Below are 113,518 nucleotides of genomic sequence, written 5' to 3' on the forward strand. Positions count from 1 at the left end.
CCCCGCGGGGGGGGGGGGGGGGGGGGGGCGGGGGGGGGGGGGGGGGGGGGGGGGGGGGGGGGGGGGGGGGGGGGGGGGGCCGGCCCCCCCCGCGGCCCCCCCCCCCCCCCGCCCGCTCTGCTGTAGTCGGACGGAGCCCAGCAGCCGACCGAGGAGCGCTGATCATGCGCGGAGCAGTCATGAACACCCGGACAGGAATGACCCCCTATCTCGAGGACATGACCCTTCGTGCAATCGCTCAACCTCGGCATCCTCGCCCATGTCGACGCCGGTAAGACCAGCCTGACCGAACGCCTGCTGTACACGGCGGGCGTCATCGACGAGATCGGCAGCGTCGACGACGGCAGCACCACGACCGACTCGCTCGCCCTGGAGCGGCGGCGCGGCATCACCATCAAGTCCGCGGTGGTCTCCTTCACCGTCGGCGGGCGCACCGTCAACCTCATCGACACCCCCGGCCACCCGGACTTCATCGCCGAGGTGGAGCGGGTGCTCGGCGTGCTCGACGGCGCCGTGCTGGTCGTGTCCGCTGTCGAGGGCGTGCAGCCCCAGACCCGGATCCTCATGCGCACCCTGCGCCGGCTGGGCATCCCCACCCTGCTGTTCGTCAACAAGCTCGACCGGGGCGCCGCCGACCTCGACCGCACCCTGGACCAGATCCGCACACGGCTCACCCCCGACGTCGTCCCGATGGTCACCGCGTCGCACCAGGGCACCCGCGATGCCGCCACCCTCCCGCGGACCACCGGCGACCCCGCGTTCCGGGCAATGCTGCTGGAGACCCTCGCCGAGCACGACGACACGCTGCTCGCCGAGTGGCTCGACGACGAGGCGGGCCTCGGGGGCGACCGGCTGCGGGCCGCGCTCGCCGGCCAGAGCGCGCGCGGCCTCGTGCACCCTGTGTACGCGGGATCCGCGGTCACCGGAGCCGGGGTGGACGCGCTGGTCGCCGGCCTGCAGGAGCTGCTGCCCGCGCCCGGCGGCGACCCGGGGGGACCGCCCTCGGGCAGCGTCTTCAAGGTGGAGCGCGGCCCGGCTGGGGAGCGGATCACCTATGTGCGGGTGGCATCGGGCACGATGCGGACCCGCGACCGGTTGCCGGTGCTCCGCGCGGGCCGTCCGGCCGGCGAGGGCAAGGTGACCGCGATCGGCGTGTTCGACAACGGCACCGAGGTGCGGGCCGAGTCCGTCGCGGCCGGGCGGATCGCCCGGCTGTGGGGCCTGGGCGACGTGCGCATCGGCGACACGCTCGGCACCCCGCCGGACGGCGCGCGCCGCGAGCACCACTTCGCGCCGCCGACCCTGGAGACCGTGGTCGCCGCCCGCCGGCCCGCCGACCGCGGCGCCCTGCACACCGCCCTCACCCTGCTCGCCGAGCAGGACCCGCTGATCGACCTGCGGCGCGACGAGGTCCGCCAGGAGATCGCGGTGTCGCTGTACGGGGAGGTCCAGAAGGAGGTCATCCAGGCCACGCTGGCCGAGGAGTTCGGGGTGGAGGCGGTGTTCCACGGCACCACCACCCTGCACATCGAGCGGCCGGCCGGCACCGGCGCCGCACTGGAGGCCAAGGAGAAGGACGGCAACCCGTTCCTCGCCACGATCGGCCTGCGGGTGGAGCCAGCGCCCGTGGGCAGCGGCGTGGTGTTCCGGCGCGAGGTCGAGCTGGGCTCCCTGCCGTACGCGTTCTTCAAGGCGGTCGAGGAGACCGTCGACGAGACGCTGAAGCAGGGCCTGCACGGCTGGCAGGTCACCGACTGCGTGGTGACCATGACCCACTCCGGCTACAACGCCCGGCAGAGCCACGCCCACGCCGTCTTCGACAAGAGCATGTCCAGCACGTCCGGGGACTTCCGCAGCCTCACCCCGCTGGTGCTGATGGCCGCGCTGCGGCGGGCCGGCACCCGGGTCCACGAGCCGATGCACCGGTTCCGGCTGGACATCCCCGCCGCCCAGCTCGGCACGGTGCTGCCGGTGCTCACCCGGCTGCGTGCGGTACCGCGCGGCCCGGTCCTGGAGGGCGACGGCTACGTCATCGAGGGCGCCGTCCCCGCGGCCCGGGTGCACGGCCTGGAGCAGCAGCTGCCGACCCTCACCAGCGGCGAGGGCGTGCTGGAGACGGCGTTCGACCACTACCAGGAGGTGCGGGGACCGGTGCCGCAGCGGACCCGCACCGACCACAACCCGCTCAACCGCAAGGAGTACCTGCTGGCGGTGCAGCGCCGGCTGTCAGGGCTCGGCGCGGGCAGGTGAACGCCCCGCCGGGGCGCGATGGGGCCGGGGCCGGGGCAGGCAGGCGGGCCCCGGCGCCGGCGGGAATGGCGGGCCGGGTCCGTGCGCTGCACGTAGGAGTGGCGTCCGGGCCCGGGCCGCCGCCGATGTGCCACGACCACCCACTCCAGGGAGAGCACCTATGGACCGCACAGCACGTCCCGTCAGGACACCCGGTCCCGACCACCCCATCACCGTCGAGCCGACGGGCGCGCGCGTCGTCGTCCGTGCCGGCGGGCAGGTGATCGCCGACACCGCCGCCGCCCTCACCCTGCGCGAGGCCGACTACCCGGCCGTCCAGTACATCCCGCTGGCCGACGTCGCCGAGGGCGCCCTGCGGCCCACCGACACCCTCACCTACTGCCCGTACAAGGGAGACGCCTCGTACTTCGCGCTCACCGGGCCCGCAGGGGAGGTCGCCGACGCGGTGTGGAGCTACGAGAAGCCGTACGACGCCGTCGACGTGATCGCCGGTCACGTCGCCTTCTACCCGCAGCACGTGGAGATCGAGATCGGCACCACGGAAGGCCGGGCGTAGGCCGCACACTGGGGGGATGGGTGAGAACAAGGACCGGATGCTGGCCGGCGAGTGGTACATCGCCGACGACGAGGAACTGGGCGCGGCGACCGTGCGGCGCGAACGGCTGTGCCTGGCCTACAACACGAGCGCGGACCGCGCCGAGCGGCCCGCGCTGCTGAAGGAGCTGCTCGGCGAGGTCGGCGAGCGGGTGAACATCAGGCCGCCGTTCCAGTGCGACTACGGCGAGTACATCCGCATCGGGGCGCGGACGTTCGTCAACTTCGGCGCCGTCTTCCTGGACGCCGCACCGATCACCGTGGGCGAGGACGTCCAGATCGGCCCCAACGTCCAACTGCTCACGCCCACCCATGAGTTGGACGCGGAAAGGCGCCGCGCGGGCTGGGAGAGGGCGCTGCCCATCACGATCGGCGACAACGTGTGGCTCGGCGGCGGCGTCATCGTCTGCCCGGGCGTCACCATCGGGGCAGGCACGGTCGTGGGCGCCGGCTCGGTCGTCACGAAGGACCTGCCGCCCGGCGTCCTCGCCGTCGGCAATCCGGCCCGGGTGATCCGGACGCTGGAGTAGCGGCCGCGGAACCGGCCGCGGTCCATGGTGGGGGGCCAAGTGCCCTGGCCCGCGGGCCGGTTCAGCCGCCCGGCCGGGCGTGGTGCCGCTGGTAGTGGCGGGCGACCCGCGCCCGGTTGCCGCAGCCGGCGGAGCACCACGCGCGGCGCGGGTGGGTGCCGAGGAAGTACAGGACGCACCCGGGAGCCAGGCACGCGCGCAGCGCGTGCCGGTCGTCCCCGGCGAAGAGCCGCGCCGCGTCCTCGGCCACCAGGGACAGCGCGGCGGCGGCCGGGGAGTGCGCGGAGCTCAGGGTGCGTACCGGGGTCCCGCCCTCGGGCCAGCTGAGCCGCGACCAGCTCGGGGCGAGGGCGCACGCCCGGTCCACGTCGGCCGACGCCGCGGCGACGTCCGGCGGGCCGGCGAGCGCGGCCGGCCGGCTGTCGTGCGTGGCGGCGGCGGCCAGGGCCCGCAGCGCGTCCCGCAGCCTGCGGAACTCCGGCAGGAGCGCGGCCAGTTCGCCGTCCTCGGACGGGGAGGCGGCCGGCCCCCGGGGTTCCCGCGCGGAGGCGGGTCGCGCACCGGGATCCGCCAGGGTGCTGCCGATCCCGCCGGGCAGGCGCGGCGCGATCGCGGCCAGCCAGGCACGCAGGTCGCCCGTGGTCCGGAGGAAGTCGCCCACGCCGCCGGCGTCGGCGCGGACCGTGTTCATCAGCTGCACGGGCAGCGGCTCGCCGGGCAGCACCGACGCGTCGTGCGGTGGCTGCCCGGCCGTCCCGGGACCGTTGGCGCTCATCGCGACCACCGTAACGCCGGACCTAATGGGTGTCCACGTCCTCAACCATTTGACACGCCCGGGCGCGCGTGCCACGGTGACTAATGAACGAGCGCACCCTCAGGCATTAGTCGCTGGTGTCGGGACGGGCCTGCGGGGTCGCTCGCCGGCTCGAGGAGGCTGTGCTCATGAGGACCGCCACCGGGCGCGGATCGGGGTTCCACGAGGGCGAACTGGCCGTGCAGCGCCGGGCCGGGGCCGCCGAGCGCGCCGGCCGGCTCGGCGGCATGCTCGCCCCGCCCGAGCTGACCGGCGTGCCCGCGATGTTCCTGGCGCACCTCGCGCTGGTGGCGCTGACCGCCCTCGACGCCGACGGCCGGCCCTGGACGGTGCCGCTGTCCGGCCCGCCGGGCTTCCTCGACGTCGTCGACGCGACCACCCTGGACGTGCTGGCGCTGCCGGCCCCCGGCGGGCCGCTCCCGGGCGGCCCGGCCCGCGGCGGCGCGGTCGGCATGGTGGGCGTCGACTTCGCGACCCGCCGCCGCTACCGCGTCAACGGCACGGTCGTCGCCACCGGTCCGACCGGCTTCGCGGTCCGGGCGCGGCAGGCGTTCGGCAACTGCCCGCAGTACATCCAGCAGCGCGAGGTCACCCCGGACGACCCCGGTGGGACGGCCGGCACCGGGGCGCTCGGGACCGTCGGGGCCGCGGCCGGACCTGTCTCCCCGGACGGCGGGGAGACGCGCACCGCGCCGGACGACGCCGACACCGCCCTGATCTCCCGCGCCGACACCTTCTTCCTCGGCACGTTGCACCCGGCCGCCGGGGCCGACGCCTCGCACCGAGGCGGGGCGCCGGGGTTCGTCCGGGTCGAGGACGGCGCGCTGTGGTGGCCCGACTATCCGGGCAACAACATGTTCGCCAGCCTCGGCAACCTCGCCGCGGACCCCCGCGCCGCCCTGATGTTCCCCGACTTCGCGACCGGCACCGTGCTGCACCTGTCCGGGCGCGCGGAGGTCGAGTGGACGGGCGCGGGCGTGCCGGGCGACGACGGGAGCACCGGCCGCCGCGTCCGCTTCACCCCGAGCCGCGTCGTCCGCACACCGGCCGCCTTCCGGGCCGGGCCCGCGACCCCGTCCCCGCGCAACCCGCGGCTGACCGGCTGACCGCCTGACCCTGTGACCGCCTGATCGCCAGAACGCCGAACTCGCCCCGCCCGCACGGACCCAGGAGACCCGATGACCGAACAGCGCCCGCCGCTCCCGCCGTTCACCGGGGAGACCGCACGCCAGAAGGTCCAGGCGGCCGAGGACGCCTGGAACAGCCGCGACCCCGAACGGGTCAGCCTCGCCTACACCGAGGACTCCCGCTGGCGCAATCGGGACACCTTCCTCACCGGCCGCGCCGAGATCGTCGCGTTCCTCACCGCCAAGTGGGAGCGCGAACTCGACTACGCCCTGCGCAAGAGCCTGTGGGCCTTCACCGGCAACCGCATCGCGGTCCGCTTCCAGTACGAGTCGCACGACGCGGCCGGCCAGTGGTACCGCTCCTACGGCAACGAGCAGTGGGAGTTCGACGGGAACGGCCTGATGCGGCGCCGCGAGGCGAGCATCGACGACGTGCCCATCGCCGCGGGCGAGCGCCGCATCTTCGGACCCCGCCCGCAGGACGAGCGCGACCCCGGCCACGACTTCGGACTGCGCTGAGTGCCCTGGCGTGCCGGTCCGCGGAAAAGCAGTTGAGCGCGGCGTGCGCGGGAGCTAGTTTCGTGGCGGACCGCGAAGTCATCGTAGGGAGGTGAGACCCGTGAACACAGTTACCCGGGTGCTCCCTCACCCCGCCACGGTCCTGCGGCTGACGTTCGGTGTCGCCAGGAGCGCCTGAGATCGAGGCACTCCTGGAGGGAGACTCCGATGGACAAGAAGCCTTTCACACCAGGCCTGGGCGAGAACGCGGTGACGGTCACGCGCGTCGCCGACAGGCAATGGCACGCACTGGACGACGACGTGGTGGCCGGCTGCGGGTATGCCGAACACCGCGCCGACGGCCGCCTGTTCGTCAGCATCGACGCCTGGCACGACGCCGCCTTCGACCGGCTCGCCGAGGTGATGCCGGCGGAACTGCCGGCGCCCCTGTACACCGTGGTCGACGAGGCCGACGTCGAGCTGACCGCCCGCTGGCGGCGGGCCGGTTTCACGGTCCGGCGCCGCGAGTGCGAGTACGCCGTGCCGACCGACCCGGGGGTCACCGGGCTCGAAGCCGTCCAGCCGCCTCCGGGCGTGGCGATCGTGCCCGCCGGCCAGGCGGACGAGACGCTGCTGCGGGCGGTGGACCGCGCGATCCGTGAGGAGGTCGAGGCGACCGCCGGGTGGTGGCAGTCGATGCCCGCGGAAGTGATCCCCCGCCCCGCGGGCGACACGATCGTCGACCCGTCGAAGTACGTGGTGGCCGCGGCGCCCGACCGCTACCTGGGACTGATCCGGGTGGTGACGGTGAACCGGCCGCGCGTCGGGCTGGTCGCGGTCCGGGACGGCGAGCGGCGCCGCGGCATCGCCCGGGCGCTGCTCGCCCACGCGCTGGGGACGCTGCACCGCTGCGGCCACGACGCGGCCTGGACCGAGGTCCAGGAGTCCAACCGGGCGGCCTCGGCGCTGTTCGAGGGCATCGGCGCCCGGCCGGTCGGCGCCAACCTGGAGCTGGTGCGATGACCAGGCAGAAGAACGTCATCGAAGTCGAGGGCCGGGTCGTGGAGTGCCTGCGCAGCGCCATGTTCACCGTGGAGCTGGAGAACGGCCACCGGGTGCTCGCGCACATCAGCGGGAAGATGCGCAAGCACTTCATCAAGATCTACCTGGAGGACCGGGTGCTGGTGGAGCTCCCGCCCTACGACCTGACCCGCGGCCGCATCGTCTTCCGCTACCGCAACTAGCCCCCGTCGCCACCTCCCGCACCGTCGGGTGGCGGCGCCCCGGCCACGGCTCTCCGTGGCCGGGGCGTCAGGGGGTTGCGGGGGCCGGGCCGGTGGAACCGCGCAGGACGAGGTGGGTGGCCAGTTCGACGTGCAGGGTGTCCACGGTGTGCCGGTCGAGGAGCCGCATCAGCAGCGAGACCGCCATCCGGCCCATCTCCTCCAGGGGCTGGCGGACCGTCGTCAGGCGCGGCACGGTGCTGCGGCTGAGGTCGATGTCGTCGAACCCGGTGATCGAGAGGTCCTCGGGCACCCGCAGCCCGCGCTCGTAGGCGGCGCGCAGCGCGCCGACCGCCGCCTTGTCGTTGAACGCGACCAGGGCGGTGGGCCGTTGGGGGAGGTCGAGCAGTTCGCACGCCGCGTCGTACCCCCAGTCGGCCGTGGGCTCGATGCTGCGCAGCAGTTCGGGGGAGGGCAGGACGCCGACCTCGGCGAGCGCCGAGGTGTGCCCGGCCAGCCGCGACCGGCTGGCCAGCCAGTCGCCCGGGCCGCCGATCACGCCGATCCTGCGGTGCCCCAGCTCGACCAGGTGCGCGGTGACGCTGCGCGCCGCGGTCAGGTTCGCCGCCGACACCGAGGCGATGTCGCGGGGGAGCGGGGTGCGCGGATCGACCACCACGAACGGGAAGTCCTGCGCCCGCAGCGCCTCCAACTCCCGTTCCGGCTCCGGCGGGACGATCAGCACGGCGCCCGCGATCCCGGCGTCGTTGGGCAGTCCCGGCAGCACCTGGAGGTCCCGCGCCGCGTCCCCCGCGCTGAGCACCAGCCGCCGGCCGTGCAGGTCCAGGGTCTCCGCGATCGAGGAGACGATCACCCCGAAGTAGTCGGTCAGCACGTAGGGGCAGCGCACGTAGATCGCGCCGCTCGCGCTGCCGCGCCGGGCGGGTGCGGGCGCACCGAGGCGGGCCACCGCCTTGCGCACCAGCTCCTGGGTGTCCGGCGCGACATGGGCGTGCCCGTTCATCACGCGCGACACGGTGGCGATCGACACGCCGGCCTCGGCCGCGATGGCCCGGACGGTGGCGCGGCCGCCGCCCTGCTGCCTAGCCACCTGTTACAGCCCTTCGTTTCATCGTCCCAGCCTAGCGGCCCGCGCCCGTGGCGGCGTCGATTCTCCACGGGATCCGGCCATCGATGTTGACAGGCCGCCCGGGGGAGGCTTGTCTGTCTCCCGCAGTGGGGTTGCAGAAAACGTTACAGGTTGTTTCATGACAACCGGACCCTAGCGAGGAGAAGCATGAGGAGACGCGCACTCGCGGCAGCGGCGGTCACCGCCGCGGCCCTCGGCCTCACCTGCGTGCCGGCCGCCCCGACCGTCGCGCAGACTCCGGCCGCCGACCACCCCCAGCAGGCCCCGACCGCCTCGGTGTGGGTCACCACCGCCGACGGCACCGAACATCTGCGGCAGCAGGCCCCCGTCGCCTTCCACCCGGGCGCCTCCGACCTGACGACGATCACCGTCGACCCCGGGCAGCGCTACCAGAGCGTCGACGGCTTCGGCGGCGCGCTCACCGACTCCTCGGCCGCGGTGCTCGGTTCGCTGCCCGCCGCCGACCGGGACGCCGCGATGCGGCAGCTCTTCGACCCCCGGCAGGGCATCGGCGTCAGCTTCCTGCGCCAGCCCGTCGGCTCGTCGGACTTCACCGCGTCGCCCACCCACTACACCTACGACGACGTGCCCGCGGGGCAGACCGACTTCGGGCTCGAGCACTTCAGCATCGCCCACGACGAGCAGCAGATCCTGCCCTTGCTGCGCCAGGCCGAGCGGCTCAACCCGCAGCTGACCGTGATGGCCACGCCGTGGAGCCCGCCGGCCTGGATGAAGGACAGCGACTCGCTCGTCGGCGGACATCTCAAGGACGACCCGAAGATCTACCAGGCGTACGCCCGCTACCTGGTGAAGTTCGTCCAGGCCTACGCCGCGGCCGGCGTGCCCGTCGACTACCTGACGGTCCAGAACGAGCCGCAGAACCGCAAGCCGAACGCGTACCCCGGCACCGACCTGCCGGTCCAGCAGGAGGCCGCGGTCATCGAGGCGCTGGGCCCGCTGCTGCACAAGGCCAGCCCGCACACCAAGATCCTGGCCTACGACCACAACTGGACCACCCACCCGGACGACATCAAGACCGCCCAGCAGCTCGGCGAGGACCCGCAGACCGACTACCCGTACGAGGTGCTGGACGGCCCGGCCGCCAAGTGGATCGCCGGCACCGCGTACCACTGCTACTCCGGCGACCCCAGCGCGCAGACCGCGCTGCACGACGCGCACCCCGACAAGGGCATCTGGTTCACCGAGTGCTCCGGCTCGCACGGTGCGACGGACACGCCCCCGCAGATCTTCCGCGGCACCCTGACCTGGCACGCCCGCACCATCACGGTGGGCACCACCCGCAACTGGGCGAAGTCCGTGGCCGACTGGAACCTCGCCCTCGACCCGCAGGGCGGCCCGCACAACGGCGGCTGCGACACCTGCTCGGCGTTCCTCACGGTCGCGCCCGACCACACCGTGACCACCAACGCCGAGTACTACACCATCGGGCACCTGTCGAAGTTCGTGCAGCCCGGCGCCGTCCGGATCGCCAGCACCAACTACGGCACCACCGGCTGGAACGGCCAGATCACCGACGTGGCCTTCACCAACCCCGACGGCTCCACCGCGCTCGTGGTCCACAACGAGAACGACGACCCGCGGTCCTTCGCGGTTGCGGTCGGCGGGCAGAGCTTCACGTACACCCTGCCGGGCGGAGCGCTCGCCACCTTCACCTGGCCCAAGTCCGGTGCGCTCGCGGGCACGCCGCACCAGATCCCGCTGACCGGTGCCACCGCCACCGCGTCCCCGGCCGGGCAGGGCTCCCCGCAACTGGCGGCCGACGACGACGGCACCACCCGGTGGACCAGCGGTGCCGCGCAGACCCCCGGCCAGTACGTCCAGCTGGACCTGGGGCGCGCCACCTCGTTCCGCCAGGTGGCCATCGACAGCGGTGACAACCTCGGCGACTACGCCCGCGGTTGGCAGCTGTCGGTCAGCGACGACGGCACCCACTGGCGGACCGCCGCGTCCGGCACCGGCACCGGCCAGCTGACCACCGTCGACCTGCCGCCCACCCGCGCCCGCTACCTGCGGATCACCCAGACCGGCTCGGCCGGGAACTGGTGGAGCCTGGCGGACCTCCGCCTCTACCGCTGACGTGCGACCGCCTGGCACCGGGTCCTGAGCGTCGGCCCCGGCAACCGGACCCCCGACCGTCCGACCCGTGTGAGCGCCTGACACCTCACCGCAGGTCGTGACCCGCTCCCGATCCCCGCGCACCTCCCGGGCCCCCCGGGGAGCGCGGGGGTCGGCGCGCGAGGAGGATGTGACGGGACGTCAGAGCAGGTGCTGCCGGGGGCCGTCGACGACCAGGACGCTGCCGTCGCGCATCCGGTGATGCGGGGTGCCCGCCGCGCGGTAGGCGGCCGAGACCTCGCCCAGCAGCACCGTCTCGGGGTGGCCAGGCGACTCGATGTGCGGGACGAACGCCCGGTCGATGACGCCGAGTCCGTCCCACACGGGCTCCTCGCCGTAGACGCGGGCCACCGCCGTGGCGTCGTCGCAGTGCTCCAGACCGCGCAGCGACGGCGCCAGCACGCACGCCCCCGCGCTGTACCCGGCATAGACCAGGGCGTCGCGTTCCAGCAGCGAACGGAACGCGGTGTCCGCGCCGCTGTGCGCCATCGCCTGCCGGAGCATGAAGACGTTGCCGCCGCGCAGCCAGACCAGCGGGTAGGCGGCCAGCACCGCGGCCATCTCCCGCGGACCGCCGCCCGCGTGCTCGCGCAGATCCACCTCCACCGGCTCCAGGCCCAGCGCGCGCAGCGCCGCCGACTCGCGTTCCATGCCCGCCGCCCGGGCCTCGCCGCCCTCCGCGTCGAGGGCGTTGCCGACCACCGCGACCGGCCGTTCCGTGCGGCCGCCGGGCAGCAGCTCCAGCAGGTGCTCGGGACGGTCGCCGAGCCGGAAGGACGACAGGTACAGGCGCATGCGCCGACCCTAGGCCCTGTCCGGGCCGCCCGCCCGGCCTTCGCGGCGCCGCACCACCGCGGTGAATGAGCCACCGTCCGGCGGGAAGGCGACGCGGCCTAGGCTCCTCGTACAGCGACCGGCGACCACCCCCGTACAGCACCTCCTACAGCGACCTCGTACCGCAACCACGGACAGCAAAGGAACAGCCACCATGACCGACCTCCGTCTCGGCGTCCTCGGCTACGGCATGCGCGGCCCGCTCGCCCGCAGAGCGCACCGGCCGGGGGACGGCGCCCGCGTCACCGCCGTCGCCGACCCCGACAAGGGGAGCCGGAAGCAGGCGGCCAAGGCGTTCCCCGGCGCGTCGACCACCCCGGACCACCGCAAGGTGGTGGAGGACCCCGAGGTCGACGCCGTGTTCGTCCTCACCCCCGACGACACCCACGCCGACCTCACCTGCGCGGCCCTGGAAGCCGGCAAGGCGGTCTTCGTCGAGAAGCCGCTCGACGTCACCATCGAGCGCTGCGACGCGATCCTGCGCACCGCCCGCGAGACCGGCAGCCGCCTGTACGTCGGCCACAACATGCGGCACATGCCGGTGATCCGGCTGATGCGGGACATCATCGCCCGCGGCGACATCGGCGCGGTCAAGACGGTGTGGGTGCGGCACTTCGTCGGCTACGGCGGCGACTTCTACTTCAAGGACTGGCACGCCGAACGCGACCGCACCACCGGCCTGCTGCTGCAGAAGGCCGCGCACGACATCGACGTGCTGCACTGGCTGGCCGGCGGCTGGACCGACCGGGTCCAGGCCATGGGCGACCTCATGGTCTACGGCGACCTGCCGCGCCGCGCCCCCGGCAGGCCCAAGACCGACGACTGGTACACCAAGGACGGCCACTGGCCGCCGGCCACCCAGCGCGACCTGAACCCGGTGATCGACATCGAGGACGTCTCGCTGGTCAACATGCGCCTGGACAACGGCGTCCTGGCCGCCTACCAGCAGTGCCACTTCACGCCCGACTACTGGCGCAACTACACGGTGATCGGCGACGCGGGCCGGCTGGAGAACGTCGGCGACGGACCCGGCGCGGAGGTGCGGGTCTGGAACTCCCGCCGCTCCGGGCACCGCGCCGACGCCGACGCCGTGCACCGCGTCCCGGACGCCGCCTCCAGCGCCGGGCACGGCGGCGCCGACCCGCTGCTCATCGACGAGTTCCTGCGGTTCGCCCGGACCGGCTGCCGTACCGACACCTCGCCGGTGGCCGCCCGCATGGCGGTCGCCGCCGGGGTGCGGGCGACCGAGTCGCTGCGCGACGGCGGCACCCCGCGGGACATCCCGCCGCTGGACCCCGACCTGCTGCGCTACTTCGCCGAGGGCCAGCCCGGCTCGCACTGAACCCCGCACCCTCGCCCCGGCGATGCCGGCGCCACCGCCCCCTTCACCGGCGGCGGCGCCGGCGCCGTGTTTGCTACGGTTGACAGGACCCGACGAGCGCGCCGTACCGGGACCCTGAAAAGACGGTGCACCCCCGCAAGCACGAATCTTCGGAGGTGCCGTCATGGCATGGGTCCTGATCATCGTCGCCGGCCTGCTCGAGGTCGTCTGGTCGATCGGTATGAAGTACACCGACGGCTTCACCCGCCTGTGGCCGAGCGTGATGACTGGCGCGGGCATCGTCGCCAGCATGCTGCTGCTCTCCCAGGCCGCGAAGACACTGCCGATCGGCACCGCCTACGGCGTGTGGGTCGGCATCGGCGCGGCCGGCGCGGCCGTCGTCGGCATGCTGCTGCTCGGCGAGCCCGCCAACGCCGCCAGGATCTTCTTCGTCGTCCTGCTGCTGGTGGCCGTCGTCGGCCTCAAGGCCACGTCGGGGCACTGAGCGGGAGCGAATTTTAGTTTATTAGGAATAATCGTTGACACCCTGCGGGCCCGCGGTCACAGTCATCCGCGGGCCCGCGCCCCCGGCTGCCGGGGTGCGCTGAGCCCGTGTATCCCCAACTTCCGGGAGAACCACGTGACTTCGCACCGTTCAGTCAGGGCGCGCGCCCGGCGGGCCGCGCTGGCCGCGAGCACGGCCGCACTGCTCGCCGTGGCCGCGCCCGGCGTGGCCCAGGCCCGTCCGGCGGCCCGGCCCGCGCCGGTGGACGCCGGCGCGCCCGCGTCCTACGACAGCGGCCTGTCGCCCACGCCCCCCATGGGCTGGAACACCTACTACGGGCTGGGCGCGCCCACCGAGACCCAGGTCAAGGCCGTCGCCGACTTCCTGGTCCGCAGCGGCCTGCGGGACAGCGGCTACGACATCGTCTGGCTCGACGGCGGCTGGCAGGCCGACGAGCCCCGCGACGCGCAGGGCAACCTGACCGCCAACCCCACCCGCTTCCCCGACGGGATCCCGTCGCTGGTGGCGTACCTGCACGCCCGCGGTCTGAAGGCCGGCATCTACACCGACGCGGGCGACTACGCCCCCGCCAGCTGCGGCCTCGGCAGCCGCGGCCACTACCAGCAGGACGCCGACCTGTTCGCGGGCTGGAAGATCGACGCGATCAAGGTCGACTTCCTGTGCGGGATCGGCGAGAAGCTCGATCCGGGCCCGGCCTTCCGGCAGTTCAGCGACGCGGTGGCGCGCTCCGGGCGGCCGATGCTGCTCAACCTGTGCAACCCGCTGACCGACGACTGGGGTCTGCCGCACACCCCGGCGCAGGACGCCCACAACACCTATGTCTACGGGCCGACCACCGCGGACTCCTGGCGCACCGGCACCGACATCGCCTGGGGATCGCCCACGGCCGGCGAGTTCCCCAACGTGCTGCGGAACATGGACGCCAACGCCTGGCACCCCGAGGCGCAGGGTCCCGGGCACTGGAACGACCCGGACTACCTGATCCCCATGCGCACCCTGCCCGGGGGCGGCTACGAGCTGGACCAGGAGGAGTCCACCACCCAGCTGGTGATGTGGGCCGAGATGGCCTCGCCGCTGATCATCGGCTCCGACCCGCGCACCCTGCCGCCGGCCATGATCGCCGCGCTGCGCAACCCGGAGATCCTCGCCGTCGACCAGGACCCGCTGGGCATCCAGGGCGTGCGGATCGCCACCGACGCCACCGGCGACACCTACAGCAAGGTGCTGCGGGGCAGCGGGCGGCGGGCGGTCGTGCTGCTCAACCGCTCGGACGCGCCCGCGCAGCGGACCGTGACCTTCGCGCAGGCCGGGCTGGCCGGCCCGGTCGCGGTGCGCGACCTGCGGGCCCGCACGGACCGCGGCACGCACACCGGCGGCTACACCGTGACCGTTCCCGCGCACGGCACCGCGTTCCTCGGTCTCACCGGCGCCGACGACGCGCCGGGGACCCTGATCGGCGCCACCTCGGCCGCCGACCCCGCGATCGTGCGGGACGGCGACACCCTGACCGCCTTCACCCGGCAGGCGAACGGCTCGCTGAGCGCGCGGACCGGCCGTGACGGGCACTGGGGCGGCCCGGCGACCGATCTCGGCGGGCCCACCCGGGGCCGCTTCCAGGGCCAGCCGGCGGCGTACGCGTCCTCCGGCGGGCGGATCGACGTCTTCGTCCGCGGCCTGGACGGCGCGGCCTACCTGCGCACCTTCCGCGACGGCCGCTGGGGCCCGTGGCAGGACCTGGGGGGCGACCTGGCCGACGCGCCGGCCGCGGCGGTGACCGGGCCCGGACGGTGGACGCTGTTCGCCACCGGCGCCGACGGGACCGTGGTGACCCGCGGCCCGCAGGGCGGCTGGAGTGCGCTGGGCGCGCCCGACGGCCCCGCGCTGTACGGCCGTCCCTCCGCCGCCACCGACGCGCAGGGCCGCACCCACCTGGCCGTGCGCGCCGCGGACGACGCGGTGTGGACCCGGGTCCAGGACGCCTCCGGGACCTGGTCCGGGTGGTCGTCGCTGGGCGGCACGATCAGCGGCAGCCCGACGCTGGTGGCGACCGGCGGCAGCGTCCGGCTCCTGGCCCGCGCAGGGGACTACACCCTGTGGCAGCGCACCTACGACGCGGCCGCCGGGACGTGGGGCGACTGGTTCCCCGAGCGCGCGTTCGCGAGCAACGCCTTCGACGGCGCCCTGGGCGCCACCGCGGGCCACGACGGCACGGTGCTGGCCGTGGCCCGGGGCGTCGGCGGGGCGGTCCGCCAGAGCTCCTTCTGAGGCGGGGGCAGTTCGCGCCCCCGCTCGTCCCTGCCTCCCGGGGCCCTCACCTGGGGGGAACGGCGGAGCGTCGTCGCAGCCGTTACTAAATAAATTACGAATTAATCTTGACGACGCTCCGCCGCCACGACAGTCTGTAGCAGCCGAAAGGGAGTCCCGTGAACACCGTGAACACCTCACCGACCAGCCGCCGCCACTTCCTGGCCGGCGCCGGCGCCGTGGGCGCCACCGCCTTGATGAGCGGCTGCGTCACCTCCGGCTCGACCGGCAGCAGCAGCCAGTCGAGCGGCGGCACGGTGAGCCTGCAGTCGAACCTGTCGTCACCGCAGGCCAAGTCCGCGATGCAGGACCTGATCGCCGCGTACAACAAGCGCGGCGGCAGCAAGGCGTCGCTCAACACCGTCGCCTCCGAGACGTTCCGCACCCAGCTGCCGACCTACCTGACCTCCGCCAACCCGCCGGACCTGCTGACCTGGTACCCGGGCTCGGTCGCTGACGGGTACGCGCGCAAGGACCTGCTGCTCGACGTCAGCGACATCTGGCAGACCGGCGAACTGGCCGGATACAGCGACGCGTTGAAGAAGCTGTGCACCGACTCGGCCGGCGCGAAGGTGTTCGTGCCCGCCAGCTACTACTGGTGGGGCGTCTTCTACAAGAAGTCCAACTTCGCCAAGTGGGGCGTCCAGGAGCCCAAGACCTGGGACGAGTTCATCGCCCTGTGCAAGCAGCTCAAGGCCAAGGGTGTCACCCCGATCGGCCTGGGCGCCGGCGGCGGCACCGCCTGGGTCGCCTCGGCCTGGTTCGACTACCTCGACATCCGCATCAACGGCGCCGCCTACCACCGCGAACTGCTCGCCGGGAAGCACAGCTTCACCGACCCGCAGGTCCACAAGGTCTTCGACAAGTGGGCCGAGGTGCTGCCGTACTTCGACCCCAACGGCACCGCGCTGGCCTTCCAGGACGCCACCACCGCGATGCTCAACAACCGCACCGGCATGATGCTCATCGGCACCTTCTTCGCCGACGCCGCGCCCAAGGACCAGCTGGACGACATCGACTTCTTCCAGTTCCCGATCATCGACCCCCAGGTCCCGGTCGCCGAGGAGGGCCCGACCGACGGGTACTTCGCCAGCGCCCGCACCCGCCACAAGGCCCAGGTCAAGGACCTGATGAGCTACCTGGCGACGGCCGAGGCGCAGGAGGTCTACCTCAAGGGCTCCTCCGGCACCTCGCTGCCGACCAACCCCAAGGCCAAGGACGCCGGCACCCCGCTGGTGAAGAAGGGCCGCGCGCTGATCGAGAGCGCCGCCGACGTCACGCAGTTCTTCAACCGCGACTCCAGCGACGCCCTGCAGCCCACCGCTGACACCGCGCTGACGAAGTCCGGGCGCCTGCGGCTGCGCGGCCTCGACCCGAGCGCCCGCTACCTGGACGCCGCGAGCGGCACCCTGTACAGCGGCGCCCACCTGCTCCACAGCGGCCTGCCGCTGGCCTGGACCGCCGAGCACGACGCCGATCTGGTCGTGCTGACCAGGCAATGACCGCGCCCCCACCGCCCGCCTCACTAGAGTCGCCGACGAGCCCGCACCACGAGGAGTCGACCCGCACCATGAACGCACCCGCAGCCGCCGCCCGTTTCACCGGACGGGTCGCCGTCGTCACCGGTGCCGCCTCCGGGATCGGCGCGGCCACCGCCGAGCGGCTCGCCGCGGAGGGCGCGGCCGTGGTCCTCGCCGACATCGCCACCGTGGCGGGCGAGGCGGTCGCCGCCGGCATCCGCGACGCCGGCGGCCGGGCGGAGTTCGTCACCGCCGACGTCTCCTCCCCGCAGGACTGGGAGCGCGTCGCCGAACGCGCCCGCGCCTTCGGGCCGGTGGGCGTGCTGGTCAGCAACGCGTTCACGGTCGACGTCCGGCCCGCGCACCTGACCACCCTCGCCTCCTGGGAGCGGCAGCTCGCGGTCAACCTCACCGGCGCGTTCCTCGGCTTCACCACCCTCCTGCCCGACCTGCGCGAGCAGCGCGGCGCGGCCGTCCTCACCTCGTCCGTGCACGCCCACCGCGGCCTGCCGGGGCACCCCGCCTACGCCGCGTCCAAGGGCGCGCTGCTGTCCCTGTGCGGGCAGCTCGCCGTCGAGTACGGGCCGCAGGTGCGGGTCAACGCGGTGGTGCCGGGCCCGATCCTCACCGGTGCCTGGGACCGTGTCAGCGAGGAGGACCGGGTGGCCAGCGTCGCGGAGACCGCCGCCGGCCGGTTCGGCACGCCGCAGGAGGCCGCCGCCGCGATCTGCTTCCTGGCCGCCGACGAAGCCGCGTACATCACCGGATCGAGCCTCGTCGTGGACGGCGGGTGGAGCGTCGTGAAGTCCTCCGCCTGACCCCCGTTCCCCACCGGATCCCGACCGACCCGACCGACCTGCAGAAAGGCAGAACGACATGACCCCATACGCGCGCCGCGGGGTGCACGGCCAGACCGTGGAGACCCTTGCGCGCCGGGTCCTCAGCGGAGAGATCCCGGAGGGGGCGACGCTCGACCTGCCGGCCCTGCAGAGCGAACTGGACGTCAGCCTGACCGCGCTGCGCGAGTCGCTGAAGGTCCTCGCGGCCAAGGGCATGGTCGACGCCCGGCAGAAGCGCGGCACGTTCGTGCGGCCGCGCGCCGACTGGAACCTGCTGGACGCCGACGTGCTGCGCTGGCAGTTCGCCGGCGGCACCGCCGGCAGCGCCGACCTCGGCCTGCTGCGCAACCTCGGCGAGGTCCGCGGCATCATCGAACCGGCCGCGGTCCGGCTCGCGGCCCTGCGCCGCACCGACGCCGACCTGACCGCGCTGGACGAGGCGCTCGACGCGATGGGCCGGCACGACCTGGGCGCCGCGCACGCCGTGCAGGCCGACCTCGCGTTCCACCGCGTGCTGCTCGCCGCCACCCACAACGAGCTGCTGGAACGCATGGAGATGGTCATCGAGTCCGGCCTCGCCCACCGCGACGAGATCGTGCACTCCTCACCGCACGGCGAGGACCCGGTGCCCAGCCATAGCGCCGTCCTGGCCGCGGTCCGCGCCCAGGACCCGGACGCCGCCGAGGCCGCCATGCGGGCCCTGCTGGAGCAGGCCGTCCGCGACCTGGACCTCGTGCACGGCGCAGGCGGCGAAGGCGGCACCGCGGCCGGCGGCCGGACGACCGGCACCCAAGGAACCAGCGCACCCCGTCCGGAGGACTCCCAGTGAAAATCGTCCGCATCGAGACCTTCCTGGTGGCCCCGCGCTGGCTGTTCTGCCGCGTGGAGACCGACGAGGGACTGGTCGGCTGGGGCGAGCCCGTCGTCGAGGGCCGCGCCGAGGTCGTCAGGGCCGCCGTCGACGTGCTCGCCGAGTACCTCGTCGGCCAGGACCCGCTGCGCATCCAGGACCACTGGCAGGTGCTCACCAAGGGCGGCTTCTACCGGGGCGGGCCGGTGCTGTCCAGCGCCGTCGCCGGCCTCGACCACGCCCTGTGGGACATCGCGGGACAGGCCTACGGCGCGCCCGTGCACGCCCTGCTCGGCGGCCCGGTCCGCGACCTCGTCCGCGTCTACGCCTGGGTCGGCGGCGACGAACCGGCCCGGCTCGCCGAGGAGATCGGGGCGCAGATCGAGGCCGGCTTCACCGCGGTGAAGATGAACGGCGCGGGCCGCACCGAGGCCCTCACCACCCCGGCCGGGACCGCCGCCGTGGTGGAGCGGCTCGCCCTCGCCCGCGAGGTGCTGGGCCCCGACCGCGACGTGGCCGTCGACTTCCACGGCCGCTTCAGCCCGGCCGGCGCCCGCCGGGTACTGCACGAGATAGCCCCGCTGCACCCGCTGTTCGTCGAGGAACCGCTGCTGCCGGAGCAGGGGCACCTGCTCGCCGCGCTCGCCGCGTCCACACCCGTGCCGCTGGCCACCGGCGAACGCCTCTACGGGCGGGCCGAGTTCCTGCCCGCGCTCACCGCGGGCATCGCCGTCGCCCAGCCCGACCTGTCGCACGCCGGCGGCATCACCGAGGTCACCCGGATCGCCGCGCTCGCCGACACCTTCGGCGTCCAGCTCGCGCCGCACTGCCCGCTCGGCCCGATATCGCTCGCCGCCAGCCTCCAGGTAGCCTTCTGCACACCGAACTTCCTCATCCAGGAGCAGAGCCTCGGCATCCACTACAACAAGGAGGCCGACCTGCTGTCCTACGTGATGGACACCGAACCCTTCCGCTTCGTCGACGGACACGCCCACCGCACCGACCGGCCGGGCCTCGGCATCACCGTCGACGAGGCCGCCGTGCGGGCCGCGGACCGCGCGGGCCACGCCTGGCGCAACCCGGTGTGGCGGCACGACGACGGGGCGTTCGCGGAATGGTGAGCACCCCCGTGCCGCTGGTGGCCGCCACCGACCCGGCCCGCGGCGGCCGTTGGACGTCCCTGCGGGCCGGTGACCGCGAGTGGCTCTGGCACCGCGCCGAGCCGCGGCGCGAACGGGCCGTCCCCGGCGACGCGTTCGCCGACGCGGGCGGCCTGGAGGAGTGCGTCCCCACCGTGCGCGGGCTGCCCGACCACGGCGACGCCTGGTCCCGCGCGTGGACGCCCGCGGCCACCGAAGGACAGGGCGGCGACGGCACGTACACCGTGGAGTGCCCGGACTTCCGGCTCACCCGCACCCTCCGCACCGCCGCGGACGGCGTGGTCGCGGACTACCGGCTGGCCGCCGCGCCCGGCTACCGCTTCGTGTGGGCCGCGCACGCCCTGCTCGACGTCTCGCCGCACGGCAGGATCGCCCTGCCCGAGGGCGCGGCCGGCCGCCTGTACGCGGACGGCGGCGCGCACTGGTCGCCGTTCGGCTGGCCGCGGGCCGGCGGCACCGCGTTCGACGTGCTGGGCCCCGACGACGGCACGGCGCTGGGCGCCGTCGTGGACAGCGCGCACGCCGCCGTCCACGACGGTCCTGACACCCTGCGGTTCGCCCTGGAGGCGGACGGGCAGCCGGTGTCGGTCGCCGTGTGGCGCAACCTGCGCGGCTTCCCCGAGCACGCCCCCTACCGCTCCATCGGCGTCGAGCCCATGCTCGGCCGGGTCTTCGACCTGGCCGCCGCGGGGGAGGGCGACGCCGCCCGCGTGCCGTCCTCCGGCGAGGCCGCCTGGCGGCTCACCGTCAGCGCGGCCACCACCCCCTGACCCGGCGTCCGCGACGACGCACACCCACCACCCGAGAGAGGAACCCGCACGTGGACCTGCTCACCGCGCTGCGCACCCACCGCCTCGTCGCCATCGTGCGCGGCGCCGACCCCGACGCGTCGCTGCAGTCCGTGCTCGCCCTCGTGGAGGAGGGCGTGTCGCTGGTCGAGGTGTCGCTGAGCGGCGAGAGCGCCCTGGACGTCATCGCCGCGGCGCGCGCCGCCCTCGGACCCGACGCGCTCCTCGGCGCGGGCACCGTGCTGAGCGCCGACGACGCGCACGCCGCGCACCGGGCCGGCGCCGGCTTCGCCGTCACCCCGGCACTCGGTGAAGGCGTCACCACCGCACGGGAGTTGGGACTTCCGGTACTCGGCGGGGTGATGACGCCCACCGACATCGTCACCGCCCGGGCGCTCGGCGTCGAGGCGTACAAGATCTTCCCGGCCCAGCAGGCCGGCGGCCCCGGCTACCTGCAGGCGCTGCGCGGCCCGTTCCCCGGACTGCCGTTCGTGCCGGTCGGCGGGGTGGACGCGGACGCCGCCCGCGCCTACCTGGCCGCGGGCGCGGTCGCGGTCGGCGTCGGCAGCCCGCTGCTGGGCGACGCGGCGGACGGCGGCAGCATCGCCGAACTGCGGGCGCGGGTGGGGGAGTTCCTCGACGCGGTCCGATCGCCGAGCCCCGCGCCCTCCCGCTGAGGCGCGCATCCGACCGCCGCACGCCGCGCCCCACGCCGGGCCCGCACCCTCCCGATTGGAACGCCGCACCATGCCGCTGAACCAGCCCCGCTCCACGCCCGACGCGACGCCCGGCAGCACGCTCAGCGGCGAGGGAGCGTCCCCGCTGCCCGCGCTCGGCCCCGGCCCTGTGGTGTGCGTGGGGGAGACCATGGCGGCGCTCGTGCCCGACCCGGTGGGGCCGCTCGCCACCACCGGCGGGCTGTCCCTGGCCGTCGCCGGCGCGGAGTCGAACGTCGCGATGTACCTCGCCGACCACGGCGTGCCGGTGCGCTGGGTGTCGGCGGTGGGCGCCGACCCGTTCGGCACGCGGGTTCTGGCCGAGGTCGGCGGGCGCGGCGTGGACGTGACGGGCGTGCGCACCGATCCCTCGCGGCCGACCGGCCTGCTGGTGAAGGACCCCGGTCCTTCACGCACCCGCGTCCACTACTACCGGCGCGGCTCGGCCGCCTCCGCCCTCGGCCCCGGCCTGCTCACCGAGCCGGCCGCCCGCGAGGCGGCCCTACTGCACCTCACCGGCATCACCGCGGCCCTGTCGGCGAGTTGCCGCGACCTGCTCGACGCGGCGCTGGCCGGCCCGGTCCCGGTCAGCTTCGACGTCAACCACCGGCCCGCGCTGTGGACGGACGGCACGGCCCCCGACGTGCTGCGGGACCGCGCCGACCGCGCCGACGTCGTCTTCGTCGGCCTGGACGAGGCGCAGGCCCTGTGGGGCGAGGACCTGGCGACCCCGTCGGACGTCCGCGACCTGCTGCCCGGGCCACGGCTGCTGGTCGTCAAGGACGGCCCGCGCGCCGCGACCGCCTTCACCGCGGGCGGGCCCCACACCGTTCCGGCCCCGCGGGTGGACGTCGTCGAGCCCGTGGGCGCCGGCGACGCGTTCGCCGCCGGCTTCCTCGCGGCCCTGCACCGGGGCGAGCCGCTGCCGCGCTGCCTGCGTCTGGCGCATCTCACCGCGGCCGCCGCCCTCCGCGTCCCCGCCGACCACGGCCCGCTGCCGTCCGCGGCGCGCATCGCCGCGCTGCTGGCGGCAACCGACGAGGAGTGGGCCCGGCTCACCGTGCCCGAGGCGGGAGGGGAGACGGCACAGCAGGCCGGAGCCGCCGCGGCGGCCGTGTCCGGGAGCGGTGCGCGGCACGGCACCGCGGGGCAGGGGTGACCGTGGGCCCGGAACCCGCGCGCCGTGGGCAAGGCGGCTGAGCGCGGCGCCCGGCCCGCCGGCACCGTCCAGCCGTCCGTGCCGGCCCTGATCTGACGATGCGTCAACTACGGCCCGGCCGCTGCCAGGTCAGGCGGGTGGCGGGACCGCGCGGACGCCCCGCGCCGCCAGATGGCGCACCCCGCGGTCGAGAGTGGCGCGCATGCCTCCGGTCAGGTGGCGGGTCCAGGCTGGGGCGGGGTCGCCGCGCAGCGTCGTCCAGTAGGCGAGCGCGTAGCCGAACTCGTTCTCGTTCAAGTAGCCGGTGCGGTGGCTGGGTTCGTTGGCGATGCCGCTGAGCATGCGGTCGGTCAGATCCGCCATGGGGAGAACCGTGTAGCCCCGGGTGCCCGCCGCCCGGGGGAACTCGTACGCGGCTCCGGCGGTGAAGACGCCCATGCCCAGGAACACGGTGAGCAGGTCCGTCAGCCGTTCCTCGTCGACGTCGCGGGGCAGCCGCCGCTCGCCCCGGAGCCGCGCGTGCGCCAGTTCGTGGGCGACGACCGCGGTGAACGTCGCCGGATTCTCCGCCTCGGTGCGGTCCAGTTCGATCAGCGCGCCCCCCAGGACGCGCCGGTAGGTGCCGACGGTGTGCCGCTTGCGCCGCTCGGCCGGTGAACTCTCGAAGAGGTGCACGGTCAGGCCCTCCGGCGGCACGCCCATCACCGCCGCCACCCGGCCGACCAGCGACTCGGCCTGCTCCTGCGTTCCGCTGAACCCCGGCGGCACCAGCTCCGGCCCGGGAACCGCGGCCGACCCGTGCAGCGCCTGCCCGCCGAACTCCCCGACGCACCAGTCGAGCCACCGCTCGATCCACTGCCGCGACGCCTCAGGGACCGGGCATCCGGCCGGATCGCCGGTCGGCACCCATGACTTGGGACTGGTCGTGGTCACCGCGCTGCGCCGCTCCCCGCTGCGGCTCCGTTCCGTCCGCGCTCCGGCGAGCCACCGCCGGCCGCTGGCCGCCCACCCGTCCATGCGCCCTCCCCCCGGGAACGCCCCGCTCAGGCCCGCCGGGACCCCGCGACCCGATGGACCTCCGTGACCTGAACACGCGCGACACGCCCGGAACGGTTCCCCGGCCGGCCCGGCGCCGCTCCCCTCCTGCGCCCGCGCGGATGCCACCCCGCCCACCACCGCGCCCACCACCGGGGTCAGGCGCGGGATGATCGGCGGGGCGGGCCGCGTGTGCCCGCCAGGACGGAGGTTCGCCGTGGACGGGAACGGCGCTGCCCGGCCGGGCACCCGCAACGCCCTGACCGACGTCGCCGGCCTGCGTGTCGGCCACGCCCAGCGCACCGGGGACGGCTGGCTGACCGGCGTCACCGTGGTGCTGGCCCCCGAGGGCGGGGCCGTGACCGCCGTCGACGTGCGCGGCGGCGGACCCGGCACCCGGGAGACCGACGCCCTCGACCCGCGCAACCTGGTGCAGCACATCGAGGCGGTCGTGCTGGCCGGCGGCAGCGCCTTCGGCCTGGACGCCGCGTCCGGGGTGGCCAGCTGGCTGGAGGAGCAGGGCCGCGGCTTCTGGGTCGGGCCGCCCGGCCGGGTCGTCCCCGTGGTGCCGGCCGCCGCCCTCTTCGACCTCGGCCGCGGCGGCAGTTGGGGCGCGCGGCCGGACGCGGCCATGGGACGCACCGCGGTGGAGGCGGCGGCCCGCTCCACCGAAGGAGCCGCGGTCGCGCAGGGCTGCGTCGGCGCCGGCACCGGCGCGGTCGCCGGCGGCCTCAAGGGCGGTGTGGGAACGGCCAGTTGGGTGCTGGAGTCGGGAACGACGGTGGCCGCGCTCGCGGTCGTCAACGCCGCCGGATCGGTGGCCGACCCGGAGACCGGCGCGCTGTGGGGCGCCCGCCCCGGCTGGGCCGCGGAGTTCGGGACGGACGGCGCCCCGCGCCCGGCCGCCGTGCTCGCCGCCGCACGCGAGCGGCTCGCCGCCGCGGCGGAGAACCGGCCGTTCAACACCACCCTCGCGGTGGTGGCCACCGACGCCGGACTGACCCGCGCCCAGGCGCAGAAGCTCGCCGGCACCGCCCACGACGGGCTGGCCCGTGCCGTGCGCCCGGTGCACCTGATGTCCGACGGCGACACCGTGTTCGCGATGGCCACCGGCACCCGCCCGCTGCTGCCGGCCGGCGGACCCGGCCCGGCCGACCCGGCGTTCGGCACGCACCTGGCCGCCGGCGCGCTCAACGAGATCCTCGCCGCGGGCGCCGACGTGCTCACCCGGGCCGTGCTGCACGCCGTCCTCGCGGCCGACGGCGTCGACGGGCCCGGCGGCACCTTCCCGTCCTACCGGGAGGTGTACGGCCTCACCCCGCCAGGAAACCGCTGACGACCGGCAGCAGCAGATCGGCCCGCCGCATGATCGCCATGTGGGTCGTGCCGGGCAGCACCGCCAACTCGGCCCGGGGGATGAGCCGCAGCATCTCGGCGGCGTGCTCGATCCTGACGAAGTCGGTGTCGCCGATGGCGAGCAGCGTCGGGGCGGTCAGCCCGCGCAGGTCGTCCGCGGTCCAGGGCAGCTCGGCGTGGGCCGCCGCCGAGCACTTGGCGAGGAAGTCCTGGAAGTGCTCGGGATGCGGGGCGACCGCGGCGTAGGCGGCCGCCATCTCGGCGAAGTCGTCCTCGCCGGGCAGCCGCGGGGATCCCCAGTCGGGGGTGCGGACCTCGTCGTGGTAGCCGTCCTGCCGATAGTGGGTCGACACCAGCACCAGCCGGCCGACCCGCTCGGGCCGGGTGACGGCGATCTGCAGCGCGGTCAGGCCGCCGAGGCTGAACCCCAGGAAGTCCGCCTGCGCCAGGCCGAGTTCGTCCAGCAGCCCGACCACGTCGGAGGCGAGGTTCTCCAGGGTGATCGGCCGGTCGGAGTCGGCGGTGCGGCCGTGGCCCTGCATCTCCACCGCGATGACCTCCCGGCCGGCGGCCAGGGACGGCAGCACCGCGCCGAAGCTGAGGTCGATGGTGAGGACCCCGCCGTGCAGCAGGACCAGCGGCCGGCCGCCGGATCCGTGCCGCTCGTAGTACAGCTCCAGGCCGTTCACCTCGGCGTACGCGCCGGCGGCGGTTCCGGGCGCACCGGAAGTCCCCGGCGTCCCGGGCGTCCCGGCGGGTGCGGCGCCGGGGGCGTGGTCGTGCGCGGCGGTGGCTGCGCCGCCCGGCTGCGCGGAGTGGCTGGTGGTCATCGGTCCGTCCTCGTCGGTGCGGCGGGGTGCCGTCGCAGGGTTGCGGTGCCTTCGCAGGGGTGGACCGGCGCCGGGTGGGGAACTCATCGGTGCCGGACGGCGGCGCCGGGCGCCCTGCCCGCCGGCCCATGTGCAAGTCGTCAGTTGCACGTGGCGACCGCACGTGCAAGCATGGACTTGCACATAGGACCGGGGTCACGAAGGAGAGAGAGCGCCATGGACGACCGCATCGTGCAGGACATCACCATCAACGCCGGACTGGAGCGCGTCTGGGACCTGGTGACCGAGCCCGGCTGGTGGGTGCCGACCGACCACGAGGTCCCGGTCGACCGCACCCCGGGCCACCAGGCCGTGCGCGAGAGTGCCAAGTACGGCCGGTTCCCGGTGGAGGTCGTCAAGCTCGACCCCCGCACCTACGCCGCGTTCCGCTGGGCCAGCCAGTTCCCGGGCGAGGAGCTGGCCCCGGGGCGCACCACCCTCGTCGAGTTCTCCGTCGAGGAACTGGCCGAGGGCGTACGGGTGACCGTCACCGAGAGCGGGTTCGCCTCCCTCGACGCGCCCGAGGACGTCAGGAAGCAGGGGTTCAGCGCCAACACCGAGGGCTGGCAGATGGAACTGGGCGCGCTGCGCACCCGGGCGGAAAAGGCATGACGCGTGCCGCCGCGCCGGTCGCGCCGCCGGAGGTCGACGGCGTCTTCGCGGCGCTCGCCGACCCCACGCGGCGCCTGCTGCTGGACCTGCTCGCCGCCCGGCGGCCGTCAAGCGCCACCACGCTCGCCGCCGAGGTGACCGTCTCCCGGCAGGCGGTGGTCCAGCACCTCGCCGTACTGGAACGCGCCCAACTGGTCGCCGCGCGGCGGGCGGGCCGCGAAGTGCTGTTCAGCGTGCGGCCCGAACCGCTGCTGGCCACCGCCTCATGGATGACGCACCTCGCCGAGAGCTGGGACGAGCGCCTGCGCCTCCTCAAGCAGAAGGCGGAGGCCGCCGGGCAGGCCGAGGCCGTGGACCCCGCCGAGGCCATGGATCGTGCGGAGACCGCCGGCCAGGCCGAGGCTGCCGGCCAGGCCGAGGCTGCCGGGTAGGACGAGCCTGCCGGCTAGGCCGAGGTCTCCTCGGTCCCCCGGGTAGAGCCGCGGCTCCGGGGTCCCCGCGTCTTCCGGCTGATCCACGGCGACCGGACCCTGACGCCGGCCGGATCGGCGACGTCAGGGCCCCGTCCACGCAGTCCCGTCGTCAGGGCCCCGTCCGCTCGGCCCGGCTACAGCGGCTCGGGCAGCGCCGCCCGCGGCGCCCCGCGGTGGACCTGGTCGATCAGCGCACCGTAGGCGGCGACCATGCGCGTGCGGCTGAACTCCTCGCGCGCGGCTTCCAACGCGGGCGCGAACGACGAGGCCCGCGTGAACGCCTCCGCCCAGGCGGTCGCGATCGCCTCCGGGTCGGGCGGGGTGAGCAGGCCGCGGCCCGCCACGAGCCGCGCGCAGTCGCCGACGTCCGTGGCCACCGGGACGGCGCCGCACATCATGCCCTCGATCAGGCACAGCGGCGCCGCCTCGCCGGACGACGAGGTCAGCGACACCACGTCGCTCGCCGCGTAGACCGCCTCCATGTCCCCGCGGACGCCCAGCAGCAGCATCCGATCGGCGAGCCAGGGTTCGCCGGCGAGCGCTGCCGCGATCTCCGCGCGGAGCCCCTGGTTGCCCGCGGTCATCCCGGCGCCGCACATCAGCACGCGGCCGTCCGGGTCCCGGCGCAGGAACTCCCGGGCCGCGGCGAGGAAAAGCGGCACGTTCTTCATGCCGGCCCAGCGTGCCGCGAACGCCACGACCGGCGCCGGCGCGGGAATGCCCAGCTCCGCCCGCAGGCCCGCGCGGCGCACCGGATCGGGCCGGAACCGTAGTAGGTCCACGCCGTTCGGGATGACGTGCAGCAGCTCGGCGGGCACGCCCGCGGCCGCGTACGCGCCGCGGGTGGACTCCGCGCAGCACACGCACGCCTTCACCCGCCCCGCGGCGACCGCCGCGAGCAGGGCGTCGAGCGCCGGCCCCTGGTTCTCCGGGTCCGACCGGTGCAGGCACACCACGACGGGCCGCAGCGGCAGCCCCGCCTGGTTGAGCAGCGCGAGCGGCTGCTCCTTCAGCGACAGCACGACGTCGGCGGCCGCGGTGGCCCGGGCGGTCGCCGCGAGCTCGGCCGCGCTGAAGGCCGGGGCAGAGGTCGCGCTGAGGGCCGGGGCGGAAGCCGGCGTGAGCAAGGCGCCGAAGGCGGACGTCCCACCCGTGCCGCCCCAGCCGGGGCCCGCATCCGGCCCGCGCCGCAACGCCGCCACCGGCACGCCCCCGGCGGTCAGCGCCCGGTAGCAGGCGTCCTCCTCCATGGGCTGCCGGGTCGCCTCCCGGTGCATCTCGCCCTCGATGCTCAGGACGGAATGCCGCTGGACCCCGCCGTGCAGACCCAGCACCACATCACTGTGCAGAATGCGGGCCCCGCCGGAAAAGAAACCCTCGTAGATCGACAGCACACGCAGTTCGCTCATAACGCGCACCCATCGGGACGTCCCGCGCTGACGGGAAATGGATCGGATCCCCCTTGACCAGCGGGTTAGCCGCGATGGGAACAGGTGAAACTTGACGGGATGTGAATTCCGCATTTCCTTCCGGGGTACCCGGTGTTTCCGGCGGAATCGGTCCTGGTGAGCCCGTATCCGGGCCCGTATGCGGCTCGTGTCGGGGCGGGTATCCGGGCGTGTGTCCGAGCGCGTATCCGGGCCGGGATCCGCGCCCGTTCCGGCATGCCGCCCGCGGCGCCGCGGATGCACCTGACCGGGGGTTTGAGGGTGACCGCGCGGGGCGCCGCGGCGTTGGTGCCGGCAGGTGCGCGAGCGCGTGCGGCCGGTTGCGAACCGGACGGACGGGACGGCGCGGACCCGGGCCGTCCGTCGTGCCGCAACGCCGAGAAGGAGATCCGCCATGTCCGACACCCCGGTCGACGCCGTGCTCGATGCCGGACCGCCCCGCGGCGCCGCGGGGCAGCCGGAGACGGAGCGAGTGCTGCCGGTGCGGACGCCGAAGCGGCTCCCGGCCCGCTCCGAGGCGCGTGCGTGGTTCGGGGTGGGCTTCGGCGCCGCGCTCGGGGCGACCCTGGCCTGGCTGCTCGTCCAGATGGTGCTGCGGCTCGGCGAGCTGCTCACCCTGCTGCTGCTCGCCGCGTTCATCGCGGTCAGCCTGGAGCCGGTGGTGGCCTGGCTGGGGCGGCGCGGCCTGCGGCGGGGCTGGGCGGTGCTGTCGGTGACCGCGGGGCTGGCCGGGGTGCTGGCCGGATTCGTCGCGCTGGTCATCCCGCCGGTCAGCGCGGCCGCGGCGTCGCTGACCGGCGCGGTGCCGCGCTGGCGCCGGCAGTTGCGCGACCACCACTCCGTGCTCGGCCGGCTGGAGGACCGGTACCACGTCATCGAGCGCGTGCAGGACCAACTCGGCTCGCGCGGCGGCGCGTCGGAGGTCGCGGGCGGTGTGCTCGGCGCCGGCCGGCTGGTGGTCAGCGCCCTCACCTCCCTGGTGATCGTCGTGACGGTCACGCTGTACGTGATGGTGGCGCTGCCCGCGATCAAGCGGTTCTGCTACCGCTTCGTGCCCGGGACGCGCCGGGCCCGCGCAGAGGCGCTCAGCGAGGAGATCCTCAGCCGGGTGGGCCGGTTCATGCTCGGCAACACGCTCACCTCCGCCGTCGCGGGTCTGGCCACCTTCGCCTGGTGCTCGGCGACCGGCGTGCCCTATCCGGCCGCGCTCGGCTTCCTGGTCGCCCTGCTCGACATGGTCCCGGTGATCGGCTCGACCGTCGGGGGAGTGGTGGTGAGCCTGGTCGCGCTGTCCGTGTCGCTGCCGGTCGCCGTCGCCACCGCCGGCTTCTCCACCGCGTTCCGGCTCGCCGAGGACTACCTGATCATGCCGCGGGCGATGCGGTTCGCGGTCGACGTGCACCCCGTGGTGACGGTGGTCGCGGTGCTGGTCGGCGGTTCGCTGCTCGGCATCGTCGGCGGGCTGGTGGCGATCCCGGTCGCCGTCGCGGTCGGCATCGTCCTCGACGAGTGCGTGTTCCCGCGCACCGACGCCTCCTGAACCGGCGGTGGCCGTCGCGGGCGGCTCGGCGCACGGCGGAGACGGCCCCGCGCACGGGGCGGGCGGGGCTGGGGCGCGGGTTCTCCTGGCGGTGGGGGGCCTACGCGGTCAGCGCCCTCGGCACCTGGCCGGCGTGCGGCTGGTGCACGCCGGCCCGCTGCTGCTGCCGCGGCACAGCGCCGCGGCCCGCGACGAGCCGGAACCCGTCGCGGGCCGCGCCTGAACTCAGTGCGTGCCGCCGGCCCGCCGGCTCCCGCCCCGCGCCGGGTCCGGCTGCGCCTCCTGGCGCGAACGTCCGGCCTCGTGGTGCAGGCCGTCCTCGCGGATCAGCAGCACCAGCGAGCGGGCCTCGGCCTTCACCGTCTCCCCGGGCCCGTACACGCCCGCCGCGGTGCCCGCGACCGGGGCCAGACCCGTCGCCGGGTCCGGCGCGCGGTCCAGAGCCAGTCCGGTGGCGGGATCCACCGCCGGGTCCGCCGCGGTGTCGACCTCGACCCTCCAGCGGCCGCCGAACACCGGGCCCGGAAGCGTGAACACCACGTGTTCCCAATGGGAGTTGAGCAGCACCAGGAACGAGTCGTCGCGCACCGGCCGCCCCTGCGTGTCGCGTTCGCCGATCGCGTCGCCGTTGAGGTGCACGGCGATCGCGTGGGCGTCGGCGCGGTTCCAGTCCTGCCGGGTCATCTCCCGGCCGTCGGGGCGCAGCCAGGTCAGGTCGGCGGGCGCGGCGCTGCCGGACCCCTGGCGGCCGCGGAAGAACCGGCGCCTGCGCAGCACCGGGTGGGCGCGGCGCAGCGCGATCAGCCGCCGGGTGAAGTCCAGCAACTGCCGCTGCTCGGCGCCCGGTTCCCAGTCCACCCAGGTCAGTTCGCTGTCCTGGCAGTACGCGTTGTTGTTGCCGCGCTGGGTGCGGCCGACCTCGTCGCCGTGGCACAGCATCGGCACGCCCTGCGAGATCAGCAGCGTGGCAAGGAAGTTGCGCTGCTGCCGGGCCCGCAGCGCGAGCACGTCCGGGTCGCCGGTCTCGCCCTCGGCACCGCAGTTCCACGACCGGTTGACGCTCTCGCCGTCCTGGTTGCCCTCGCCGTTGGCGTCGTTGTGCTTGTCGTTGTACGACACCAGGTCGCGCAGCGTGAAACCGTCGTGCGCGGTGACGAAGTTGACGCCGGCCCGCGGGCGCCGGTGGTTGCCCTCGTACAGGTCGGACGAGCCGGTCAGCCGGGACGCGAACTCCGGCAGCGTGCCCTCCTGGGCGCGCCAGAAGTCCCGCACGCTGTCCCGGTACTTGCCGTTCCACTCGCTCCACAGCTGCGGGAAGTTGCCGACCTGGTAGCCGCCGTCGCCGACGTCCCAGGGCTCGGCGATCAGCTTGACGCGGCTGACGACCGGGTCCTGCTGGACCAGGTCGAAGAACGCCGAGAGCCGGTCCACCTCGTGGAACTGCCGGGCCAGCGTGGCCGCCAGGTCGAAGCGGAAGCCGTCCACGTGCATCTCGGTCACCCAGTAGCGCAGGCTGTCCATGATCAGCTGCAGCACGTTGGGGTGGCGCATCAGCAGGCTGTTGCCGGTGCCGGTGGTGTCGAAGTAGTGCGCCGCGTCGTCGTCGACCAGCCGGTAGTACGAGGCGTTGTCGATGCCGCGGAAGGACAGCGTCGGACCCAGGTGGCTGCCCTCGGCGGTGTGGTTGTAGACCACGTCGAGGATCACTTCGATCCCCGCCGCGTGCAGCGCCTTCACCATCGACTTGAACTCGGTGACCTGCCCGCCGCGCCCGCCGGAGGCCGAGTAGGCGTTGTGCGGCGCGAAGAAGCCGAGGGTGTTGTAGCCCCAGTAGTTGGTCAGGCCCCGCGACAGCAGGTGGCCGTCCTGCACGAACTGGTGGACCGGCATCAGCTCCACCGCGGTGACGCCCAGCGTCGTCAGGTGCTCCAGCACCGCCGGGTGGGCCAGTCCCGCGTAGGTGCCGCGCAGCTCCGGCGGCAGCGCCGGATGGCGTCGGGTCAGCCCCCGCACGTGCGCCTCGTACATCACCGACTCGTGGTACGGGCGCTTGATCGGCCGGTCGCCGCCCCAGTCGAAGGCCGGATCGGCCACCACCGACAGCATCGTGTGCGGCCGGCTGTCCGCGGGATCGGGGCGGTCCGGGTCGTCCGCGCGGTAGCCGAGCAGCGAGCGGTGCCCGTCGGCCTGCCCCTCCACTGCCTTCGCGTACGGGTCCAGCAGCAGCTTCGCCGGATTGCAGCGGTGCCCGCGGTCCGGGTCGTACGGCCCGTGCACCCGGTATCCGTACCGCTGCCCGGGACCCACCCCGGGCAGGTAGGCGTGCCAGATGACCCCGTCGACCTCCTCCAGATCGATCCGCTCCTCGCGGCCGCCGTCGTCGAGCAGGCACAGCTCGACCTTCTCGGCCACCTCGGTGAAGAGCGCGAAATTGGTACCCGAGCCGTCGTGATCGGCTCCGAGCGGGAACGGATGTCCGGCCCACTTCTGCATGCGGCGACCTGGCCTTCTGCGTCAGGAAACTCGTCGGCAAGGGGGTTCCCAGTCCACACAGCAGCATGCGGGGGCCGCAACCCCGGCCGGGCAAACAGGTGGAGTTCGGGCGGCCGCGGCGCTCCGGGAAAGGCCGGTGGCATACGACGGGAATCCGTGGGTACGCGCCACTCGGTCGCAAGTGCGACCGTGCGGGGGCGCGTGACGGGGGTGCAGGAGATGAGATGGCGTACGTGACGGCCGGCCGCGGCCGGGAGGGGGCTCCCTCCCCGGGTCTGCGGGCAGGCGCTGCCTACGACGGCGGCACCGAGTCGATCGCCGCTGCCCGCGCCCTCGCCCGCACCTTCCTCGACCAGATACGCGCGCGCGGCGTCCGGGTGGCCGCGCGGACGTCCTCGGAGGCGCAACTGGTGGTCAGCGAGCTGGTGACCAACGCGTGCAAGTACGCGCCCGGCCCCTGCGCGCTCAGCCTGGAGGTCCGCGGGCCGATGGTGGAGATCACCCTGTGGGACAGCGAGCCGGCACTGCCGATGGCGCGCGCCGCGGAGCCCGGCCGGATCGGCCAGCACGGCCTGGAGATCGTCTTCGCCCTGTGCGACGGGTTCGACGTCCAGCGCGAACCGGTCGGCAAGCGCATCACGGTGCGGCTGCCGCTGCGCCCGCGCGGCGCGTGGTAACCGCCGCGGACCCCACCGGGGTGTGGTGACCGCCGCGGCCCGCCCCTCCTAGACTTCATGATCGGCTCACGTCCGACCCTGGGAGGCCCCGTATGCGCTACACCCGACTCGGTGCGACCGGCCTGGAGGTGTCCGCGGTCAGCCTCGGCTGCATGAGCTTCGGCGACGCCACCCGCGGCAACCACCGGTGGACCCTGGACGAGGAGTCCTCCCGCACCCTGATCCGCCGCGCGCTGGACGCCGGGGTGAACTTCTTCGACACCGCCAACGTCTACTCCGACGGCAGCAGCGAGGAGATCCTGGGCCGCGCCCTGCGGGACTTCGCCTCCCGCGACGACGTCGTCATCGCGACCAAGGTGCACGGCCGGATGCGCCCCGGCCCCAACGGCGGCGGCCTGTCCCGCCGGGCGATCCTGAGCGAGATCGACCACAGCCTGCGCCGGCTCGGCGTGGACCACGTCGACCTGTACCAGATCCACCGGTGGGACCACGAGACGCCGATCGAGGAGACCCTGGAGGCGCTGCACGACGTGGTGAAGGCCGGCAAGGCCCGCTACATCGGCGCCTCGTCCATGCACGCCTGGCAGTTCGCCAAGGCCTTGTTCACCGCCGACCTGCACGGCTGGACCCGGTTCGTGTCCATGCAGAACCACTACAACCTGCTCTACCGCGAGGAGGAGCGGGAGATGCTGCCGCTCTGCGCCGACCAGGGCGTGGGCGTCATCCCGTGGAGCCCGCTGGCCCGCGGCCGCCTCACCCGGCCGTGGGACGCCACCACCGCGCGGACCGCGACCGACGAGTTCGGCAGGACGCTGTACCACGAGGACGACCGTGTCATCGTCGAGCGCGTCGCCGAACTCGCCGGGCGCCGCGGCCTGCCCGCCGCCCGGATCGCGCTGGCGTGGCTGGCCGCCAAGCCGGTGGTGACCGCGCCCATCGTCGGCGTCACCAAGGCGCAGCACCTGGACGACGCGGTGGCCGCACTCGACGTCGCGCTGGAACCGGAGGAGATCGCCTTCCTCGAGGAGCCCTACGTGCCGCACACCGTCGCCGGCTTCCGCTGACCGTCACCGTGGGCCCGCCGCGGACGCCCGGCCGCGCTGGTCCCGCTCCGGCGGTACCGCCCGTTCGGCGGCGGTGGACGGCGCAGGCGCCCCGGTTCCGGCCGACAATGGCACGAGCAGAGCCTCGGGACGACGAACTCGGCGGGAGCGTGCATGAGCGGATCGAACGGAACCGGCGGCGCGGGCGGTCCCGCCGGGGGCGACGGGAAGGCGGACATCGGCGTCACCGGCCTCGCCGTGATGGGCAGCAACCTGGCGAGGAACTTCGCCCGGCACGGCTACACCGTCGCGGTCCACAACCGGACCAGGGCCAGGACCGACGCCCTCCTGGAGGAGCACGGCGAGGAGGGGATCTTCGTCCCCGCGGGCACCCCCGAGGAGTTCGTCGCCTCCCTCGCCAGGCCGCGGCGGCTGATGATCATGGTCAAGGCGGGCGAGCCCACCGACGCGGTCATCGGCGAGTTCGCCCCGCTGCTGGAGAGCGGCGACGTGATCATCGACGGCGGCAACGCGCACTTCGAGGACACCCGGCGCCGCGAGCGCGAGCTGCGTGCCCAGGGCATCCACTTCGTCGGCACCGGCATCTCCGGCGGCGAGGAGGGCGCCCTCAACGGCCCGTCGATCATGCCCGGCGGTTCCGCCGAGTCGTACACCTCGCTCGGCCCGATGCTGGAGTCCATCGCCGCCAAGGCCAAGGACGGCGCCCCCTGCACCACCCACATCGGTCCCGACGGCGCCGGCCACTTCGTGAAGATGGTGCACAACGGCATCGAGTACGCCGACATGCAGCTGATCGCCGAGGCGTACCACCTGCTGCGCGCGGTCGCCGGCTACGACCCGCAGCAGATCGCCGAGACGTTCCGCACCTGGAACACCGGGCGCCTCGACTCGTACCTCATCGAGATCACCGCCGAGGTCCTCGCCCACACCGACGCTCGGACCGGCAGCCCGTTCGTCGACGTCGTCGCCGACCAGGCCGAGCAGAAGGGCACCGGTCGCTGGACCGTGCAGACCGCGCTCGACCTCGGCGTGCCGGTCTCCGGCATCGCCGAGGCGGTCTTCGCCCGCTCCCTGTCCGGGCACGCCGATCTGCGCGCCGCCTCCCGCGGCCTGCCCGGCCCTGCCGCCGGCGGCAGCCCGATCGGCGACCCCGCGGCCGCGGCGGCCTTCGCCGACCAGGTCGAGCAGGCCCTGTACGCGTCCAAGATCGTCTCCTACACCCAGGGGTTCCACCAGATCCAGGTCGGCAGCGACGCCTACGGCTGGGACATCGACCTGGGGAAGGTCGCGTCGATCTGGCGCGGCGGCTGCATCATCAGGGCCGCGTTCCTGGACCGGATCACCGCCGCCTACGACGGGCGCCCCGACCTGCCCAGCCTGCTCTCCGACCAGCGGTTCGCCGACGAGATCGGCGCCGCGCAGGACGACTGGCGGGCGGTCGTGGTCGCCGCCGTGCAGCACGGCGTGCCGGTCCCCGGCTTCTCGGCCGCCCTCGCCTACTACGACGCGCTGCGCGCCGACCGGCTGCCCGCCGCGCTCACGCAGGCCCAGCGGGACTTCTTCGGGGCCCACACCTACCGGCGCACCGACCGCGACGGCGTGTTCCACACGCTGTGGGGCGGCGACCGCAGCGAGGTGGCGGCCGGGTGACCGGGCCGGACACGTTCCGGCGGCTGTCCGGACCGGTGGATATCGGCGCCGCACCGGGGCAGACGACCAGAGAGGGCACCGGTCGTGCCCGCGGTAAGGAGGGCTGAGACATGATCCGACCCACTGACCTCCGCGAGTGGCGTGACAACGCCGTGGTCGACGGCACCGACCACAAGATCGGGGTCCTGGAGGCGGTCTACGTCGATACGGCGACGGACGAGCCCTCCATGGCGACCGTCCGCATCGGCCTGCCCACCCGCCAGCGGCTGTTCTTCGTGCCGGTGGCCGAGGTGACCGTCGGCCCGGGCTACGTACGCGTCCCGTACACCAGGGAGCTGGTCAAGTCCGCCCCCTCGATCGGCACGGACGACATCCTGCCGGTCGAGGACGAGGAGGCGATCTTCCAGTACTACGGACTGCCGTACGAGCCCGGGGCGGACGGCGTCCGCCAGCTCGCCCGCCGCTGAACCGCCGGCTCCTGCGCCGCGCGCGACCACGAGAGGGAGCCGCACGATGACGCTCTTCCTGCTGCTGATCATCGTGGCCTTCGTGCTCGGGATCATCGGCGCGGCCGCCGACGGCCTCGGCTTCCTGCTGGCCGCCGCCGTGATCCTGTTCGTCGCCGACCTCGCCTACGCGTTCGTGCGGCTGCGCGGCCGCCGGCGCCCGGTGCGGTGAAGGGAGCCGCACCTCCATGCACGGCATCACCGATTGGCTGCAGCACGCCTCGGGGCCCGCGGTCATCGCGGTCGTGGCGGCCCTGGTGTTCGCCGAGGACGCGCTGTTCTTCGGCTTCGTGCTGCCCGGCGAGACCGCAGTGGTGCTCGGCGGTGTCGTCGCCTCCCAGGGGCACGTCTCGGTGTTCTGGCTGTGCGTCGCCGTGGTCCTGGCCGCGATCCTCGGCGACACCGTGGGGTACGAGGTCGGCGCCCGGTTCGGCCCGCGGATCCTGGACACGCGGTTCCTGCGCCCGCACCGCGAGCGCATCGGCAGCGCGCAGGACATGATGAGACGGCGGGGACCGGCCGCGGTCTTCCTGGGCCGGTTCATCGCGTTCTTCCGCGCCATGATGCCGGCGCTGGCCGGCATCTCCCGGATGCCGTACCGGGTCTTCCTGCCCTTCAACGCCGCCGGCGGCCTGGTCTGGGGCATCGGCTTCACGCTGCTCGGGTACTTCGCCGGCACCGCGTACAAGCAGGTCGAGCGCACCGCGGGCACGGCGGTGGCGATCGCGATCGCCGCGATCGTCCTCGTGGTGCTGGTCGTCTGGCGGGTCAGGCGCCACCGGCGCGAGGCCGAGGCCGAGAAGGGGAGGCCGGCGGACGACGGCGAAGGCGGGGTCGAGGGCGAAGGCGGGGGCGAGGGGGAAGGCGGGGGCGAGGGGGAAGGCGGGGGCGAGGGGGAAGGCGAAGGCGGGGCCGAGAGCGAGGGTGCGGCCGGGCGGCCGGGCGAGCCGGAGCGGACGGACGAGCCCGAGCAGTCGGACGAGCCCGAGCGGCCCGCAGGGCGCGGGGACGCCGGCGAGGACGGCCCCGGGACCGGGGACACCGGGCAGGGCGGGTCCGGGGCCGGCAACCCCGGTCAGGGCGACTCCGGGCCGGGCGACTCCGGGCCCGGTCCCGAGGGACAGGAGCAGGACCGGCGCTGAGCCCCGTCGCGGCGCCCCGGCGGGTGGCCGCGGACGCACGAAGAGCCGTGCGCCGTACGGGGGTTCGAGGAACGCGTCCTCCGAATGTTCGGGATCGGCAACAAAAGAGGCGGCCGAGGTTCGAAGGGCCGTCCGGGTGAGTAGCCGATAGGTATGGGTACTTCGACGCACCACCCTTCCGGGTCCGCCCGGGGCCGGCGGCCGCTGCTCGCCGCCGGGGCCGTGGCGCTGCTGGCTCTGGCCGCCACCGCGTGCGGCGACGGCAGCTCACCGCAGTCCGCTTCACCGGCGTCCTCGTCCGCCCCCGCGGCGTCGACGCCCGCCTCCGCCGGCGGCGCGACGCCCGGGGCGCCGTCCGCGACCTCGGGGCCGCCCGAGCCCGCGCCCACCGCCACCGGCTCCGCGACCGCCCCCTCGGTGCGGGCCTCCGGTGCGTCCGGTGCCCGCTGCACCGTGACCGGGCTGCGGATGCGGCTCGGCCCGGCCGACCACGGCGCCGGCAACGTCTACTACCCGCTGCGGTTCACCAACACCGGCAGCACCACCTGCACCCTCGACGGCTACCCCGGTGTGTCGCTGATCCGCGGCGACGGCAGCGTCATCGGCCGGCCCGCCGACCGCCAGGGCCCGCACGGCACGCTGGTCCGGCTGGCACCCGGGCAGACCGTCGAGGCGGACCTGCACACCCTCAACGAGGGCATCAAGAGCGGGGGTTGCTGGCGCAAGCCGACCTTCCTCATGGCGTACCCCCCGGGTTCCACCGCGTCGATGACCCTGGCAACATCGAGTCCCCTCGTGTGCGGCGACACCTTCGACGTCGGCGCCGTGCACTGACCGACCCCCCGCACGACCACCGCGTACGACCGCGCAACCGCACTCACCACCGGGCCCTGCCCGTACGAAAGGACCACCGTCCCATGACCGTCAGCGGCATCGACGTCGCCTCCTACCAGAGCACCGACTACAGCACCGCGGGCCTGAGCTTCGTGATGGTGAAGGCGACCGAGGGCAGCAGCTACGTCAATCCGCGGCACGCCGGGCAGGTCGCCACCGGCCGCAGCCACGGACTCGTCGTCGGCCACTACCACTTCGCCCGCCCCGGCTCGATGACGACGCAGGCCACGTACTTCCTGCAGCATGCCGCCCCCAAGGCCGGCGAGGTGCTGGTGCTGGACTGGGAGGACACCGGGGTCTCGAACGCCGACAAGGACGCCTGGATCAAGCATGTGCAGGCCGCCGCCCCCGGCCACCGGGTGGTGCTGTACTGCAACCGCGACTTCTGGGTGAACCGCGACCAGACCAGCTTCTGCGGCGACGGCCTGTGGATCGCTGACCCGAACTCGCCGGCCGGGCACCCGCAGGTCAGCCACTCCTGGGTCTTCCACCAGTACAGCGAGGCCGGCGGCCTGGACCACGACGTGGCGAACTTCGCCAGCGCGGCGGCGCTGCACACCTGGGCGGCCAAGGGGCACGCCCCCGCGTACGAGCCGTTCCCCGGTGCGGCCTGGTTCACCGTCGGCCGGCGGTCGCCGATCGTGGCGGCCATGCACGACCGGCTGGTCGCGGTGGGCTGCAACCACTACCAGAGCAGCGCGAACAAGGACGTCATCGGCTCCGGCGACATCGCCTCCTATGAGGCGTGGCAGCGCAAGTACAACACCGAGCACCACAAGGGCTGGAGCGGTTCCGCGCTGAAGTGGCCGCCGGGAAAGGAGACCTGGGACGCGCTGAAGGTCCCCAACGTCTAGGCCGGCCACGGCGGCCCCGCCCCGGGCGGGGACCGTCCGGCGAGGGGACGCCCCGCGGGCGGGCCGCCCGACGGGTGACGCGGGGCGGCCGGGCCGTTAGCCGGGCGCGGTTGCGGGAAGAGCGCTCAGCATGGAGCCGATCGAGGCACTGGAGCGGATCGCGTTCCTGCTGGAGCGCGCCGAGGCCCCCACCTACCGCGTCCGGGCGTTCCGCAACGCCGCCGACGTGCTGGCCGCGCTGCCCGAGGACGAGCGCGAGCGCCGCGCCCGCACCGGCAGGTTCACCGATCTCAAGGGGATCGGCGAGACCACGGGCCAGGTCATCGCGGAGGCCGGTGCGGGGCGGGTGCCGCAGTACCTGGCCGGGCTGGAGGAGCAGGCCCGCACGCCGCTGGCCGAGGGCGGCGGGCGGCTGCGGGCCGCGCTGCGCGGCGACTGCCATGTGCACTCCGACTGGTCGGACGGCGGCAGCCCCATCGCGACGATGGCCCGCGCCGCCCGCGACCTCGGCCACGACTGGGCGGTGCTCACCGACCACAGCCCGCGGCTGAAGGTCGCCCGCGGACTGTCCGCGGAGCGGCTGCTGCGGCAGCTCGACGCGGTCGAGGAGGTCAACGCCGAGCTGGCGCCGTTCCGCCTGCTCACCGGTATCGAGTGCGACATCCTGGCCGACGGCTCCCTGGACCAGCGCGACGACCTGCTGGCGCGCCTGGACGTCGTCGTCGCCTCCGCGCACTCCGAGCTGCGCATGCCCGCGCGCGCCTTCACCCGGCGGCTGGTCGCGGCCGCCGCCAACCCGCTGGTCGACGTGCTCGGGCACTGCACCGGGCGGCTGATCACCCCGCGCGGACGGCAGGGCAAGGAGCGCCCTGAGTCCACGTTCGACGCCGTCGAGGTGTTCGCCGCCTGCGCGGCCGGGGGGACCGCGGTCGAGCTCAACAGCAGCCCGCACCGGCTCGACCCGCCGCGGCGGCTGCTCGCCCTCGCCCTGGAGGCCGGCACCCTCTTCAGCATCGACAGCGACGCGCACGCCCCCGGGCAGCTCGACTGGCAGATCCTCAGCTGCGCCCGCGCCGAGGAGGCCGGCATCCCGGCCGAGCGGATCCTCACCACCTGGACCGCGGACCAGCTGCTGCACTGGACGCAGACGCGGCAGACCCCGCAGGCGCGGGGCTGAGCCGCGGCCCGGCGAAGGGCGGCGGGCCCGGCCGGAGATGTTCCGGCCGGGCCCGCCTGGCGTGCACGGTCGTGCAGTGTCAGGTCGTGGTGCAGACCGTGCCGTTCAGGGTGAACACCGTCGGCGGCGGATACGCCCCGGTGTTGGCGCCGGTGAAGCCGAAGCTCACCGAGTTGCCGCCGTTCGCGGCGAGCGTGCTGTTCCAGTCCACCGGGGTCGCCACCACGGTCCGGCCCTGCTGCGTGACGGTGGAGTTCCAGTAGCCGCTCACCGTCTCGCCGGCCGAGGGGAAGGTGAACGCCAGCGTCCAGCCGGTGATCGGGTTCGGCCCGGTGTCGGTGATCGCCACGTCGGCGTTGTAGCCGTTGCCCCAGCCCGCGGTGACCTTGAACGACACCCGGCAGGTGGAGTGCTGCGGCGTGCCGGTGCGCACGGTCACCGGCTCCGACGGCCGCGACAGCCGCCCGTCCGCGTCACGGGCGAGCACGTTCCAGGTGAACGTCGTGCCCGGGGTGAGGTTGTGCACGGTGGCCGAGGTGCCGGTGGAGTCGGCCAGCAGCTCGCTGGTCGTGCCGTTCTGCCGGTACACCTCGTAGCGGGTCGCCGTGCCGCCGGACGACGGGGTCCACGACACCGTCGCGTCGGTGTCGCCCGCGGCGGTGACGTGCGGGGCGCCGGGCGCCGACAGCGCGGACGAGGTCCCCGCCTGCGGGTGCAGGGTGACCGTGGTGATCGAGTACGGCGGCAGGGACTGCGAGGCGACGTCGTCCGAGGTGGCGGAGTCGATCGAGGAGGCCCGGTCGCGGAAGGTGTCGACCCGGGCCGAGGACGGGTCGGGGGTGAACCCCGCGTAGTGCAGGGCGACCTGCTGGGCGTGGTCCGGGTCCTTGTTGATCAGCATGACGCTCAGGTCGCCGTCGGCGCGGTGCACCGCGTGCGCCGACACCAGCGGGCTGGATGTGCCCGCGCCCACCAACTGGTCGCCGGGGCGCCCGAGGCGGCTGAGCATCGAGATCGCGAAGTACGTGGGGAACGGCGTGTTCAGCGGAGGCTCGCAGACGCTCCCGACGCAGGTCCCGCTGGAGAGGATGCCGTAGTCGTTGTAGTCGGTGGCGCCGTCGGGCGCGGTGCTGATCGCGCCCGGGCCGTTGTGCGTGTCCCACCAGTCCACGGTGAACACCCCGCTCTGCAGGGCGGTGAAGTAGGTGTCGGCGCCGAACAGCGCGTCCGGCTGGGTGTCCTCGTCGACGTTGGAGTTCACCTCGGTGAGCGCGATCGGCAGGTCCGCCGCGCCGCCCGCGTCCAGCTGGTCCCGCAACTGAGCCAGCTCACCCGTGAGTTGGGAGGGCACGCCGAGCATCTGGGCGGCGTCGGAACCGCCGGGGTACCAGTGCACGATCACGAAGTCGGCCTTGCCGGCGATCAGCGGGATCACGGTGTGGTTCCAGTCGGCGCTCTCCCCGCTCGCCATCACGCCGTCCGGCCAGTTGCCCGGCAGCGTCAGCACGGCGCCGATCTTCACCGTCGGGTCGACCGCCTTCATCGCGGAGGCGAAGTCGGCGACGTTGGTGGCGTAGGCGGTCGGGGAGGTGTCCGCGTGGTCGTCGTGCTCCCAGCCCGAGCCGTAGTGCCCGTTGCCGTACAGCTCGTTGCCGATCTCCCAGTACTTCGCGCCGTAGTGCTTGGTGACGTTGGCGTACCGCACCCAGCCGGCCGCCTCCTCGGGCGTGCCGGAACCGTAGTTGGCGATCAGGATCGGCTGCGCGCCGATCTTCTGGGCGGTGCCCATGAACGCGTCGAAGTCCGTGCCGGGGGCGACGTAGCCGCCGGGCGCGGTGTTGTCCTGCCAGTGGTAGATGTCGCCGTACGAGCCGCCGGGGTAGCGCAGCATCCCCACGTTGGCGTCCTGCAGCAGGTCCTGTACCTCGGGGACGTTCATCTGCGAGTCCCAGACCGCGCTGTTGAGCCCGTACGCGGTGTCCGGGATGGTGCCCTGGCCCTCGGCGGCGTTGACGGTCACGTCCACGGCGGCCGGGTCGGCGCTGTCGGCGGCGGCCGGGCCGCCACCGGTCAGCAGGGCCGCGCCGAGGACCGCGGTGGACAGGGCCGCGGCGGCGCGCAGGCGCCATGGTGCCGCGGACAGTGATCGGGGGAGGCGCACGGCGGATCTCACCTTCGGGAGGCGGGTGGTGGGGGGGTATGCGTGCGGTACGGGGCGCCCATGGTGTGGGAGCGCTCCCATGCTTGGCCGATCGTCCCGTCGCTGTCAATGCCCGTGCTGCGGTGGCGGGTTGGTGCGCGGGCTGCTATGTGTGCAGGGCCGCCAGGTCGTCCGCGAGGTGCCGCATGACGGGCGCGGCGGCCCGCGGGCCGGTCTGCAGCAGCTGCTCGAGCGACGGACCGGGGATCTCCTCGACCAGTGCGAAGTCCGCCGGGTGGCGGGTCCGTTCGGCGTCCGACCAGTACACCCGCGGTGTGCGCAGGCCCAGTTGGTCCAGCCGGCGGTGCGCGGTCAGGAACAGATCCAGGCCGGAGGCCGCGGAGAAGGGGTCCGCGTGGTCGTCGGGGCCGCCGCGGTCCGCGGCTTGCGGCCAGTAGTTCTCCGACTCGTCCCAGACGTAGGCGGGCACGGCCGACCCGTCGTCCAGGGTCAGGCGGTACACGCCCTTCTTGCTGCCGCCGCGCAGCCGCACCGCCTCGCCGAGGGAGCGCCGGCCGCCGAAGGCGTCGTGGACCACACCGCCCAGGTGCGCGCGGACGGGGAACGCGCGGCCGGCCGTGTCCGGCCCGGCCTCAGCGGGCAGGGTCAGCACCCCGGAGCACGTCGTAGCCGACGAAGCTGAACATCCGCTCGCCGGGCGGCAGTTCGCCGGGCGAGCCGGTGAAGCGGTGGACGCCCACGCCCTGGCCTCGCTCGGGGTCGTTCACCCACACCCGGTCGAATCCGCGCTCCTCCAGCCAGCCGCACACCTGCGGGAAGACGTCCGGCCGTTGGCGGTTGCGGGTCCAGATCACGGTGCCGTTCTCGGCGCACAGCCGGGTGCAATAGCCGGTGACGCGTTCGATGTCGGCCAGGGTGATGTTGCCGAACACCCCGCACAGCAGCACCAGATGGGCCGGGGCCATCCCGGCGTACGCGTCGGTGAGCGCAGCGTCGCCGGTGACCGCGGTCACCCCCGGCAGGCCGAGCGCGGCGGCCGCGCTATGCGCTTCCGCGGTGTTGCGCGGGTCGAGTTCGACCAGCCGGGCGGTGACGTCCGCGCGCCGCGGATGGCCGTCCAGCGCGCCGATCAGGTCGCGTCCCTGCCCCGCGCACACGCTGACCACCCGCAGCGGGCCCGGCGGAGCGTCGTCCAGGGCCAGCGAGATCCGGTGCTGGACGGTGTGCAGGCGCTCGGCCAGCGGCGAGTCGGGGGAGTCGTAGGCGCCGTGCCACGCGTGCCAGTCCATGCGGAGCACCCTATGCGGGGTGCAGATCCCCACGCAGCCCGATTCCGGCCCGCCGGACGGAGCCTGGGCTTACGTTCGCGCGCGGCTTCTCCTGCGCGGCCCCGCACGGGATCATCGGGGCGTGGACGGCAGGGGCTTCGTGGTCGTCTCGGGGCTGCCCGGGAGTGGGAAGAGCACGCTGGCACGCGAACTGGCCGGGCGGCTGCGGCTGCCGGTGCTGGACAAGGACCGGATTCTCGAGTCCCTCTACGACGCGCTGGGGGTCGGGGACCCGGAGTGGCGTTCCCGGCTGAGCCGCGCGGCGGACGACGTGCTCTTCACCCTGGCCGCCGACGCCGGGCGCGCCGTGCTGGTCAACTGGTGGCACCACGACACCGCACCGGCCCGGCTGCGCAGCCTCGGTGGCCGCCTGATCGAGGTGTTCTGCGACTGCGACGCAGCGTTGGCGGCCGAGCGCTTCCAAGCCCGCGTCCGCCACCCCGGCCACCTCGACCCCCGGCTCACCCCCGAACAAGTGGCTCAGCGCGTCGACTCGATCCGTGCCACCTACCCCGGCCCCCTCCGCCTCGGCGGCCCCCTCCTCACCGTCGACACCACCACCCCCGCCGACGCGCCCGGCATCGCCACCCGCATCGGCGAGTCGGGGATCTGAGGAGCTGGGGATCAATTGCCGCGGCGGCTGACACGCTCCCCCTGATAGGCGGCCACCTCCTCGGCTTGCGACGAGAGCCGAGCCCCGCGTGGGAGCGCCGGCAGGGGCGACGATGCCAGGTGCGATGGCGTCCGCGCCCGCGGCCAGGCAGCCAAGTACCCCGGAGGGGATCGGGCTAGGGATACCCCTAACGCTGGGCGCAGTGCCTGCCCCGGGGTCGGGCGGGCCGCACACACTCATGCGTCGGCGCCGCCACCACCCCACCGGCGGCGCCGCACGTCCGCATCCCGAGTACGCGGCGCACGCGAAGTACGCGACGTACACGACGTACACGACGCGTACGACCCGCACGCGACCCGTATCCGTCCGCACGTGTCCGCAGCCTCCCGCACCGCCCGGCAGCGGTGTCCCCACGCATGAGGTGAAAGGAACCCGTCCATGCGCAGCAGTCCCCTGCACACAGGAAAGCCCCTGCACACAGGAAAGCCCCTGCACACCGGGAAGTTCGCGAGGGTGTCGACCCTGTCGACGCTCACGCTGGCCTGCGTTGCCGCCGCCGCCTTGGTGCTGCCCGCGGCGGCGAGCGCCGCGCCGGCCCGGGCCGGGGCACCGGCCGCCCGCCCCGCGACCGCCGGCCCCGCCGCCTTCTCCGCCTCGCCGTTCACCACGAACCCGGCGCCGGACGTGCGTACCCGCGTCACCGACGACGCGAGGAAGGCGCTGGCCGACCACGCGTCGGGCGCGCACAGCACCGCCGGCGACGCGTTCACGGTGCGGTCCCTGGTGGTCAACCGCGACGGCTCCGCGGACGTCCGCTTCGACCGCAGCTACAAGGGGCTGCCGGCCTACGGCGGCGACGTCATCGTGCACTTGGCGAAGGACGGCGCGTACCGCTCGCTGGCGACCGGCGCGCGGACGGACGGGGCGGTGTCCACCACCCCGAAGCTGCCCGCCGCCCGGGCCGCAGGACTGTCGAAGGCCGCCTTCAGCGGGCGGATCGACACGGTGGGCACGCCGCACCTCGCCGTACGGATGAGCGGCAGCACCGCGACCCTGGTGTGGGAGACCGTGGTCAGCGGGATACGGCCCGACCAGACGCCCAGCCGGCTGCACGTCCTGGTCGACGCCGGCACCGGCCGGGTACTGGGCAGCAGCGACGAGATCGACACGTTCGCCGCGCCCGGCGAGGCCCGCCAGGTGCGCGCCGCGACCGCACCCGCCGCGGGCCCCGCCGTCGGCCCGATGGTCGCCGGGACCGGCCGCTCGATCTACAGCGGCCAGGTCGCCCTCGACCTGACCCAGTCCGGCAGCGGCTACACCATGCAGGACCCCTCGCACGGCAACGGCTACACCAGCAACCTCAACCACGCGACGTCCGGCACCGGCAGCGTCTTCACCAGCTCCACCGGCTCGTTCGGCAACGGCACCAACAGCGACCCGGCGTCGGCCGGCGTCGACGCGCACTACGGCGCCGCGGAGACCTTCGACTACTACAAGAACGTCCAGGGCCGCAACGGCATCTTCGGCGACGGCAGGGGAGTGCCGTCGCGCACCCACTACGGCAACGCCTACGTCAACGCCTTCTGGGACGGCAGCCAGATGACGTACGGCGACGGGCAGGGCAACGCCCGCCCGCTGGTCGAACTCGACGTCGCCGGGCACGAGATGAGCCACGGCGTCAGCGGCGCCCTGACCGGCTGGGACGAGACCGGCGAGACCGGCGGCCTCAACGAGGGCACCAGCGACATCTTCGGCACCCTCGTGGAGTTCTACGCCAACAACCCGGTGGACACGCCCGACTACACCATGGGCGAGCTGATCAACATCAACGGCAACGGGCAGCCGCTGCGCTGGATGTACCAGCCCTCCCTCGACGGCAGTTCCCCGGACTGCTACCGCAGCGGCATCGGCAGCCTCGACCCGCACTACTCGATGGGCCCGCTCACCCACTGGTTCTTCCTCACCGCGGTCGGCAGCGGCAACCACGGGTACGGCAACAGCCCGACCTGCAACGGCAGTTCGGTCACCGGTCTGGGCAACGACAAGGCCGGCAAGATCTGGTACAAGGCCCTCGCCTCGTACGCCAACTCCGCGGAGACCTACGCCCAGGCCAGGACCGACTCGCTGCGGGCCGCCGCGGACCTGTACGGCGCGCACTGCACCGAGTACAACACCATCGACGCCGCCTGGGCCGCCGTCTCCGTGACCGGCTCCGACCCGGTCCCGGGCACCTGCAGCAGCCAGCCCGGCAGCCCGTCGGTGACCAGCCCCGGCAACCAGAACAGCACCGTCGGGACCGCGGTCAGCCTGCAGATCCACGCCACGGACCCGGCCGGCAAGACGCTGTCGTACAGCGCGACGGGGCTGCCCGCGGGGCTGTCCATCGACTCCGCGAGCGGCCTCGTCTCCGGCATCCCGACCACCGCGGCCACCTCGTCGGTGACGGTCACCGCCAGGAACTCCGACAACGCCAGCGGAACCGCCACGTTCACCTGGACGGTCACCGGCGGCGGCACCCCGCCCGGCGGCTGCGGCGGCGCGGCCGCCTGGAGCGCCACCACCGGCTACGCCCCGGGTGACAAGGTCTCGTACAACGGGCACCTTTGGCTGTCCACCTGGTACTCCACCGGTGCGCAGCCCGACGCCCCCGCGTCATGGGCCGTCTGGCAGGACCAGGGGGCCTGCTGACCTGCTGATCCACCGGGCGCGGAGCCTCCCCGCGCCCGGTGCCCCGACCTGCCGAGCCGGTGGCCTCCCCACCACCGGCTCGGCGGCATGCCCGCCCGCACCCGCCCGCCCGGCCGGCCCGCGCCGACCGGGCCCCTCCACCCGCCGGCAGTGGTCCATACCAGGGTGTTGACCAGGGTCCTGGAGGGTCCTACATTCAGCGCCGCAGCAGGGCGTGCACACGCCCGCCACCCAGGGATCGAGGCTTGCGTCCGGAGGGGCTTGCGATGACCGAGCCGACCGCTCCAGCGGCGGGGAACCAGGCGGTCGCGCGCGCCCCGCGCCGCCGCGCCGCCGGACGGGAGGCGCTGCACGCCGCCGCGCGCGCCCGGCTGGCCGGCGGCGGCCTGCTGGTCACCGGGCCGGCCGGCATCGGCCGCAGCACCCTGCTGGCCCGGCTCGCCCGCGAGTACGCCGACGCCGGCCACCGGGTGCTGCGCTGCTCGCCCACCCCGCAGGAGCGCGACAGCCCGTACCTCGGCCTGGTCGACCTGCTCGCCGGGGTGGACGACGCCTGCTTCGCCGGACTCGCCGGCCACGCACGGGCGTTGCTCGACGGCGCGCTGCTGCGCGGCGCCCTGCCCGAGGGCGCCGACCCGCTGGGCGGACGCGACGCGCTCGTGCTGCGCGCCGCCGTGCGTTCGGTCGTCGCCGAACTGGAGCGCACCGGCCCGCTGCTGCTCGTCGTCGACGACGCCCAGTGGCTCGACACGCCGACCGCGGAGGTCCTCGCCTTCCTCGCCCGGCGCCCGGCGGGCCAGAGCCCGGTCCTCCTCGCCGCCCTGCGCACGCACAGCGCGGTGCCCGCCCGCGCGGGCGGTCCCGGCCGCCCGGGCACGGGCGGCGAGCTCGGCCTGGCGGACGTCGAGCGGTGGAGCGCCGGGCCGCCGGCGGCCCTGACCGTGCCGCCGCTGACGGCCCACGAGGCCGGCACGCTGCTGGACGACGCCGACCCCGAGCACGCCGGCCCGCCCTGGCCGCCGGCCGTCGTCGCCCGGCTGCACCACGCGGCGGGCGGCAACCCGCGGCGGCTGCTCGACCTCAGCGCCGCCCTCGCCGAGCGGGTGCGCACCGCCGGCGGAGCGCTGCCGGACGCCGGCGACCCGCTGCCGGTCCCGGACCGCCTGCGGCGGCCGCTGCTCGACCGGATCGAGGCGCTGCCGCCCGGCACCCGCCGCACCCTGCTGACCGCGAGCGCCGCCGCGAGCCCCACGGTCGGGCTGCTGCTGCGGGCCGGGTGCCGTGAGGCCTCCGCCGACGTCGACCTGTGCGTGCGCCACGGGCTGCTGGAGCAACCGCTGCGCGGGGTGCTGCGGTTCGCCGACCCGCTGGTGCCCGTCGTGCTGCAGGCCGAGGCGGGGTACGAGCAGCGGGCCGCCGTGCACCGCGCGCTGGCCGACGCCGCCGACGACGCGGTGGAGCGGGCCCACCACCTGGCCCGGCTCACCGCGGGCCCCGACTCGGAGGTGGCCGCCCGGCTCGCCGACGCCGCATCCGCCGCGCGCCGCCGGGGCGCGCCGGGCACCGCGGCCCGGCTCGGCCGCCTCGCGGCCGAGCACACCCCGGCCGGGCAGCCGGACGTCGACACCGAACGGCGGCTCACCGCGGCCGAGGACGCGGTCGCCGCGGGGGACTTCACCTTCGCCCGGCAGCTCGCCTACCAGGTGCTCGGCCGCGTCGACCGGCCGGCGGAACGGGTGCGCGCGTGGACCGTGGTCGTCGACTCCTGCGGCCAGGCCATGTCCGAGATCGACGACGTGTTCCCCGAGGCGCTGCACGACGCGGGCGGCGACCCCCGGCTGCTGGCCCCGCTGCACTACCGGATGAGCTGGCGCGAATGGATGGTCGGCGGTTCGGCGGCCCGCGCGCATCTGCACGCCGCGCGGTCGGCCGAACTCGCCGGCGCGGCGGGCGACCGGCACACGCAACTGCTGGCGCTGACCCAGCAGGCGGCCCTGGAGCTGTTCCTCGGGCTGCCCGAGGCCCCCGGCACCCTGGCCGCCGCGCTCGCCGCCCCGCACGACGTGCGGGCCATGGCCGACCACAACGGGCCGATCTTCCTCAAGCACCGCTTCCTGCTGGCCGACGACCGCCCGGACGCGGCGAGGAGGGAGCTGCGGTCGCTGGTGTTCACCCTGCGCCAGCGCGGCTCCGCCGAGAGCCTGAGCCAGTGTCTGATGGCCCTGGCACAGGTCGAGGAGCAGCGCGGCCGGTGCCGGCAGGCGCTGACCATCGCCCGGCAGAGCCTGCGGATCGCCCAGCAGGCCGGGCTCAGCCAGGGGCCCGCCTGGTACGCGCTCGCGCTGGCCGAGACGGCGGGCGGCAGCCTGCCGCAGGCGCTCGCCGCCGCCGAGACCGCGCGGCGGCACAGCGAGGACGACGACGACCGGCTGTTCCTGCCCCGGGCGCTGCACGCCGAGGGCCGGGTCCTGCTGCTGATGGGGCATCCGGAGCGGGCCGTTCGACTGCTGCGCCGCACGGCCGAGATGGAGACCGCGCAGGGACTGCGGGACCCGGCGATGCGGCGCTGGCACGCCGACCTTGCCGAGGCGCTCGCCCGGGCCGGCGCCCCCGACGAGGCCGACGAGGTCATCGCGGAGGCCCGGACGCAGGGAGCGCGGCTTGGGCGGCGCGGCGTGCTCGCCACGCTGGACCGCTCGGCCGGTCTGGTCGCCGAGGCCCGCGGCGACCGGGACCGGGCCGTCCCGCTGCTGGCGGGCGCCGCCGCGCGGCTGGCGGCCTTTCCCTACGTGCTGGAGGAGGGCAGGACGCGGCTCGCGCTCGGCCGGGTGCACCGCGCCCGCGGCGACGAGGCCGCCTCCCGTGCCGCGTTCGCCGAGGCGCTGCGGATCTTCACCAGGGCCGGGGCCCGCGCCTGGGTGGCGGTCGCCCGCGCCGAGCGGGACGGCTCCGGCGAGGGGCCGTCCGGTGGCGGCCCGCTGCCGCCGGACGGCCCCTGGTCCGAGCGGCTGACCTCGACCGAGCGCAGCGTCGTGGCCCGCGTCGCGGAGGGGGCCAGCAACCGGGAGATCGCGGCCGGGCTGGTGGTGAGCGTGAAGACCGTCGAGGCGGCGCTCACCCGCGCCTACCGCAAGCTCGGCGCCAGGTCCCGGGTGGAGGTCACCCGGATCGTGATGGCCCGCCCCACGGCCTGAGCCGGCGGCCGGAAGCGCGCCGGGCGGGCGGGCCGGACCCCGCCGGGCGGGCGGCCGCGCACCGCGGGGCCCGGGCACGCGGCCCGGTCACTGGAGGTGGTGCGGGCGGTGCAGCGGGGCGCGGCCGGGCGGCTGCTGGGGCTGCGGGCGGTGCGGCACCTCGGGCAGGTCCCGGACCGTGGGCTGGTCGGTCGTCAGCCGCAGCGGCTGCTCGTAGTGCAGGATGTCCAGCGGCTTCCCCTCGACCAGGGTGTACCTCGCCGTGGTGTTGCGGACCTCGACGTGCAGCCGGCGGCCGCGGAACATCAGGCGGAACGCGATCCGGCTCAGCGCGTCCGGCAGCCGCGGCGCGAACCGCAGCCGCCCCGCGTCGAACATCCGCATCCCGCCGAACCCGGCCACCAGCGCCGTCCACGTCCCGGCGAGGGCCGCGATGTGCAGCCCGTCGCGGGCGTTGTTCTCGATGTCCTCCAGGTCCATCAGCGCGGTCTCGCCCAAGTAGTCGTAGGCGAGAGGCAGAAGACCCACCTCCGCGGCGATCACCGCCTGGCAGTAGGCGCTCAGCGAGGAGTCGCGGACGGTCAGCGGCTCGTAGTACGCGAAGTTGCGGGCCTTCTGGTCCAGGGTGAACGCGTCGCCGCGCAGGTACATCGCCAGCACCAGGTCCGCCTGCTTGACCACCTGCTTGCGGTACAGGTCGAAGTAGGGGTAGTGCAGCATCAGCGGATAGCGGTCCGGCGAGGTGCTCTCGAAGTCCCAGCGCTGGTGCCGGGTGTAGCCCTGCGACTGCTCGTGCACCCCCAGGTCGTCGTCGTAGGGGACGGTCATCGCGGCCGCCGCGTCCCGCCACGCGGCGGTCTCCTCGTCGGTGACGCCCAGCCGCCCGGCGTGCCGCGGATGGCGTTCCGCGGCCTCCGCGGCGGCCACCAGGTTCGACTGCGCCATCAGGTTGGTGTACGCGTTGTCGTCCGCGACGGCGCTGTACTCGTCGGGTCCGGTCACCCCGTCGATGTGGAACGCGCCCGCGTGGTCGTGGTGCCCCAGCGAGCGCCACAGCCGCGCGGTCTCCACCAGCAGCGGCAGCCCCGTCTCCGCCTCGAACGCGTCGTCGCCGGTCACGCCCACGTAGCGGACCACCGCATGGGCGATGTCGGCGTTCACATGGAAGGCCGCGGTCCCGGCCGGCCAGTAGCTGGACGCCTCCTCGCCGTTGATCGTCCGCCAGGGGAACGTGGCGCCCTCCAGGCCGAGTTGGCGTGCCCGCTCCTGCGCGGCGGGCAGCATGTTGGCCCGCCAGCGCAGCACCTCCGCGGCGGCCCGCGGCGCGGTGAAGGTCAGCAGCGGCAGCACGAACGTCTCGGAGTCCCAGAACGTGTGCCCGTCGTAGCCGGACCCGGTCAGCCCCTTGGCGGGGATCGCCCGCTCCTCGGCGCGGGCGCCGGTCTGCAGGACGTGGAACAGGGCGAACCGCACCGCCTGCTGGATCTCCGTGTCGCCGTCGACCTCGACGTCCGCCCGCTCCCAGAAGGCGTCCAGATAGGCGCGCTGCTGCCGCAGCAGCCCGTCCCAGCCGGTGTCCCGGGCGCCCACCAGCGCCGCGTCGGCCTGGTCGCGCAGCGCCGGCAGCGAGCGGGCCCCCGACCATCCGTAGCCGACGAACTTCTCCACCCGCAGCTGCTCGCCCTCGCCGAGCACCGAGGTCACGGTCAGCCGGCTGACGTCGTCGCTGGACTCCGCGGACAGCTGGGTGGCGGGCGGGCCGCTCACCAGGTGGTCGGCGGCGGCCGCCACCCGCAACCGGCTGCGCCGGGTGGAGTGGATGAGCCGCAGCCGGGTGCCGTGCGCGAAGTGCTCCTCCGGGTCCAGCGGCGACTCCAGGGCGGCGGCCCGCCGCGGGTCGCCGGGGGAGATCGGAAGTTCCTCGTTGGCCGCCAGTTCGGACTGCACGACCACCCGCACCTGGCCGTTCAGCGGCTCGACCTCGTAGGAGATGGCGGCCACCGCGCGCTGGTGGAAGGAGACCATCCGGGTGGAGGTGACGCGGACCGCCCGCCCGGCCGGCGACACCCACTCGCACCGCCGTCGCAGCACCCCGGAGCGCAGGTCCAGCTCCCGCACGTGCGAGCGGATGGTGCCGTAGCGCAGGTCGAACGGCTCGTCGTCGACCAGCAGCCGCATGAGCTTGCCGTTGGTGACGTTGATGACCGTCTGCCCGGACTCCGGATAGCCGTAGCCGCCCTCGGCGTACGGCAGCGGGTGCAGCTCGTGCACGCCGTTGAGGTACGAGCCGGGCAGGCCGTTCGGCTCGCCCTCGTCGAGGTTGCCGCGCCAGCCGATGTGCCCGTTGGACAGCGCGAAGACCGACTCGCTCTGCGGCAGCAGCTCCAGGTTCAGCTCGCTCTCGCGAAGCGTCCAGGGCGCGACCTCGTACGCCGGATCGGTGATCACGCGCGCCTCCCCAGCAGCTCGGCCAGATCCGTCACCACGACGTCCGCGCCGTGCCGGTGCAGCTCCTCCGCCTGGCCGACCCGGTCCACGCCGACCACGTAGCCGAACCGCCCCTCGCGCCCCGCGTCCATGCCGACCAGCGCGTCCTCGAACACCGCGGACCGCTCCGCCGTCACCCCGAGCTCCTCGGCGGCCCGCAGGAAGGTGTCCGGCTTGGGCTTGCCCCGCAGGCCGAGCTCACGGATCGTCAGACCGTCCACCCGGACGTCCATCAGGTGCTCGATCCCCGCCGACACCAGCACGTCGCGGCAGTTCGCGCTGGACGACACCACGGCGGTCCGCAGGCCGGCCGCCCGGACCGCCTCGACGTACCGCACCGAGCCCGGGTACGCCTGGACGCCCTCGGTGCGGATCTTCTCCAGCACCAGCTCGTTCTTGCGGTTGCCGAGCCCGTGCACCGTCACCGCCTCGGGCGGGTCGTCCTCCTCGCCCTCGGGCAGCTCGATGTCCCGGGAGGCGAGGAAGGTGCGCACCCCGTCGGCCCGCGGCCGCCCGTCCACGTAGGCGTCGTAGTCGTCCACGGGGTCGAACGGGCGGAAGGCCGCGCCGTCCCGGTCGCGCAGGAAGGCGTCGAACATCTCCTTCCACGCTGCGGCGTGCACCAGCGCGGTGGGCGTGAGCACCCCGTCGAGGTCGAACAGGCAGGCACGCACTCCGTCGGGCAGACCGATCTCCGTCATGCCGCACCTCTTCCCCCAAGTGCAGGCACCGAATGCATCCGGACGGGGAAGTCCGCCCGACTCGCCGAACGTTCCGGTTACCCCCCAGGGGGATCCACCGGCCTGCCGGGTGGGCGGCGGGCCGGCGGGCGGCCACCCTGGTGAGGACCGCGAACGCGGCACCGGCCCGCACCGCCCGCACCACCACGTATCGCCGCACCGCCGCACCGCCGCACACGACCACGTACCGACCGCACCGCCGCACACGACCACGTACCGACCGCACCGCCGCGCCCGGCGCGGCGGGCACATCCCATGGGGGAGTCCATCGTGCAGACCCGTCGAGCCGCCGTGCTGTCGGCCGCCGCCGTCGCCCTGTCCGCCCTTCCCGGCCGTGCCGTGGCCGCGCCGGCCGCCGCCGGGCGGGCGCGCTCAGGGCCGGCACCCCGCCAGGGCCAGGTCCCGGCGGCCAGGTCCGCGGACGAGCGGGAGCCCGGCCTGCTGCGGGTGGCGCTGCCCGCACCCGGCGGGCCGTACCCGGTCGGCACCGTCGCCCTGCGGCTCGTCGACCGGTCCCGCCCCGACCCGTGGGTGGCGCGCCCGTACCGGGAGCTGATGGTCTCGGTGCGCTACCCGGCGCACCGGGCGGCGGGATACCCCCGGGCGCCGCAGATGCTGCCCGGCGAGGCCGCCGCCTTCGCCCGCCTGAACGGCCTTCAGGGGGTGCCGGGCGACCGCGTCGACTGGGCCGCGACCCGCACCCCCGCCCACCAGGGGGCGCCGGCCGCCGTCGGGCGGTTCCCCGTGGTGCTGTACTCGCCCGGCGCGGGCGACCCGCGCAGCCTGGGCAGCACGCTGTGCGACGACCTCGCCTCCCGCGGGTACGCGGTCGTCACCGTCGACCACACCTACGACGCGGTCGCCGTCGAGTTCCCCCGCGGCCGCGTCGAACTCACGGTGCTTCCCGAGGAGTTCGCGAAGGTCGCGCCGGATCCCGAGCACGCCGACCCGGCCAGGGTGGCGCCGCTGCTGCGCAGGACGGTCGAGGTCCGGGTGGCCGACACCCGCTTCGTGCTGGACCGGCTTCCCCAGGTGCTGCCGCCGGCGCTGCGCGACGTCCTGGACTTCGGGCGGCTCGGCATGTTCGGCCACTCCGCGGGCGGGTTCACCGCGCTGCAGGCGATGAGCGAGGACCCGCGGATCCTGGCCGCCGCGAACTTCGACGGGGTCCTGGCATACGTCCAGGAGGACGGCGACCACGGCTACCTCTCGCCGGTCGCCGCACACGGATTGGACCGGCCGTTCCTGCTCGTCGGCAAGGACGGCAACACGCGCCGCACCGTCCCGTCCTGGGACGCCCTGTGGAAGCACAGCACCGGGCCCCGCCACGGACTCACCCTGCGCGGCGCCGAGCACGCCACCTACACCGACGCCGAGCCGATGGTGCCGCAGATCGCCCGCGCCCTGCGCCTGCCCGCCGCCACCGTCACCGCGCTCATCGGCACGATCCCGCCGCGTCGCGCGATCGCGACGGAACGCGCCTGCCTGGCGGCCTTCTTCACCCGCTACCTGAACGCCGGCGCCGGCCGCCCCGGCCCGCTGGATTGGCCCGTGCGGCGCTTCCCCGACCTGCGGCCCTTCGCCTGACGGCAGCCGGGAGTGCGCGGCCGCCCCGGGCGTGTCGGCTTCCCCCGCCGGCGGCGTGCCGCGGCGCGGCGGGGGCGTACGCGGGTCGCGCGCCGGGGTGCGCGTCCCGGTGGGAGCCTCCCGGCGCCGGGCGTGTCGGGGCCGGATCCGGGCGGCCTGCGACGCGCCGCACCCGCCCGGCTCACCGGCCGAGCTCCGCGGCGGTCGGCGGGTCGGCGCCAGGGCGGGTGCACGTCAGCGCGGCCGCGCGGGCCGCGAGGTCCAGGGCCCCGGCGAGCACCGGCGGGAGGCGGTCGCCGGCGGTGGCGGCCCGCAGTCGGTCGCGGCACGCGGGGGCCGCGCCGAGCACCCCCGCGCCCAGCAGGACGCTGAGCAGGGCCGAGGTGAACGCGTCGCCGGCGCCCACGGTGTCGGCGACGGCGACCCGCGGCGCGGGCACCTCGTGGCTGCCCGACCGCCACCAGGCCCGGGCGCCGCGGGCGCCGCCGGTCAGCACGACCAGCGCTGGGCCGCGGCCGTCGGCCCAGCGCTGCGCCGCCTTCGCCGGATCGACGCCGGGGTACAGCCACGCCAGGTCCTCGTCGCTCGCCTTGACCACGTCGCTGGCCGCGACCAGCGTCTCCACCCTCTCCCGCAGATCCTCCGCGGAACCGGTCAGATCGGGCCGCAGGTTGGGGTCGTAGGAGACCGTGGCGCGCGGCGCCGTCCACCGCACCGCCGCGAGGACCGCGTCGGCGCCCGGCGGCAGCACCGCAGCTATCGACCCGGTGTGCAGGTGGGCGGGCGGCCCCGACCGCAGCGCGGCCATCGCCCCGGCGGCCGGCGACCAGGTGATGTCGAAGGTGTAGGTCGCCGCGCCCGACGCGTCGAGGGTCGCCGTCGCGGTGGACGTCGGCTCCCCGGTGACCGAGCCGGGCGTGAGCAGCACGCCGCTGTCGCGCAGGTGGGACCGCACCTGCCCGCCGAGGGCGTCCCGGCCGACCCGGGTGGCCAGCCGCACCGGATGGCCGAGCCGGCCGAGGCCCAGCGCGACGTTGGCCGGCGAACCGCCGGGCAGCGCGCGCCGGATGCCGGCCGCCTCGTCCACCAGGAGGTCGGTGAGGGCCTCGCCGACCACCAGGGCGGGTGCCGGGGAGGGCACGGGGGAGGAGGTCACGGCACCACCTGGATCTTGCGGCCCTGCCCGGCCTTGAACTGCTGGAGCGCGGCGGCGTAGTCGACCAGCGGCAGCCGGTCGCTGATGAACACCTCCGGGTCCAGCACGCCGCCCGCGAACAGTTCGGCGGCGCGTTCGTAGCTGTGCAGCACCGCCATCGAGCCGGTGATGGTGATCTCCTGGTTGTAGATGCGGTAGGGGTCGATGGTCGCGCGCGTCGCGTAGTCCGCCACGCCGAACTGCAGGAAGGTGCCGCCCTTGCCGACGCGTTCCAGGCCGTCCTGGATGGCGGCGGCGTTGCCGGTCGCGTCGATGACGACGTCCCAGCCGCGCGGCCGCTGGATCGCCTCGGCGCTGGTGGCGGTGGTGCTGCAGCCCAGCGCGCGGGCGGTGGCGAGGCGGTCCTCGTTGACGTCGACCATGTCGACGCTGGCCGCGCCGGTCCGCTTGGCGAGTTCCAGCATCATCAGGCCCATGGTGCCGGAGCCGTAGATCAGTACGTGCGCGGCCATCCGCGTGCTCAGCACGTCGTATCCGCGTACCGCGCAGGACAGCGGCTCGATCAGCGCGGCGTCGCGGGTACTGATGTGCTCCGGCAGCCTGATGCAGTTCGCCGCGGGGGCCGCGGCGAACTCCGCGGCGCCGCCGGGCACGGTGACGCCGATGGCGTTCCACCGCTCGCACAGGTTGTTGCGGCCGATCCGGCAGTAGTGGCACTCGTGGCAGTACAGGGACGGGTCCACCGCCACCTGGTCGCCGACCGCGAGGCCGGCCACCTCGGCGCCGACCGCGACGATCTCGCCGGCGAACTCGTGGCCGGGCACGATCGGCAGCGTCGGCGCGAACTCGCCCTGAAGGATGTGCAGATCGGTACCGCACAGCCCGCACGCGGCGACCTGCACCACCACCTCGCCCGTACCGGGGGCGGGGTCGTCGACGGTCTCGATGCCGACGACGCCGGGGGAGCTGATGACGGCTGCCTTCACTTGACGGCTCCAAGGGACAGGCCCTGGACCAGCTTGTCCTGGGCGGCGAAACCGGCGGCGAGCACCGGCAGGGAGATACAGACGGCGGCGGCGCACACCTTGGCCAGGAACAGGCCCTGGCTGGTGACGAATCCGGTGAGGAACACCGGGGCGGTGCCCGCCACGACACCGGTGAGCACCCGCGCGAACAGCAGCTCGTTCCAGCTGAAGATGAACGAGATCAGCGCGGTCGCGGCGATGCCGGGCATCACGACGGGGGCGATGATCCGGGTGAGGACGGTCGGCAGGCCGGCGCCGTCGATGGACGCCGCCTCTATGATCGCCACCGGCACCTCGGCGAGGAAGGACCGCATCATCCACACCGCGATCGGCAGGTTCATCGAGGTGTAGAGCACGACCAGCAGCCAGATGTTGTCCAGCAGACCGGCGTTCTTGGCGATCAGGTACACCGGCAGCAGGCCCGCCACCGCGGGCAGCATCTTGGTGGACAGGAAGAAGAACATCACGTCGGTCCACTTGCGCACCGGCTTGATCGACAGCGCGTACGCGGCCGGGGTGGCCAGCAGCAGCACCAGCAGGGTGGAGGCGATGCTCGCGGTCAGCGAGTTGACCAGCGGCGGCCACGGGCTCACGCCGGTGCCCGAGCCGAAGAACTCGCGGTAGCCGTGCAGGGTCAACGGCGCGGCCAGATGCGGGGGGTTGGCGGCCGCGTCCTGCTCGCCGTGCAGCGAGGTGAGCACCATCCACGCGAAGGGCAGGAAGAACACGATCCCGCAGAGCCACGCCAGCAGGCCCAGCAGGCCGCGGGTGCGGCGCTCCCGCCCGCGGGGCCGAGCCGGAGACTGGGCCCGCGTCCGCGGGCCGGCGACGGCGGTCGTCATCAGCGGGTCTCCTCTCGGAACAGCGACGAGACGGTGCGCAGCGCGAACGTCGCGACGATGATCGACAGCACCACCACGATCACGCCCTCGGCGGACGCCTGCCCGTAGTCGTGCGCCTGGTAGAAGGTCGAGTAGACGGCGTACGGGAGGTTGGCGGTGCCCAGGCCGCCGGAGGTGAGGGTGAACACGGCGTCGAAGTTCTGCACCACGTACACCGTGCCCAGCAGCGCGGCCAGTTCGAGGTAGCGCCGCAGGTGGGGGAAGGTCAGGTAGCGGAAGACCTGCCAGGTGGTCGCGCCGTCCACGCGCGCCGCCTCGACGACGTCGGTGGGGCGGCTCTGCAGCCCGGCCAGCAGGATCAGCATCATGAACGGCGTCCACTGCCAGATCAGCGACGCCTCCACCGCCAGCTTCGGCGACTGCGAAAGCCAGTCGGGCTGCGGCGGGTTGTGGCTGCCGAACAGGCTCCACACCCACGACAGGCTGCCGTTGAGCAGTCCGTACTCCGCGTTGTAGAGCGCGTGCTTCCACAGCAGCGCGGACGCCACCGGCACCACCAGGAAGGGGGTGATGAGCAGGGTGCGCACCAGGCCCCGGCCGCGGAACCTGCGGTCGAGGAGGAGGGCGAGGCCGAGCCCCAGCGCCAGGCTGACCAGCACCACGGAGGCGGTGAGCACCACCGTGGTGGTCAGCGACGCACGCAGCTGGGGATCGGTGAACTCGGTCTTGTAGTTGGACAGTCCGGCGAAGCCCTTGTTGCCGGGGTCGAGCGCGTTCCAGCGCATGAAGGAGATCACCAGGGTGCCGACGAACGGCAGTTGGGTCACCACGATCATGAACACCAGGGCGGGCAGCAGCGGCGCCCGCCGGGCCCACGCCCCGCGCGGGCGCGGGCGCGGCGGCCCGGCGGAGGCCACCGAGGGACCCCGGCGCAGCGCGTCGGGGGCCCGCAGCCGCCGGGAGGGGGAGGTGGTCGAAGGAGTGCTCATGTCACTGGCCCGCGTACTTCGCCGCGACCTTCTCGGCGAGCGACTGGCTCGTCTTCAGGGCGCTGTCGACGCTGGTGCGGCCGGCGATCGCCGAGCTGATCTCCTGGGAGACCTTGGTGCCCAGGTCGGTGAACTCCGGTATGCCGACGAACTGGATGCCGGGCGCGGGCCGGGGCTGGACGCCCGGGTTGCCGGGGTCGGCGGCCTCCAGGGCGGTCAGGGTCGGCTTGGCGAAGGCCGAAGAGGCGGCCACGTACTGCGCGTTGGAGTAGGTCGAGGTGCGCTTGCCGGCCGGGATCCGGGACCAGCCGAGCTTCGTGCCGACCAGGTTCTCGTAGCCCTTGCTGGAGGCCCAGGAGATGAACTTCCAGGCGTCGTCCTGGTGCTTGGACGCCTTCTGCAGGCCCCAGGCCCAGGTGTACAGCCATCCGGAGCTCTTCGTCCGGTCGACCGGGGCCGGCACGTAGCCGATCTTCCCGGCGACCGGCGAGTCGGACGCCTCCAGCGAGCCGGCCGCGGACGTCGCGTCGTACCACATGGCGACCTTGCTCTGCTCCAGGTCGTTCAGGCACTCGGTGAACCCGGCCTGCGGCGCGCCGGCCTCGCCGTGCTTGCGGACCAGGTCGACGTAGAACGACACGGCCTTCTTGAACGCCGGGCTGTCGACCTGCGCCGTCCAGTCCTTGTCGAACCAGGTGCCGCCCATGGTGTTCACCACCGTGGTCATGGGTGCGATCACCTCGCCCCAACCGGGCTGGCCGCGCAGGCAGATGCCCTTCATGCCGGACTTCGCGCCGTCCGCCTTCGCGGCCAGGTCGGCGACCTGCGCCCAGGTCGGCGCGGCGGGCATGGTCAGGCCCTTCGCCGCGAAGACGTCCTTGCGGTACATCAGGAACGAGGACTCGCCGTAGAACGGCTCGGCGTAGATCTGGCCGTTGTACGTCAGCGACTGCTGGATCGCCGGCAGGATGTCGCTCTGCGCGAAGGCGGTGTCCGCGGTGGTGTGCGCACTCAGCGAGGCGAGCCAGCCGTTCTTGGCGTAGATCGGCGCCTCGTAGTTGGAGATGGTCGCCACGTCGTACTGGCCGGCCTGGCTGGAGAAGTCCTGGGTGATCTTGTCCCGGACGTCGTCCTCGGGGAGCACGGTGAAGTTCACCTTGATCCCGGTGGACTTGGTGAAGTTGGCGGCGGTGAGCTTCTGCAGGTCCACCATCTGGGGGTTGTTGACCATCAGGACGTTGATGGAGTGCGAGCCGGATCCGCCGCCGGCGCCGCCCGCGCCGGAGCAGGCCGCGGCGAGCAGGGTGCCGCAGACCGCCAGCGCGAGCGGAGGCAGGACCCGGCGGGTGCTTCTGAGGGTGGTCGGTGTCATGATGCGTCCCTTTCATGACCGGTGTGAGGGTGTGCTGGGGAGCGGTGCGGTCGTGCGGGGGTACCGGGGGAACTCGCAGGGAGAGCCCGGGCGTTGCCGTGCGGGGATTGCGGGGATTGCGGGGATTGCGGGCAATCGCGGTGTTCTGCGGGGGAGTTGAGGGCGTGACGGGGTAGGGAGGCGGCCCGGAGGGGACCGGTGGGACGGAGCGGTTGCAGGGCGCGCGGCCCCGCGGGTCAGACCCTGAAGACGCGCGGGCCGAGCAGGGCGTAGCGGTGCGCCTCGGCGCTGGACAGACCGGTGTCGGTCACGATCGCCTCGAAGTCGGCGACCTCGGCGAAGCGGCAGAAGCTGCTGGCGCCGAACTTGCTGTGGTGGCCCAGGAAGACCCGCCGCCGCGAGACCTCCAGCGCCTTGGCCTTGACGTCGGCCACGACGGGATCGGGCGTCGTCAGGCCGAGTTCGCGGGAGATGCCGTTGGACCCGAGGAAGGCCAGGTCGATGACGAAGCCGGCGAGCATCGCGCAGGCCCAGGAGCCGACGGTGGCCAGGGTCCGGGCCCGGACCCGGCCGCCGAGCAGCAGCACCGTGGTGTTCGGGGAGTCGGCGACCGCCGCCGCCGTGGTGAGGGAGGCGGTGACCACGGTCAGCGGGCGGTCGCCGGGCAGGAGCGCGGCCAGGATCTGCGGGGTGTACCCCTCGTCCACGAACACGGTCTCTGCCTCGCCGAGCAGCTTGATCGCCTCGGCGGCGATCCGGCGCTTGTCGGCGACATGCAGCGTGACGCGCTGCGCCAGGTCCGTCTCGAAGCCGGCGCCCTCCACGGGATAGGCGCCGCCGTAGGTGCGGCGCACCAGACCGCGGCGCTCCAGCACCCCGAGGTCGCGCCGGATGGTCTCCGGCGCGACCGCCAGGTCGGCGGCCATGGCGGTGACCTCGACCTGGCCCTGGTGGCGGGCCAGCGCGAGGATGCGGTGCTGGCGTTCCTCGGCTCGCATGGTCCCACCTCGCCTCGTCACCGGTCCGGGCACGGCGTGCCCGGTGCTGCCCGTAGAAGAGTTATACCGCCGTGCCTGCGCCCGTCCGGTGCCCGTAACGGACAGCCTTGCGCCCGGTTCGGCCCGTCGCGCAGGACATCGACACCAGCTCGGAGGGGTGGCCGGTCGCGGACCGGGCCGACACGCCCCCGTTGGGCCGCAGGGAATGCCCGGTTCGGGCGGCGCCTGTTACCGGGCGCCTACACCTATCGCGGCGCCGGAAGCCGGGCCGGTCACGCCCGGTCCGGTCGGCGCGGGCGGAACGGCGGCCGGGTGCGGGGACGCTCAGCGCTGGTGCGGGTGGGCGGGGCTCAGCCCACCAGGGGACGCCGGTCGCCGCTGCGCGTCTCCTCGACCGCCCGGACCAGCGGGGCGAGTTGGGGTTCGGTGGCGGCCTGGTCCAGCGCCTCGCGCAGGGCGGCGGCGTTCGTCGGGCGGGCGGCGGCGAGCAGTTCCAGGCCGGCCTGGCTCACGTCGGTGTAGATGCCGCGCCGGTCGGTGGGGCACAGGTAGCGGGCGAGCAGGCCGCGCTCCTCCAGCCGGGTCACCAGCCGGGTCGTCGCGGACTGGCTGAGCACCACCGCGTCGGCGACCTGCTTCATCTGCAGATGCCCGCCCTCGCCGTCGTGCTGCCTGCTGAGCACATCGAGCAGCGAGTACTCGCGGACGCTCAGGCCGTGTCCGGCCTGCAGGGCGCGTTCGATGTGCGTCTCGATCCGCCCGTGCAGCACCGACAGCGCGCACCAGCTGTCGGCCAGGGCCGTCATTGCCGGATCCGTAGCGGTCATGGTCCCTCCAGGGCGGTCCGCGCCCGGGCACCGGTGCCGGCGGGCGCGCTGCCCACTATAGCGCGTTTGCAATTAACCCGCGTCTGCAATTATTGTGGGCGCTCGTAAGGCGCTGACGCCATCAATGCGCTCGACGAAGCGCCGCACCGCACCGCACCCACCCGGAAGGTTGTCCCCATGCCTCTCGCGCTCCTGGCCCTCGCCATCGGGGCCTTCGGGATCGGCACCACCGAATTCGTGATCATGGGCCTGCTGCCGCAGGTCGCCGGGGACTTCGGCGTCTCCGTGCCCACCGCGGGACTGCTGGTCACCGGGTACGCGCTCGGCGTCGTGGCCGGCGCGCCGCTGATGACCGTGCTCGGTACCCGCATCTCCCGCAAGCGGATGCTGATGCTGCTGATGGGGCTGTTCGTCATCGGCAACCTCGTGTCCGCCGCCGCACCCGTCTTCGCCGTGCTGCTGCTCGGCCGGGTGATCGCCTCCCTCGCCCACGGCGCGTTCTTCGGGATCGGCTCGGTGGTCGCCGCGGAGCTGGTGGCGCCGCAGAAGAAGGCCGGCGCCATCGCCATGATGTTCACCGGCCTGACCGTCGCGAACGTCGTCGGCGTGCCGCTCGGCACCCTCGTCGGCCAGACCGCCGGCTGGCGCGTCACCTTCGTGATCGTCGCGGCTCTCGGCGTCGTCGGGCTCCTCGGTGTCGCCCGCCTCGTCCCGGACATGCCGAAGCAGGAAGGCGTGCAGCTGCGCCACGAGCTGGCCGTGTTCCGCAACGTCCAGGTCCTGCTGGCGATGGCGATGACCGTGCTCGGCTTCGGCGGGGTCTTCGCCGCCATCACCTACATCGCGCCGATGATGACCGGCGTCACCGGCTACGCGGAGGGCTCGGTCACCTGGCTGCTGGTGCTCTTCGGCCTCGGCATGGTCGCCGGGAACCTGGTCGGCGGCCGGTTCGCCGACCGCCGGCTGATGCCGATGCTCTACACCGCGCTGGCCTCGCTGGCCGCGGTCCTGGCCCTGTTCACGGTGACCGCGCACGGCAAGGCCGCGGCCGCGGTGACCGTCTTCCTCATCGGCGCGCTCGGCTTCGCGACCGTGCCGCCGCTGCAGAAGCGGGTCCTGGACCAGGCGCACGGCGCCCCCACCCTGGCCTCGGCGGTGAACATCGGCGCGTTCAACCTCGGCAACGCCCTGTCGGCGTGGCTCGGCGGCCTGGTCATCTCGGCCGGCTACGGCTACACCGCCGTCAACTGGGTCGGCGCCGCACTCGCCGCCGCCGCGCTCGTCCTGGCCCTGGTCTCCAGCGCGCTGGAACGCGGCGCCCTGAAGCGCGGCACCTCGGACGGCGGCGCCCGGACCCGCGGCCGCGTCGTCGCCCGGATTCCGGCCGCGGGCGAGCCCGCCCGGGTGCCCGCAGACCGGCACTGACCGGCACTGACCGGCCCGCGGCGCTTCCGCGGCGCCTCCGCGATGCCGAAGCGGCACCCCGCCGCGTCCCCCGAACCACCCCCTGACCCACCCCCGTTCCGCACCCGGAAGGAAGTACCGCACCACCATGAGCACCACCCCCGCCACCAGCCCTCAGGCACCGTCCGGCGCCACCGCCGGCACCCCGCAGAGCGGCACCCCCGCCGCGACCGCGACCCCGGCCGTGCCCACCGTCGCCCTGGCCCACGGCATCGGCGACGGCGCCGGCCCCGTGGCCATGCCGCAGCTCGGGTTCGGCGTCTTCCAGGTCCCCGACGACGAGACCGCCGCCGCGGTCGGCGCCGCCCTCGACGCCGGGTACCGCAGCATCGACACCGCCTCGGTCTACGGAAACGAGACCGGCGTCGGCCGGGCGCTCGCCGCGTCGGGCCTGCCCCGCGAGGAGCTGTTCGTCACCACCAAGGTCTGGAACGCCGACCAGGGCCACGACAGCACGCTGCGCGCGTTCGACGCCTCCCTCGCCCGGCTCGGCCTGGACCACGTGGACCTCTACCTGATCCACTGGCCGGCGCCCGCCCAGGACCGCTACCTCGACACCTGGCGGGCGCTGCGCGCGCTGCTCGCCGACGGCCGGGTCCGCGCCATCGGCGTGTCCAACTTCCAGCCCGCGCATCTGCGCCGCCTGATCGAGGACGGCGGGGTCGTGCCCGCGGTCAACCAGGTCGAGCTGCACCCCGGCCTGCAGCAGCGTGAACTGCGCGCCGTCCACGCCGAGTTCGGGATCGTCACCGAGGCGTGGAGCCCGCTGGCGCAGGGCGCGCTGCTGGACGAGCCGGCGCTCGCCGCGATCGCCCGGAAGCACGGCAGGACCCCGGCCCAGGTGGTGCTGCGCTGGCACCTGCAGCTGGGCACCGTGGTGATCCCCAAGTCGGTGACGCCGGCCCGCATCCGGGAGAACCTCGACGTGTTCGGCTTCGCCCTCGACGACGCCGACCTGGCCGCGATCGCCGGCCTGGACCGGGGCCTGCGCACCGGCCCCGACCCCGACACGCTCGACTGATCCGGGTGACCCCGAGCGCGGTGGTCTCCCCGCGCGCCACGGTGGAGCCGCAGGCGGGTCATGCCCGCCTGCGGCTCCGTGCGCGGCGGTCATGCCACCGCGCTCGGGGTCACCCGCCGCGCTGCGGGTTCTCCTCCACGCCGAATCCCATCGCCTGCACCACCGCCTGCACGTTGCGGTACTCCGTGCCGCTCGGCAGGTCCGACACCCGGTCGAGCAGGGCGTCCGGGGCCTGGTGCCGGTGCAGGGAGCCGAGCAGCGCCGAGCGGCGCGCCGGGAAGATGCTGGGTTCCAGGTGCCTGGCCAGGTCGCTGCGGACGATGACGTCCTCCGGTGTCATCCCGGACGGCGCGCCCGGGCTGGGGACCGCCACCAGTCCGGTGACCAGCTCGTCCTGGACCGACTGCGGTTCGAGGGGTTCCTCGGAGCGCACCGGGCGCGTGGACCGCAGCGCGTCCTGCATCTCCCGCTTCAGCTCGTCGTCGCGGACGAATCCGGTCTTGTTGCTTCCCTGGTCCGTCATAGACCTCGGCCTCCCTTGTCGCGCGCCGGCCGGCGGGCCCTCCTTCTCCGGGCGCCGCTGCCTCCGGTTCCGGCTGGGGTTCCCGCTCGGGTACCCGCCTGTTTCGTGACGAAACCGGCCGGGGCCCGGGGCCCCGGCCGGTTCGCGGTGCGTCACGCGCCGGACACCGACTGCGATGTCAGCTGTGGTTCCAGGTCACGCTGAAGTTCTCGCCGCTGGAGAGCGACGACGTGGTGGCCTTGGTGGTGCTGCCGGACGCCATGTTGATCTTGTCGGGGGAGAAGTTGCCGATCGGCTGCCCGTTGGCGGTGGAGCCGGTGAACGACGCGGTGCCGAAGTTCGACAGCGGCAACACCCCGGTCGAGCTGGACGGGGCCTCGGCGATGATCTCGGCCGAGTAGTCCTGGGCGGTGCTGGAGTTCTTCTTCGTGGTCTTCGTCCAGCCCCTGGTGGTGTCGCTGAGGGTCAGCGTGAAGGTGCTGCCGCTGACCGACACGGTGGCGGTGAAGTGGTCGCCGGGGCTGACCGTGTTGCTGTAGTTGACCGGGTAGGCCGGGTACATCTCGTACCACGACGAGTAGTACGCCTGCCCGCCCGAGCAGTCGGCCTCGGTGCCGGTCTGCTCCACGGAGTTGCTGCCGTCGCCGTCGATGCCGACCCAGAACGACGAGTACGTGGTGGCGCTGCCGCAGTGCACGGTCGGCTGCACCCAGCTCGCGGAGACGCTGGTGAACGTGCCGCCCGAGGCGGCGTATCCGGACCAGTTGGAGCTGGTGCTGTGGGTGATGCGGGCGCCGGGTGCCACCAGCACGTGGCCGGCGACGGGGGTCTGCCGGATCGCGGAGCCGGCCGAGGCGACCGCTGAGGGCGCGGTCGCCAGGGCGGACAGGACTGCTGCGGCCACGGCGGAAACGGCGGTGATGCGGATGGTTGCCGACATGCTGCTCCTTCTCGCGGGTCTCGCGGTGCAGGTGCAACGGGCGTAGATCGGTGGGGTGTTCGTGACGCCCGGTGCGTGATTGTCAGTGTGCAGACAACACTGGGAGTGGTGGCACCACCGCGTGACAAACGATCGGCAAAGGTCCCGCCAAGTCCCGTGGGAGGCACGGGCGCACGCCAAGTCGGCTGCTGTGCACGGGTGTCGGGAACGCTGCGGCCGGGCCGGCCGGCCCGGTCAGGTGGGGGGAGCGGTGGTCGCCGCGGTCAACACCGGGATCGCCGCAGCGAGTTCGGCATGCCAGTTGTCCATCGGCGCCATGCCGGCCCTGGCCCACCCGGCGTGGCCGAGCACGCTGTACGAGGGCCGCGGGGCCGGGCGAGGGAACTGCCGCGAGGTGGTCGGGCGCACCCGGTCGGGGTCCAGGCCCGACAGTGCGAACGCGGCCCGGGCCAGCCCGCACCAGCTGACCTGGCCGGACGCGGTCGCGTGGTAGACGCCCGCCGGGGCCCGCCCGGCGAGCGCCGCGTCGCCGAGACCGGCGAGCCGCACCGCCAGCGCCCGCGTCCAGGTGGGCTGGCCGACCTGGTCGTCCACCACGTCGAGCGTCTCCCGCTGCCGGGCGAGCCCCAGCATCGTCGTGACGAAGTTGCGGCCGTGGGCGCCGTACAGCCATGCCGTGCGCACCACGAAGCCGCGCTCGGGCAGCAGTTCGCGCACCGCGCGCTCCCCGGCGAGCTTGCCCCGGCCGTACGCGTTGAGCGGCGCGGTCGGTGCGTCCTCCGGGTACGGGCGGGCGGCGTCGCCGGCGAACACGTAGTCGGTGGAGACGTGGAGCAGCACCGCGCCGTGGCGTGCGCAGGCCGCGGCCAGGTGCCGCGGGCCGTCGCCGTTGACGCGGGTGGCCGCCGCCTCGGCGCTCTCCGCGCCGTCGACGTCCGTCCAGCCGGCCGCGTTCACCACCACGTCGTGCCCGGCGACGGCGGCGTCGGCGGCCGCCGCGTCCGTGACGTCGAGGCCGGCCCTGGGCAGGCCCGTCACCGCCAGGCCGGGTGTGCCGGCGAGCACCTCCACCAGGTCGCGGCCGAGCATGCCGCCCGCGCCGGCCACCAGCCAGCGGCTCACCGCGGCAGCTCCGCCTTGGCCTTCAGCGGCTCCCACCAGTCGCGGTTGTCCCGGTACCAGGCGACGGTCGCGGCCAGCCCCTCGTCGAAACCGACCTGGGGCACGTACCCCAGCTCCTCGCGGATCTTGCCGATGTCCAGGGAGTAGCGCAGATCGTGGCCCTTGCGGTCCGGCACCTGCTCGACCCGGTCCCAGTCCGCGCCGCAGGCCGCCAGCAGCCGGCCGGTCAGCTCCCGGTTGCTGATCTCGGTGCCGCCGCCTACGTGGTAGACCTCGCCGGCCCGCCCGTGGTGCAGCACCAGGTCGATGCCCCGGCAGTGGTCCGCCACGTGCAGCCAGTCCCGTACGTTGCGGCCGTCGCCGTACAGCGGCACCTTGCGCCCGTCGAGGAGGTTGGTGACGAACAGCGGGATCATCTTCTCGGGGAAGTGGTAGGGCCCGTAGTTGTTCGAGCAGCGCGTCACCGTCACGTCCAGGCCGTGGGTGCGGTGGCAGGCGAGCACCATCAGGTCCGAGGACGCCTTCGACGCCGCGTAAGGGGAGTTGGGGGCCAGCGGCGAGGACTCGGTCCAGCTGCCCTCGGCGACCGAGCCGTACACCTCGTCCGTCGAGACGTGCGCGAACCGTCCCACCCGGTGCCGCAGTGCCGCGTCCAGCAGCACCTGCGTGCCGAGCACGTTGGTGGTCACGAACGGCGTGGCGTCCACGATCGAGCGGTCCACGTGGGACTCGGCCGCGAAGTGCACCACCGCGTCCTGCCCGGCCGTCACCTCGTCCACCACCGAGCGGTCGCGGATGTCGCCGTGCACGAACGTGAGGTCCGGATGCCCCGCGACGTCGGCGAGATTCGCCTCGTTGCCCGAGTAGGTCAGGTTGTCCAGGACGGTGACCCGGGTCCCCGGCCCCGACGGCAGGTCGCCGCGGAGCGTGGCCCGCACGAACTGCGATCCGATGAAGCCGGCCCCGCCGGTGACGAGTATGCGCATGGGACCGTCATCGTAGGGGACACACGCCGCGCACGGTGATGTTCGGGGAACTTCGCGGTCCAACGATGGGAAACCGCCGCGATCGCTATCATCACCGGCATGCGTGGGATAGTGCTCGCGGGCGGGACCGGGTCACGCCTGTGGCCGATCACCAAGGCCGTCTCCAAGCAGCTGATGCCGGTCTTCGACAAGCCGATGGTGTACTACCCGCTGACCACCCTGGTCACCGCGGGCATCCGGGACATCCTGATCATCACCACGCCGGACGACCGGCCGCAGTTCGAGCGGCTGCTCGGCGACGGCTCCCAGTTCGGCCTGCGGTTCTCCTTCGCCGTGCAGGAGCACCCGGCGGGCATCGCCGAGGCGTTCGTCATCGGCGAGGAGTTCATCGGCGACGAGCCGGTGGCCCTGGTCCTCGGCGACAACATCTTCCACGGCGACGGCCTCGGCCGGCAGCTGCGCGGCTACACCGAGCCCGACGGCGGCGTGATCTTCGCGCACGCCGTGGCCAACCCGGGCGACTACGGCGTCGTGGAGTTCGACGCCGGCGGCCGGGCGCTGTCCATCGAGGAGAAGCCCGCCCGGCCGCGCTCCCGGTACGCCGTCCCCGGCCTGTACTTCTACGACGCCGACGTGGTCGCCGTCGCCCGCAAGCTCACCCCCAGCACCCGGGGCGAGCTGGAGATCACCCACGTCAACCAGGAGTACCTGGAGCGCGGCCGGCTGACCGTCTCCGTGCTCGACCGCGGCACGGTCTGGCTGGACACCGGCACCTTCCAGTCCCTGGTCCAGGCGTCGGAGTACGTCCGCGTCGTGGAGGAGCGGCAGGGCTTCAAGATCGGCTGCATCGAGGAGGCCGCCTGGCTGGCCGGCTTCATCGACGACGCCCGCCTCGGCGAGCTCGCCGAGCCGCTGCTCAAGAGCGGCTACGGCGGCTACCTGGTGGAACTGCTGCGGCAGCGCGGCTCCGACACCGGATTCGGCCACCGCACCGGCCGCTGGGACCGCGGCTAGGGCCTGTCTGCCGGCCCGCCACCGACGGACCGCGCCGGCCGCCCGGACCGCGGGCGGCCGCACCTGCGCTGCCCCCGCCCGCCTCACCCTGCGCTGCCCCCGCCCGCCTCACCCCGCCCTGCCCCCGCCGGCCTCGCCGTACAGCGCCAGGCAGTCCTCGTACGCGGGCAGCAGCCCCCGCTCCTTCGCCTGGGCGAGCGTCGGCGCCTGCGCGTCCTTGTCCGACAGCAGCCGCCGGTAGCCGCCCGGCCAGCGGATGCCGAGCTCCGGGTCGAGCGGGTGGATCGCGTGCTCGCGGGCCGGGGCGTACCCCTCGGAGCACACATAGACCACCGTCGCGTCGTCCGTCAGCGCCATGAAGGCGTGCCCGAGGCCCTCGGAGACGAAGACCGACGCGTGGTCGACGTCGTCCAGCCGCACCCCCTCCCAGGTGCCGAAGGTGGGGGAGCCGACCCGGATGTCCACCACCACGTCCAGTACCGCACCGCGTACGCAGCTGACGTACTTCGCCTGGCCCGGAGGTACGTCCGCGAAGTGGACGCCGCGCACGGTCCCGCGTACGGACACCGAGTAGTTCGCCTGCGCCAGGCGCAGCGAGCGGCCCGTCGCGGTGGCGAACTCGTCCTCGCGGAACCACTCGTGGAATGCGCCCCGGGCATCGGTGAAGACCTTCGGTTCGTGCACCCAGGTCCCCGCAATGCCGAGCTGCCTCATGCCCATCACGCCCTCAGTGTCGTGAGCAACCGCCCGGCACTCGCCGGCAACGTCCCATTGTGTCCGGGCGGAACCTGCGCCATGCGCGGATCACCCGGTTGTGCCCGAACGTGCCCGCGCTCGCCCGGAACGCCCCTATGCTCACCGCACACAAGCGGGGCGTTCTGGGGGGGAAGGTCAGCGGCGTGACGGTAAGCATCCAGCCCACCGCACAGGTGGACGGCACGGCGGAACTCGGCGACGGCACCACCGTGTGGGACCTGGCGCAGATCCGCGAGCAGGCGCGGCTCGGCCGCGGCTGCATCATCGGCCGCGGCGCCTACGTGGGGCCGGGCGTGCGCATCGGCGACCAGGTGAAGCTGCAGAACCACGCGCTGGTGTACGAGCCGGCCGAACTCGCCGACGGGGTGTTCGTCGGCCCGGCCGCCGTGCTCACCAACGACCACTTCCCGCGCTCGGTCGACCCCGAGGGGCGGCTCAAGCGCGGCGGCGACTGGCAGCCGGTCGCGGTACGGGTCGGCGAGGGGGCGTCGCTGGGTGCCCGCTCGGTGTGCGTGGCGCCGGTCGTCGTGGGCCGCTGGGCGCTGGTCGCGGCCGGCGCCGTGGTCACCCGCGACGTGCCGGACTTCGCCCTGGTGGCCGGCGTCCCGGCCCGGCGGATCGGCTGGGTCGGGCGGGCCGGCGAGCGGCTCGCCGAGGTGGAAGGGGAACCCGGGGTGTGGCGCTGCCCGCGCACCGGGGCGCTGCACGACGAGAAGGACGGCGTGCTGTTCGAGCGCCCGTGACCGCCGGCGGCGCGGCCGTCCGGCCGCTCGCGCACCGTCGTGCGCGCCCCGGAGCGGAACCCGGCGTGAACCCGCAACGGCGTCTTCCGGCGTTTTTCGGAAAAGCCTGAAACGGCGGACATCCCTCGGCATATCGTGTTCCTCACGTTGCGGGCCGGACATGGCGAACTGCCCTGTCCGGTGGGGGGTTTCAGTGATCGGAGACGGCAACGGCGGTCTGCGGGACGCGGCGGTGGGACGCCGCGGAGCGCGGCGCCGGGGCCGTACCCGTGTCCGGACGAGGACCGGACCGCCGCGAGGCCGATCGGTAACTGCCAGGGGGGCTGGTGTGCCGTATGCGCAGGACCGGGCGTGTCGACCGCGCGCCGCAGGACCGCGTTCCGCTGCCCGGCACCGCGCGCCCGGCTGACCGCCGGGCCCGTCGCGGCCGGTACGCACGCAGCACGGCCTGCCCATGATCATTGTGAGGGGACGATGACCACGACACGTCTCGCTGCGCTCGCCGGCGAGGATCCACCACTCCACGCACTGGCCGAACGGCTGCTGGCCGTGGCCGAGTCGGGCCTGCCGGCGATGTACCGGGCCGACCGGGACACCTTCGCGTTCACCCGGGCCGCACGCACCGCATCCGGCGGGCGGCCCGCCGGATCCGCCTGGCAAATGGAGAACCGCGGCACCAGCCTGCGGTACGCGGCGATCACCGTGCTCGGCGCCCGGCTGCTGCCCACCGAACGGCAGCGGGCGGTGCTCGGCGGCCACACTGCCGGGGAGTTCACCGGGCTGCTCGTCCGGCGGCTGCCCGAGGTGACCAACCTCGGGGACGCCGCGCTCGTCGCCTGGGCGGCGGCCGAGACCGGCCACCCCTCGCTCGCCGGCGCGCTCGACCGGGTCGCCGCCCTCGACGCGGGCGGCGGGCCCCGCTACACCGTCGAGGCGGCCTGGGTGCTGTCCGCGCTGGCCGCCGCCCGCGCCACCGCCGACGTCGAGCGGCCGCTGGCCGCCGCCCGCGACCGGCTGCTGCGCTCCCGCACGGGCGCCGGCCCGCTGTTCCCGCACGCCACCGGTCCCGGGCTCGTGCCCTGGTACCGGGCGCACATCAGCTGCTTCGCCGACCAGACCTACCCGCTGCAGGCCCTGGCCCGGCTGCACGCCGCCGGGCACGACCCGGAGGCGCTCGCCGCCGCCGACGCCTGCGCCGCCCGCATCTGCGCGCTGCAGGGCGAGGCGGGGCAGTGGTGGTGGCACTACGACGCCAGGACCGGCTCCGTCGTCGAGGGCTACCCCGTGTACAGCGTGCACCAGCACGCCATGGCGCCCACCGCGCTGTTCGACCTCGCCGACGCCGGCGGCACCGACTTCGGCGCTGCGGTCCGCCGGGGCCTGTCCTGGATGGCGGAACCGCCGGAACTGGCCGCGGCCGGCCGGCCGGAGCCGCTGATCCTCGACGAGGCCGGCGTCACCTGGCGCAAGGTGTACCGGGGCGATCCCGCCAAGGCCGTGCGCGCCGCGCGCGGCCTGGCCACCCGCCCGCTGCCCGGCGCCCGGCTGGGCGTCCTCGACCGCGTCTACCGGCCCACCGCCGTCGACCGCGAGTGCCGCCCCTACGAGTTCGGCTGGATGCTGCACGCCTGGCTCGCGCCGCAGGGCGCGCGCCGGCCGCAGACCTCCGCCGCCGGGCCGGAGGCGCGCCGATGAGCGGCAGACGCACCCTGTTCGGGGTCGGGATCGACCCCCTGACGATGGACCAGACGGTGCAGCGGTGCCTGGACGCCGTCCGCGATGGGCGGCCCCTGGAGGTCGGCGTCGTCAACGCCGCCAAGCTCGTCACCATGCGTCGCGACCCGCGCCTGCGCGCCGCCGTGGCCGGCTGCGACCTCGTGGTGGCCGATGGCCAGGCCGTGGTGTGGGCGGCGCGCCTGCTGCGCTCCCCGCTGCCCGAACGCGTCGCCGGTATCGACCTGTTCATGCGCCTGCTGGCCGCCGCCGAGCAACACGGCTACTCCGTCTACTTCCTGGGCGCCACCGAGGACGTGCTGCGCCGGATGAACCGCCAGGTCGCCCTGCGGTTCCCGGGGTTGAAGGTCGCCGGCTCCCGCAACGGCTACTTCGACGACGCCGAGCAGCCGGAGATCGCCGACGCCGTGCGGGCCGGCGGCGCCCAACTGCTGTTCCTGGGGATGACGTCGCCGAAGAAGGAGATCTTCACCGCCGCCTACGGCCGGCGCACCGGCGTCCACGTCGTGCACGGCGTCGGCGGCTCGTTCGACATCCTCGCCGGCGTCACCCGCCGCGCGCCCCTGGCCTGGCAGCGCCTCGGCCTGGAATGGCTCTACCGGCTGCTGCAGGAGCCGCGCCGGCTCGCCCGCCGCTACCTCACCACCAATGCGGCCTTCGTGGCGATGACCGCCCGCGAACTGGTCCGCCGCACCCCCGCAGCCCCTTCCGTGAACAGGAGTCACTGATGCGCGTCGTCGTGGTCGGACAGGGCTACGTCGGGCTGCCGCTGGCGATCCGCGCAGCCGAGGTGGGGCACGAGGTCATCGGGTACGACGTCGACGCCCGGCGGATCAAGAGCCTGGCGTCCGGCGTCTCCTTCGTCGAGGACGTCTCCTCCGAGCGGGTCGTCGCCGCGCTGGACAACGGCACCTACCGCGCCAGCGACGCGGCGCGCGACTGCGGCGGCTTCGACGTCGCCGTGGTGACCGTGCCCACGCCGCTGCGCGAGGGCGTCCCCGACCTGCGCTACATCGAGGAGTCGGCGCGGACCCTCGCCCGCTACCTGCGCCCGGGCGCCACCGTGGTGCTGGAGTCCACCACGTATCCCGGCACCACCCAGGAACTGTTCGCGCCGCTGCTGGAGGACGGCTCGGGGCTGACCGCGGGCGCCGACTTCCACCTCGGCTACAGCCCCGAGCGCATCGACCCGGGCAACCGGGTGTGGGGCTTCCAGCAGACGCCGAAGGTTGTCTCCGGCGTCGACGCCGCCTCGCTGAAGGCCGTGCAGGACTTCTACGGCGGGCTGGTCGACACCACCGTGCCGGTCGACTCCCCGAAGGAGGCCGAACTCGCCAAGCTGCTGGAGAACACCTTCCGGCACGTCAACATCGCGCTGGTCAACGAGATCGCGATGTTCGCCCGCCATCTGGACATCGACGTGTGGCAGGCCATCGACGCCGCCGCCAGCAAGCCGTTCGGGTTCATGAAGTTCACCCCGGGCCCCGGCGTCGGCGGCCACTGCCTGCCCATCGACCCGTCGTACCTGTCCTGGCGCGTGCAGCGCGAACTCGGCCAGAGCTTCCGGTTCGTGGAGCTGGCCAACGACATCAACGGGCACATGCCCGAGTACGTCACCCGCCGCATCATCGACGCCTTCAACCGGCGCCGCCGCGCGGTCAACGGCTCCCGGGTGCTGCTGCTCGGCCTGGCCTACAAGCAGAACACCGGCGACGCCCGGGAGTCGCCGTCGCTGCGCATCTCCCGCCTGCTGCTCGACATGGGCGCCAAGGTACGGGCCGCCGACCCGCACGTGGTGGAGACCGCGGCGGTCGACCCGCGACTGGTCCGGGTGGAGCTGACCCGCAAGGAACTCGCCCACGCCGACGTGGTGGTGCTGCTCACCGACCACGACGCCTTCGACTACGAACAGATCACCGAGAACGCCTCGTTCGTCCTCGACTGCCGGCGGCGGCTGTCGGGACCCACCGTGGAGGTGCTCTGACCCGTGGCCGCCACCCAGGAGGAACCCGCGATGCGGATCGTGTGCGTCGCCGGCGCCCGCCCCAACTACATGAAGATCAAACCGGTGATGGACGCGCTGGAGCGGCGCGGCGCCGAGGTCCTGCTCGTCCACACCGGGCAGCACTACGACGAGGCGATGAACGGCGTCTTCTTCCGGGACCTCGGCATCCGGCCGCCCGACCGGTTCCTCGGCGTCGGCTCGGGCACGCACGCCGAGCAGACCGGCCGGGTCATGGCGGCGTTCGAGCCGCTGCTCGCCGAACTCCGGCCGGACGCGGTGGTCGTCGTGGGCGACATCAACTCCACGCTCGCCTGCGCCCTGGTGACCGCCAAGGCGGGCCCGCTGCTCGCCCACGTCGAGGCCGGGCTGCGCAGCCGCGACTGGACCATGCCCGAAGAGGTCAACCGCGTCGTCACCGACCGGGTCAGCGACTACCTGCTGGCCCCGTCGGCCGACGCGGCGGACCATCTGCGCGCCGAGGGCTACCGCGAGGACCAGATCCACGTCGTCGGCAACGTCATGATCGACACCCTGCTGGCCAACCTGGAGCGGGCGCGGCGCGGCGACGCGCTGCGGCAACTCGGCCTGACAGCGGGGGAGTACGGCCTGGTGACCCTGCACCGGCCCGCCAACGTGGACGACCCCGAGATGCTCGCCGGCCTGCTCAAGGCGCTCGGCGAGGTCGCCGGCCGCTGCCCGCTGGTGCTGCCGGTCCACCCGCGCGCCGCGGGACGGCTGGCCGACCTCGGGGTGCCCGGCGGCCTGCGGCTGATCCCGCCGGCCGGCTACCTCGACTTCATCGCGCTCCAGGACTCGGCCCGGATCGTCCTCACCGACTCCGGCGGGGTGCAGGAGGAGACCACCGCGCTCGGCGTGCCGTGCGTGACGCTGCGGGACAACACCGAGCGGCCCGTCACCGTCGAGCAGGGCACCAACGTGCTGGCCGGGCGGGACCCGGAGCAGATCGTCGCCACCGTCCACGCCGTGCTCGACGACCCGCCCGCGCCGCGCCGCCCGGACCTGTGGGACGGCCGCGCGGGGGAGCGGATCGCCGAGGTCCTGCTGGACCGGGACGGCGCGGCCGGCCGGCCCCGGCCCACCGACCTTCCGCGGCGCGGGAGATGAGGCGTCCGGGCCGGGCGGGCAGGCGGGCCCCGCGGGTCGAAACGACCCTCGTCCGGGCATGGCACGCCATATGCTGATCGCGCGTCACGGAGACGCCAGGGGGGTTGTGAATGGATCTCGCGGAGATCGCCCGCGTCATGCGCCGGCGATGGTATGTGCTGCTGCCCGGCGTGCTGCTCACCGTGGCGCTCACCGCCGGCGCGTACCTGAAGGTGCCGGTGACCTACACGTCGCAGAGCACCGTGGTGCTGCTCAACTCGCAGAAGGCCACGAAGGCGTTCGACGGGAACCCGTTCCTCAGCAGCCAGATCTCCCTCAACGGCATGGCCGACAGCCTCGCCCGCAACCTCAACTCCGATGCCGCCGTCGCCCACCTCAAGGCCCAGGGCGCGACCGCCGCGACCACGGCCAAGCTGGCCGACAACGCGGTGGGCCCGCTGCTGTGGCTCACCGCGAGCGGCACCGACAAGAGGGCCGTCCTGGCCGCCGACAAGCTGTTCACGGCCTACGCCGCCGAACGCCTGGAGCAGTTCCAGACGCAGCAGTCCGTCACGTCCCAGGCGATGATCCGGATGGCCACCATCGTGCCGCCGCAGAACCCGGTCGCGCAGACCAAGACCCGCTACGAGTACCTGGCGCTGGCCGCCGTGGCCGGCGTCGTGGTCAGCCTGGTCGCCACCTTCTACGTGGAGGCCCGGCGCAGGACTCCGGCCACCGAGGGGGCGGGCCGGGAACCGGACGCGGCGGTGCCGGACGGGGGGCAGGACGAGGACGGCGAGGCGGGCCGGGCCACCGGGAAGCACGCCGCGGCGGCCGGACCCGAACGGTCGTCCGCCGCGTTGTCCCGCAAGGCTCCCAGCTGGTCGCTGCCCGGCGGGCTGGACCGCGACGCGCTGGAGGTCGGGGCCCTGCAGCCCGACCCTCCGGACGACCCGTCGGACCCCGGCGCCCCGGGAACGGCCCTCACGTCCGGCGGTCCCGGTGCGTCCGGTGCGTCCGGCAGCGGGGGCACGCACGCGGCGGAGACCACGGGGATGGGCGACGTGACCGGGGTGCACGGCGCTGACGCGGCGGGCACCGACGCCCACCGCTTCGTGTGACCCCGACCTCCTGACTCCGACTCCGTGACCCCGACTCCGTGACCCCGGTTCTGGCCCTGAACCCCTGACCCCGGTCCTGGTCCTGAACCCCTGACCCCGCGAACACGGTGACCTGCGCGCCGGCCACGACCGCGGCCGCCACGACCCCCTGTTCGCCACGACCCCCTTGTCCGCCGTGGACTCCGTGACCACCTGACCCCCGCCTCCCGCGAGCCGCAGGGCAAGGAGCCGTCTCATGAACTGGGCCCGCGCGGCAGAAGATCCGGCAGGCCGGCCCCCCGACCGGGAGGGGGCCGTCCCGCGGCACGACGCGGCCGGCCCGATCCCGGAAGCCGCCGTCCCGCACCCGGAGTCCACCGTCCCGCGGCGGGACGCCGCGATCCTGGGCCGGGACGCCGCCACCGCCCCGCGCCGGGTGCGCAGGGTCCCGTCCTGGGCGATCCAGGACGACGAGGACGCCGAGGTGTTCACCGCGCCCCCCGCAGGAGCCGTGCCCCCGGCGGCCGTCCCCTCCCCGGCCGGGCCGGCGCCCGACGCCGCGCCCGCCGCCCCCTCCCTCGGCCGCAAGGTCCGCTCCGCGGCCCGCTGGAGCCTGATCAACACGGTCGTCATGCGGCTGGGCAACTTCGCCACCGGCATCGCGCTGGCCCGCTTCGCCCTCGGGCCCGCCGCCTGGGGCGTCTACGGCATCGCCCAGACCGTGCTGCTGGTCCTGCTCGCCGCCAACGAACTCGGCGTCGGCCTGGCGATCATCCGCTGGGACGGTGACGCCCGGCGGTTCTCCCCGACGGTCCTGACCCTGAGCACCGCGTCCAGCACCCTGGTGTACGCCGCCCTGTTCTTCTCCGCGCCGGCCGTGGCACGGACCGTCGGCTCGCCGGACGCGGCGTGGGTGCTGCGGGTGATGTGCCTGTGCGTCGTCCTCGACGGCATCGCCCAGGTGCCCGCGGGGTTCCTCACCCGGGAGTTCGCGCAGGGCAGGCGGATGGTCATCGACGCCGCCAACTTCGTGACCAGCACCGGGATCACGCTGCTGCTGGCGTTCGGCGGCATGGGCGCGATGAGCTTCGCCTGGGGGTCGGTCGCGGGCAACGTCGTCGCCCTGACCGGGTTCTGCCTCGCCGCGCCCGGCACCCTGCGCTTCGGCTGGGACCGGGACCAGGCGCGGGCGCTGCTGCGCTTCGGGGTGCCGCTGGCCGGCGCCAGCCTGCTCGCGCTGTGCGTGGTCAACCTGGACACCCTGGTGGTCGGGTCCACCCTCGGCAAGGTCTCGCTCGGCTTCTACGTCCTCGCCTTCAACATCTCCGGCTGGCCGGTGCGGATCATCTCCGAAGCCGCGCGCCGGGTGTCCTTCGCCGGCTTCTCCCGGCTCGCCGGCTCCCCGCGCGGGCTCGCCGAGGGCTTCAGCAGGGCCCTGGGCGTCCTGGTCACCGGAACCGTCCCGCTGTGCGTGCTGCTCGGCGCGCTCGCCGCCCCCATCGTCGAACTCGTCTACGGCAGCACGTGGGTTCCGGCGGCCCGTGCACTGCCGTGGCTGATGGCCCTGGGGCTGATCCGGATCGGCTGCGAACTCGCCTACGACTGCCTGGTGGCGGTCGGCCGGCGGCGCTCGCTGATCGGCGTCCAGGCCCTGTGGCTGGCCGCCCTGCTCCCGGTCCTCGTCGTGGCGGCCCACCTGCACGGCATCGTCGGGGTCGCGCAGGGCCATGTCCTGGTGGCCGGCGGGATCGTTGTCCCGGTGTTCCTGCTCGCCCTGAGCCGGGCCGGCATCAGCGTCCGCTGGATCGCCAGGGCGTGCTCCTGGCCCTTCCTGGGCGGCGCCGTGATGGCCGCGACCGCTCTGCTCCTCGAACGGAGGTTCGGCGACAGCCGGCCCGCGCTCGCCGCGACGGCCGTGGTCGCCCTGGCCGCGTACGCGCTGTGCGTCTGGCCGAGCCGTCAGTTCCTGCGCGGCACCGCGCCCACCGACTCCCTGGCGAGGTAACCCTCATGCCCGCACCCCGAACCCCGGCCCCCGCGACGGGCCCCGATCCGGCCGGCGCCCGGTCCCGCCCGCGCCGCCGGGGCCTCCTGGCGCTCCTCGCCGCCGGGGCCGTGCTGGCCGCGGTCCTGTCCGTGCTGGTGGCCACCCGGTCCGGCGCGGGCGACCCGGCGTCGGGCGGCTGCCCGGTGGAGGCGCTCACCTGCGCCCCGGGCCAGGCCGACCCGGCCGACTCCCGCTCGCCGAGTGCGAATTCGGGTTCGTCCGCGGCCGGCGACGCCGCCCGCACCTCCGGCATCGAGCGCGGCACGCCCACCGGGAAGCCCGCCCCCGGCCAGGACCCCGCGGCGAGCGGCACCGCGTCCCCGGGCGGCGGCCGCTGCGCCTCCTTCTCCGCCTGCGGCTTCCCCGACGCGCACAGCACCGGTCCACGGCTGTCCCTGACCCCGCACCGCACCGGCGCCATGACCGTCAGGAAGGACGGCACGGTCATCCGCCGCTGGGACATCACCGGGTCCCTGGACATCTACGCCAACGACGTCACCGTCATCGACAGCCGGATCACCTCCGACAACTGGTGGGGCGTCAACCTGCGGTCCGGCTACCACGGCCTGCGCATCCTGCACACCACCATCACCGCGGTGCCCGGCAAGGGTCCCGACAACGGCGGCGTGGACTACGCGGTGTCCAACATGGGGACCAGCTCCATCGAGGTCGGCTGGTGCGACGTCTCGGTCTTCGGCGACGCCCTGTCCATGGGGCAGGGCGACCTGCACGACAACTACGTCCACGACGTCACCCCGTTCCGCAACCTCGGCAGCGAGTGGCAGCACACCAACGCGGTGATCAGCAACGGCGGCGGCTCGGGCGGGCTGACCATCCGGCACAACACCCTGCTCAATCCGACGCCGGTCGACCAGGGCGCCTCCGGCAGCGTCGGCCTGTTCGCCGACACCGGACCGGTCACCAACGTCACCGTGCAGGACAACTGGCTGGCCGGCGGCGCCTACGCGCTCTACGGCGGCGGCCAGGGCGCCACCGGCGTGAAGGTCACCGGGAACATCTTCTCCACCGAGTACCACCCGGGCTCGGGCGGCTACGGTCCCGTCGCCGCCTGGAACGCGGGCGGTTCGGGCAACGTCTGGAGTGACAACCACATGTCCGACGGAAGACCGGTCACCCCGGGGGCGACCTCGTGACCGCGGCCGAGGCGCGCCCGGACCGGGCCGCGCGGGCGGTGCGCACCGCCGCCCGGCTGCCCTGGACGGTGCTCAAGCGGGCGTTCGGCTGGATCGTGCTGTTCGAGCTGCGCAACAAGGTGCTGCTCGCGCCCTCGGGCCTGCGGCTGCGCCGGCTGGTCAACGCCGAGATCGCCCGCATCAGGACGACGCTGCCCGACCTGCCGGAACCGCTGGTGGTCACGGCGATCCCCACCTACCGCCGCCCCGAGGAGCTGCTGGTCGCGGTGCGCTCGGCGCTCGCCCAGACCGTCCGCGACCAGCTGGTGGTCGTGGTCGACGACGGCTCCGGCACCCTGCCGGAGGACCGGCTGCCCGACGACCCGCGGCTGGTCTGCGTCGCCATGGAGCGCAACTCGGGGGACTGCGGCGTCGTCCGCAACGTGGCGATGCGCCTCACCAGGTCGCGCTACGTGGCCTTCCTCGACGACGACAACGTGTGGGCGCCGGACCACCTGGCGACCGCCCTTCAGGTGCTGGAGGCGCCGGACGGCCCGGACGCGGTCTACACCGCGGTCCGCCGGGTGCTGCCCGACGGCTCCGAGCACGACGTGCTGTCCGTGCCGTGGGACCGCCGGCGCATCGCCCGGGAGGCGTTCGTCGACATCAACGCGTTCGTCGCGCGCCGGGTCCCGGGGATGCGCTTCAGCTGGCTGTACCGGCGCAAGGGCGTACTGCCGCGCGAGGACTGGGAGTTCGTCCGCCGGTACTCGCGCGGCCGCACCCTGCGGCACATCCCGCACGTCACGGTCGAGTACCTCGTCAACCCGACCAGCTTCTTCACCCAGTGGTAGGCCCGGCGGCCGCCCGTCCCTCCGTCCAGCCGTGCCCGGCCGAGCCGGGCGCACCGACCCCAGGTGGTTGACCGATGCCCCATACCCGCGCGCTGCGCAACCGTTTCGTCGACGCCCCGGGATCGGTGGGCGAACGCCTGCGGGCGGCCCGCTGGGAGCGCTTCCGGCGGCTGTTCCCCGGCATAGCCGGGATGACCGTGGTGGACCTCGGCGGCACGGCCGACATGTGGCTGCGGGCGCCGGTGCGCCCCCGCCACGTCCACCTGATCAACCTCGAGCCGCACCCGGCGGACCTGCCGGACTGGATCAGCGCGGAGAACGCCGACGTCACCGACCCGGCGGTGGCCGCCGGACTCGGCTCCCACGACCTGGTGTTCTCCAACTCCACCATCGAGCATGTCGGCGGCCACAGCCAGCGCCGCCGGTTCGTGGCCGCGGTGGAGGACCTCGCACCGCTGCACTGGATCCAGACGCCGTACCGGTACTTCCCGGTCGAGCCCCACTTCGTCGCGCCCGGCTTCCAGTTCCTGCCGCTGGCAGCCCGGGCCCGCCTGGTGCGGCACTGGCCGCTGACGCACAGCAGGCCGGGCAGCCCGCAGGAGGGCATGGACGCGGTGATCAACATCGAACTGCTCACCCGCGCCGAGATGCGCTACCTCTTCCCCCGCTCGACGCTGCTCAGCGAGCGGGTGCTCGGCGTCACGAAGTCGCTGACAGCGGTGCGCGCGGAGCGGGACCCGGCGCCCGGCGCAGCTTCGAAGGACTGACCAGCGCGGCGGCCGCGGCCCGGCTCGGCGCCCTCCCCAGCGCCGCCCGCGAGGTCTCGCGCAGCAGCACCGCCGCCCAGAACGCCGCCGTCGCCGCGGCGCCGTGCCGGCGGCGGTGCAGCCGGACCCGGTTGAGCGTCAGCAGCGTCCACAGGAACGGCGATACCCGGGAGTCGCCGCCCAGGTGCACCGCCGCCGCCTGCGGCTGGAGCCGGGTGGCGAACCCCGCGTCGCGGGCCCGCAGGCAGTACTCCGTCTCCTCGGAGTAGAGGAAGAACGACTCGTCCCAGGGGCCGCACGCCTCCAGGCAGTCGCGGGACAGCGCCATCAGCGCGCCCGTCGCCCAGTCCGCGCGGGTCGGGGCGGTGTACGCGGCCGGGTCGGTGACCAGCTCGCTCAGCCGCGGGAAGCGGCCCGCGCGGGTGTTGCCGATCACCGCCTCGCCGAACGCCCGCCCCACGCTGGGCTCGCGGCGCAGTGAGCGGACCACCGAGCCGTCCGCCTCGTGGAGCACGGGCACGCTGATCCCCACCGCGGCACCGTCGGGAAGGGGGGTGCCGAGCGCGTCCACCAGCAGCCGGGCGCAGCCCTCGCGCATCCTGATGTCCGGGTTGCAGACCATCGCCGCGCGGATGCCGCCCTCCCAGGCGGCGGTGGCGCCCAGCGCCGCGTTGACGCCCGCGGCGTACCCGGCGTTGCGGCCGGTCTGGATGACGGTGGCGTCGGGCGCGAGGGAGCGCACCACGTCCACCGTGCCGTCCGCCGAGTCGTTGTCGGCGACCACCAGCCGCCAGTCCAGGCCGGCCATCGCCACGGGCAGCGAGGCGAGGAACTCCGGCAGCACGGCCGCGCTGTTCCAGGTGACGACGAGCACCGCGACCGGCCCTTCGGCCTTCGGGGTCAGGGGCATCAGGACTCCACGAGTTGGGGTGGGTTGGGTCGTGCGGCGGTCCCGTCCGCGGCCGGCGTGCCGGTGTCGGCCTGGTCGGCGTTCCGGGCGGCGTTCCGGTCGGCGGGGGAGTCCGCCGCCGGCCGCGGCGCCGCCGCGTCCCGCCGCAGGAATCCCAGGTAGCTGCCGCCCGCGCCGAGCGTCACGAAGAACATGCCGGCGAACATCGGGAACATCAGTGCGTCGAACGTCGCGCTGATCACCAGCGCGACCACCGCCGAGGCGAAGAACGCCTGCCCCAGCTCGCGGTCCGACTCGGTCCGGGCCAGCCGGCGGATCGCGCCGCCGTGGTGGATCCCGGCCAGGTACAGGGCGAGCAGGGCCACCAGGCCGAGCATCCCCATCTCCGCGAGCGTGAGCATGTACTGGTTGTCGGTGAAGAAGTACAGGTCGGGCGTGAAGGTGCCGAACCCCTGCCCGAACAACGGGTGTTCGCGCAGGTACGGCACGATCGCCGAGTACTTCACGGTGCGCGCCTGGGTGCTGCTGTCGGAGTTCGACAGGAACGTGGAGAACAGGTTGAGGATGGTGCCGATCAGGCCCGGGATGACCACCTTCAGCGCGCCCACCGACACCAGCAGCACCCCGATCGCGCCCCAGCGCCGCTGCGGCTTCCACCGCGGCACCATCACCAGGATCACCAGGAGCGCGCCGATGATCGACGTCCGCGAGACGGTGAGCGGCAGCGCGCCGCCCATCGCCACCACCGGGCCCCAGCGGCGGATCACCCCCGAGTGCCGGCGCACCGGGTCGAACGCCTGCTGCACGGCGAACGGCACCAGGATCGCCAGCATCCCGGCGAACTCCAGGGACTGCGCGGTGGTCGACCGCGGCCTGACGAACGAGCCCCGGTCCAGGGTCCGTACGCCCGCGACGCTGGACTGCAGGCCGGGGAGGTGGATCGAGTCGGCGATGTTGGTCGCGGTGAAGAAGTCCCAGTAGCCGATCGCGGCCACCACGCTGCCCATCACGACCAGGCGCCGCATCAGCGTGTCCAGCCGCTCGCGTTCGTGGATCCCGGCGGTGGTCAGCACCACCAGGGACACCCACACCAGCAGCCCGATCAGGCCGCGGTCCGCGGCCAGCACCTCCTCGTGCGAGGCGGAGCGGGCGCCGTCGGCGATGTAGGCCATCAGCACCGCCGCCGCCAGCAGGCACATCACCAGCCGCGGCCCGCGGGTGCCGGGCGCCGGTGTGACCCGGCCGGTCAGCCAGGACGCGACGTACCAGAGCAGTCCGGTCAGGGCGAAGACGTTCGCCGGGGTGCCCACCCCGCCCAGCGCCGGCAGGTCGAGGTTGGAGGGGATGAAGAACGCCAGCACCATGTACCCGGTCAGCCACGTGGTGGAGTCCAGCGGTCGCCGCAGCAGGCCGGGGCGTCGCGGCCCGCCGTTCCTCCGCGACCTGACGTGCCGCGCCGGGCGGGCCGCCGGGAGGCCCTTGCGGCGGCGCCGGGCCAGCGCGGCGCTCTCGGCCGCGAAGGACAGGAAGAAGCCGCCCGCGGTGCCGGCGATCACCACGGCCGCCACGAGCTGGTAGCGGCTCTTGAGCTTGGTGACCGGCTGCTGCGGCAGCACGATCGGGGTGGCGCTGACGTAGTACTGCGGCGCGATCTTGTCCGCGGCCTGCAGGGCCCGCAACTGCTCGCCGGCGAAGGAGGTGAGCGTGCTCGTCTCCCGCAGCACCTTCGCCCGCTCGGTGCCGGTGACGGCGAGCGACAGCAGCGGGCCCGAGGCGTTCGGCGCGAACCCGACGGTGTAGCGGTCGGTGACGCCCACGTCGTGCAGGGCCTTCGCGGCGTCGCTGGACTGCAGCGTCCTGATCAGCACGTCCGCGGTGACCACCAGCGAACCGCCGGCGTTGGCGATGGGGTTGCCGTACGCCGGCGCGGGCTTGGCCGCGGCCCGCGAGTCCAGCAGCGACACCGAACTCTGCGACTGGTACGACACCGGGACCGCCGCGTACAGGTACCCGCCCGCCAGCAGCCCGGCCAGCAGCAGCGGCAGCATCACGTACCAGCGGCGGCCCAGCACGCCGAGGATCTCACCCAGGCTCACGCGGCCCTCCCCGGGAGTGCGTTGCGGCGTTTTCCGGTGTTTCCGACCGAGGTGACCGATCCGGTGGCGGGGCGCCGCGCGGGCTGCCAGTATCGGAGCCGGCAGGAGGAGGCGGAGTGTCCCCGGAAGAAGTGGTCCGCGCGCTGGTGCGCCGCTGGTACGTCCTGCTGCTGGCCCTCGCGGTGACCGCGGCCGGCGCCTACCACGAGCTGAAACCCCCGCTGACGTACCGGAGTTCGGCGGTGGTCGTGCTGAAGCCGCCGGTCACCGACAACCAGCCCAACCAGTTCGCGAACCTGCAGCCGCCGCTCGCCGTCGTCTCGCACGCGGTCGTCGAGCAGTTGCAGTCGCCGTCCGGCACCGCCGGGTTGCGGGCCGCGGGCGTGACCGGCTCCTACCGGCTGCTGCCGCGCAACAGCGGCACCAGCGTGACCCCCGCCTACCTGATCCCGTCGCTCCAGGTCCAGGCCGACGCGGCGGACCCCGCACGTGCCGACGCCATGGTGCGGACGATCATCGCCGCCTACACCCGGCAGGTGGACGTGCTGCAGGACGCCCAGCACATCGACGCCGGCTCGCGGATGAGCGTGGACCTGCTGGTGCCGCCCAACTCCGTTCAGGTGACCGGAACCAAGAGCCGGGCGCTGGCCGGTGTGGCGCTCGCCGGGCTGGTCGGCGGCACGCTGTGCGCGCTGTGGACCGACCGCCTCCTCGGACGCGGGAGCGGGGGCCGCACCCGCCGGCCGCCCTGGCGCAGGACGCGCACCGCCGTCACCCCCGCGCCGGTCCCCGCGCCGCGCTGAGCCCGGGGACGGGCACCCGCCGGACGCCTCCGCCCGACCCGCTGCCCGGCTCCCGGCCCCCGGACATCCCGCCGTGGAACGCCGCGCCATCAGATGCCCCGGCGCTTCCACGACTGCCACCACAGCCACTCCCGGCCCCGTTCTGCCACCGCCGACAGCACCAGCGGCTGCAGGTACGGCATGGCCCCCGCACCGACCCTGCGGCGCAGCCGCAGCCCCCGGTACTCCGGCAGCCGCTCGACCGCGGGCACGCAGTCCCGGGCGAACGCCACCAGTTCGTCCACCGGCACCGCGGCGGTGCGCCCCCGGTCGTAGGCGCGGCAGGCGCGGCGCAGCGCCGCCCGCGCCAGCTTGGTGTGCACCGTCGCCGACAGCCGCCCGGCGTCCGGGAGCCGGTCGCCGCACTTCTCCAGCACCGCCTCGTACGCCGCCCTGCGCTGCCGCAGGTCGTCGAGCTGGCCGCCGAAGTCGGTGGTCGACATGTTCGCGCCGTGCACCCGGTAGTACGCCTGGTCGGCGCCGCGGACGTAGCCGACGTCGGCGTGCGCCGCCAGCCGCATCCACATCTCGATGTCCCCGGCGTGCGGCAGCCGCGGATCGTAGCCGCCGACCTCGCGCTGCAGCCCGGTGCGCACCACCACCTCGGGGGAGGTGATGCACCCCGTGCCCTCGCGGAACCTGCGCTCCAGCCACCACCGGCCCGGGTAGACGGCGGTGCCGCCGCCGGTGGTGCGGGCCGGCGGCAGCGGGCCGCCGTGCGCGAAGCGCAGCGGCCTGCCGTAGGCGAAGCCCACCTCGGGATGGGCGTCCAGCAGCGCCGCCGCCCGCACCAGAGCGCCCGGCACCAGCCGGTCGTCGGCGGACAGCAGCACGGTGTAGTCGCCGTCCGCCCACTCCAGCAGGCCCTCGTTGTAGGTGGCGATGTGCCCCTTGTTCTTCTCGTGGACGCGCACCTCGATCCTCGGGTCGGAGGCCGCCAGAGCGCGGGCGGCCTCCGCCGAGTCGTCGGGTGACGCGTCGTCGATGATGAGCACCCGGACGTCGAGGCCCTCCTGTTCGTCCAGCACGCTGCGCACGCAGTCGGCCAGGAAGTGGCCGTACCGGTAGCAGGGGATCACGACGCTGACGCTGCCCATCGCCTGTGTGCCCGCCTCCTCGTTCTACCGGGACTCGGTGGTGGTGCCGTCGAGCGGGGCCGGCGGCAGGGTGGTGCTGAAGATCGGCGCCACCCAGTAGTTGGCCGACCCGTAACTGCTGTTCGGGAAGGCCGTGTCGGACCCGTAGCGGTACAGGCCGTTCTGGCTGCCCGCGGTGTCGGCGGTGGCCGTCAGCGGGTACGACTGGTGGGCGCCGGCGAAGTAGCCGCCGTCCACCGCGTAGTTGCCGTTCGGCGCGTGGTACGAGACGACGTACGACGTTCCCGCGGTGATCGCCACCGGGTTCGCGAAGGTGAGCAGCTGCCAGCCGGACGCGGTCTCGCTGGAGAACGTCCCGGTGGCCAGCTGGGTGCCGTCCGCGGACCACACGCTGCCGGTGTGCGTGCCGGTGTTCCCCGTCCCCTTGTAGAAGGTGACGCCGGTGATCCAGCCGGTGACCGCCGAGGTGAACCGGGCGCCCAGCTCCACCGAGTTGGTGTCGTCGGTGACGTCGGCGACGGCCGGCGTGGCCGACGACGGCCACAGGGTGCACGGGCAGGTCACCGCGGGCGGGCTGGCGCTAGTGGTGAACGACCAGGTCGCCGGGTCCGCCATGTGGTTGCCCCACAGGTCGTCGGCCTGCACGGACGCCGTGTAGGTGGTGTTGAGCGCCAGCTGGGTGGACGGGGTGAACGTCAGGCTGTTCGCCGCGGGGTAGGTCCTGGCCCCCGGCACGCTGTGGCCGGCCGCGTCCTTGAGGCTGAACACCACCGAGCCCGCGTCCACCGGCTCGCTGAAGTTCACCGTTACCGGCGAGGTGATGGAGATGCTGACCGACCCGGACGTCGGCGAGGTGCTGGTCACCGCGGGCGGCACCGTGCTGGCCGACGAGGTGTCGAGCACCGCGTCCACCCAGTAGTTGGTACCGCTGGACTCCGAGGTGGGGAAGCCGCCCGACGCGCCGTAGTGGTACACGCCGTCGGCGCCGTCCGTGCCGGACTTCAGCGCGGTGAGCGGTGCCAGGCCGGCGTCGGAGCCGGTGAAGTAGCCGGCGTCGTAGGAGTATCCGCCGTTGGGCGCGAAGTAGGAGGCGATGTAGGTGGTGTTGGCCTTCACCGGCACCGGGGTGGCGAAGTTCATCTGCTGCCAGCCGGAGGCCGTCTCGCCGGTGAAGGTGCCGGTGGCCAGCCGCTGGCCGCTCGTGCTCCACAGGCTGCCGGTGTGCGTGCCGGTGTTGTACGGCGCCTTGTAGAAGCGGATGCCGGTGATCGAACCCGGCACGCTGGTGCGGATCTTCACACCCAGCTCGACCGCCCCGCCGTCACCGCTGTTGACCACGGCGGGGACCGTGGTCGACGGCCACACCGAGCAGGGGCACTGCTGAGGGCCGACGGTCAGCGGCACGGTCGCCACGGCGCCGGTGTTCACGCTGTCGTCGACCGCGCGCACCTTGATCTGCGGGGTGCCGGTGGCGGTCGGGGTCCACGAGTACGTCCACGAGGTGAGGCCGTTCGCGGCCTTCCAGGTGGTGCCGCCGTCGGTGGAGACCTCCACCCGGGCGACCACGCCACCCGCGTCTGCGGCGGTGCCGGTGATGGTGACCGGGCGCAGCGCCGGGACGGTGCTGCCGACCGGCGGGCTGGTGATGGTCACCACCGGACCCGCGGTGTCGGTGGAGGCGGTGGCCGCGACCAGCCCGCTCTGCAGCGTCTTCGGCTGGATGCCCATGTCCGCCAGCAGGTTGACGGTCGCCTGCTGCATCCGCTTGTCCTCGGTGACCACCGTGTCGTCCGGGTTGGCGGTCGGCACGTTCGTCAGGCCCCACGACCACTGCACGGTTCCGGCGCCGAACACCAGGGCGTGCGAGGTCGGGTCGCGGAACTCCACCAGGTTGTGCGTCGCGGTGCCGTTGCCGTAGGTGTTGCCGTAGTCCAGCCGGTACTTGCCGTCGGTGATGTCCACGGTGGTGGACGACAGGTCGATCTGCCCGGCCGGCCGGGTCGGGCTGTCGGCGATGTCGCTGTCCCACTCGTAGCCGAGCGTGCCCACCGGGAACGTCGCCGTCTGCGCCGGTGTCAGGGCGGCCACCGTGGTGTTGCGCCACAGCCTCAGCTTGGCGTAGGCGCCGGGCACCGTGATCGCGTCGCTGCGGTAGCCGTTCACCGTGAACAGCGAGCCGGTCAGCACGTTCTGCGGCTGGTAGGTGTCGCCCTTCGCGGCACCGCCCGGGTCGAGGAATGCGCCGGTCCAGGTGCCGGTCGGATCGGGAATGCCGTCGGGCGAGGCGAGTTCGAGCTTGGTCTCCTTGTAGCAGATCAGGGTGCGGCCCGAGGTGTTCGTGCCGTCGATGCTCGGCGCGAACCGGGTCTTCCACGACACCTCGTTGCCGCTGAAGAACGTCTCGTTCACCCCCGCCTTGCGGGCGTTGAGCACATTGGTGAACTGGTCCTGGGTCCAGTACTCGTCGTGCCCGGAGGACATGAACATCGTGTGGTTCGCGAGGTCCGCCGGCCGGGTGGAGACGTCCAGACCGGACAGGTAGCTCACGTCGTAGCCGTTGCGCTCCAGCCAGTACAGCATCTCGAACTCGGAGCCGTAGACGCCGTTGTCGCCGCCGATGTCCAGCGGGCGGTTGTAACTCACCTGGTAGGCGCGGCCGTCGGGCGCGGGACCGTCACCGTCGTACAGGTTGCGGCCGCCCCACTTGTTGTACGCCTGCCACGTCTCGTCGTCGGTCTGCACCACGATCGCCGAGTGGCTGGAGTCGTTGCGCACCACGAACGGGTACGGCATCACGCCGTTGCCGTCGATCTGGTCGAAGTTCGCGATGTACAGGCCCGACACCGCGTCGCCGGGAATCGTCCAGGAAGCGGTCGCCGGCCAGTTGCCGCAGTCGATCAGCCCGGCGCTGTTGTTCGCGCAACTCAGCGGCTTGCCCTGCGGCTCGCCGTCGACCACGGTGTTGTCCGGCGGGCTGCCGGGCGTACCGTCACGCGTGAAGTTCGCCGGGTAGGTGGCGGCCGCCTGCGCCGCCGTGGACAGCTGCCGGGCGCCGTCGCCGCCGTAGTAGCCGAGGCGGAACACCTCGACGTGGTAGGCGACGGGGGACTGCACCTTGAACTGCACGGTCTGGCCCGCCTGGTAGCTCACCTGGTCGGTGAACCCCTGGACGTTCCCGTAGGCGTTGGGCGCGAACCAGTCCTCCATCGGCGTGCCGGTCTTGGAGTTCTCGCACACGATCGGGTTGGAGCCGGTCCCGCAGGGGTCGGCGGCGTGCGCCCCCGGGGAGCCCGCCAGCGAGAGCGCGACCGCGATGACGGCCGCGATCACGCTGCTCAGACTTCCGCGGAAGAGTCTGCTCGTTCTGTCCATCGGTACCTCTCAGGCGGTGCAGGGCCCGGCTCGGTGAGCGGGGTGGGTGGTGCGTGAGCGGTGACTGGCCGCCCGTCCGCCGGCCGGCGCCGGCCGGACGGCGTCAGCCCAGGGCGCCGGCCAGCGTGTCCACGACGCGCTGCTGCTGGTCGGCGGTGATCTGCGGGTACAGCGGAAGCGACAGGATGCGGGCCGCGGCCCGCTCGGCACGGGGGAAGTCCCCAGCCCGGTGGCCGAGGTGGGAGAACGCCGGCGTCAGGTGGACCGGCAGCGGATAGTGCACGCCCGCCCCCACGCCCTCGGCGTTGAGCCGGGCCACCACGGTGTCCCGGTCGGCGCCGGTCACCTGGACCACGTACAGGTGCCACACGTGCGCGTTGCCCGGGACCGTCACCGGGAGCACGACGCGGCCCTTCGCGGCCAGCGGCGCGAGCAACTCGTCGTAGCGCGCCGCGGCGAGCCGCCGGGTCCGGTTGCCGTCGGCGAGCCGGGCCAGCTTGGCGCGCAGCACCACCGCCTGCAGGCCGTCCAGCCGGCTGTTGAACCCGGCCACGTCGTGCCGGTACTTCGCGGTGCCGCCGTGGTTGGCGATCGCCCGCACCAGCTGCGCCCGTTCGGCGTCGTCCGTGAGCACCGCCCCGGCGTCGCCGTACGCACCGAGGTTCTTGCCCGGGTAGAAGCTCGTCGCGGCGATCCCGCCGGAGCCGGGGGAGCGCCCGTCGCGCGTCGCCCCCTGGCACTGCGCCGCGTCCTCCACCACCGCCACCCGGTCCGGCAGCGCCGCCGCGAGCTTCGGCACGTCCGCGCACTGCCCGTACAGGTGGACCGGGACGACCGCGCGCGTCGCCGGGCCCACGGCGTCCAGCGCCGCCTGGCCGTCCATCAGGTACGAGGCGCCGTCGCAGTCCACCAGGACCGGGCGGGCGCCGATCCTGGCGACGGCCCCTGCCGTGGCGATGAAGGTGTTGGCCGGCAGCACCACTTCGTCTCCCGGCCCGACCCCGCTTGCCCGCAGGGCCAGTTCGAGCGCGTCGGTGCCGTTGGCCACCCCCACGCAGTGCGCCGTGCCCGCGAAGGCCGCGTACTCCTCCTCGAAGGCCCTGACCTCCTCGCCGCCGACGAACGCCGTCGCGGCCAGCACCCGGTCGAACCCGGCGCGGACCTCGGCGGCGACCTCGCCGTGCGCCGCCTCCAGGTCCACCAGCGGTATGCGGTTCATGTCGCAGGACTCCCCATCCGTACCGCGGGCCCGCGGCCCGCGGCGGTCTCGTCGTGGTCACCGGGGCGGCCCCGTCCCCCCAGCGCGGGGCCGCCCCCTTCCCCCTGCCGTGCGGCGCGACGGGCGGGAGCGGAAGCGCCCGGCCCTCCGGCCCCGGCCCCGGCGTCCGGCCCCCCGGCCCCGGCGTCCGTGCCCGCCGCCCCCCTGACCGCGGCCGGCTCGGCGGGCTCGGCCAGCTCGGCCAGTTCGGGCGTGCCGGCCGCCCGCAGCCTGCGGGCCGGGCTGCCGGCCCACACCTCGCCCGGCGGCACGTCGTGCAGCACGACGCTCCCCATGCCCACCAGCGACCAGGCGCCCAGCGTGGTGAACTCCCTGACCAGCGCGCCCGATCCGACGTACGCGCCGCGCCCCACCCGGACCCCGCCGGCCAGGCGCACGCCCGCGGCGAGGGTGGCGAAGTCCGCCACCTCGTCGTCGTGGGTCAGCACGGTGTGCGGCATCATCGCGACATGGGCGCCGACCCGCGCAGCGGCGGTCAGCACGACCTGCGCGAGCAGGACGCAGCCGGGGCCCAGCTCGCTCGTTCCGGACACCGACGCGGACGGATGCACCACCGTCGCCCACCGCTCGGCCGGCAGGTCCAGCCGCCGCGCCAGCCGGGTCCTGCCGGTGTGGTCGCGCGCGCTGCCCACGCACAACACCACCTGCGCGTCGGGCAGTTCGTGCACCAGCTCGCAGCCGCCGAGCACCGGCACGCCGTCCAACAGCCGGCCGTGCAGCGCCGGATCGTCGTCCAGGTGGCCGAGCAGCCGCCAGGACTGCGTCCCGGCGGCGACGGCGTCCGCGACCGCCTGCGCGGTCTCCCGGGCGAAGCCGCCGGCCCCGGCGATCAGCAGGTCCCGCGGACCCGCCGGCGGGCTCATCGCGCCGCCTGCTCGCGCAGCACCGCCACCACGCGGTCCTGCTGTTCCCCGGTCATGGTGTGGAACAGCGGCAGGATGAGCGAGCCGCCGCTGATCCGCTCGGTGACGGGCAGCGGCCCGTGCGGATGGCCCGCGTACGCCGGCTCCAGGTGCGCGGCCATGATCCCGCGCCGGCCGGAGATCCCGGCGCCGGCGAGCGCCGCGAGCAGCGCGTCCCGGTCCACCGGGAAACCGGCGTCGAGGAGCACCCAGTACGACTGGAAGTTGCCCTGCCCGTAGGCCGGATCGCGGACCGGCCGCAGCCCCGGCACGTCCCGGAGCGCGGCGTCGTAACGCGCGGCCAGTTCCCGGCGGCGCGCCACCATCGCGTCCAGCTTGCCGAGTTGGACCAGCCCGACCGCGGCCTGCACGTCCGTCATGCGGTAGTTGAAGCCGACCTCCAGATAACGCTCCAGCACCGGTGTGCTGCTGGCGTGCCGCTCGGCCGCGGAGGCGTTCATGCCGTGCTCGCGCAGCCGCCGCAGCCGCTGCGCCCAGGCGGCGTCGTCGGTGGTGACCATGCCGCCCTCACCGGTGGTGACGAGCTTGCGCGGATGGAACGACCAGGCCGCCAGCAGCGCCCCGGCGCCCACCGAACGCCCGTGGAACGTCGAGCCGATGGCGCAGGCGGCGTCCTCCACCAGGGCCGCGCCCCACCGGGCGCAGGCCGTGCGCAGCGCCTCGACGTCCGCCGGCACCCCGCCCTGGTGGACGGCGATGACGGCCTTCGTCGCGGGTGTGCGCACCGCGTCGATCGTGGTGGCCGTGACGTTGCCGGTGGCCTCCTCGACGTCCGCGAAGACCGGCCGGGCGCCCACGTACCGCACCGCGTTGGCGGTCGCGATGAACGACAGCGACGGCACCACGACCTCGTCACCGGGCCCGACGCCCAGGGTCACGAGTGCCAGGTGCAGCGCCGTCGTGCACGAGCTGACGGCCACCGCGTGCGCGGCGCCCACCCGTTCGGCGAAGGCCCGCTCGAACGCGGCGACCCGCGGTCCCTGCGCGACCCAGCCCGACATCACCGCCGCCGCGGCCGCCTGCGCCTCCTCCTCACCGAGCCACGGCACCATCACCGGCACCCGCGGCGGCGCGGCACCGGCCGCCGCTTCCGCGGGGGCCTCCACCGGCGCGCTCACCGCCCGGCTCCACCGGCTGCGGCGCCGGCGGCGGGGATCTCCGCGCCCACCTCGACGCCCGTGCCTCCACGGCTTGTTGCCTCGTCCTTCGCCCCGGTGAGGTCCGCCGCCGCGGCCCGCTCGGCGCGCCACCACGCGACCAGGTCCCGCAGCCCCGCCTGCAGATCGATGCGCGCGGTGAACCCGAGGCGGCGCGCCGCATGCGAGGTGTCCGCGAGGCGCCGCGTCACGCCGTTGACCGCGCGGGCCGGGCCGTGCTCCGGCGCCAGCCCCTGCGCGCCCATCGCCGCCAGAAGCCCGGTCGCCAGCTCCCCCAGGCTCGTCTCGGTGCCGCTGGCGATGTTGAACACCTCGTCGGTCAGGCCCGGTTCGGCGGCCAGCAGGTTCGCGCGGGCGATGTCCCGCACGTCCACGAAGTCCATGGTCTGGGTGCCGTCGCCGAGGATCAGCGGCGGCTGCCCGGCCTCGATCCGCTCCATCCAGCGGATCAGCACCTCGGTGTACAGGCCGTGGATGTCCATCCGCGGCCCGTACACGTTGAAGTACCGCAGGGCCACGTAGTCCAGCCCGGACATCGCGTGGAAGCTGCGCAGCATCCCCTCGTTGAACGCCTTCGCCGCACCGTAGAACGTGTCGTTGTTGTACGGGTGGTGGCGCTCGCCGGTGGGGAACTCCTCGGCCAGGCCGTACACCGAGGCCGACGACGAGGCGACCACCTTCGACACGCCCGCCGCCGCGGCCGCCTCCAGCACGTTGAACGTGCCGTCCACCAGTACCTCGTTGGCCAGCCGGGGCTCCTCCGCGCACTGCGTGATGCGGATCGCCGCCAGATGGAACACCAGGTCGGCGCCCTCGGTCACCTTGGCGACGGTGGCCGCGTCCCGCACGTCGCCGTCGACGACCTCCACCACGCCGGTGCGCAGGGCCTGCGCCAGGTTCGCGGTGCGGCCGCGGACGAAGTTGTCCAGGACCACGACCTGGCGGGCGCCGCCCTCGGCCAGCAGGTCGACCACATGCGAGCCGATCGTGCCGGCGCCGCCGGTCACCAGGACCTTCTTGCCTCGTACCGTGCTCAACTTCCCCCCACGGAGAACGTCGTGCGGATGACCGGCCGCCGGAACCGGTCGGGAGAGTGCCGGCGTCGCTGCCGCGGTCCCGCTCCCGGGCGGGCCGCCACCATCACCGTCGCTGGTGGCGGCCCGCACCGAGGGCCGCGGCCGTCAGTGCCCGGCGCGCAGGCCGACCACCGCGCCGCGGAACTCCAGGCTCCGCGACGCCGCTTCGAGGATGTCCAGCACCCGCAGGCCCGCCCGCCCGTCGGTCAGCGGCGCCCGGCCCTCGGTGATCGAGGCGGCGAACTCGTCGACCATGGCGCGCAGCGCCTCCCGCTCCTTCAGCGCCGGGGCGACCATGTCGCCCGCGCGGTAGGACACGAGCATCTCCCGGCGCTCGCTGGGCCCCATCTCCTGCGGGGTCGCCAGGTCCACGCCGCGGTCGAAGACCGCCAGGCGCTGCGCGGGGTTCAGGTCGTCCCAGACGAGGGTGCGCTTGGCGCCGCCGACCATGGTCGTGCGCACCTTGGTGGGCGACAGCCAGTTGACGTGCACGTGGGCGATGGCACCGGTGTTGAGCTGGAGCGTCAGATACGCCACGCACGCCCGTCCCGCGCCGATCGGATCCGCGCCGTGCGCCGCGACCGCGACCGGCTCGACGCTCTCCGGCAGGATGAAGTCCAGGATCGACAGGTCGTGCGGGGCCAGGTCCCACATCACGTCGATGTCCTTCTGCACCAGCCCCAGGTTGATCCGCACCGAGTCCACGAAGTGGATCTCGCCCATCTCCCCGGACCTGACCATCTCCCGGATGCTGCCCACCACCGGGGTGTAGCAGTAGGTGTGATCGCACATCAGGACCAGCTCGCGGTCCTCCGCCTCGGCCACCAGCCGCGCACCGTCGGCGTAGGTGGCCGCCAGCGGCTTCTCCACCAGCACGTGCTTGCCGGCCCTGACGGCGGCCAGCGCCACCTCCAGATGGGTGCCGGCCGGCGTGGCCACGGCCACCGCGTCCACCTCGGGATCGGCCAGCACCGCCGCGTAGTCCGCGGTCGCCTCGACCGTCGAGTAGGCGCCGAGCACCCGCCGGGCCCGGTCCACGTCCAGATCGCACAGCCAGCGGAGCCGGAAGTGCGGGCTGGCCTGGAAATTGCGGACGAGGTTGGGCCCCCAGTACCCCGCCCCGACGACGGCGACCCCCAACGGGTCGCCGGATCTGCCGCCTTGGATGCTGTCCGTCATGGTGTGCGTCTCCCCTTCGTACACATCGGCCGGTGTTCCCGCACCTGGCGGGAGACGGTCGCCGTGTGCCGCCCAGGACAGACCTGTGCATCGGTCATGGCTTCCCCCCACCCCGGTGTTTCGCGCACCCTCCGCCCGGCGCGCCGGCGTCCCCACGCCGGCTGCCGGAGAAGCGCGTCGAGCAGTGCCGGTCTCGCACTCGCTTCCCCTGCGGAACGGAACCGGCGTGCCGGAGGCTGCGCCTCCGCTCTCCGGTTCCGCGACGCCCAATCTAGAGCACACGCACACGGCGGGGGGAGAAATGGACGAAACAGGAGGCAACACGACCGATTCCGGCTGCATACTCACCCCGTGACGAGCATCGTGATCCCGGCCCATAACGAGGAACGCGTCATCGGCCGCCTGCTCGACGCGCTGTCGGCCTCACCCGGGACGCCCGGTGCCGCCATCGCCGGCGGGCCCAAGTCGCCCTGGTCCGGGCGCAGTTCAGTAACCGACGGGGCTCTGGACATCATCGTGGTGTGCAACGGCTGCACCGACGGCACCGCCCGTGCCGCCGCCGCGCACCCCGGCGTGCGGGTCGTCGAGATCCCGACGCCGTCCAAGCACCAGGCGCTGCGCACCGGGGACGCGCACGCCGCCGGCTTCCCCCGGGTGTACGTCGACGCGGACGTGGTCATCGCCGCCGCCGACGTGCGGATGCTGGCCGACGCGGTGAGCGGTGCGGACGGGGTGCTGGCCGCCGCGCCCGGACGGGATCTGCCGCTGGCCGGCTGCGGCTGGCCGGTGCGCGCCTACTACCGGATCTGGCAGCGGCTGCCCGCGGTGCGCGAGGGGCTGTTCGGCCGCGGGGTGATCGCGCTGTCCGAGGAGGGGCACGCCCGGATCGCCGGGCTGCCGCCGCTGATGGCCGACGACCTCGCGGTCTCCCTGGCCTTCGCGGCGGGGGAGCGGCGGGTGGTGGAGCGCGCCCGCGTCACCGTGCTGCCGCCGCGCACCTGGGCGGATCTGATACGCCGCCGGATACGGGCCGGCACCTCGACCGCCCAACTCGAGCACCACCAGGCCGGATCCGCCGGCACCGATCCGGGCGGCGCACCGCACGCGCAGCCGTCCGCCGCGCAGCCGTCCGCCCGGACCAGCACAGCCGACCTGCGCGGAGTCCTGCGCAGGGAACCGTGGTTGCTGCCGCACCTGGCGGTCTTCCTCGGCGTCGCGCTCGTCGCCCGCAGGAAGTCGTCACGGGCCGTACGGCAGGGGGACTTCGGCACCTGGCTGCGCGACGAGAGCAGCCGCGGGGGCTGAGGGCGGGGCGGGGACACCGGGCAGCGGCCCGAGAAGGCATCCGGAGGCGGCCGAGGGGACGGCCGGGGGAAGTGAGCGGCGGCGGGGAGCGGCCGGGGGGACCGGCCGGGGAACGGCACGGGGCACGGCCGGCGGCACCAGCAGGGGGAAGACCGAGGGGGAAGCGCATGTATCTCGCGGACCGCGCCGCACCGGCGCGCGGGGAGGCCGCGGCGGACGGCGTCCGGGGGCGGGCACCGGCCATTCCGGCTGTCGTGCTGGCCCTGGGGGCCGTCAGCCTCATCACGGACGTCTCGTCGGAGATGGTCACCGCCGTCCTGCCGCTGTACCTGGTCGCCGGGCTCGGCCTGAGCCCGCTCGGCTTCGGCACCCTCGACGGCGTCTACAACGGCGTCAGCGCGCTGGTCCAGCTGACCGGCGGTCACCTCGCCGACCGGGTGCGCAACCACAAGCTCGTCGCGGGCCTCGGCTACGGCCTGTCCGCGCTGTGCAAGCCGCTGCTGCTGGTCGTGCACAGCCTCGGCCCGCTCGGCGCGGTGCTGGCCCTGGAACGCACCGGCAAGGGGCTGCGCACCTCGCCCCGCGACGCGCTCATCTCGCTGTCCACCCCGCCCGAGCACCGCGGGCGCGCCTTCGGCGTCCACCGCGCCATGGACACCACCGGCGCGGTGCTCGGCCCGGTCACGGCGTTCCTCATCCTGCGCGCCGCCACCGACGGCTACGACGCGGTGTTCGGCGTCAGCGCCTGCGTGGCCGTGCTCGGCGTGCTGGTCCTCGTGCTGTTCGTGCCGGGCAGGACGTCCGGCACCGCGGCCCGGGACGCCTCCGACGGGACGGCCGGCGCCGGGGACCCGGGCGCGGACGGCGGCGCGGCAGGGCCGGGCGGCGCGCCGCCCGTCGACCTGCGCACCGCCTTGTCGCTGCTCCGGCTGCCGCGGCTGCGCGCCCTCACCGCGTGCGCGATGCTGCTCGGCCTGACGACCGTCAGCGACGCCTTCGTCTACCTGCTGCTGCAGCGCAGGGCCGGGATCGGCGAGGAGTACTTCCCGCTGCTGCCGCTGGGCACCGCCGCGATCTTCCTGCTGCTCGCCGTGCCGTGCGGGGTCCTGGCCGACCGGGTGGGCCGCCGCACGGTGTTCCTCGCCGGGCACGCCGGACTGCTCGCCGCCTACGCCCTGCTGCTGTGGGCGCCGGGCACGGGCCTGCTGCCGTTCGCCGTGCTCGGCCTGCACGGCGTCTTCTACGCGGCGACCGACGGCGTGCTGCCCGCGGCCGTCGCCGACGTGGTTCCCGAGCGGCTGCGCGGCAGCGGCCTCGCGCTGGTCGGCACCGGCCAGGCCCTCGCCCGGTTCTGCTGCTCACTGGCCTTCGGCGCGGCCTGGACGGTGTGGGGCGACGGCCCCGCCCTGTTGGGCTCCGCGGTCGGGCTGCTGCTGTGCGCGGGTGTCGCCGGCGCTGTGCTGCGCCCGGCGCGGACCGCAGCGTGAGGGGCCACGCCATGGCCGCCACCGACCCGGCACCCGACTCCCCGCCGCGGGCCCCGCACCCCTGCGCCCGCGCCGTTCCCCTCCCCGCCTCCGTCTCCCCGAGGACCGCCCCATGACGCCCAAGCGCCGCCTGCTCATCCTCGCCGTGGCCGTCGTGCTGCTCGCCGGGCTCGGCACCGGCTTCGTGCTGCACGCCGCGTCCCGCGCCGACAGCAGGAACACCGCGCGCGCCGGCGGCCCCGCCGTCAGCGCCGGCCGGGTCGCGCTGACCGGACCGGAACGGGTGGTGTTCGTCAACGACGCGCCGGGCCCGCACCGTTCGCAGGTCGCCACCGTCACGGCCGGCGATCCGGGCGGTTCCCGCACCGCCTCGGGGCTGGGCTGCGTCCGCTTCTACGCGGCGGCGGGCACCGGCGTCTGCCTCCAGTCGGGGCTCGGCCTGGTCTCCCAGACCAACCGGGCGGTGATCGTGGACTCGGCCCTGCGCACCGAGCACACCTTCGCGCTCGCCGGCACGCCCAGCCGGGCCCGCGTCTCGCCCAGCGGACGGTTCGCGGCGTGGACGGTGTTCGTCGGCGGCGAGTCGTACGGCGCGGCGTTCTTCTCCACCCGCACCTCGATCGTGGACACCAGGACCTGGCAACTCCTGCCCAACCTCGAGGACTTCACCACCGTCCTCGACGGCAGGAAGTACCACGCCGTGGACGACAACTTCTGGGGCGTCACCTTCGCCGCGGACGACGACACCTTCTACGCCACCCTCGGTACGGCGGGCCACACGTACCTGATGCGCGGATCGGTCGCCCGCCGTACGCTCACCTCCGTCGGCGTGCAGAACGTCGAATGCCCCTCGCTGTCCCCTGACGGCACGCGCGTGGCCTTCAAGAAGCGTGTCCTGAACGGCGCTTCGCTGTGGCACGAGTACGTGCTGGACCTGCGCACCCTGCGCGCCACCCCGCTCGCCGAGCACCACAGCGTGGACGACCAGGCGACATGGCTCGACAACGACACCGTCGCCTACGCCCTGCCCCACGAGGGCGACGTGAAGAGCACCGACCTGTGGTCCGTCCCGGCCGACGGCACGGGGACACCCCGCCTGCTCATCCCCGACGCCTCCTCGCCCGCACCCCTGTGAACCCGCCCCGCCGCCCGACCGGTCCCCGGAACGCGGCCGTGTCCGCGCGCCACGCGCCGTCGTTGTGACGGGAGTTGCCGTATCGCGGCGGTAGAGCCGGGCCCATCAGGCGCCCGCCGCCGCGGACGAGCCGAGGGGGGTACCTCCATGATCCGCACGACGGCCGCCGGGGCCGCACGCAGCGCCGGCGATCCCGCCGCCTCCGCACGGCCGCGCCGCAGACGCCGGGCCACCGCGGCCACCGCGAGCGCGGCGCTGGGCCTGGCGGGACTGACCGGCCTCGCCGCACCGCCCGTCCAGGCCCAGCCGTTCGCCACCGCGACCGCCTTCGTCGCCGACTCCGGCGACGACACGGTCTCCGCGGTCGACACCGCCGACGGCACCGTCACCGCGACGATCCCGGTCGGCTCGGGACCGCAGGGCGTCGCCGCCGCCCCGGACGGCACCCGGGTGTACGTGCCGAACATCGGCTCCAACACCGTCTCGGTCATCGACACCCGCACCGGCACGGTCACCGCCACCCTCCCGGTCGGCGCCAGCCCCACCGCCGCCGTCGTCACCCCGGACGGCTCCCGCGTCTACGTCGCCGACCTCGGCGCCGCCGCCGTCTCGGTGATCGACACCGCCACCGGCACGGTCGTGGCGACCGTCCCGGTCGGCTCCGGCGCCGACGCGGTGGCCGTGTCGCCGGACGGCCGCCGCGTCTACGCGACCGCGAGCAGCGGCGGGCTGGCGGTCATCGACACCGCCACCGACACCGTCGCCGCGACCGTCCCCACCGGCGCGTTCCCGATCGCGGTCGCCGTCGCGCCGGACGGCTCCCGCGTCTACGTCGCCAACCTCGGCGACAGCAGCCTTACCGTCGTCGACACCGCCACGGCCACGGCGAGCGCCACCCTGAGCACCACCGAGGCGCCCTACGCCCTCGCGGTCGCGCCCGACGGCGGGCACGTCTACGTCGCCGACGGCAGCGCCCGCGCGGTGTCCGTCCTCGACGCCGCCACCGGCGCCGCCACGGCCGCCATCCCCGTCGACACCGACCCGCAGGCGCTCGCCCTCACCCCGGACGGCACCCGGCTCTACGTGACCGGGCCCGGTACCCCGACGGTGACCGCGATCGACACCGCGAGCGGCACCGTCGCCGCCACCACCGCCGTCGGGCACAACCCGTCCGGCGTCGCCGTGTCCCGACTCCCGCTGCCCGCACCGGTCGTGACCTCGGTCAGCCCCGACTCCGGCCCGCCGTCCGGCGGCACCGAGGTCACCGTCACCGGCAGCCACCTCCAGGACGCGACCGCCGTCACCTTCGGCCCCGGGCATCCCGCGACCGGCGTGACATGCACCGACACCTCCTGCACCGCGGTCGCGCCGCCCGGGGCGGCCGGCCCGGTCGACGTCCGGGTGACGACGCCCGCCGGCACCAGCGCTGCGGGGACCGCGGACCGCTACACCTACGCCGCCGCCGACCTCGGCGTGACGCTCTCCGCGGCGCCCCGACCCGGCCTGCTGGGCGGCCGGATCACCTACACGCTGACGGTCACCGACCACGGCCCGTCCACGCTCGGCGCGGCGACCGTGACGGCGGTGCTGCCCGCGCCGATGCGCGCCGGCTCGGACGACTGCCGCGCCGCGGGCGCCACTGTGACCTGCACGGTGTCCGGCCTGTCCAGCGGGCAGAGCGCCACCCGCAGGTTCACCGTGCCCGTCGGACTGCTCGGCGTCGGCCTGCCCTACACCGTCACCGCGTCCCGCGCCGCCAGCAGCCCCGCCGACCCGGAGCCGGGCAACGACCGGGCCGCCAGTACGTGCACGGTGGTGACGTCGCTGCTCATCTCCTGCCGCTGAGCCCCACCCGAGCCCGAGCCCGGGGCCGGCCGGGTGCCGGGTCCGGCCCCGGCACCCGGCCGGCCCCGTCGCGGACGACCTGCGGCGGGGCCGGTTGTCAGTGCCCTGCGGCAGGCTGATCCCCATGACCCGCATGACCCCGGAACCCGCCGTGACGCCCGAACCCGCAGGGACGCCCGAACCCTCAGGGGCAGCAGAAGAGCTCCTGACCTCCGCACCCGCCGGAAACGCCGTGCCTCCCGGCCCGCCCTGGACCCTTGCCGCCATCGAGCGCGCCCTGCACGCGAGTTGGGCCGCCGACACCTGCTCGCCGGACGACGTGCAGCGGGCTCCGTGGCAGCCCGGCAACCCCGCCTGGGGGCACTGCGACATCACCGCGCTCGTCGTCAACGACCTGTTCGGCGGCGACCTGATCGTCGGCGAGGTCCACGACGGAGCGGAACGCGCCGGTCACCACTGGTGGAACCTGCTGCCCTCGGGGCTCGAACTCGACCTGACGCGCGAGCAGTTCCGCCGCGGCCAGACCGTCGGGGCGGCCCGCACCGTGCGCCGCCCGCCGGGCCCGCTGCCGCGCCGGTCCGCGGAGTACGCGCTGCTGCGCAAGCGGGTCGCGGAGCATCTCGGCCCGCTGCCCGAGCCCGCGGACGGCACCCCGCCGCACCCGTGACCGCCCGGGGCGCGATGCCGCCCCGGGGTCCCGCACGGCGCGCTGAACGCCCGCGCCCCGCGCGTCGCGGGCGACCCCGTGGGCGGCCGCGGCAGCCCCGGGAGCACCGGCGGCCCGGGGCGAATCGCCGCGGCGGGCATGGCGCGATTCGGCCGTACGGGCCCGGGATGCCAGGATGGGGGTCATGGACAACGTGTACTTCGACATCACCATCGACGGCGCGCCGGCCGGACGGATCGTCTTCCGGCTGTTCGACGACGTCGTTCCCAAGACCGCTCAGAACTTCCGCGAGCTGGCGACCGGCCAGCACGGCTTCGGCTACGCCGGCTCGGGCTTCCACCGGGTCATCCCGCAGTTCATGCTGCAGGGCGGTGACTTCACCCGCGGCGACGGCACGGGCGGCAAGAGCATCTACGGCGAGAAGTTCGCCGACGAGAACTTCCAGCTCAAGCACGACCGCCCGTTCCTGCTGTCCATGGCCAACGCCGGCCCGAACAGCAACGGCTCGCAGTTCTTCGTCACCACGGTCGTGACGCCGTGGCTCGACGGCAAGCACGTCGTCTTCGGCGAGGTCGTGGAGGGCCAGGAGCTGGTCAGCCAGATCGAGAGCAAGGGCTCGCAGAGCGGCCGCACCAGCGCCAAGGTCGTCATCGCCGAGTCCGGCACCGTCCCGGCCGTCTGAGCTGCGTGCCCGCCGTCCCTGCCGCTCCGCGCGGCAGGGGACGGCCGGCGCGTGCCCGGCGCCGTCCCGTCGCCGGCGAATGCGGCGCCCGCCGGGTCCCGCCCGCCCCCTGAGAACTCCGGCCGGCGGCGGTGAATCCCCGTGGACAGCGCGCCCGCCGGGCCGCACGATGGCGCCATGCCCGCGCACCTTCCCGCGTTCCTCGCCGTCCTGCCCGCCTTCCTCGGCGCCTGCGTGCTGATCGCCGCGTCACCCGGCCCCAGCACCATGCTGATCATCCGTCAGTCGCTGCGCAGCCGCCGCGCCGGATTCCTCACCGTCCTCGGCAACGAGACCGGGGTGTTCCTGTGGGGGATCGTCGCCGCCTGCGGGCTCACCGCGCTGCTCGCCGCCTCGCAGGCCGCCTACGACGCCATGCGGATCGTCGGTGCGGTCGTGCTGGTCGGCTTCGGCGTCCAGACGCTGCGCGCCGCGCGCGCCGGACGGCACGCCGAGGACGCCGCGGACGTCCCCGCTGCCGCCGCTGCCCCCGAGTTCTCCGTCCCCGACGACGCCGCGTCCCGGCGGGCCGCCGGCCTGAAGGCGTACCGCAACGGGCTGCTGCTCAACCTGGCCAACCCCAAGGCGGCCGTCTTCGCCCTCTCCTTCCTCCCGCAGTTCGTGCCCGCGGGGGATCCCGAGCTGCCGACGATGGTCGCGCTCGCCGCGGTCTGGGCGGTGTTCGAGGTCGGCTACTACGGCCTCTACGTCTGGTTCGTCGGCAGGATGCGGGCCGTCATCTCGCGGGCCGGAGTGCGCCGCCGGCTGGAGCAGATCTCCGGGGGAGTGCTGGTGCTCCTCGGTCTGCGGCTGGCCGTCGAGGGCTGAGCCGGCACGGCGTGCCCCATCCCTTTTCGGCGGAATGTTCTGATCATCCCGTTACGCTCCTTCTGTGACGAGCGACGATCTCCCCGAGGGCGGTCAGGGGCGGCGCCGTCGCCGGGGGAGCCCTGCGTGGCGTCCCCGTGCCGTCTGGACGCCGATGCTCCTCGCCGCGCTGCTCTGCGTGCTGGCGCTCACCACGCCCCGGGACTTCGCGGTCAGCCGCCTGCTGCCGGCGGCCCCGGCGCTCGCCTCGTCGATGTGGTCGGTGGGGGCGACGCTCGCGCTGGGGGCGTTCGCCCTGCTGGTCGTCGTGATCGTGGAGATCGTCTACGACCCGCGCTCCACCGAGTTCACGCTCGCGGCCATCGTGGCGGTCACCGGAGCCGCCGCCTACGCCAGCCACGTCAGGCGGCAGCGCGAGCGGACGCTGAGCCAGGTGCGCTCGGTGGCGATGGCCGCCCAGGCGGTGGTGCTGCGCCCGATCCCGCACCGGGTGGGCGGTCTGGAGATCGAGACGCTCTACCTCGCCGCCGCCGAGGAGGCCCGGGTCGGCGGCGACTTCTTCGAGGCGCTCGACACCCCGCACGGGGTGCGGCTGCTCATCGGCGACGTCCGCGGCAAGGGACTGCCCGCGGTCGGCACCGCGGGCGCGATCACCAACGCCTTCCGGGAGGCGGCGTTCGAGGAACCCGACCTGGTGGCCGTCGCCCGGCGGCTGGACACCGTCATGACCCGCTACAGCCAGGCGTACGCCGAGCCCACCGAGGGAGCGGAGCGGTTCGCCACCGCGGTGTTCGCCCAGATCCCGCCCGGCGGCGGCCGCGCCGAGCTGCTGAACTGCGGCCACCCGCCGCCGCTGCTCCTGCACGGCGGCCGGGTGCGGGTCCTGGACCCGTCCGCGGCCTCGCCGCCGATCACCATGGCGGCCCTGATCGGCGACGTGTACACCGTCGACACGGTGCCGGTGGCGCCGGGCGACCTGCTGCTGCTCTACACCGACGGGGTCAGCGAGACCCGCGACCGGAACGGCGACTTCTTCCCGCTGGACGCGTGGGCCACCGGCCGGGGCGCCCTGCCGCCCCGCGCCCTGCTGGACGCCCTCCACCAGCAGCTGGTCCGCTTCAGCGGGGGCGTGCTCGACGACGACATCGCCGCGCTCGTGGTGCGCACCGGCGGCTCGCCGCGGTCCGCCGGTTGAGACGCGCCTGATGCGTCTGTTCCCGCTTTGGTTGTACGTGACGGATGTGACGTGGGCCACGTTTCCGTTTGCCTCCGGGAAACCCGGGCAGCGGCGGCTGGAAGAGTGAGCGACCCGCCCGCGGGGGAATCGGGTCGCTCTTCGTGCGATCCGTGAGGTGTATGTGTCAAGGCTGCAGGTCGAGCATCTGTACAAGGTGTTCGGGCCACGACCGGAGGAAGCGGTGCAACGGCTCAAGGCCGGCGCCGGCAGGGACGAGCTGCGCGAGGGGGGCGACACCGCCGCCGTCATCGACGCGTCGTTCGAGGTGGCGGAGGGTGAGATCTTCGTCGTCATGGGCCTGTCGGGTTCCGGCAAGTCCACGCTGCTGCGCACCCTGAACGGGCTGCTTCCACCGACCGCGGGCAGCGTGACCTACGAGGGGCGCGACCTGACCGCGCTGGACGCCGGCGAGCTGCGCCACGTCCGCGCCCACGGCATCAGCATGGTCTTCCAGCACTTCGCGCTGTTCCCGCACCGCACGGTGCTGGACAACGCCGCCTACGGCCTGGAGGTGCAGGGCGTACCGCGCCAGGAGCGCCACAAGCAGGCGGAGGAGGCGCTTCAGCTGACCGGCCTGGAAGGCTGGGAGCAGTCCTGGCCCGACGAGCTGTCCGGCGGCATGCAGCAGCGCGTGGGGCTGGCCCGCGCGCTGGCCACCGACGCCGACGTGCTGCTGATGGACGAGGCGTTCAGCGCCCTCGACCCGCTGATCCGCCGTGAGATGCAGGAGCAGCTGCTGGAGTTGCAGCGCACCCTGCGCAAGACCATCGTCTTCATCACCCACGACCCGCACGAGGCGGTACGCCTCGGTGACCGGATCGCGGTGATGCGCGACGGCCGCATCGTGCAGAACGGCTCGGTGGAGGACCTGCTGCTGCGCCCCGCCGACGACTACGTGGCCTCGTTCATGGCCGACGTCGACCGTGCCGCGGTACTCGAAGGAAACGACCCCGCCGCGGAGGAGAAGTCCCATGCCTAGGATCCCCCTTGGCGACTGGGCCGACAGCACCGTCAACTTCCTGCGCGACCACTTCAGCGGCCTGTTCGACGTCATCTCCAGCATCGTCTCCGGGATGTACGACGGGGTCGACAAGGTGCTGACCGGGCCGCAGCCGCTGCTCCTCGCCGGCATCCTGGCCGTCCTGGCGCTGTGGCTGCGCGGCCCCCTGGCCGCCGTGCTGGCCTTCGCCGGGTTCGCCCTCATCGACTCCGTGCAGCAGTGGCACCAGGCCATGGACACCCTGTCGCTGGTCCTGGTCGCCACCGTGGTCACCCTGGTCGTGGCGCTCCCGCTGGGTGTCTGGGCGGCCCGCAACCGCACCGTGAGCGCCGTGCTGCGCCCGGTCCTCGACCTGATGCAGACGATGCCGGCGTTCGTCTACCTGATCCCCGGCATCTTCTTCTTCGGCGTCGGGGTGGTGCCCGGCATCATCGCGTGCATCGTCTTCGCCCTGGCACCCGGGGTGCGCATGACGGAGCTGGGCATCCGCCAGGTCGACGCCGAACTCGTCGAGGCGGCCGAGGCGTTCGGCACCCCGCCGGGCCGGACCCTGCTGCGGGTCCAGATCCCGCTCGCCCTGCCCACCATCATGGCGGGCGTCAACCAGGTCATCATGCTGGGCCTGTCCATGGTGGTCGTGGCCGGCATGGTCGGCAGCGGCGGCCTCGGCCAGTCCGTGTTCACCGCGATCAGCCAGGTCGACATCGGCCTCGGCTTCGAGGGGGGCGTGTCCGTGGTGATCCTCGCCATGTACCTGGACCGCATGACCGGCGCACTGGGCGGCCGGGTCAGCGCCGTCGGGCGGCGGGCCGCCGCCGCGCTGCCGCGGCGCACCGGCGGCCGCGTCCTGGCCTACCGGCCGCAGGCGTCCGTCGCGATGGTCGGCGTCGTGGTGCTGGCGCTGGTCGCCGGCGGGATGAGCGTGTTCGCCGGGAGCGGCACGGCGGAGGCGAAGGTGTCCGGCAAGGACGACGTCGGCAAGGGCCGCGCCGTCGACATCGGCTACATCCCCTGGGACGAGGGCGTCGCCTCCACCTTCCTGTGGCAGGAGATCCTCAAGGAGCGCGGCTTCGCGCCGAAGGTCACCCAGTACGACGTCGGCGCGCTGTACACCGGCATGTCCGCCGGGAAGATCGACTTCGAGACCGACTCGTGGCTGCCGACCACCCACGCCTCCTACTGGGCGAAGTACCGCAGCAGCCTGGAGGACCTGGGCTCCTGGTACGGCCCGACGTCGCTGGAGCTGAGCGTCCCGTCGTACGTCAAGGACGTCAACTCGCTGGCCGACCTCAAGGGCAAGGGCGGGGAGTTCAAGGGCCGCATCATCGGCATCGAGCCCGGCGCGGGCGAGATGAAGCTGCTCAACGACACGGTGCTGCCCAAGTACGGCCTGCAGAACGAGTACAAGGTCGTCGCCGGCTCCACCGCGTCGATGCTGGCGCAGCTGGACCGCTCCATCAAGGCCAAGGAGCCGGTCGTGGTGACGCTGTGGTCGCCGCACTGGGCCTACAACACCCACGACCTGAAGAAGCTCGCCGACCCCGAGCAGGCCTGGGGCAGCGGCGACGGCATCCACCTGCTCGCCCACAAGGGGTTCTCCGCCAAGGAGCCGCAGGTCGCCAAGTGGCTGAAGGCGTTCCACCTCACCGAGACGCAGCTCACCTCGCTGGAGGCGTCCGTGCAGCAGGCGGGCCAGGGCCACGAGCAGCAGGGCGTCACCGCCTGGATGAAGAAGAACCCGGGCATCGTCGACAAGCTGGCGCCGGTCGGTTCCTGACCGGCCCGGCACCCGTACCGGCCCCGCCCGCACCCCGTGTGCGCGGCGGGGCCGCCGGCTGTCCTGGCCCGGCCCGCGGCAGGTCCCACCCTGAGGCCGAGGGTGAGACCTGAGCCTCGGCCGACACTCGAGTGACGTCCGGTGTGGAGTGGCGGGGTCACCCGAACGGCTGCACAGTGTGAGGGAAGGGCCGGTCCTGGGGGACGCGTCCGGCCGACCGGCAGGACGGCGCCCAGGCGCCGGCACGCGTGCCGCCGTGAGGCCCAGGGCCCGGCGGCCCTCCGCCCGTCACACCCTCCAGCGAAGGGGATCTTCCCCATGGCAGCCACGGACACGTCCACGCCCACGTCCACGTCCACGAACCGGCACAAGGGCATCGCCGGGAAAGTCGTCATCGCCGACACCGTCGTCGCGACCATCGCCGGCATCGCCACCCGCGAGGTGGACGGCGTCCACGCCATGGGCGGCGGCGCCAGCCGGGCGGTGGGAGCCGTCCGCGACCGCGTCTCGCGTTCCGCGGACCACACCCGCGGGGTGCGGGTCGAGGTGGGCGAGAAGCAGGCCGCGGTCGACCTCGACATCGTGGTCCTCTACGGCACCGAGATCGCGGACGCCGCAGCCCGGATCCGCTCCCAGGTGGCCGGCGCGGTGGAGCGCATGACCGGCCTCGAGGTCGTCGAGGTGAACGTCAACGTCCGCGACGTCCACGTGCCCGGCGAGGAGAGCGACGAGGAGGAGGAAGTCCGGGTGCGCTGACCCCGGCCCCGCACACCCCCGCGCCCCGTCCTGCCTGCGGCCGCCGGCTCAGCCGCGGTGGCCGAGCGGATCGATGTGCTCGGCGGTCGCGCCGTCGGCCGTGGTGGACTCGCTCAGCTCGCGCCAGCGCTCGTCCTGGGCCAGCAGGTCGCGGCCGGCCGCGGTCGCGTACGCGTAGGCGTCGGGACCGACCAGCAGGCGCAGCGGCGGCTCGTCCAGCGCGACCACGTCCAGCACCAGCCGGGCCACCTTGGCCGGGTCGCTGGCCGCGGTCGTGCCCGAGCCGTGCATCGCGGCCATCGCGCCGACCGTCGAGGCGTAGGCCGGCCGCACCGGGTCGATCCGCATGGACGACCCGGCCCAGTCCGTCGACATGCCGCCCGGCTCCAGCACCGTGACCTTGATGCCGAGCGGCGCGACCTCCTTGGCGAGCACCGAGGAGAAGCCGCCGACGGCCCACTTCGCCGACTGGTAGGCCGACAGGCCGGGGGTGGCCATCCGGCCGCCCACCGACGACACCTGCACGATGTGGCCCGAGCCCTGCTCGCGCAGCACCGGCAGCGCGGCCTGCGTCAGCCGGACGACGCCGAACAGGTTGGTGTCCACCTGGGCGCGGAAGTCGTCGAAGGCGACGTCCTCCACCGCGCCGACGTTGGCGTACCCGGCGTTGTTCACCAGCACGTCCAGCCGGCCGAAGCGGTCGACCGCGGTCCGCACCGCGTCCTGGACCTGCACCGGGTCGGTCACGTCCAGCGGCACGACCGCGATCCGGCCCTCGTACCCGGCTGCGAGGTCGTCCAGGGCGGCCGGTGACCGCACCCCGGCGACGACCCGGTGGCCGGCCTCGGCGGCGGCGCGCACGATCTCGCGCCCCAGGCCGCGGGAGGCTCCGCTGACAAGGAATACGTACGACATGGGGGCTCCTGTCCCGTCAATCCACTAACCGGTTGGTTAGCTTCTTCCCTCCATGGGACACCCGGGAGGGGCGTCTGTCAACTATCCGGTTAGTTGGTAGAGTGTCGGACATGAACAGGGACGCGGAGGCGACACGCCGCCGACTGCTGCGGGCGGCGACGGACGAGTTCGCCGCATACGGCATCGCGGGCGCCCGCGTGGACCGCATCGCGGCCGCGGCCGCGAGCAACAAGGCGCAGATCTACCACTACTTCGGCAGCAAGGACGGGCTCTTCGACGCCGTCTTCGACGCCATGTGCCGCGAGACGCTGGACGCCGTCCCGATCGACCCCGCGGACCTGCCCGGCTACGCCGGCCGGCTCTTCGACTCCTACCAGGAGCGCCCCTGGGTGCAGCGCCTGGCCGCCTGGTACCGGCTGGAGCGCGCCGGCACCGGCACGCTGCTGCCGATCGTCCTGGAGAGCAACACCCACAAGATCGAGGCGGTCGCCGGGGCGCAGCGCGACGGCCTGCTGCCGGACCGCTTCAGCGCGCCCGAACTCCTCGGCCTGGTCCTGCACCTCTCCGGCTTCTGGAGCTCGCACACCCCCGAACTGGACGCGCGCCTCGCCGACGACACCGCGGCCCGCCGCCGCCAGGTCGTCGTCGACGCCGTCGCCGCCCTCGTCGCGGCCTCATGACCGCGGCATCACCGGCCGAGGGCGGGGGTACCGCGGGCGCGATGCGCCCTCCGGCCGCGACCCCGGCCCGGAGCACGAACCCAGCCCGGGGCCCGGTCCCGACTCCGGCCGAGATCCGCGCCCTGCACGAGCGGCACGCTCCGTCGGCCGGGATGCTCGACCTCGTCCACACGCACTGCGCCATCGTCTGGTCGATCGCCGAGCAACTCCTCGACAGCTCGGGCGCCGACGCCGACCGCGACCTGGTGCGGGCCGGCTGCCTGCTGCACGACGTCGGCGTCTACCGCCTCTACGACGGGACGGGCCGCCGGGTGCACGACAGTTACCTGCTGCACGGCGTCCTCGGCCACGAACTGCTCGGCACCGAGGGCCTTCCCGAGGTGCTGCGGCGGTTCTGCTCCCGCCACACCGGGGTCGGCCTCACCCGCCACGACGTCCTCGCCCAGCGGCTTCCGCTGCCCGCCGGCGACTACGTCGCCGTCAGCACGGAGGAGCGGCTGGTGATGTACGCCGACAAGTTCCACAGCAAGACGACACCCCCGCGCTTCATGACCGCGGACGCCTACGCGGTCCACGTCCGGCGCTTCGGCGAGGACAAGGTCGCCGCCTTCGCCGCGTTCCGCGCCGAGTTCGGCGAGCCCGACCTGCGCGAGCTGGCGCGCGTCCACGGGCACGCGCTCCGGACGCACGCGGAGCCGGAGGAGGCGGGGCCGGGCAGCGCGGGGCTCGGGGACGCGGCCGTGGGGAAGGCGGGTCCGGGCGAAGTGGGGCCCGGGGACGCCGGGCGGAATTCGCTCGCCTGACGCGACGGCCACCGGCTACCGTGCGCCGGGTGATGACCGCCGACGACGTCCTGTCCGTTCTAGCCCTGGCCCGCCAGGCCGGTGCCGACCTCTGGATCGGAGGGGGCTGGGGCATCGACGCCCTGCTCGGCGAGCAGACCCGGCCGCACCGCGACGTGGACGTGATGCACCGCCAGGAACACGAGCCGGCGCTCGCGGCGGCCCTGGCCGCGGCCGGCTTCACCGAGACGCTCGACTGGCGGCCGGTGCGGTTCGTCGTCACCGGCCCGCGCGGCCTGGAGATCGACCTGCATCCGCTGGACTTCGCGGCGGACGGCTCGGCCGTGCAGGCGTCGCTCGACCCCGAGCGGCCGTTCGTCTACCCCGCCTCGTGCTTCGTGACCGGCACGATCGGCAGCAGCACCGTGCCGTGCCTGTCGGCCGAGCAGCAGGCGTACTTCCACCAGGGTTACGAACCCGCCGAACGGGACCTGCACGACATGGCCCGGCTGCGGGAGCGGTTCGGCATCGCCACACACTTCTGAGCGGCCGCGCCACGGGTGCCCGGCCGGGCACCGGTCCCGACCCGGCGCGCGGGGCCCGGACCGCGGTTCAGCCGTCCGCGCGGCCGCCGTCCGCCCCGCCTTCGACGCCCCACTCGCCGCCCCCGGCGTCGCCCGCCCGCGGCGGCTGCCGCAGTTCGGGGCTGAGCGTGCCGGCGATCGCCGCAGAGGCCATCACCGCCGTGAGCACCAGCACCAGCACTGCCCGTTCCGGTCCGGCCGCGACCAGCGGGTGAAGTCCCGGTTGCGCCACAGCAACGGCCGGGCCGACGGCGCCCGGGTGGCGGAGATGGTCACCGCCCGGGCTCCTCACCGGGCGTCGGAAAGGCGTGGAACACCACCGTGATGTGCCGGCGGCGCCACACCCCGCGCATCACGGCTCGGGCAGGTGGCCGACGGCGGCGAACTCCGCCAGCCGCATCCGCGTTCCGTCGCCGTCCCAGCGGGAGACCGAGGCGTTGGGGATCTCCACCGGTCCCGGATCCGGCGCGCCGATGCCCGACAGGACCTGACGCACCGCCAGGACCACCGCGTCGTGCGCGACGAGCAGCACGTGTGCGCGGGGCGGCGCCGACCCGGACAGCTCGCCGAGGAAGTCCCGCACCCGCAGCGTGACGTCCGCCGAGGACTCGCCGCCCGGCGGCCGGTAGGACCGGTCGCCCACCCGTAGGCGGCGCGCCGCCTCCTCGGGAGCCCGCTCCCGCATCGCGGCCGGCGTCAGCAGCTCCAGGACACCCATCTCGCGGTCGCGCAGCCGCTCGTCCAGCAGGGCGCCCGCAGGAGCAGGAGCAGGAGCGGTCCGGCCGGCGGCCTCGGCCATCGCCTCCCAGGTCTGCACCGCCCGCAGGTACGGCGAGCACACCACCACGTCCGGCCGGTCCGCCGCCGCGAGACCGCCGAGCCACCGCCCGGCGGCCCGCGCTTGCTCCACGCCCAGCGGTGACAGCGGCACCACCGCGTCGCACGGCTCCGGCACGGACAGCGCCGGATCCCCCGTCTCCGCGGCGCGCGCGAACACCACGTTCGCGCTGCTCTGCCCGTGCCGTACGACGCTCAGCCGCCGCAGCGCGCAGGGGTACGCCAGAGGTTCCGTCACCGTCACACCCTTCGTCGATGGGCCGCGGCCGCGTTTCCCGCAGCTCCCGGCGGTCCCGGCGCACCGCCGGCCCCGCGTGGCGCGGACCGGGTGCGCCGTTGCCGTTCCGGCGCGGGACCGGCCGCCCTAGGATCCCGAGCATGACTGCCGCGGAGTGCTACGCGTGCCGCCAGGAAGCCCTGTTCGACGACCTGCCGCCGCGCGAACGGGTGGCGGGCGACGGCCTGTGGCGCGTCGCGCACAACTTCACGACCTCGCTGCCCGGCTGGCTCGTGCTGCTGCCGCGCCGCCACGTCACGGCGATCCACGACCTGACCGACGACGAGGCGGCCGGCCTCGGCGGCTGGCAGGTCCGGCTGTCCCGGGCCCTGCGCGCCGCCACCGGCTGCGCCAAGACGTACGTCGTCCAGTTCGCGGAGGCCGAGGGGTTCGCGCATGTGCACTTCCACATCGTGCCGCGCATGCCCGCCCTTCCGCCGGAGCACCGCGGCCCCGGCGTCCTCGCGTTGCTGCGCCGGCCCGAACCGGAGCGGGTGACGCCGGACCGCGCGGACGCGATGGCCCTGGCCGTGCGGACCCACCTCACCTGACGACCCGTCGCCGTGTTCTCGCCACGGCCGCGCCCGGCGGCCGCGCCCCTGGCGTCGATCGCCGTGCCCGCCGTGGTGATCCACGGGACCGCCGACCCGCTGTTCCCCTCGCCCACGGCGAGGCGCTCGCCGAGCACCTTCCCGAAGGGCGCCTGACGGTCCTGCGGGACGCGGGACGCGGGACGCGGGACGCGGGCCACGGGCCACGGGCCACGGGATCGCGCGGGTGGACTGGCCGGCCGTGGTCCCCGCCCTCCTGGACCACACCGCCGCGGCGCAGTCCGGCCCGGCGGCCTCGGACGCGGACCCCGGCTGATCCGAGCCGGGCGCTCCGGGCGCCGGGTGTCCGAGGCGGCTGGCACACTGCGGGGCATGCCTCTCGCGGAGCTCACCCTTGACCAGTGGCGGTCGTTCGACCTGCGGACCGCGCAGCGCGTCGCCAAGGAAGCAGCGGACCTGGCCGACGGGCGCCTCGTCGCCGTCGAGACCGTCGAGCACCTCGGCGCACCGCTGCACCGCGCCCGGATCGAGCGCAACCAGCAGGAGTTCGCGCTGGTCCCCGGCGGCTCGGTGACCCTCGGTTTCGACCTCGACGCGTGGCAGCCGACGCCGGAGCAGACCGCGGACTACGCGGAGAGCGTCGAGGAGGGCTTCGGGTACGGGCCCGACCTGCGCGCCCACCTCGCACAGGTGCTCAGCCCGCGCCGCAGCACCGTCCTGGCCAGCGTGTTCATGGCCGTCGAGAACGAGCAGC

General features: G+C 74.3%; 100 protein-coding genes, 2 pseudogenes and 1 riboswitch (1 of these 103 only partly in view). Of the genes and pseudogenes, 66 read left to right on the forward strand and 36 right to left on the reverse strand.

Translation table 11 applies throughout. From position 1 onward, the window contains the following. Positions 1 to 228: 228 nt before the first annotated feature. From ACH4TG_RS24570 to ACH4TG_RS24580, 3 genes are all read left to right on the forward strand, one after another. On the forward strand, positions 229 to 2,250 hold the full coding sequence (locus tag ACH4TG_RS24570; protein ID WP_398244624.1) for a GTP-binding protein: 2,022 nt from the start codon (positions 229 to 231) through the stop codon (positions 2,248 to 2,250). A gap of 160 nt (positions 2,251 to 2,410) precedes the next feature. Beyond that, entirely contained in the window at positions 2,411 to 2,806 is a 396-nt protein-coding gene (locus ACH4TG_RS24575; protein ID WP_398244625.1) for a DUF427 domain-containing protein, read from the forward strand. A gap of 16 nt (positions 2,807 to 2,822) precedes the next feature. Then, positions 2,823 to 3,374 carry a sugar O-acetyltransferase gene (locus ACH4TG_RS24580; protein ID WP_398244626.1) on the forward strand — a complete coding sequence of 184 codons (552 nt, stop codon included), beginning with the start codon at positions 2,823 to 2,825 and terminating at the stop codon, positions 3,372 to 3,374. Positions 3,375 to 3,435: 61 nt separating this feature from the next. Here the strand turns inward: ACH4TG_RS24580 and ACH4TG_RS24585 are convergent, their stop codons facing one another. Continuing rightward, entirely contained in the window at positions 3,436 to 4,149 is a 714-nt protein-coding gene (locus ACH4TG_RS24585) for a CGNR zinc finger domain-containing protein (protein WP_398244627.1), read from the reverse strand. 167 nt (positions 4,150 to 4,316) lie between these two features. Here ACH4TG_RS24585 and ACH4TG_RS24590 point away from each other — a divergent pair, with 167 nt between their 5' ends. The 4 genes from ACH4TG_RS24590 (at position 4,317) to infA (ending at position 7,057) form a co-directional block, all read left to right on the forward strand. After that, positions 4,317 to 5,294 (forward strand): pyridoxamine 5'-phosphate oxidase family protein, encoded by a 978-nt coding sequence (locus tag ACH4TG_RS24590; protein WP_398244628.1) that lies wholly within the window; start codon positions 4,317 to 4,319, stop codon positions 5,292 to 5,294. 72 nt (positions 5,295 to 5,366) lie between these two features. Then, positions 5,367 to 5,834 carry a DUF1348 family protein gene (locus tag ACH4TG_RS24595; RefSeq protein ID WP_398244629.1) on the forward strand — a complete coding sequence of 156 codons (468 nt, stop codon included), beginning with the start codon at positions 5,367 to 5,369 and terminating at the stop codon, positions 5,832 to 5,834. Between the two features lie 207 nt (positions 5,835 to 6,041). Beyond that, a complete protein-coding gene (locus ACH4TG_RS24600) occupies positions 6,042 to 6,836 on the forward strand; it encodes a GNAT family N-acetyltransferase (RefSeq protein WP_398244630.1) in 795 nt (264 codons plus the stop codon). Further along, complete coding sequence (infA, locus tag ACH4TG_RS24605; RefSeq protein WP_398244631.1) at positions 6,833 to 7,057, forward strand: translation initiation factor IF-1; 225 nt, start codon at positions 6,833 to 6,835, stop codon at positions 7,055 to 7,057. Before ACH4TG_RS24600 ends, infA begins: the two co-directional genes overlap by 4 nt. 67 nt (positions 7,058 to 7,124) lie before the next feature. Here infA and ACH4TG_RS24610 read toward each other — a convergent pair whose 3' ends face one another. Next, the gene (locus ACH4TG_RS24610) at positions 7,125 to 8,147 is read right to left on the reverse strand and encodes a LacI family DNA-binding transcriptional regulator (RefSeq protein ID WP_398244632.1); all 1,023 of its coding nucleotides are present in this window, start codon (positions 8,145 to 8,147) and stop codon (positions 7,125 to 7,127) included. Between the two features lie 186 nt (positions 8,148 to 8,333). On the opposite strand from ACH4TG_RS24610, the gene ACH4TG_RS24615 reads away from it, so the two are divergent. Further along, positions 8,334 to 10,283 carry a discoidin domain-containing protein gene (locus ACH4TG_RS24615; protein ID WP_398244633.1) on the forward strand — a complete coding sequence of 650 codons (1,950 nt, stop codon included), beginning with the start codon at positions 8,334 to 8,336 and terminating at the stop codon, positions 10,281 to 10,283. A gap of 180 nt (positions 10,284 to 10,463) precedes the next feature. Here ACH4TG_RS24615 and ACH4TG_RS24620 read toward each other — a convergent pair whose 3' ends face one another. Beyond that, on the reverse strand, positions 10,464 to 11,117 hold the full coding sequence (locus ACH4TG_RS24620) for a Type 1 glutamine amidotransferase-like domain-containing protein (RefSeq protein ID WP_398244634.1): 654 nt from the start codon (positions 11,115 to 11,117) through the stop codon (positions 10,464 to 10,466). Between the two features lie 193 nt (positions 11,118 to 11,310). Between ACH4TG_RS24620 and ACH4TG_RS24625 the strand changes: the two genes are divergently transcribed. The 10 genes from ACH4TG_RS24625 to ACH4TG_RS24670 all read left to right on the forward strand — a co-directional run bounded on the left by ACH4TG_RS24625 (position 11,311) and on the right by ACH4TG_RS24670 (position 22,339). After that, the gene (locus ACH4TG_RS24625) at positions 11,311 to 12,498 is read left to right on the forward strand and encodes a Gfo/Idh/MocA family protein (RefSeq protein ID WP_398244635.1); all 1,188 of its coding nucleotides are present in this window, start codon (positions 11,311 to 11,313) and stop codon (positions 12,496 to 12,498) included. Between the two features lie 63 nt (positions 12,499 to 12,561). Then, positions 12,562 to 12,630, forward strand: a riboswitch (guanidine-III (ykkC-III) riboswitch). A gap of 31 nt (positions 12,631 to 12,661) precedes the next feature. Then, positions 12,662 to 12,982: a DMT family transporter gene (locus ACH4TG_RS24630; RefSeq protein ID WP_398244636.1), complete on the forward strand. Its 321-nt coding sequence runs from the start codon at positions 12,662 to 12,664 to the stop codon at positions 12,980 to 12,982. Between the two features lie 135 nt (positions 12,983 to 13,117). Next, on the forward strand, positions 13,118 to 15,268 hold the full coding sequence (locus ACH4TG_RS24635) for a glycoside hydrolase family 27 protein (RefSeq protein WP_398244637.1): 2,151 nt from the start codon (positions 13,118 to 13,120) through the stop codon (positions 15,266 to 15,268). A 167-nt stretch (positions 15,269 to 15,435) separates the two neighbouring features. Next, positions 15,436 to 16,809 (forward strand): extracellular solute-binding protein, encoded by a 1,374-nt coding sequence (locus tag ACH4TG_RS24640; protein ID WP_398244759.1) that lies wholly within the window; start codon positions 15,436 to 15,438, stop codon positions 16,807 to 16,809. A gap of 68 nt (positions 16,810 to 16,877) precedes the next feature. Continuing rightward, entirely contained in the window at positions 16,878 to 17,645 is a 768-nt protein-coding gene (locus ACH4TG_RS24645) for an SDR family NAD(P)-dependent oxidoreductase (RefSeq protein ID WP_398244638.1), read from the forward strand. 58 nt (positions 17,646 to 17,703) lie between these two features. Continuing rightward, complete coding sequence (locus ACH4TG_RS24650) at positions 17,704 to 18,495, forward strand: FadR/GntR family transcriptional regulator (protein WP_398244639.1); 792 nt, start codon at positions 17,704 to 17,706, stop codon at positions 18,493 to 18,495. Next, positions 18,492 to 19,637: a galactonate dehydratase gene (gene dgoD, locus ACH4TG_RS24655; RefSeq protein WP_398244640.1), complete on the forward strand. Its 1,146-nt coding sequence runs from the start codon at positions 18,492 to 18,494 to the stop codon at positions 19,635 to 19,637. The genes ACH4TG_RS24650 and dgoD overlap by 4 nt, the downstream gene beginning before the upstream one ends. Then, complete coding sequence (locus ACH4TG_RS24660; RefSeq protein WP_398244641.1) at positions 19,631 to 20,446, forward strand: hypothetical protein; 816 nt, start codon at positions 19,631 to 19,633, stop codon at positions 20,444 to 20,446. Before dgoD ends, ACH4TG_RS24660 begins: the two co-directional genes overlap by 7 nt. Positions 20,447 to 20,496: 50 nt before the next feature. Next, positions 20,497 to 21,141: a bifunctional 4-hydroxy-2-oxoglutarate aldolase/2-dehydro-3-deoxy-phosphogluconate aldolase gene (locus tag ACH4TG_RS24665; protein ID WP_398244642.1), complete on the forward strand. Its 645-nt coding sequence runs from the start codon at positions 20,497 to 20,499 to the stop codon at positions 21,139 to 21,141. Positions 21,142 to 21,211: 70 nt separating this feature from the next. Then, entirely contained in the window at positions 21,212 to 22,339 is a 1,128-nt protein-coding gene (locus ACH4TG_RS24670; RefSeq protein ID WP_398244643.1) for a sugar kinase, read from the forward strand. 129 nt (positions 22,340 to 22,468) lie between these two features. Here ACH4TG_RS24670 and ACH4TG_RS24675 read toward each other — a convergent pair whose 3' ends face one another. Next, positions 22,469 to 23,272 (reverse strand): hypothetical protein, encoded by an 804-nt coding sequence (locus ACH4TG_RS24675; RefSeq protein ID WP_398244644.1) that lies wholly within the window; start codon positions 23,270 to 23,272, stop codon positions 22,469 to 22,471. A gap of 319 nt (positions 23,273 to 23,591) precedes the next feature. Between ACH4TG_RS24675 and ACH4TG_RS24680 the strand changes: the two genes are divergently transcribed. Further along, positions 23,592 to 24,710, forward strand: a complete 1,119-nt coding sequence (locus ACH4TG_RS24680; protein WP_398244645.1) for a P1 family peptidase — start codon at positions 23,592 to 23,594, stop codon at positions 24,708 to 24,710. On the opposite strand, the gene ACH4TG_RS24685 is transcribed toward ACH4TG_RS24680, so the two are convergent. Next, the gene (locus tag ACH4TG_RS24685) at positions 24,688 to 25,560 is read right to left on the reverse strand and encodes an alpha/beta fold hydrolase (RefSeq protein WP_398244646.1); all 873 of its coding nucleotides are present in this window, start codon (positions 25,558 to 25,560) and stop codon (positions 24,688 to 24,690) included. The two genes, ACH4TG_RS24680 and ACH4TG_RS24685, sit on opposite strands and share 23 nt — an antisense overlap. 216 nt (positions 25,561 to 25,776) lie before the next feature. Between ACH4TG_RS24685 and ACH4TG_RS24690 the strand changes: the two genes are divergently transcribed. Further along, on the forward strand, positions 25,777 to 26,211 hold the full coding sequence (locus tag ACH4TG_RS24690; protein ID WP_398244647.1) for an SRPBCC domain-containing protein: 435 nt from the start codon (positions 25,777 to 25,779) through the stop codon (positions 26,209 to 26,211). Continuing rightward, positions 26,208 to 26,642, forward strand: a complete 435-nt coding sequence (locus ACH4TG_RS24695; RefSeq protein WP_398244648.1) for an ArsR/SmtB family transcription factor — start codon at positions 26,208 to 26,210, stop codon at positions 26,640 to 26,642. Before ACH4TG_RS24690 ends, ACH4TG_RS24695 begins: the two co-directional genes overlap by 4 nt. Positions 26,643 to 26,818: 176 nt before the next feature. On the opposite strand, the gene ACH4TG_RS24700 is transcribed toward ACH4TG_RS24695, so the two are convergent. After that, positions 26,819 to 28,093, reverse strand: a complete 1,275-nt coding sequence (locus ACH4TG_RS24700) for a glycosyltransferase (RefSeq protein ID WP_398244649.1) — start codon at positions 28,091 to 28,093, stop codon at positions 26,819 to 26,821. Positions 28,094 to 28,526: 433 nt separating this feature from the next. Here ACH4TG_RS24700 and ACH4TG_RS24705 point away from each other — a divergent pair, with 433 nt between their 5' ends. Next, on the forward strand, positions 28,527 to 29,672 hold the full coding sequence (locus tag ACH4TG_RS24705; RefSeq protein ID WP_398244650.1) for an AI-2E family transporter: 1,146 nt from the start codon (positions 28,527 to 28,529) through the stop codon (positions 29,670 to 29,672). 225 nt (positions 29,673 to 29,897) lie between these two features. On the opposite strand, the gene glgX is transcribed toward ACH4TG_RS24705, so the two are convergent. Further along, positions 29,898 to 32,165: a glycogen debranching protein GlgX gene (glgX, locus tag ACH4TG_RS24710; RefSeq protein WP_398244651.1), complete on the reverse strand. Its 2,268-nt coding sequence runs from the start codon at positions 32,163 to 32,165 to the stop codon at positions 29,898 to 29,900. A 224-nt stretch (positions 32,166 to 32,389) separates the two neighbouring features. On the opposite strand from glgX, the gene ACH4TG_RS24715 reads away from it, so the two are divergent. The 9 genes from ACH4TG_RS24715 to ACH4TG_RS24755 all read left to right on the forward strand — a co-directional run bounded on the left by ACH4TG_RS24715 (position 32,390) and on the right by ACH4TG_RS24755 (position 40,129). Next, positions 32,390 to 32,842, forward strand: coding sequence for an ATP-binding protein (locus ACH4TG_RS24715; RefSeq protein WP_398244652.1), 453 nt, complete (start codon positions 32,390 to 32,392; stop codon positions 32,840 to 32,842). A 92-nt stretch (positions 32,843 to 32,934) separates the two neighbouring features. Next, the gene (locus ACH4TG_RS24720) at positions 32,935 to 33,906 is read left to right on the forward strand and encodes an aldo/keto reductase (protein WP_398244654.1); all 972 of its coding nucleotides are present in this window, start codon (positions 32,935 to 32,937) and stop codon (positions 33,904 to 33,906) included. Between the two features lie 153 nt (positions 33,907 to 34,059). Next, positions 34,060 to 35,556, forward strand: coding sequence for an NADP-dependent phosphogluconate dehydrogenase (gene gndA / locus ACH4TG_RS24725; protein ID WP_398244655.1), 1,497 nt, complete (start codon positions 34,060 to 34,062; stop codon positions 35,554 to 35,556). 110 nt (positions 35,557 to 35,666) lie between these two features. Beyond that, on the forward strand, positions 35,667 to 36,023 hold the full coding sequence (locus ACH4TG_RS24730) for a PRC-barrel domain-containing protein (RefSeq protein ID WP_398244656.1): 357 nt from the start codon (positions 35,667 to 35,669) through the stop codon (positions 36,021 to 36,023). Positions 36,024 to 36,069: 46 nt separating this feature from the next. Continuing rightward, the gene (locus ACH4TG_RS24735) at positions 36,070 to 36,234 is read left to right on the forward strand and encodes a hypothetical protein (protein ID WP_398244657.1); all 165 of its coding nucleotides are present in this window, start codon (positions 36,070 to 36,072) and stop codon (positions 36,232 to 36,234) included. Between the two features lie 16 nt (positions 36,235 to 36,250). Beyond that, positions 36,251 to 37,204: a DedA family protein gene (locus ACH4TG_RS24740; protein ID WP_398244658.1), complete on the forward strand. Its 954-nt coding sequence runs from the start codon at positions 36,251 to 36,253 to the stop codon at positions 37,202 to 37,204. A 153-nt stretch (positions 37,205 to 37,357) separates the two neighbouring features. Continuing rightward, positions 37,358 to 38,038, forward strand: coding sequence for a DUF4232 domain-containing protein (locus ACH4TG_RS24745; protein WP_398244660.1), 681 nt, complete (start codon positions 37,358 to 37,360; stop codon positions 38,036 to 38,038). An 83-nt stretch (positions 38,039 to 38,121) separates the two neighbouring features. After that, entirely contained in the window at positions 38,122 to 38,952 is an 831-nt protein-coding gene (locus ACH4TG_RS24750) for a GH25 family lysozyme (protein ID WP_398244661.1), read from the forward strand. Between the two features lie 130 nt (positions 38,953 to 39,082). Continuing rightward, positions 39,083 to 40,129, forward strand: coding sequence for a PHP domain-containing protein (locus ACH4TG_RS24755; protein ID WP_398244662.1), 1,047 nt, complete (start codon positions 39,083 to 39,085; stop codon positions 40,127 to 40,129). Positions 40,130 to 40,208: 79 nt separating this feature from the next. Here the strand turns inward: ACH4TG_RS24755 and ACH4TG_RS24760 are convergent, their stop codons facing one another. From ACH4TG_RS24760 to ACH4TG_RS24770, 3 genes are all read right to left on the reverse strand, one after another. Then, on the reverse strand, positions 40,209 to 42,290 hold the full coding sequence (locus tag ACH4TG_RS24760) for a cellulose binding domain-containing protein (RefSeq protein ID WP_398244663.1): 2,082 nt from the start codon (positions 42,288 to 42,290) through the stop codon (positions 40,209 to 40,211). A 145-nt stretch (positions 42,291 to 42,435) separates the two neighbouring features. Beyond that, positions 42,436 to 42,942, reverse strand: coding sequence for a hypothetical protein (locus ACH4TG_RS24765; protein ID WP_398244664.1), 507 nt, complete (start codon positions 42,940 to 42,942; stop codon positions 42,436 to 42,438). Further along, positions 42,923 to 43,579: an SAM-dependent methyltransferase gene (locus ACH4TG_RS24770; RefSeq protein ID WP_398244665.1), complete on the reverse strand. Its 657-nt coding sequence runs from the start codon at positions 43,577 to 43,579 to the stop codon at positions 42,923 to 42,925. Before ACH4TG_RS24770 ends, ACH4TG_RS24765 begins: the two co-directional genes overlap by 20 nt. Before the next feature lie 121 nt (positions 43,580 to 43,700). On the opposite strand from ACH4TG_RS24770, the gene ACH4TG_RS24775 reads away from it, so the two are divergent. The 3 genes from ACH4TG_RS24775 to ACH4TG_RS24785 all read left to right on the forward strand — a co-directional run bounded on the left by ACH4TG_RS24775 (position 43,701) and on the right by ACH4TG_RS24785 (position 50,113). Next, entirely contained in the window at positions 43,701 to 44,231 is a 531-nt protein-coding gene (locus ACH4TG_RS24775) for an AAA family ATPase (protein WP_398244666.1), read from the forward strand. A gap of 438 nt (positions 44,232 to 44,669) precedes the next feature. Next, on the forward strand, positions 44,670 to 46,919 hold the full coding sequence (locus ACH4TG_RS24780; RefSeq protein ID WP_398244667.1) for a M4 family metallopeptidase: 2,250 nt from the start codon (positions 44,670 to 44,672) through the stop codon (positions 46,917 to 46,919). A 266-nt stretch (positions 46,920 to 47,185) separates the two neighbouring features. After that, complete coding sequence (locus tag ACH4TG_RS24785) at positions 47,186 to 50,113, forward strand: AAA family ATPase (RefSeq protein ID WP_398244668.1); 2,928 nt, start codon at positions 47,186 to 47,188, stop codon at positions 50,111 to 50,113. A gap of 87 nt (positions 50,114 to 50,200) precedes the next feature. On the opposite strand, the gene ACH4TG_RS24790 is transcribed toward ACH4TG_RS24785, so the two are convergent. Continuing rightward, positions 50,201 to 52,561 (reverse strand): glycoside hydrolase family 65 protein, encoded by a 2,361-nt coding sequence (locus ACH4TG_RS24790; RefSeq protein WP_398244669.1) that lies wholly within the window; start codon positions 52,559 to 52,561, stop codon positions 50,201 to 50,203. Next, on the reverse strand, positions 52,558 to 53,301 hold the full coding sequence (locus ACH4TG_RS24795) for a beta-phosphoglucomutase family hydrolase (RefSeq protein ID WP_398244670.1): 744 nt from the start codon (positions 53,299 to 53,301) through the stop codon (positions 52,558 to 52,560). The genes ACH4TG_RS24790 and ACH4TG_RS24795 overlap by 4 nt, the downstream gene beginning before the upstream one ends. A 309-nt stretch (positions 53,302 to 53,610) precedes the next feature. Here ACH4TG_RS24795 and ACH4TG_RS24800 point away from each other — a divergent pair, with 309 nt between their 5' ends. Then, positions 53,611 to 54,927, forward strand: a complete 1,317-nt coding sequence (locus ACH4TG_RS24800; protein WP_398244671.1) for an alpha/beta hydrolase family protein — start codon at positions 53,611 to 53,613, stop codon at positions 54,925 to 54,927. A 181-nt stretch (positions 54,928 to 55,108) separates the two neighbouring features. Here ACH4TG_RS24800 and ACH4TG_RS24805 read toward each other — a convergent pair whose 3' ends face one another. The 7 genes from ACH4TG_RS24805 to ACH4TG_RS24835 all read right to left on the reverse strand — a co-directional run bounded on the left by ACH4TG_RS24805 (position 55,109) and on the right by ACH4TG_RS24835 (position 62,136). Continuing rightward, positions 55,109 to 56,083: a carbohydrate kinase gene (locus ACH4TG_RS24805; RefSeq protein ID WP_398244672.1), complete on the reverse strand. Its 975-nt coding sequence runs from the start codon at positions 56,081 to 56,083 to the stop codon at positions 55,109 to 55,111. Next, positions 56,080 to 57,069, reverse strand: coding sequence for a zinc-dependent alcohol dehydrogenase family protein (locus ACH4TG_RS24810; protein WP_398244673.1), 990 nt, complete (start codon positions 57,067 to 57,069; stop codon positions 56,080 to 56,082). The genes ACH4TG_RS24805 and ACH4TG_RS24810 overlap by 4 nt, the downstream gene beginning before the upstream one ends. Then, the gene (locus ACH4TG_RS24815) at positions 57,066 to 57,950 is read right to left on the reverse strand and encodes a carbohydrate ABC transporter permease (protein ID WP_398244674.1); all 885 of its coding nucleotides are present in this window, start codon (positions 57,948 to 57,950) and stop codon (positions 57,066 to 57,068) included. Before ACH4TG_RS24815 ends, ACH4TG_RS24810 begins: the two co-directional genes overlap by 4 nt. Beyond that, positions 57,950 to 58,939 carry a carbohydrate ABC transporter permease gene (locus tag ACH4TG_RS24820; protein WP_398244675.1) on the reverse strand — a complete coding sequence of 330 codons (990 nt, stop codon included), beginning with the start codon at positions 58,937 to 58,939 and terminating at the stop codon, positions 57,950 to 57,952. The genes ACH4TG_RS24815 and ACH4TG_RS24820 overlap by 1 nt, the downstream gene beginning before the upstream one ends. Position 58,940: 1 nt before the next feature. After that, positions 58,941 to 60,311 (reverse strand): ABC transporter substrate-binding protein, encoded by a 1,371-nt coding sequence (locus tag ACH4TG_RS24825; RefSeq protein WP_398244676.1) that lies wholly within the window; start codon positions 60,309 to 60,311, stop codon positions 58,941 to 58,943. 236 nt (positions 60,312 to 60,547) lie between these two features. After that, entirely contained in the window at positions 60,548 to 61,309 is a 762-nt protein-coding gene (locus ACH4TG_RS24830; RefSeq protein WP_398244677.1) for a DeoR/GlpR family DNA-binding transcription regulator, read from the reverse strand. Between the two features lie 350 nt (positions 61,310 to 61,659). After that, positions 61,660 to 62,136, reverse strand: a complete 477-nt coding sequence (locus ACH4TG_RS24835; protein WP_398244678.1) for a MarR family winged helix-turn-helix transcriptional regulator — start codon at positions 62,134 to 62,136, stop codon at positions 61,660 to 61,662. Positions 62,137 to 62,313: 177 nt separating this feature from the next. On the opposite strand from ACH4TG_RS24835, the gene ACH4TG_RS24840 reads away from it, so the two are divergent. Then, positions 62,314 to 63,561, forward strand: coding sequence for an MFS transporter (locus tag ACH4TG_RS24840; RefSeq protein ID WP_398244679.1), 1,248 nt, complete (start codon positions 62,314 to 62,316; stop codon positions 63,559 to 63,561). 277 nt (positions 63,562 to 63,838) lie between these two features. Beyond that, positions 63,839 to 64,621, forward strand: coding sequence for an aldo/keto reductase (locus ACH4TG_RS24845; protein WP_398244760.1), 783 nt, complete (start codon positions 63,839 to 63,841; stop codon positions 64,619 to 64,621). Positions 64,622 to 64,730: 109 nt separating this feature from the next. Here ACH4TG_RS24845 and ACH4TG_RS24850 read toward each other — a convergent pair whose 3' ends face one another. From ACH4TG_RS24850 to rfbB, 4 genes are all read right to left on the reverse strand, one after another. Further along, entirely contained in the window at positions 64,731 to 65,144 is a 414-nt protein-coding gene (locus ACH4TG_RS24850) for a DUF2795 domain-containing protein (RefSeq protein WP_398244680.1), read from the reverse strand. Between the two features lie 178 nt (positions 65,145 to 65,322). Next, positions 65,323 to 66,084, reverse strand: coding sequence for a G1 family glutamic endopeptidase (locus ACH4TG_RS24855; RefSeq protein ID WP_398244681.1), 762 nt, complete (start codon positions 66,082 to 66,084; stop codon positions 65,323 to 65,325). Between the two features lie 234 nt (positions 66,085 to 66,318). Continuing rightward, positions 66,319 to 67,206, reverse strand: a complete 888-nt coding sequence (gene rfbD / locus ACH4TG_RS24860; protein ID WP_398244682.1) for a dTDP-4-dehydrorhamnose reductase — start codon at positions 67,204 to 67,206, stop codon at positions 66,319 to 66,321. Then, complete coding sequence (rfbB, locus tag ACH4TG_RS24865; RefSeq protein ID WP_398244683.1) at positions 67,203 to 68,192, reverse strand: dTDP-glucose 4,6-dehydratase; 990 nt, start codon at positions 68,190 to 68,192, stop codon at positions 67,203 to 67,205. Before rfbB ends, rfbD begins: the two co-directional genes overlap by 4 nt. 99 nt (positions 68,193 to 68,291) lie before the next feature. On the opposite strand from rfbB, the gene rfbA reads away from it, so the two are divergent. Further along, complete coding sequence (gene rfbA / locus ACH4TG_RS24870; protein ID WP_398244684.1) at positions 68,292 to 69,206, forward strand: glucose-1-phosphate thymidylyltransferase RfbA; 915 nt, start codon at positions 68,292 to 68,294, stop codon at positions 69,204 to 69,206. A 108-nt stretch (positions 69,207 to 69,314) separates the two neighbouring features. Here rfbA and rfbC read toward each other — a convergent pair whose 3' ends face one another. After that, positions 69,315 to 69,920 (reverse strand): dTDP-4-dehydrorhamnose 3,5-epimerase, encoded by a 606-nt coding sequence (rfbC, locus tag ACH4TG_RS24875; protein WP_398244761.1) that lies wholly within the window; start codon positions 69,918 to 69,920, stop codon positions 69,315 to 69,317. Positions 69,921 to 70,057: 137 nt separating this feature from the next. On the opposite strand from rfbC, the gene ACH4TG_RS24880 reads away from it, so the two are divergent. The 10 genes from ACH4TG_RS24880 (at position 70,058) to ACH4TG_RS24925 (ending at position 81,449) form a co-directional block, all read left to right on the forward strand. Next, a complete protein-coding gene (locus tag ACH4TG_RS24880; RefSeq protein WP_398244685.1) occupies positions 70,058 to 70,705 on the forward strand; it encodes an acyltransferase in 648 nt (215 codons plus the stop codon). A gap of 474 nt (positions 70,706 to 71,179) precedes the next feature. Then, on the forward strand, positions 71,180 to 72,400 hold the full coding sequence (locus ACH4TG_RS24885) for a hypothetical protein (protein WP_398244686.1): 1,221 nt from the start codon (positions 71,180 to 71,182) through the stop codon (positions 72,398 to 72,400). Beyond that, the gene (locus tag ACH4TG_RS24890; protein WP_398244687.1) at positions 72,397 to 73,167 is read left to right on the forward strand and encodes a WecB/TagA/CpsF family glycosyltransferase; all 771 of its coding nucleotides are present in this window, start codon (positions 72,397 to 72,399) and stop codon (positions 73,165 to 73,167) included. Before ACH4TG_RS24885 ends, ACH4TG_RS24890 begins: the two co-directional genes overlap by 4 nt. Beyond that, positions 73,167 to 74,423 (forward strand): nucleotide sugar dehydrogenase, encoded by a 1,257-nt coding sequence (locus tag ACH4TG_RS24895; RefSeq protein WP_398244688.1) that lies wholly within the window; start codon positions 73,167 to 73,169, stop codon positions 74,421 to 74,423. The genes ACH4TG_RS24890 and ACH4TG_RS24895 overlap by 1 nt, the downstream gene beginning before the upstream one ends. Positions 74,424 to 74,426: 3 nt before the next feature. Continuing rightward, a complete protein-coding gene (gene wecB / locus ACH4TG_RS24900) occupies positions 74,427 to 75,569 on the forward strand; it encodes a non-hydrolyzing UDP-N-acetylglucosamine 2-epimerase (protein WP_398244689.1) in 1,143 nt (380 codons plus the stop codon). 110 nt (positions 75,570 to 75,679) lie between these two features. Beyond that, a complete protein-coding gene (locus ACH4TG_RS24905; RefSeq protein WP_398244690.1) occupies positions 75,680 to 76,669 on the forward strand; it encodes a chain length determinant protein in 990 nt (329 codons plus the stop codon). A gap of 235 nt (positions 76,670 to 76,904) precedes the next feature. Further along, the gene (locus ACH4TG_RS24910) at positions 76,905 to 78,653 is read left to right on the forward strand and encodes a lipopolysaccharide biosynthesis protein (protein WP_398244691.1); all 1,749 of its coding nucleotides are present in this window, start codon (positions 76,905 to 76,907) and stop codon (positions 78,651 to 78,653) included. A 5-nt stretch (positions 78,654 to 78,658) separates the two neighbouring features. After that, positions 78,659 to 79,849, forward strand: a complete 1,191-nt coding sequence (locus ACH4TG_RS24915; RefSeq protein WP_398244692.1) for a hypothetical protein — start codon at positions 78,659 to 78,661, stop codon at positions 79,847 to 79,849. Then, complete coding sequence (locus tag ACH4TG_RS24920) at positions 79,846 to 80,682, forward strand: glycosyltransferase family 2 protein (protein ID WP_398244694.1); 837 nt, start codon at positions 79,846 to 79,848, stop codon at positions 80,680 to 80,682. The genes ACH4TG_RS24915 and ACH4TG_RS24920 overlap by 4 nt, the downstream gene beginning before the upstream one ends. Before the next feature lie 74 nt (positions 80,683 to 80,756). Next, positions 80,757 to 81,449, forward strand: a complete 693-nt coding sequence (locus ACH4TG_RS24925; RefSeq protein WP_398244695.1) for a class I SAM-dependent methyltransferase — start codon at positions 80,757 to 80,759, stop codon at positions 81,447 to 81,449. Here ACH4TG_RS24925 and ACH4TG_RS24930 read toward each other — a convergent pair. Together ACH4TG_RS24930 and ACH4TG_RS24935 are read right to left on the reverse strand one after the other, a co-directional pair. Next, complete coding sequence (locus ACH4TG_RS24930; protein ID WP_398244696.1) at positions 81,382 to 82,359, reverse strand: glycosyltransferase; 978 nt, start codon at positions 82,357 to 82,359, stop codon at positions 81,382 to 81,384. The genes ACH4TG_RS24925 and ACH4TG_RS24930 overlap by 68 nt on opposite strands. After that, positions 82,359 to 84,455 carry an O-antigen ligase family protein gene (locus tag ACH4TG_RS24935; RefSeq protein WP_398244697.1) on the reverse strand — a complete coding sequence of 699 codons (2,097 nt, stop codon included), beginning with the start codon at positions 84,453 to 84,455 and terminating at the stop codon, positions 82,359 to 82,361. The genes ACH4TG_RS24930 and ACH4TG_RS24935 overlap by 1 nt, the downstream gene beginning before the upstream one ends. Before the next feature lie 116 nt (positions 84,456 to 84,571). On the opposite strand from ACH4TG_RS24935, the gene ACH4TG_RS24940 reads away from it, so the two are divergent. Continuing rightward, the gene (locus ACH4TG_RS24940) at positions 84,572 to 85,258 is read left to right on the forward strand and encodes a hypothetical protein (protein ID WP_398244698.1); all 687 of its coding nucleotides are present in this window, start codon (positions 84,572 to 84,574) and stop codon (positions 85,256 to 85,258) included. Between the two features lie 89 nt (positions 85,259 to 85,347). Here the strand turns inward: ACH4TG_RS24940 and ACH4TG_RS24945 are convergent, their stop codons facing one another. The 7 genes from ACH4TG_RS24945 to ACH4TG_RS24975 form a co-directional block, all read right to left on the reverse strand. Then, entirely contained in the window at positions 85,348 to 86,394 is a 1,047-nt protein-coding gene (locus ACH4TG_RS24945; protein ID WP_398244699.1) for a glycosyltransferase family 2 protein, read from the reverse strand. Positions 86,395 to 86,418: 24 nt separating this feature from the next. Next, positions 86,419 to 89,766, reverse strand: a complete 3,348-nt coding sequence (locus ACH4TG_RS24950; RefSeq protein ID WP_398244700.1) for a DUF4082 domain-containing protein — start codon at positions 89,764 to 89,766, stop codon at positions 86,419 to 86,421. A gap of 103 nt (positions 89,767 to 89,869) precedes the next feature. Then, positions 89,870 to 90,985, reverse strand: a complete 1,116-nt coding sequence (locus ACH4TG_RS24955; protein WP_398244701.1) for a DegT/DnrJ/EryC1/StrS family aminotransferase — start codon at positions 90,983 to 90,985, stop codon at positions 89,870 to 89,872. Next, the gene (locus ACH4TG_RS24960; protein WP_398244702.1) at positions 90,982 to 91,908 is read right to left on the reverse strand and encodes an acetyltransferase; all 927 of its coding nucleotides are present in this window, start codon (positions 91,906 to 91,908) and stop codon (positions 90,982 to 90,984) included. Before ACH4TG_RS24960 ends, ACH4TG_RS24955 begins: the two co-directional genes overlap by 4 nt. After that, complete coding sequence (locus tag ACH4TG_RS24965) at positions 91,905 to 93,086, reverse strand: DegT/DnrJ/EryC1/StrS family aminotransferase (protein ID WP_398244703.1); 1,182 nt, start codon at positions 93,084 to 93,086, stop codon at positions 91,905 to 91,907. The genes ACH4TG_RS24960 and ACH4TG_RS24965 overlap by 4 nt, the downstream gene beginning before the upstream one ends. Further along, positions 93,083 to 94,162, reverse strand: a complete 1,080-nt coding sequence (locus ACH4TG_RS24970; RefSeq protein ID WP_398244704.1) for an NAD-dependent epimerase/dehydratase family protein — start codon at positions 94,160 to 94,162, stop codon at positions 93,083 to 93,085. Before ACH4TG_RS24970 ends, ACH4TG_RS24965 begins: the two co-directional genes overlap by 4 nt. A 144-nt stretch (positions 94,163 to 94,306) precedes the next feature. Next, the gene (locus ACH4TG_RS24975; protein ID WP_398244705.1) at positions 94,307 to 95,380 is read right to left on the reverse strand and encodes a Gfo/Idh/MocA family protein; all 1,074 of its coding nucleotides are present in this window, start codon (positions 95,378 to 95,380) and stop codon (positions 94,307 to 94,309) included. 351 nt (positions 95,381 to 95,731) lie between these two features. Here ACH4TG_RS24975 and ACH4TG_RS24980 point away from each other — a divergent pair, with 351 nt between their 5' ends. The 11 genes and pseudogenes from ACH4TG_RS24980 to ACH4TG_RS25030 all read left to right on the forward strand — a co-directional run bounded on the left by ACH4TG_RS24980 (position 95,732) and on the right by ACH4TG_RS25030 (position 108,138). Beyond that, a complete protein-coding gene (locus tag ACH4TG_RS24980; protein WP_398244706.1) occupies positions 95,732 to 96,685 on the forward strand; it encodes a glycosyltransferase in 954 nt (317 codons plus the stop codon). Between the two features lie 167 nt (positions 96,686 to 96,852). After that, positions 96,853 to 98,172 carry an MFS transporter gene (locus tag ACH4TG_RS24985; protein WP_398244707.1) on the forward strand — a complete coding sequence of 440 codons (1,320 nt, stop codon included), beginning with the start codon at positions 96,853 to 96,855 and terminating at the stop codon, positions 98,170 to 98,172. 112 nt (positions 98,173 to 98,284) lie between these two features. Further along, entirely contained in the window at positions 98,285 to 99,307 is a 1,023-nt protein-coding gene (locus ACH4TG_RS24990; protein WP_398244708.1) for a TolB-like translocation protein, read from the forward strand. Between the two features lie 147 nt (positions 99,308 to 99,454). Further along, entirely contained in the window at positions 99,455 to 101,152 is a 1,698-nt protein-coding gene (locus ACH4TG_RS24995; RefSeq protein WP_398244709.1) for a beta-propeller fold lactonase family protein, read from the forward strand. 232 nt (positions 101,153 to 101,384) lie between these two features. After that, complete coding sequence (locus ACH4TG_RS25000) at positions 101,385 to 101,819, forward strand: hypothetical protein (RefSeq protein WP_398244762.1); 435 nt, start codon at positions 101,385 to 101,387, stop codon at positions 101,817 to 101,819. A 184-nt stretch (positions 101,820 to 102,003) separates the two neighbouring features. Continuing rightward, a complete protein-coding gene (locus ACH4TG_RS25005; protein ID WP_398244710.1) occupies positions 102,004 to 102,501 on the forward strand; it encodes a peptidylprolyl isomerase in 498 nt (165 codons plus the stop codon). 177 nt (positions 102,502 to 102,678) lie between these two features. Continuing rightward, positions 102,679 to 103,368 (forward strand): LysE family translocator, encoded by a 690-nt coding sequence (locus ACH4TG_RS25010; protein ID WP_398244712.1) that lies wholly within the window; start codon positions 102,679 to 102,681, stop codon positions 103,366 to 103,368. A gap of 64 nt (positions 103,369 to 103,432) precedes the next feature. Next, the gene (locus ACH4TG_RS25015) at positions 103,433 to 104,563 is read left to right on the forward strand and encodes a PP2C family protein-serine/threonine phosphatase (RefSeq protein WP_398244713.1); all 1,131 of its coding nucleotides are present in this window, start codon (positions 103,433 to 103,435) and stop codon (positions 104,561 to 104,563) included. Between the two features lie 163 nt (positions 104,564 to 104,726). Further along, a pseudogene (locus ACH4TG_RS25020) lies at positions 104,727 to 105,542 on the forward strand (glycine betaine/L-proline ABC transporter ATP-binding protein); the annotation flags it as partial. Between the two features lie 34 nt (positions 105,543 to 105,576). After that, positions 105,577 to 107,382, forward strand: coding sequence for an ABC transporter permease/substrate binding protein (locus ACH4TG_RS25025; RefSeq protein WP_398244715.1), 1,806 nt, complete (start codon positions 105,577 to 105,579; stop codon positions 107,380 to 107,382). A gap of 318 nt (positions 107,383 to 107,700) precedes the next feature. After that, positions 107,701 to 108,138, forward strand: coding sequence for an Asp23/Gls24 family envelope stress response protein (locus ACH4TG_RS25030; RefSeq protein ID WP_398244716.1), 438 nt, complete (start codon positions 107,701 to 107,703; stop codon positions 108,136 to 108,138). A gap of 48 nt (positions 108,139 to 108,186) precedes the next feature. On the opposite strand, the gene ACH4TG_RS25035 is transcribed toward ACH4TG_RS25030, so the two are convergent. Next, positions 108,187 to 109,053 (reverse strand): SDR family NAD(P)-dependent oxidoreductase, encoded by an 867-nt coding sequence (locus ACH4TG_RS25035; protein WP_398244717.1) that lies wholly within the window; start codon positions 109,051 to 109,053, stop codon positions 108,187 to 108,189. A gap of 110 nt (positions 109,054 to 109,163) precedes the next feature. On the opposite strand from ACH4TG_RS25035, the gene ACH4TG_RS25040 reads away from it, so the two are divergent. The 3 genes and pseudogenes from ACH4TG_RS25040 to ACH4TG_RS25050 all read left to right on the forward strand — a co-directional run bounded on the left by ACH4TG_RS25040 (position 109,164) and on the right by ACH4TG_RS25050 (position 111,060). After that, positions 109,164 to 109,733, forward strand: a complete 570-nt coding sequence (locus tag ACH4TG_RS25040; protein ID WP_398244718.1) for a TetR family transcriptional regulator — start codon at positions 109,164 to 109,166, stop codon at positions 109,731 to 109,733. Between the two features lie 41 nt (positions 109,734 to 109,774). After that, positions 109,775 to 110,395 (forward strand): annotated as a pseudogene (locus ACH4TG_RS25045) (HD domain-containing protein); the annotation flags it as partial. A gap of 173 nt (positions 110,396 to 110,568) precedes the next feature. Then, entirely contained in the window at positions 110,569 to 111,060 is a 492-nt protein-coding gene (locus tag ACH4TG_RS25050; RefSeq protein ID WP_398244719.1) for a nucleotidyltransferase domain-containing protein, read from the forward strand. Between the two features lie 67 nt (positions 111,061 to 111,127). Here ACH4TG_RS25050 and ACH4TG_RS25055 read toward each other — a convergent pair whose 3' ends face one another. Then, positions 111,128 to 111,280: a hypothetical protein gene (locus ACH4TG_RS25055; RefSeq protein WP_398244720.1), complete on the reverse strand. Its 153-nt coding sequence runs from the start codon at positions 111,278 to 111,280 to the stop codon at positions 111,128 to 111,130. A 171-nt stretch (positions 111,281 to 111,451) separates the two neighbouring features. Next, positions 111,452 to 112,174 (reverse strand): histidine phosphatase family protein, encoded by a 723-nt coding sequence (locus ACH4TG_RS25060; RefSeq protein WP_398244721.1) that lies wholly within the window; start codon positions 112,172 to 112,174, stop codon positions 111,452 to 111,454. A gap of 140 nt (positions 112,175 to 112,314) precedes the next feature. Between ACH4TG_RS25060 and ACH4TG_RS25065 the strand changes: the two genes are divergently transcribed. The 3 genes from ACH4TG_RS25065 to ACH4TG_RS25075 all read left to right on the forward strand — a co-directional run. Next, positions 112,315 to 112,764 carry an HIT family protein gene (locus ACH4TG_RS25065; protein ID WP_398244722.1) on the forward strand — a complete coding sequence of 150 codons (450 nt, stop codon included), beginning with the start codon at positions 112,315 to 112,317 and terminating at the stop codon, positions 112,762 to 112,764. 12 nt (positions 112,765 to 112,776) lie between these two features. Then, positions 112,777 to 112,920 carry a hypothetical protein gene (locus tag ACH4TG_RS25070; RefSeq protein ID WP_398244723.1) on the forward strand — a complete coding sequence of 48 codons (144 nt, stop codon included), beginning with the start codon at positions 112,777 to 112,779 and terminating at the stop codon, positions 112,918 to 112,920. A 216-nt stretch (positions 112,921 to 113,136) separates the two neighbouring features. Then, positions 113,137 to 113,518, forward strand: the 5' end (the start) of a protein-coding gene (locus ACH4TG_RS25075) for a hypothetical protein (RefSeq protein WP_398244724.1). It continues 413 nt past the right edge of the window; the window shows 382 of its 795 coding nt (coding positions 1–382); its start codon is at positions 113,137 to 113,139; its stop codon lies off the right edge, out of view.

The sequence above is a fragment of the Streptomyces sp. NPDC020917 genome (assembly GCF_044333795.1).
Lineage (GTDB): Bacteria > Actinomycetota > Actinomycetes > Streptomycetales > Streptomycetaceae > Actinacidiphila.

Coding starts and splice junctions, on each gene's coding strand:
- ACH4TG_RS24780 (WP_398244667.1), top strand. CDS start 44,670: ATGCGCAGCAGTCCCCTGCACACAGGAAAGCCCCTGCACACAGGAAAG.
- gndA (WP_398244655.1), top strand. CDS start 34,060: ATGAGCGGATCGAACGGAACCGGCGGCGCGGGCGGTCCCGCCGGGGGC.
- ACH4TG_RS24975 (WP_398244705.1), bottom strand. CDS start 95,380: ATGACGGACAGCATCCAAGGCGGCAGATCCGGCGACCCGTTGGGGGTC.
- ACH4TG_RS24585 (WP_398244627.1), bottom strand. CDS start 4,149: ATGAGCGCCAACGGTCCCGGGACGGCCGGGCAGCCACCGCACGACGCG.
- ACH4TG_RS24580 (WP_398244626.1), top strand. CDS start 2,823: ATGGGTGAGAACAAGGACCGGATGCTGGCCGGCGAGTGGTACATCGCC.
- ACH4TG_RS24950 (WP_398244700.1), bottom strand. CDS start 89,766: ATGGACAGAACGAGCAGACTCTTCCGCGGAAGTCTGAGCAGCGTGATC.
- glgX (WP_398244651.1), bottom strand. CDS start 32,165: ATGCAGAAGTGGGCCGGACATCCGTTCCCGCTCGGAGCCGATCACGAC.
- ACH4TG_RS24845 (WP_398244760.1), top strand. CDS start 63,839: ATGCCGCAGCTCGGGTTCGGCGTCTTCCAGGTCCCCGACGACGAGACC.
- ACH4TG_RS24695 (WP_398244648.1), top strand. CDS start 26,208: ATGACGCGTGCCGCCGCGCCGGTCGCGCCGCCGGAGGTCGACGGCGTC.
- ACH4TG_RS24840 (WP_398244679.1), top strand. CDS start 62,314: ATGCCTCTCGCGCTCCTGGCCCTCGCCATCGGGGCCTTCGGGATCGGC.
- ACH4TG_RS24660 (WP_398244641.1), top strand. CDS start 19,631: ATGGTGAGCACCCCCGTGCCGCTGGTGGCCGCCACCGACCCGGCCCGC.
- ACH4TG_RS25065 (WP_398244722.1), top strand. CDS start 112,315: ATGACTGCCGCGGAGTGCTACGCGTGCCGCCAGGAAGCCCTGTTCGAC.
- ACH4TG_RS24620 (WP_398244634.1), bottom strand. CDS start 11,117: ATGCGCCTGTACCTGTCGTCCTTCCGGCTCGGCGACCGTCCCGAGCAC.
- ACH4TG_RS25005 (WP_398244710.1), top strand. CDS start 102,004: ATGGACAACGTGTACTTCGACATCACCATCGACGGCGCGCCGGCCGGA.
- ACH4TG_RS25025 (WP_398244715.1), top strand. CDS start 105,577: ATGCCTAGGATCCCCCTTGGCGACTGGGCCGACAGCACCGTCAACTTC.
- ACH4TG_RS24885 (WP_398244686.1), top strand. CDS start 71,180: ATGACCACGACACGTCTCGCTGCGCTCGCCGGCGAGGATCCACCACTC.
- ACH4TG_RS24795 (WP_398244670.1), bottom strand. CDS start 53,301: ATGACGGAGATCGGTCTGCCCGACGGAGTGCGTGCCTGCCTGTTCGAC.
- ACH4TG_RS24945 (WP_398244699.1), bottom strand. CDS start 86,394: ATGGGCAGCGTCAGCGTCGTGATCCCCTGCTACCGGTACGGCCACTTC.
- ACH4TG_RS24595 (WP_398244629.1), top strand. CDS start 5,367: ATGACCGAACAGCGCCCGCCGCTCCCGCCGTTCACCGGGGAGACCGCA.
- ACH4TG_RS24850 (WP_398244680.1), bottom strand. CDS start 65,144: ATGACGGACCAGGGAAGCAACAAGACCGGATTCGTCCGCGACGACGAG.
- ACH4TG_RS24895 (WP_398244688.1), top strand. CDS start 73,167: ATGCGCGTCGTCGTGGTCGGACAGGGCTACGTCGGGCTGCCGCTGGCG.
- ACH4TG_RS25030 (WP_398244716.1), top strand. CDS start 107,701: ATGGCAGCCACGGACACGTCCACGCCCACGTCCACGTCCACGAACCGG.
- ACH4TG_RS24630 (WP_398244636.1), top strand. CDS start 12,662: ATGGCATGGGTCCTGATCATCGTCGCCGGCCTGCTCGAGGTCGTCTGG.
- ACH4TG_RS24960 (WP_398244702.1), bottom strand. CDS start 91,908: ATGAGCCCGCCGGCGGGTCCGCGGGACCTGCTGATCGCCGGGGCCGGC.
- ACH4TG_RS24720 (WP_398244654.1), top strand. CDS start 32,935: ATGCGCTACACCCGACTCGGTGCGACCGGCCTGGAGGTGTCCGCGGTC.
- ACH4TG_RS24815 (WP_398244674.1), bottom strand. CDS start 57,950: ATGACGACCGCCGTCGCCGGCCCGCGGACGCGGGCCCAGTCTCCGGCT.
- ACH4TG_RS25050 (WP_398244719.1), top strand. CDS start 110,569: ATGACCGCCGACGACGTCCTGTCCGTTCTAGCCCTGGCCCGCCAGGCC.
- rfbC (WP_398244761.1), bottom strand. CDS start 69,920: ATGAGGCAGCTCGGCATTGCGGGGACCTGGGTGCACGAACCGAAGGTC.
- infA (WP_398244631.1), top strand. CDS start 6,833: ATGACCAGGCAGAAGAACGTCATCGAAGTCGAGGGCCGGGTCGTGGAG.
- ACH4TG_RS24995 (WP_398244709.1), top strand. CDS start 99,455: ATGATCCGCACGACGGCCGCCGGGGCCGCACGCAGCGCCGGCGATCCC.
- ACH4TG_RS25040 (WP_398244718.1), top strand. CDS start 109,164: ATGAACAGGGACGCGGAGGCGACACGCCGCCGACTGCTGCGGGCGGCG.
- ACH4TG_RS24685 (WP_398244646.1), bottom strand. CDS start 25,560: ATGACCACCAGCCACTCCGCGCAGCCGGGCGGCGCAGCCACCGCCGCG.
- rfbA (WP_398244684.1), top strand. CDS start 68,292: ATGCGTGGGATAGTGCTCGCGGGCGGGACCGGGTCACGCCTGTGGCCG.
- ACH4TG_RS24955 (WP_398244701.1), bottom strand. CDS start 90,985: ATGAACCGCATACCGCTGGTGGACCTGGAGGCGGCGCACGGCGAGGTC.
- ACH4TG_RS24785 (WP_398244668.1), top strand. CDS start 47,186: ATGACCGAGCCGACCGCTCCAGCGGCGGGGAACCAGGCGGTCGCGCGC.
- ACH4TG_RS24625 (WP_398244635.1), top strand. CDS start 11,311: ATGACCGACCTCCGTCTCGGCGTCCTCGGCTACGGCATGCGCGGCCCG.
- ACH4TG_RS24915 (WP_398244692.1), top strand. CDS start 78,659: ATGCCCGCACCCCGAACCCCGGCCCCCGCGACGGGCCCCGATCCGGCC.
- ACH4TG_RS24770 (WP_398244665.1), bottom strand. CDS start 43,579: ATGGACTGGCACGCGTGGCACGGCGCCTACGACTCCCCCGACTCGCCG.
- ACH4TG_RS24670 (WP_398244643.1), top strand. CDS start 21,212: ATGCCGCTGAACCAGCCCCGCTCCACGCCCGACGCGACGCCCGGCAGC.
- ACH4TG_RS24985 (WP_398244707.1), top strand. CDS start 96,853: ATGTATCTCGCGGACCGCGCCGCACCGGCGCGCGGGGAGGCCGCGGCG.
- ACH4TG_RS24690 (WP_398244647.1), top strand. CDS start 25,777: ATGGACGACCGCATCGTGCAGGACATCACCATCAACGCCGGACTGGAG.
- ACH4TG_RS24925 (WP_398244695.1), top strand. CDS start 80,757: ATGCCCCATACCCGCGCGCTGCGCAACCGTTTCGTCGACGCCCCGGGA.
- ACH4TG_RS24615 (WP_398244633.1), top strand. CDS start 8,334: ATGAGGAGACGCGCACTCGCGGCAGCGGCGGTCACCGCCGCGGCCCTC.
- rfbB (WP_398244683.1), bottom strand. CDS start 68,192: ATGCGCATACTCGTCACCGGCGGGGCCGGCTTCATCGGATCGCAGTTC.
- ACH4TG_RS24905 (WP_398244690.1), top strand. CDS start 75,680: ATGGATCTCGCGGAGATCGCCCGCGTCATGCGCCGGCGATGGTATGTG.
- ACH4TG_RS24740 (WP_398244658.1), top strand. CDS start 36,251: ATGCACGGCATCACCGATTGGCTGCAGCACGCCTCGGGGCCCGCGGTC.
- ACH4TG_RS25010 (WP_398244712.1), top strand. CDS start 102,679: ATGCCCGCGCACCTTCCCGCGTTCCTCGCCGTCCTGCCCGCCTTCCTC.
- ACH4TG_RS24825 (WP_398244676.1), bottom strand. CDS start 60,311: ATGACACCGACCACCCTCAGAAGCACCCGCCGGGTCCTGCCTCCGCTC.
- ACH4TG_RS24890 (WP_398244687.1), top strand. CDS start 72,397: ATGAGCGGCAGACGCACCCTGTTCGGGGTCGGGATCGACCCCCTGACG.
- ACH4TG_RS24730 (WP_398244656.1), top strand. CDS start 35,667: ATGATCCGACCCACTGACCTCCGCGAGTGGCGTGACAACGCCGTGGTC.
- ACH4TG_RS24575 (WP_398244625.1), top strand. CDS start 2,411: ATGGACCGCACAGCACGTCCCGTCAGGACACCCGGTCCCGACCACCCC.
- ACH4TG_RS24735 (WP_398244657.1), top strand. CDS start 36,070: ATGACGCTCTTCCTGCTGCTGATCATCGTGGCCTTCGTGCTCGGGATC.
- ACH4TG_RS24715 (WP_398244652.1), top strand. CDS start 32,390: ATGGCGTACGTGACGGCCGGCCGCGGCCGGGAGGGGGCTCCCTCCCCG.
- ACH4TG_RS24700 (WP_398244649.1), bottom strand. CDS start 28,093: ATGAGCGAACTGCGTGTGCTGTCGATCTACGAGGGTTTCTTTTCCGGC.
- ACH4TG_RS24820 (WP_398244675.1), bottom strand. CDS start 58,939: ATGAGCACTCCTTCGACCACCTCCCCCTCCCGGCGGCTGCGGGCCCCC.
- ACH4TG_RS24705 (WP_398244650.1), top strand. CDS start 28,527: ATGTCCGACACCCCGGTCGACGCCGTGCTCGATGCCGGACCGCCCCGC.
- ACH4TG_RS24855 (WP_398244681.1), bottom strand. CDS start 66,084: ATGTCGGCAACCATCCGCATCACCGCCGTTTCCGCCGTGGCCGCAGCA.
- ACH4TG_RS24910 (WP_398244691.1), top strand. CDS start 76,905: ATGAACTGGGCCCGCGCGGCAGAAGATCCGGCAGGCCGGCCCCCCGAC.
- ACH4TG_RS24650 (WP_398244639.1), top strand. CDS start 17,704: ATGACCCCATACGCGCGCCGCGGGGTGCACGGCCAGACCGTGGAGACC.
- ACH4TG_RS25035 (WP_398244717.1), bottom strand. CDS start 109,053: ATGTCGTACGTATTCCTTGTCAGCGGAGCCTCCCGCGGCCTGGGGCGC.
- ACH4TG_RS24880 (WP_398244685.1), top strand. CDS start 70,058: ATGCTCACCGCACACAAGCGGGGCGTTCTGGGGGGGAAGGTCAGCGGC.
- ACH4TG_RS24590 (WP_398244628.1), top strand. CDS start 4,317: ATGAGGACCGCCACCGGGCGCGGATCGGGGTTCCACGAGGGCGAACTG.
- ACH4TG_RS24830 (WP_398244677.1), bottom strand. CDS start 61,309: ATGCGAGCCGAGGAACGCCAGCACCGCATCCTCGCGCTGGCCCGCCAC.
- ACH4TG_RS24835 (WP_398244678.1), bottom strand. CDS start 62,136: ATGACCGCTACGGATCCGGCAATGACGGCCCTGGCCGACAGCTGGTGC.
- ACH4TG_RS24990 (WP_398244708.1), top strand. CDS start 98,285: ATGACGCCCAAGCGCCGCCTGCTCATCCTCGCCGTGGCCGTCGTGCTG.
- ACH4TG_RS24930 (WP_398244696.1), bottom strand. CDS start 82,359: ATGCCCCTGACCCCGAAGGCCGAAGGGCCGGTCGCGGTGCTCGTCGTC.
- ACH4TG_RS24745 (WP_398244660.1), top strand. CDS start 37,358: ATGGGTACTTCGACGCACCACCCTTCCGGGTCCGCCCGGGGCCGGCGG.
- ACH4TG_RS24645 (WP_398244638.1), top strand. CDS start 16,878: ATGAACGCACCCGCAGCCGCCGCCCGTTTCACCGGACGGGTCGCCGTC.
- ACH4TG_RS24600 (WP_398244630.1), top strand. CDS start 6,042: ATGGACAAGAAGCCTTTCACACCAGGCCTGGGCGAGAACGCGGTGACG.
- ACH4TG_RS24755 (WP_398244662.1), top strand. CDS start 39,083: ATGGAGCCGATCGAGGCACTGGAGCGGATCGCGTTCCTGCTGGAGCGC.
- ACH4TG_RS24750 (WP_398244661.1), top strand. CDS start 38,122: ATGACCGTCAGCGGCATCGACGTCGCCTCCTACCAGAGCACCGACTAC.